This is a genomic window from Novosphingobium sp. PhB165, assembly GCF_004341845.1.
Taxonomy (GTDB): Bacteria; Pseudomonadota; Alphaproteobacteria; order Sphingomonadales; family Sphingomonadaceae; genus Novosphingobium.
Genome location: NZ_SLVB01000004.1, coordinates 165900 through 280447, shown reverse-complemented (window position 1 = coordinate 280447; position 114548 = coordinate 165900). Strand labels below are relative to the sequence as shown.

At 63.5% G+C, this 114548-nt stretch carries 104 protein-coding genes, 2 tRNA genes and 4 pseudogenes (2 of these 110 cut by a window edge); 44 read left to right on the top strand and 66 right to left on the bottom strand.

Translation table 11 applies throughout. The annotated features are described in order from the left end of the window. A protein-coding gene (gene mutS, locus EDF56_RS12900) for a DNA mismatch repair protein MutS (RefSeq protein ID WP_132388577.1) crosses the window boundary here: on the bottom strand, positions 1-853 show its 5' portion. It extends 1730 nt beyond the left edge of the window; 853 of the gene's 2583 nt are visible here — the first part of the coding sequence; its start codon is at positions 851-853; the stop codon falls past the left edge of the window. Between the two features lie 151 nt (positions 854-1004). Here mutS and EDF56_RS12895 point away from each other — a divergent pair, with 151 nt between their 5' ends. Further along, complete coding sequence (locus EDF56_RS12895; RefSeq protein ID WP_132387985.1) at positions 1005-3266, top strand: NADP-dependent malic enzyme; 2262 nt, start codon at positions 1005-1007, stop codon at positions 3264-3266. 218 nt (positions 3267-3484) lie between these two features. Here EDF56_RS12895 and EDF56_RS12890 read toward each other — a convergent pair whose 3' ends face one another. The 10 genes from EDF56_RS12890 to hisN all read right to left on the bottom strand — a co-directional run bounded on the left by EDF56_RS12890 (position 3485) and on the right by hisN (position 12235). Then, positions 3485-4234, bottom strand: coding sequence for an SDR family NAD(P)-dependent oxidoreductase (locus tag EDF56_RS12890; RefSeq protein ID WP_132387983.1), 750 nt, complete (start codon positions 4232-4234; stop codon positions 3485-3487). Between the two features lie 11 nt (positions 4235-4245). Next, the gene (locus tag EDF56_RS12885) at positions 4246-4596 is read right to left on the bottom strand and encodes a hypothetical protein (protein WP_132387981.1); all 351 of its coding nucleotides are present in this window, start codon (positions 4594-4596) and stop codon (positions 4246-4248) included. 84 nt (positions 4597-4680) lie between these two features. Next, positions 4681-5571 carry an aldose 1-epimerase family protein gene (locus EDF56_RS12880; RefSeq protein WP_165912185.1) on the bottom strand — a complete coding sequence of 297 codons (891 nt, stop codon included), beginning with the start codon at positions 5569-5571 and terminating at the stop codon, positions 4681-4683. A gap of 44 nt (positions 5572-5615) precedes the next feature. After that, positions 5616-8024, bottom strand: a complete 2409-nt coding sequence (gene pheT, locus EDF56_RS12875; protein WP_132387979.1) for a phenylalanine--tRNA ligase subunit beta — start codon at positions 8022-8024, stop codon at positions 5616-5618. Positions 8025-8044: 20 nt separating this feature from the next. Further along, complete coding sequence (gene pheS, locus EDF56_RS12870; RefSeq protein ID WP_132387977.1) at positions 8045-9142, bottom strand: phenylalanine--tRNA ligase subunit alpha; 1098 nt, start codon at positions 9140-9142, stop codon at positions 8045-8047. A 114-nt stretch (positions 9143-9256) separates the two neighbouring features. Continuing rightward, the gene (locus tag EDF56_RS12865; protein ID WP_165912184.1) at positions 9257-10111 is read right to left on the bottom strand and encodes a helix-turn-helix domain-containing protein; all 855 of its coding nucleotides are present in this window, start codon (positions 10109-10111) and stop codon (positions 9257-9259) included. 137 nt (positions 10112-10248) lie between these two features. Next, a complete protein-coding gene (gene rplT / locus EDF56_RS12860; protein ID WP_132387973.1) occupies positions 10249-10611 on the bottom strand; it encodes a 50S ribosomal protein L20 in 363 nt (120 codons plus the stop codon). Between the two features lie 13 nt (positions 10612-10624). Then, positions 10625-10828 (bottom strand): 50S ribosomal protein L35, encoded by a 204-nt coding sequence (gene rpmI / locus EDF56_RS12855; RefSeq protein ID WP_021232722.1) that lies wholly within the window; start codon positions 10826-10828, stop codon positions 10625-10627. A 184-nt stretch (positions 10829-11012) separates the two neighbouring features. Beyond that, positions 11013-11453, bottom strand: coding sequence for a gamma-glutamylcyclotransferase family protein (locus EDF56_RS12850; RefSeq protein WP_132387971.1), 441 nt, complete (start codon positions 11451-11453; stop codon positions 11013-11015). Beyond that, positions 11453-12235, bottom strand: coding sequence for a histidinol-phosphatase (gene hisN, locus EDF56_RS12845; RefSeq protein WP_132387969.1), 783 nt, complete (start codon positions 12233-12235; stop codon positions 11453-11455). The genes EDF56_RS12850 and hisN overlap by 1 nt, the downstream gene beginning before the upstream one ends. 301 nt (positions 12236-12536) lie before the next feature. Here hisN and EDF56_RS12840 point away from each other — a divergent pair, with 301 nt between their 5' ends. After that, a complete protein-coding gene (locus EDF56_RS12840) occupies positions 12537-13361 on the top strand; it encodes a helix-turn-helix domain-containing protein (protein WP_347812984.1) in 825 nt (274 codons plus the stop codon). A gap of 101 nt (positions 13362-13462) precedes the next feature. On the opposite strand, the gene EDF56_RS12835 is transcribed toward EDF56_RS12840, so the two are convergent. Further along, the gene (locus tag EDF56_RS12835; RefSeq protein ID WP_132387965.1) at positions 13463-14398 is read right to left on the bottom strand and encodes a ribose-phosphate pyrophosphokinase; all 936 of its coding nucleotides are present in this window, start codon (positions 14396-14398) and stop codon (positions 13463-13465) included. A gap of 200 nt (positions 14399-14598) precedes the next feature. Then, positions 14599-15573, bottom strand: coding sequence for a class II fructose-bisphosphatase (glpX, locus tag EDF56_RS12830; RefSeq protein WP_132387963.1), 975 nt, complete (start codon positions 15571-15573; stop codon positions 14599-14601). A 66-nt stretch (positions 15574-15639) separates the two neighbouring features. Between glpX and EDF56_RS12825 the strand changes: the two genes are divergently transcribed. After that, complete coding sequence (locus EDF56_RS12825; protein WP_243652569.1) at positions 15640-16149, top strand: hypothetical protein; 510 nt, start codon at positions 15640-15642, stop codon at positions 16147-16149. 42 nt (positions 16150-16191) lie between these two features. On the opposite strand, the gene EDF56_RS12820 is transcribed toward EDF56_RS12825, so the two are convergent. Beyond that, on the bottom strand, positions 16192-17499 hold the full coding sequence (locus tag EDF56_RS12820; protein ID WP_132387961.1) for a homoserine dehydrogenase: 1308 nt from the start codon (positions 17497-17499) through the stop codon (positions 16192-16194). 101 nt (positions 17500-17600) lie between these two features. Beyond that, on the bottom strand, positions 17601-18473 hold the full coding sequence (locus tag EDF56_RS12815; protein WP_132387959.1) for a hypothetical protein: 873 nt from the start codon (positions 18471-18473) through the stop codon (positions 17601-17603). 367 nt (positions 18474-18840) lie between these two features. Here EDF56_RS12815 and EDF56_RS12810 point away from each other — a divergent pair, with 367 nt between their 5' ends. From EDF56_RS12810 to EDF56_RS12795, 4 genes are all read left to right on the top strand, one after another. Further along, positions 18841-19500, top strand: coding sequence for an energy transducer TonB (locus tag EDF56_RS12810; protein ID WP_132387957.1), 660 nt, complete (start codon positions 18841-18843; stop codon positions 19498-19500). Positions 19501-19574: 74 nt separating this feature from the next. Further along, positions 19575-20348: a MotA/TolQ/ExbB proton channel family protein gene (locus EDF56_RS12805; protein ID WP_132387955.1), complete on the top strand. Its 774-nt coding sequence runs from the start codon at positions 19575-19577 to the stop codon at positions 20346-20348. A 111-nt stretch (positions 20349-20459) separates the two neighbouring features. Continuing rightward, complete coding sequence (locus EDF56_RS12800) at positions 20460-20993, top strand: biopolymer transporter ExbD (protein ID WP_207904693.1); 534 nt, start codon at positions 20460-20462, stop codon at positions 20991-20993. A gap of 23 nt (positions 20994-21016) precedes the next feature. Next, positions 21017-21451 carry a biopolymer transporter ExbD gene (locus EDF56_RS12795; RefSeq protein ID WP_132387951.1) on the top strand — a complete coding sequence of 145 codons (435 nt, stop codon included), beginning with the start codon at positions 21017-21019 and terminating at the stop codon, positions 21449-21451. Between the two features lie 83 nt (positions 21452-21534). On the opposite strand, the gene EDF56_RS12790 is transcribed toward EDF56_RS12795, so the two are convergent. Further along, positions 21535-24018, bottom strand: coding sequence for a ligase-associated DNA damage response DEXH box helicase (locus tag EDF56_RS12790; protein WP_132387949.1), 2484 nt, complete (start codon positions 24016-24018; stop codon positions 21535-21537). A 145-nt stretch (positions 24019-24163) separates the two neighbouring features. Here EDF56_RS12790 and EDF56_RS12785 point away from each other — a divergent pair, with 145 nt between their 5' ends. Continuing rightward, positions 24164-25435, top strand: coding sequence for a DUF4010 domain-containing protein (locus EDF56_RS12785; RefSeq protein WP_132387947.1), 1272 nt, complete (start codon positions 24164-24166; stop codon positions 25433-25435). On the opposite strand, the gene EDF56_RS12780 is transcribed toward EDF56_RS12785, so the two are convergent. The 3 genes from EDF56_RS12780 to EDF56_RS12770 are packed head-to-tail and all read right to left on the bottom strand — an operon-like array spanning position 25432 to position 28014. Continuing rightward, positions 25432-26844 (bottom strand): phosphomannomutase/phosphoglucomutase, encoded by a 1413-nt coding sequence (locus tag EDF56_RS12780; protein WP_243652568.1) that lies wholly within the window; start codon positions 26842-26844, stop codon positions 25432-25434. The genes EDF56_RS12785 and EDF56_RS12780 overlap by 4 nt on opposite strands. Before the next feature lie 11 nt (positions 26845-26855). Further along, positions 26856-27191, bottom strand: coding sequence for a J domain-containing protein (locus EDF56_RS12775; protein WP_132387945.1), 336 nt, complete (start codon positions 27189-27191; stop codon positions 26856-26858). A 10-nt stretch (positions 27192-27201) separates the two neighbouring features. Next, positions 27202-28014 carry a division plane positioning ATPase MipZ gene (locus EDF56_RS12770; RefSeq protein ID WP_132387943.1) on the bottom strand — a complete coding sequence of 271 codons (813 nt, stop codon included), beginning with the start codon at positions 28012-28014 and terminating at the stop codon, positions 27202-27204. Between the two features lie 159 nt (positions 28015-28173). Here EDF56_RS12770 and panC point away from each other — a divergent pair, with 159 nt between their 5' ends. The 4 genes from panC to EDF56_RS12750 all read left to right on the top strand — a co-directional run bounded on the left by panC (position 28174) and on the right by EDF56_RS12750 (position 33268). After that, positions 28174-29046, top strand: a complete 873-nt coding sequence (gene panC, locus EDF56_RS12765; RefSeq protein WP_132387941.1) for a pantoate--beta-alanine ligase — start codon at positions 28174-28176, stop codon at positions 29044-29046. 74 nt (positions 29047-29120) lie between these two features. Then, positions 29121-29525 (top strand): DUF2946 family protein, encoded by a 405-nt coding sequence (locus EDF56_RS12760; protein ID WP_132387939.1) that lies wholly within the window; start codon positions 29121-29123, stop codon positions 29523-29525. Positions 29526-29615: 90 nt separating this feature from the next. Then, positions 29616-31901, top strand: coding sequence for a TonB-dependent receptor (locus tag EDF56_RS12755; protein ID WP_132387937.1), 2286 nt, complete (start codon positions 29616-29618; stop codon positions 31899-31901). Next, entirely contained in the window at positions 31901-33268 is a 1368-nt protein-coding gene (locus EDF56_RS12750; protein ID WP_243652567.1) for a PepSY domain-containing protein, read from the top strand. The genes EDF56_RS12755 and EDF56_RS12750 overlap by 1 nt, the downstream gene beginning before the upstream one ends. Before the next feature lie 47 nt (positions 33269-33315). Here EDF56_RS12750 and cydX read toward each other — a convergent pair whose 3' ends face one another. The 3 genes from cydX to EDF56_RS12735 are packed head-to-tail and all read right to left on the bottom strand — an operon-like array spanning position 33316 to position 36191. After that, the gene (cydX, locus tag EDF56_RS12745) at positions 33316-33432 is read right to left on the bottom strand and encodes a cytochrome bd-I oxidase subunit CydX (RefSeq protein ID WP_132387935.1); all 117 of its coding nucleotides are present in this window, start codon (positions 33430-33432) and stop codon (positions 33316-33318) included. Between the two features lie 10 nt (positions 33433-33442). Continuing rightward, the gene (gene cydB, locus EDF56_RS12740; RefSeq protein ID WP_132387933.1) at positions 33443-34591 is read right to left on the bottom strand and encodes a cytochrome d ubiquinol oxidase subunit II; all 1149 of its coding nucleotides are present in this window, start codon (positions 34589-34591) and stop codon (positions 33443-33445) included. Between the two features lie 13 nt (positions 34592-34604). Next, positions 34605-36191, bottom strand: a complete 1587-nt coding sequence (locus EDF56_RS12735; RefSeq protein ID WP_207904706.1) for a cytochrome ubiquinol oxidase subunit I — start codon at positions 36189-36191, stop codon at positions 34605-34607. A 159-nt stretch (positions 36192-36350) separates the two neighbouring features. Here EDF56_RS12735 and EDF56_RS12730 point away from each other — a divergent pair, with 159 nt between their 5' ends. Next, entirely contained in the window at positions 36351-37904 is a 1554-nt protein-coding gene (locus EDF56_RS12730; RefSeq protein ID WP_132387929.1) for an ATP-binding cassette domain-containing protein, read from the top strand. Continuing rightward, on the top strand, positions 37901-39490 hold the full coding sequence (locus EDF56_RS12725) for an ATP-binding cassette domain-containing protein (protein WP_243652566.1): 1590 nt from the start codon (positions 37901-37903) through the stop codon (positions 39488-39490). The genes EDF56_RS12730 and EDF56_RS12725 overlap by 4 nt, the downstream gene beginning before the upstream one ends. Before the next feature lie 4 nt (positions 39491-39494). Here the strand turns inward: EDF56_RS12725 and EDF56_RS12720 are convergent, their stop codons facing one another. Continuing rightward, entirely contained in the window at positions 39495-39887 is a 393-nt protein-coding gene (locus tag EDF56_RS12720) for a metalloregulator ArsR/SmtB family transcription factor (RefSeq protein WP_132387927.1), read from the bottom strand. A 1-nt stretch (position 39888) separates the two neighbouring features. Beyond that, entirely contained in the window at positions 39889-40530 is a 642-nt protein-coding gene (locus tag EDF56_RS12715) for a redoxin domain-containing protein (RefSeq protein ID WP_243652565.1), read from the bottom strand. Positions 40531-40823: 293 nt separating this feature from the next. Here EDF56_RS12715 and EDF56_RS12710 point away from each other — a divergent pair, with 293 nt between their 5' ends. From EDF56_RS12710 to EDF56_RS12675, 8 genes and pseudogenes are all read left to right on the top strand, one after another. Next, positions 40824-41012: a hypothetical protein gene (locus EDF56_RS12710; RefSeq protein ID WP_165912183.1), complete on the top strand. Its 189-nt coding sequence runs from the start codon at positions 40824-40826 to the stop codon at positions 41010-41012. 472 nt (positions 41013-41484) lie between these two features. Further along, a pseudogene (locus EDF56_RS12705) lies at positions 41485-41759 on the top strand (glucose-1-phosphate thymidylyltransferase); the annotation flags it as partial. Continuing rightward, positions 41728-43479, top strand: a complete 1752-nt coding sequence (locus EDF56_RS12700; protein WP_243652564.1) for a glycosyltransferase family 2 protein — start codon at positions 41728-41730, stop codon at positions 43477-43479. The pseudogene EDF56_RS12705 and the gene EDF56_RS12700, both read left to right, overlap by 32 nt. Before the next feature lie 124 nt (positions 43480-43603). Further along, positions 43604-44287 (top strand): DUF5672 family protein, encoded by a 684-nt coding sequence (locus EDF56_RS25935; RefSeq protein WP_165912182.1) that lies wholly within the window; start codon positions 43604-43606, stop codon positions 44285-44287. Further along, positions 44284-46062, top strand: a complete 1779-nt coding sequence (locus tag EDF56_RS12690) for a glycosyltransferase family 4 protein (RefSeq protein WP_132387921.1) — start codon at positions 44284-44286, stop codon at positions 46060-46062. Before EDF56_RS25935 ends, EDF56_RS12690 begins: the two co-directional genes overlap by 4 nt. 189 nt (positions 46063-46251) lie before the next feature. After that, positions 46252-47349, top strand: coding sequence for an FkbM family methyltransferase (locus EDF56_RS12685; protein ID WP_132387919.1), 1098 nt, complete (start codon positions 46252-46254; stop codon positions 47347-47349). A gap of 483 nt (positions 47350-47832) precedes the next feature. Continuing rightward, a complete protein-coding gene (locus tag EDF56_RS12680; RefSeq protein WP_132387917.1) occupies positions 47833-48081 on the top strand; it encodes a hypothetical protein in 249 nt (82 codons plus the stop codon). A 191-nt stretch (positions 48082-48272) separates the two neighbouring features. Further along, positions 48273-49091 (top strand): methyltransferase domain-containing protein, encoded by an 819-nt coding sequence (locus EDF56_RS12675; protein WP_132387915.1) that lies wholly within the window; start codon positions 48273-48275, stop codon positions 49089-49091. 96 nt (positions 49092-49187) lie between these two features. Here EDF56_RS12675 and tnpB read toward each other — a convergent pair whose 3' ends face one another. Continuing rightward, a complete protein-coding gene (tnpB, locus tag EDF56_RS25930) occupies positions 49188-49517 on the bottom strand; it encodes an IS66 family insertion sequence element accessory protein TnpB (RefSeq protein ID WP_165912181.1) in 330 nt (109 codons plus the stop codon). After that, positions 49514-49834, bottom strand: a pseudogene (locus tag EDF56_RS26605) (transposase); the annotation flags it as partial. The gene tnpB and the pseudogene EDF56_RS26605, both read right to left, overlap by 4 nt. Before the next feature lie 186 nt (positions 49835-50020). Between EDF56_RS26605 and EDF56_RS12660 the strand changes: the two are divergent. Then, positions 50021-50323, top strand: a pseudogene (locus EDF56_RS12660) (integrase core domain-containing protein); the annotation flags it as partial. A 293-nt stretch (positions 50324-50616) separates the two neighbouring features. On the opposite strand, the gene EDF56_RS12655 reads toward EDF56_RS12660, so the two are convergent. The 3 genes from EDF56_RS12655 to EDF56_RS12645 are packed head-to-tail and all read right to left on the bottom strand — an operon-like array spanning position 50617 to position 55353. Next, positions 50617-51855, bottom strand: coding sequence for a class I SAM-dependent methyltransferase (locus tag EDF56_RS12655; RefSeq protein ID WP_132387909.1), 1239 nt, complete (start codon positions 51853-51855; stop codon positions 50617-50619). Between the two features lie 58 nt (positions 51856-51913). Then, a complete protein-coding gene (locus tag EDF56_RS12650) occupies positions 51914-54919 on the bottom strand; it encodes a glycosyltransferase family 1 protein (RefSeq protein WP_132387907.1) in 3006 nt (1001 codons plus the stop codon). Continuing rightward, positions 54916-55353 (bottom strand): DUF4214 domain-containing protein, encoded by a 438-nt coding sequence (locus tag EDF56_RS12645; protein WP_165912180.1) that lies wholly within the window; start codon positions 55351-55353, stop codon positions 54916-54918. Before EDF56_RS12645 ends, EDF56_RS12650 begins: the two co-directional genes overlap by 4 nt. A gap of 645 nt (positions 55354-55998) precedes the next feature. Here EDF56_RS12645 and EDF56_RS26365 point away from each other — a divergent pair. Beyond that, positions 55999-56200, top strand: a pseudogene (locus tag EDF56_RS26365) (IS3 family transposase); the annotation flags it as partial. Positions 56201-56334: 134 nt separating this feature from the next. Here the strand turns inward: EDF56_RS26365 and EDF56_RS12640 are convergent. Together EDF56_RS12640 and traA are read right to left on the bottom strand one after the other, a co-directional pair. After that, positions 56335-57033, bottom strand: a complete 699-nt coding sequence (locus tag EDF56_RS12640; protein ID WP_132387903.1) for a DUF6118 family protein — start codon at positions 57031-57033, stop codon at positions 56335-56337. Positions 57034-57037: 4 nt separating this feature from the next. After that, positions 57038-59866: a Ti-type conjugative transfer relaxase TraA gene (traA, locus tag EDF56_RS12635; protein WP_132387901.1), complete on the bottom strand. Its 2829-nt coding sequence runs from the start codon at positions 59864-59866 to the stop codon at positions 57038-57040. A 171-nt stretch (positions 59867-60037) separates the two neighbouring features. Here traA and EDF56_RS12630 point away from each other — a divergent pair, with 171 nt between their 5' ends. From EDF56_RS12630 to EDF56_RS12615, 4 genes are all read left to right on the top strand, one after another. Then, positions 60038-60364: a conjugal transfer protein TraD gene (locus EDF56_RS12630; RefSeq protein ID WP_132387899.1), complete on the top strand. Its 327-nt coding sequence runs from the start codon at positions 60038-60040 to the stop codon at positions 60362-60364. 16 nt (positions 60365-60380) lie between these two features. Beyond that, on the top strand, positions 60381-60626 hold the full coding sequence (locus EDF56_RS12625; protein ID WP_132387897.1) for a conjugal transfer protein TraD: 246 nt from the start codon (positions 60381-60383) through the stop codon (positions 60624-60626). Between the two features lie 313 nt (positions 60627-60939). Continuing rightward, positions 60940-61521 (top strand): hypothetical protein, encoded by a 582-nt coding sequence (locus EDF56_RS12620; protein WP_132387895.1) that lies wholly within the window; start codon positions 60940-60942, stop codon positions 61519-61521. Positions 61522-61852: 331 nt separating this feature from the next. Then, the gene (locus EDF56_RS12615) at positions 61853-62071 is read left to right on the top strand and encodes an AlpA family transcriptional regulator (protein WP_132387893.1); all 219 of its coding nucleotides are present in this window, start codon (positions 61853-61855) and stop codon (positions 62069-62071) included. 63 nt (positions 62072-62134) lie between these two features. On the opposite strand, the gene EDF56_RS12610 is transcribed toward EDF56_RS12615, so the two are convergent. From EDF56_RS12610 to EDF56_RS12580, 7 genes are all read right to left on the bottom strand, one after another. Further along, the gene (locus EDF56_RS12610) at positions 62135-62419 is read right to left on the bottom strand and encodes a sigma factor-like helix-turn-helix DNA-binding protein (protein ID WP_132387891.1); all 285 of its coding nucleotides are present in this window, start codon (positions 62417-62419) and stop codon (positions 62135-62137) included. Then, the gene (locus EDF56_RS12605) at positions 62416-63303 is read right to left on the bottom strand and encodes a zincin-like metallopeptidase domain-containing protein (RefSeq protein WP_132387889.1); all 888 of its coding nucleotides are present in this window, start codon (positions 63301-63303) and stop codon (positions 62416-62418) included. The genes EDF56_RS12610 and EDF56_RS12605 overlap by 4 nt, the downstream gene beginning before the upstream one ends. A gap of 910 nt (positions 63304-64213) precedes the next feature. Further along, positions 64214-65122, bottom strand: coding sequence for an NAD(P)-dependent oxidoreductase (locus EDF56_RS12600; RefSeq protein WP_165912179.1), 909 nt, complete (start codon positions 65120-65122; stop codon positions 64214-64216). After that, positions 65112-66146 (bottom strand): GDP-mannose 4,6-dehydratase, encoded by a 1035-nt coding sequence (gene gmd, locus EDF56_RS12595; RefSeq protein WP_132387885.1) that lies wholly within the window; start codon positions 66144-66146, stop codon positions 65112-65114. The genes EDF56_RS12600 and gmd overlap by 11 nt, the downstream gene beginning before the upstream one ends. Positions 66147-66187: 41 nt before the next feature. After that, a complete protein-coding gene (locus tag EDF56_RS12590; protein WP_132387883.1) occupies positions 66188-66850 on the bottom strand; it encodes an ABC transporter ATP-binding protein in 663 nt (220 codons plus the stop codon). Beyond that, positions 66847-67644, bottom strand: coding sequence for an ABC transporter permease (locus EDF56_RS12585; RefSeq protein ID WP_132387881.1), 798 nt, complete (start codon positions 67642-67644; stop codon positions 66847-66849). Before EDF56_RS12585 ends, EDF56_RS12590 begins: the two co-directional genes overlap by 4 nt. An 11-nt stretch (positions 67645-67655) precedes the next feature. Continuing rightward, on the bottom strand, positions 67656-68750 hold the full coding sequence (locus EDF56_RS12580) for a hypothetical protein (protein WP_132387879.1): 1095 nt from the start codon (positions 68748-68750) through the stop codon (positions 67656-67658). 315 nt (positions 68751-69065) lie between these two features. On the opposite strand from EDF56_RS12580, the gene EDF56_RS12575 reads away from it, so the two are divergent. Together EDF56_RS12575 and EDF56_RS12570 are read left to right on the top strand one after the other, a co-directional pair. Beyond that, positions 69066-70274 carry a polysaccharide biosynthesis/export family protein gene (locus EDF56_RS12575; protein WP_132387877.1) on the top strand — a complete coding sequence of 403 codons (1209 nt, stop codon included), beginning with the start codon at positions 69066-69068 and terminating at the stop codon, positions 70272-70274. Positions 70275-70288: 14 nt separating this feature from the next. Beyond that, positions 70289-71557, top strand: coding sequence for a glycosyltransferase family 1 protein (locus EDF56_RS12570; protein WP_132387875.1), 1269 nt, complete (start codon positions 70289-70291; stop codon positions 71555-71557). Here the strand turns inward: EDF56_RS12570 and EDF56_RS12565 are convergent. After that, positions 71554-73056, bottom strand: coding sequence for a phosphomannomutase (locus tag EDF56_RS12565; RefSeq protein WP_132387873.1), 1503 nt, complete (start codon positions 73054-73056; stop codon positions 71554-71556). The two genes, EDF56_RS12570 and EDF56_RS12565, sit on opposite strands and share 4 nt — an antisense overlap. Positions 73057-73114: 58 nt before the next feature. Then, on the bottom strand, positions 73115-74194 hold the full coding sequence (locus tag EDF56_RS12560) for a mannose-1-phosphate guanylyltransferase/mannose-6-phosphate isomerase (protein WP_132387871.1): 1080 nt from the start codon (positions 74192-74194) through the stop codon (positions 73115-73117). Between the two features lie 370 nt (positions 74195-74564). Here EDF56_RS12560 and EDF56_RS12555 point away from each other — a divergent pair, with 370 nt between their 5' ends. Both EDF56_RS12555 and EDF56_RS12550 read left to right on the top strand, forming a co-directional pair. After that, positions 74565-75629, top strand: a complete 1065-nt coding sequence (locus EDF56_RS12555; protein ID WP_165912178.1) for a hypothetical protein — start codon at positions 74565-74567, stop codon at positions 75627-75629. 323 nt (positions 75630-75952) lie between these two features. Next, the gene (locus EDF56_RS12550; protein WP_132387867.1) at positions 75953-77026 is read left to right on the top strand and encodes a class I SAM-dependent methyltransferase; all 1074 of its coding nucleotides are present in this window, start codon (positions 75953-75955) and stop codon (positions 77024-77026) included. A 420-nt stretch (positions 77027-77446) separates the two neighbouring features. On the opposite strand, the gene EDF56_RS12545 is transcribed toward EDF56_RS12550, so the two are convergent. After that, the gene (locus EDF56_RS12545) at positions 77447-78643 is read right to left on the bottom strand and encodes a capsular biosynthesis protein (RefSeq protein ID WP_243652601.1); all 1197 of its coding nucleotides are present in this window, start codon (positions 78641-78643) and stop codon (positions 77447-77449) included. A gap of 332 nt (positions 78644-78975) precedes the next feature. On the opposite strand from EDF56_RS12545, the gene EDF56_RS12540 reads away from it, so the two are divergent. Continuing rightward, the gene (locus EDF56_RS12540; protein ID WP_243652563.1) at positions 78976-80454 is read left to right on the top strand and encodes an LTA synthase family protein; all 1479 of its coding nucleotides are present in this window, start codon (positions 78976-78978) and stop codon (positions 80452-80454) included. 3 nt (positions 80455-80457) lie between these two features. Here the strand turns inward: EDF56_RS12540 and EDF56_RS12535 are convergent, their stop codons facing one another. After that, complete coding sequence (locus tag EDF56_RS12535; protein ID WP_132387865.1) at positions 80458-81237, bottom strand: SDR family NAD(P)-dependent oxidoreductase; 780 nt, start codon at positions 81235-81237, stop codon at positions 80458-80460. Between the two features lie 138 nt (positions 81238-81375). Between EDF56_RS12535 and EDF56_RS12530 the strand changes: the two genes are divergently transcribed. Then, entirely contained in the window at positions 81376-81951 is a 576-nt protein-coding gene (locus EDF56_RS12530) for a sterol desaturase family protein (RefSeq protein WP_243652562.1), read from the top strand. A 536-nt stretch (positions 81952-82487) separates the two neighbouring features. On the opposite strand, the gene EDF56_RS12525 is transcribed toward EDF56_RS12530, so the two are convergent. The 9 genes from EDF56_RS12525 to pepN all read right to left on the bottom strand — a co-directional run bounded on the left by EDF56_RS12525 (position 82488) and on the right by pepN (position 91628). After that, a complete protein-coding gene (locus EDF56_RS12525) occupies positions 82488-82853 on the bottom strand; it encodes a transcriptional regulator (protein WP_132387861.1) in 366 nt (121 codons plus the stop codon). 25 nt (positions 82854-82878) lie between these two features. Beyond that, complete coding sequence (locus EDF56_RS12520; protein WP_347812983.1) at positions 82879-84213, bottom strand: integrase arm-type DNA-binding domain-containing protein; 1335 nt, start codon at positions 84211-84213, stop codon at positions 82879-82881. A gap of 94 nt (positions 84214-84307) precedes the next feature. Further along, positions 84308-84381, bottom strand: a tRNA-Gly gene (locus EDF56_RS12515). Positions 84382-84503: 122 nt separating this feature from the next. Beyond that, positions 84504-85040 carry an adenine phosphoribosyltransferase gene (locus tag EDF56_RS12510; protein WP_132387859.1) on the bottom strand — a complete coding sequence of 179 codons (537 nt, stop codon included), beginning with the start codon at positions 85038-85040 and terminating at the stop codon, positions 84504-84506. 118 nt (positions 85041-85158) lie between these two features. Then, the gene (locus tag EDF56_RS12505) at positions 85159-85971 is read right to left on the bottom strand and encodes a cytochrome c1 (protein WP_132387857.1); all 813 of its coding nucleotides are present in this window, start codon (positions 85969-85971) and stop codon (positions 85159-85161) included. 27 nt (positions 85972-85998) lie between these two features. Then, positions 85999-87297 carry a cytochrome b/b6 gene (locus EDF56_RS12500; RefSeq protein ID WP_132387855.1) on the bottom strand — a complete coding sequence of 433 codons (1299 nt, stop codon included), beginning with the start codon at positions 87295-87297 and terminating at the stop codon, positions 85999-86001. Positions 87298-87320: 23 nt separating this feature from the next. Continuing rightward, entirely contained in the window at positions 87321-87854 is a 534-nt protein-coding gene (gene petA, locus EDF56_RS12495; protein WP_132387853.1) for a ubiquinol-cytochrome c reductase iron-sulfur subunit, read from the bottom strand. Between the two features lie 365 nt (positions 87855-88219). Further along, positions 88220-88987: a peptidoglycan editing factor PgeF gene (gene pgeF / locus EDF56_RS12490; protein WP_243652600.1), complete on the bottom strand. Its 768-nt coding sequence runs from the start codon at positions 88985-88987 to the stop codon at positions 88220-88222. Between the two features lie 10 nt (positions 88988-88997). Further along, positions 88998-91628, bottom strand: coding sequence for an aminopeptidase N (gene pepN, locus EDF56_RS12485; protein ID WP_132387849.1), 2631 nt, complete (start codon positions 91626-91628; stop codon positions 88998-89000). Positions 91629-91713: 85 nt separating this feature from the next. Here pepN and EDF56_RS12480 point away from each other — a divergent pair, with 85 nt between their 5' ends. After that, a complete protein-coding gene (locus tag EDF56_RS12480; protein ID WP_132387847.1) occupies positions 91714-92559 on the top strand; it encodes an SDR family NAD(P)-dependent oxidoreductase in 846 nt (281 codons plus the stop codon). On the opposite strand, the gene EDF56_RS12475 is transcribed toward EDF56_RS12480, so the two are convergent. Next, positions 92472-93401 carry a DMT family transporter gene (locus tag EDF56_RS12475; RefSeq protein WP_347812982.1) on the bottom strand — a complete coding sequence of 310 codons (930 nt, stop codon included), beginning with the start codon at positions 93399-93401 and terminating at the stop codon, positions 92472-92474. The genes EDF56_RS12480 and EDF56_RS12475 overlap by 88 nt on opposite strands. Continuing rightward, positions 93398-94393 carry a beta-eliminating lyase-related protein gene (locus EDF56_RS12470; protein ID WP_132387843.1) on the bottom strand — a complete coding sequence of 332 codons (996 nt, stop codon included), beginning with the start codon at positions 94391-94393 and terminating at the stop codon, positions 93398-93400. The genes EDF56_RS12475 and EDF56_RS12470 overlap by 4 nt, the downstream gene beginning before the upstream one ends. A 62-nt stretch (positions 94394-94455) precedes the next feature. On the opposite strand from EDF56_RS12470, the gene EDF56_RS12465 reads away from it, so the two are divergent. Further along, on the top strand, positions 94456-94746 hold the full coding sequence (locus tag EDF56_RS12465) for a GNAT family N-acetyltransferase (RefSeq protein WP_132387841.1): 291 nt from the start codon (positions 94456-94458) through the stop codon (positions 94744-94746). A 238-nt stretch (positions 94747-94984) separates the two neighbouring features. Here EDF56_RS12465 and EDF56_RS12460 read toward each other — a convergent pair whose 3' ends face one another. The 3 genes from EDF56_RS12460 to EDF56_RS12450 all read right to left on the bottom strand — a co-directional run bounded on the left by EDF56_RS12460 (position 94985) and on the right by EDF56_RS12450 (position 99361). After that, on the bottom strand, positions 94985-96283 hold the full coding sequence (locus EDF56_RS12460; protein ID WP_132387839.1) for an amidohydrolase family protein: 1299 nt from the start codon (positions 96281-96283) through the stop codon (positions 94985-94987). Further along, on the bottom strand, positions 96280-97665 hold the full coding sequence (locus EDF56_RS12455; protein ID WP_132387837.1) for an amidohydrolase: 1386 nt from the start codon (positions 97663-97665) through the stop codon (positions 96280-96282). The genes EDF56_RS12460 and EDF56_RS12455 overlap by 4 nt, the downstream gene beginning before the upstream one ends. 73 nt (positions 97666-97738) lie before the next feature. Further along, positions 97739-99361 carry a peptide MFS transporter gene (locus tag EDF56_RS12450; protein WP_132387835.1) on the bottom strand — a complete coding sequence of 541 codons (1623 nt, stop codon included), beginning with the start codon at positions 99359-99361 and terminating at the stop codon, positions 97739-97741. 277 nt (positions 99362-99638) lie between these two features. Here EDF56_RS12450 and EDF56_RS12445 point away from each other — a divergent pair, with 277 nt between their 5' ends. The 3 genes from EDF56_RS12445 (at position 99639) to EDF56_RS12435 (ending at position 101080) form a co-directional block, all read left to right on the top strand. Continuing rightward, positions 99639-99920 carry an integration host factor subunit beta gene (locus EDF56_RS12445; RefSeq protein WP_132387833.1) on the top strand — a complete coding sequence of 94 codons (282 nt, stop codon included), beginning with the start codon at positions 99639-99641 and terminating at the stop codon, positions 99918-99920. Positions 99921-100133: 213 nt separating this feature from the next. After that, positions 100134-100218: transfer RNA gene (locus EDF56_RS12440), tRNA-Leu, on the top strand. A 214-nt stretch (positions 100219-100432) separates the two neighbouring features. Beyond that, positions 100433-101080, top strand: coding sequence for a PilZ domain-containing protein (locus EDF56_RS12435; RefSeq protein ID WP_132387831.1), 648 nt, complete (start codon positions 100433-100435; stop codon positions 101078-101080). 7 nt (positions 101081-101087) lie between these two features. On the opposite strand, the gene msrB is transcribed toward EDF56_RS12435, so the two are convergent. From msrB to EDF56_RS12420, 3 genes are read right to left on the bottom strand one after another with little or no spacing between them, the layout of a single operon-like run. Beyond that, the gene (msrB, locus tag EDF56_RS12430; protein ID WP_132387829.1) at positions 101088-101579 is read right to left on the bottom strand and encodes a peptide-methionine (R)-S-oxide reductase MsrB; all 492 of its coding nucleotides are present in this window, start codon (positions 101577-101579) and stop codon (positions 101088-101090) included. A 57-nt stretch (positions 101580-101636) separates the two neighbouring features. Beyond that, positions 101637-102884, bottom strand: coding sequence for an ABC transporter permease (locus tag EDF56_RS12425; protein WP_132387827.1), 1248 nt, complete (start codon positions 102882-102884; stop codon positions 101637-101639). Next, positions 102881-103879, bottom strand: a complete 999-nt coding sequence (locus EDF56_RS12420; RefSeq protein WP_132387825.1) for an ATP-binding cassette domain-containing protein — start codon at positions 103877-103879, stop codon at positions 102881-102883. Before EDF56_RS12420 ends, EDF56_RS12425 begins: the two co-directional genes overlap by 4 nt. A 59-nt stretch (positions 103880-103938) precedes the next feature. Here EDF56_RS12420 and queG point away from each other — a divergent pair, with 59 nt between their 5' ends. Continuing rightward, complete coding sequence (queG, locus tag EDF56_RS12415) at positions 103939-105018, top strand: tRNA epoxyqueuosine(34) reductase QueG (protein WP_132388555.1); 1080 nt, start codon at positions 103939-103941, stop codon at positions 105016-105018. Between the two features lie 249 nt (positions 105019-105267). On the opposite strand, the gene EDF56_RS12410 is transcribed toward queG, so the two are convergent. Genes EDF56_RS12410 through EDF56_RS12400 form a run of 3 tightly spaced genes read right to left on the bottom strand, consistent with a single transcriptional unit; the run spans position 105268 to position 107909 of the window. Beyond that, positions 105268-106260: an LLM class flavin-dependent oxidoreductase gene (locus EDF56_RS12410; protein WP_132387823.1), complete on the bottom strand. Its 993-nt coding sequence runs from the start codon at positions 106258-106260 to the stop codon at positions 105268-105270. Further along, positions 106257-107141, bottom strand: coding sequence for a tetratricopeptide repeat protein (locus tag EDF56_RS12405; protein ID WP_132387821.1), 885 nt, complete (start codon positions 107139-107141; stop codon positions 106257-106259). Before EDF56_RS12405 ends, EDF56_RS12410 begins: the two co-directional genes overlap by 4 nt. A 15-nt stretch (positions 107142-107156) precedes the next feature. Continuing rightward, positions 107157-107909 carry an alpha/beta hydrolase gene (locus EDF56_RS12400; protein WP_132387819.1) on the bottom strand — a complete coding sequence of 251 codons (753 nt, stop codon included), beginning with the start codon at positions 107907-107909 and terminating at the stop codon, positions 107157-107159. A gap of 433 nt (positions 107910-108342) precedes the next feature. Here EDF56_RS12400 and EDF56_RS12395 point away from each other — a divergent pair, with 433 nt between their 5' ends. Then, on the top strand, positions 108343-109677 hold the full coding sequence (locus EDF56_RS12395) for a glycosyl transferase (RefSeq protein ID WP_132387817.1): 1335 nt from the start codon (positions 108343-108345) through the stop codon (positions 109675-109677). A gap of 5 nt (positions 109678-109682) precedes the next feature. Here the strand turns inward: EDF56_RS12395 and EDF56_RS12390 are convergent, their stop codons facing one another. The 3 genes from EDF56_RS12390 to EDF56_RS12380 are packed head-to-tail and all read right to left on the bottom strand — an operon-like array spanning position 109683 to position 110493. Beyond that, positions 109683-109865: a hypothetical protein gene (locus EDF56_RS12390; protein ID WP_132387815.1), complete on the bottom strand. Its 183-nt coding sequence runs from the start codon at positions 109863-109865 to the stop codon at positions 109683-109685. Beyond that, on the bottom strand, positions 109865-110056 hold the full coding sequence (locus EDF56_RS12385) for a helix-turn-helix transcriptional regulator (RefSeq protein ID WP_132387813.1): 192 nt from the start codon (positions 110054-110056) through the stop codon (positions 109865-109867). Before EDF56_RS12385 ends, EDF56_RS12390 begins: the two co-directional genes overlap by 1 nt. Then, complete coding sequence (locus EDF56_RS12380) at positions 110053-110493, bottom strand: hypothetical protein (RefSeq protein WP_132387811.1); 441 nt, start codon at positions 110491-110493, stop codon at positions 110053-110055. Before EDF56_RS12380 ends, EDF56_RS12385 begins: the two co-directional genes overlap by 4 nt. A 380-nt stretch (positions 110494-110873) precedes the next feature. Between EDF56_RS12380 and thrS the strand changes: the two genes are divergently transcribed. From thrS to EDF56_RS12365, 3 genes are read left to right on the top strand one after another with little or no spacing between them, the layout of a single operon-like run. Next, positions 110874-112871: a threonine--tRNA ligase gene (gene thrS / locus EDF56_RS12375; RefSeq protein ID WP_132387810.1), complete on the top strand. Its 1998-nt coding sequence runs from the start codon at positions 110874-110876 to the stop codon at positions 112869-112871. Positions 112872-112884: 13 nt separating this feature from the next. Continuing rightward, the gene (locus EDF56_RS12370) at positions 112885-113328 is read left to right on the top strand and encodes an acetyltransferase (RefSeq protein ID WP_132387808.1); all 444 of its coding nucleotides are present in this window, start codon (positions 112885-112887) and stop codon (positions 113326-113328) included. Continuing rightward, complete coding sequence (locus EDF56_RS12365) at positions 113325-113999, top strand: MnmC family methyltransferase (protein ID WP_132387806.1); 675 nt, start codon at positions 113325-113327, stop codon at positions 113997-113999. Before EDF56_RS12370 ends, EDF56_RS12365 begins: the two co-directional genes overlap by 4 nt. Before the next feature lie 346 nt (positions 114000-114345). Here the strand turns inward: EDF56_RS12365 and EDF56_RS12360 are convergent, their stop codons facing one another. Then, on the bottom strand, positions 114346-114548 hold the 3' portion of the coding sequence (locus tag EDF56_RS12360; protein WP_132387804.1) for an ionic transporter y4hA. Its footprint extends 907 nt past the window's final position; 203 of the gene's 1110 nt are visible here — the last part of the coding sequence; its start codon lies beyond the right edge, outside the window; the stop codon is at positions 114346-114348.

Genomic DNA, 114548 nt, shown 5'->3' with positions numbered 1-114548 from the left:
AGCGGTCGATCGCCTCGACCAGACTGCCCTTGCGGCCGCCTTGCGACGATTCGAGAATTTCGAGGCTGGCGCGCGTCGCCTCGTCCATCGCCAAGGTCGCATCGCCCGCGCGGGCCACCGGCGGCAGCAGCAGCGGCAGCTTGCCGCGCCCAACGTGATCGAGATAGGCGATCAACCCGCCCGCCGCCGCCAGCATGGCGCGCGTGAACGTGCCGAACCCATCGAGCGTGGCGACGCCGTGGACCAGCTTCAGCCGCTCATCGCCGCCATCGGAGGAGAACTCATGCGGTGAGCGCGCAATCGCGCCATCGGGCGCCAGTTCCCACCCCTCCGGCACCACCAGTTCGCGCGCGCCCAGACGCGCCAGCGCGGCACCCAGCCGATCGGGCGCACACTCTTCCAGTTCCATCCGCCCGGTCGAGATGTCGCAGGCGGCCACGCCGACGGTGCCGCGCAGATCGCAGGCCGCCGCCAGCACATTGGCGCGGCGCGGCTCCAGCAGCGATTCCTCGGTGAGCGTCCCGGCCGTGACGAAGCGCACGATATCGCGCCGAACTAGCGCCTTGGACCCACCGCGCTTCTTGGCTTCGGCGGGTGTTTCGGTCTGCTCGGCAATCGCCACGCGGCAACCTGCCTTGATCAGGCGGGCAAGGTAGCCCTCCGCCGCGTGGACGGGCACGCCGCACATAGGAATCGGCTTGCCACCGTGCTCGCCGCGCGTGGTGAGTGCAATGTCCAGAACCTGGCTTGCGATTTTCGCATCGTCGAAGAACAGCTCGAAAAAATCGCCCATTCGATAGAACAGCAGGCAATCGCCCGCGACCTCACGCAAGGCAAGGTACTGCGCCATCATCGGGGTCACGCCGGAGGTCTCGGAATTGCTGGTCATGGCGCAGAGCGTTAGCCCCGCGGCTCGGTCCTTGTGAAGCGGCCACCACGCGCCTTTCCCCTATCGCGTCGCGCAAACATTCGATAGGGCCCCTCCCAAATCCGGGAGAAAAAGCTTGTCCGAGAAGCCCAAGGTCCAGTTTACCGAGCGCGAGGCGCTGTTCTACCATTCGACGATCCGGCCGGGTAAGATCGAGATCATCGCCAGCAAGCCGATGGCAACGCAGCGCGATCTCAGCCTCGCCTATTCTCCCGGCGTCGCCGTTCCCGTCCAGGCCATCGCCGACGATCCCGCCACTGCCTATGATTACACCGCCAAGGGCAACCTGGTCGCGGTGATCTCCAACGGCACTGCCATTCTGGGCATGGGCAATCTGGGCGCGCTGGCATCCAAACCGGTGATGGAAGGCAAGGCGGTCCTCTTCAAGCGCTTCGCCGACGTCGATTCCATCGACATCGAACTCGCCAGCGAGGATACCGACGCGCTGATCGAGGCCATCGCCATGATGGAACCCAGCTTCGGCGGCATCAACCTTGAAGACATCAAGGCGCCCGAATGCTTCATCATCGAGCAGGCCCTGCGTGAGCGGATGAACATCCCGGTCATGCATGACGATCAGCACGGCACCGCGATCATCGCCGCCGCCGGTCTGATCAACGCCTGCCTCATCACCGGCCGCAAGCTGGACGAGATCAAGGTCGTGGTGAACGGCGCCGGCGCCTCCGCGCTGGCCTGCACCGCGCTGATCAAGTCGATCGGCGTCAAGCATGAGAACGTGCTGGTCTGCGACACGCGCGGCGTGATCTATCCGGGCCGCGAAAAGGTGGACCAGTTCAAGTCCGCCCACGCCGTGAAGACCGACAAGCGCACGCTGACCGAAGCCCTCGTCGGCGCGGACGTGTTCCTGGGCCTTTCGGCCAAGGGCGCGCTGACGCCGGACATGGTGAAGGACATGGCGCCGGAACCGATCATCTTCGCGATGGCCAACCCCGATCCGGAAATCACCCCGCCCGAAGCCAAGGCGGTGCGCCCCGACGCGATCGTCGCCACCGGCCGTTCGGACTATCCGAACCAGGTCAACAACGTGCTGGGCTTCCCCTTCATCTTCCGCGGCGCGCTGGACGTTTCGGCCACCGCGATCAACGAAGAGATGAAGATCGCCGCCGCCAAGGCCATCGCCGAACTGGCGCGCGAGCAGGTCCATGAAGACGTTGCCGCCGCCTATGGCGAAGCGCAGCAGTTCGGCCGCGACTACATCATCCCGGCGCCGTTCGATCCGCGCCTGATGGAAGTGGTGTCGATGGCGGTCGCCAAGGCAGCGATGGATTCCGGCGTTGCCGGCCGCCCGATCGAGGACTTCGAAGCCTATCGCGATCAGTTGAAGGCGCGTCTGAACCCGACGACTTCGGTGCTCACCCGCGTCTACGAACAGGTCCGCGCCAACCCCAAGCGGATGATCTTTGCCGAGGCCGACAACGAAGTCGTGCTGCGCGCGGCGATCCAGTATCGCGACTTCGGCTATGGCGAACCGATCCTGGTGGGCCGCACGCAGGTCATCCTCGACAAGATGGCCGAACTGGGCGTGCCCGATCCGGAAAGCTTCCATATCGAGAACTCGATGGTGTCCGACCATGTCGGCCCGATGGTCGAAATGGTCTACGAGCGCCTGAAGCGTCGCGGCTTCCTGCAGCGCGACGTGCAGCGCATGGTCAATACCGATCGCAACATCTTCGCCTCCGGCCTGCTCAAGCTGGGCGTGGGCGATGCCATGATCACCGGCATGACCCGGCCTTTCGCGCAGACCATCAAGGAAGTGCGCCGCGTGCTGGACCCGGCCGAGGGCAAGCTGGCTTTCGGCATCCACCTGCTGGTCGGCAAGAACCACACCGTGTTCATGGCCGACACCACGATCAACGAGCGCCCGACGGCCGAGCAGCTTGCTGTGATCGCCAAGGAAACCGCCGCCGTCGCCCGCCGCCTGGGCCACGAACCGCGCGTGGCCTTCCTCAGCTACTCCACCTTCGGTAACCCGTCGGGCAAGTGGCTGGAGCAGACGCGCGAGGCGATCCGCATTCTCGACGAGGAAAAGCCGGACTTCGAGTACGAGGGCGAAATGGCCCCCGACGCCGCGCTGAACCCGAAGATCATGAAGCTCTATCCGTTCAGCCGCCTTTCGGCGCCTGCCAACGTGCTGATCATGCCGGGGCTGCAGTCGGCCAATATCTCGGCCAAGTTGCTCAAGGAAATCGGCGGCACGACCTCGATCGGGCCGATGCTGATCGGTGCCGAGAAGCCCGTGCAGATCGTGCCGATGACTGCGATCGCGCCCGATGTGCTGACGCTGGCCGTGCTGGCGGCGGCAGGCATCACCGGCTGATCCCGGTCGGAGCGCTGAATTAGAAACGGGGGCTTGCGGACATCCGCAAGCCCCCGTTTTTCGTTTGGGCCTTCGCGTCCAGCCCCATCTCCCGACAATTCACTTCGTCGCCCCCGCGAAGGCGGGGGCCCCGCTTCCTTCGCGCTACCTCGCAAGAACAAGCGGGATCCCCGCCTGCGCGGGGATGACGAGGTTTGTTTGAGAGCGGGTTTTAGGCCTCAGCCCTGACGCGCGACCTGGAAGCCGGCGAAAGACTGGCTGACGGGCATCAGCTCCAGCGTGTTGATGTTGAGATGCGCCGGCAGCGTAGCCACCCACAGCACGGTCCCGGCAATATCCTCGGCCGTCATCGGGTTGGCGCCGCCATAGAGATTGTCCGAGGCCTGCTGGTTGCCGCCGGTGCGGACCAGCGTGAATTCGGTCTCCACCATGCCCGGCTCGATCGAGGTGACGCGCACGCCGGTCCCGGCAAGGTCCGAACGCAGCCCCAGCGAGAACTGGTGCACGAAAGCCTTGGTGCCGCCGTAGACGTTGCCGCCGGTGTAGGGATAAGTCGCCGCCACCGAAGACAGATTCACGATCGCCGCCTTGCGCTCCACCAGCGCAGGCAGCAGCTTGTGCGTGAGCGAGACCAGCGCGGTGACGTTGGTGTCGATCATCGTCTTCCACGCATCGAGCGAGGCGCTTTGCGCCGGCTCGGTGCCGAGCGCGAGGCCGGCATTGTTGACGAGGCAGTCGATGCCCGCGAACTCGGCCGGCAGCGCCGCCAGCGCGGCATCGCGCGCGGCTTCGTCACGCACGTCGAAGACGGCAGCGTGGAACTTGTCCGCGCCCAGTTCGGCCTTCAGGGCGTCGAGCCGCTCGGCCCGGCGGCCGGTACCGACCACGCGCCAGCCCGCCGCCACGAATGCGCGGGCACAGGCTTCGCCGATACCGGAAGTGGCGCCGGTTACGAGTGCGGTCTTCATGAAATTTCTCCTTAAATTGAACCGGCCGCAACGGCAGATCGCGGGGATACCAAAACACAGCTTTTCAGCGCAGACTTTTCACGTTCGCGAAGCAGTCGGCCTTCAGGAGTCCACATCGTTACGTGCGTCGTAGCCGCGACTTGGGAGATTTGAACCTTTGTCTTCCAAATCAGATGCCAATCGACCCGGGTGTTCAGCCCTTCCCATCCGCGCGGATCAAGCCCCAACTGTTCTGTAAGACAGCGTTCGACATCACGCATGTCCGCATCGGTCGAAGCCTCGAAGACCGGATGCGCATTGCGTTCGCGCTCCCGGTCGGAAGATTGGCGCGCAAAACCGAGAAACATCAATAATGCGGCCAACAGGCAAACCCCAACAGCCGCAGCTATTGCAGGTGGACGGGTCGCTGTGCCCTGCCTGAAAACTGCTTTTATGCGCCTTGTCACTCAGTCGGCAGTCAGAACGGTCACGTCCATGCGAAAGCGGCGGCTGGCGCCCGGCGCCAGCGAGAGCATGCCCGGCTTGGCGCGGAAGTCGCCGGAATAGCCCAGCGGATCGGCGTGGCCCTGCCAGGGCTCGATACAAAGGTAATGCGCCCCCGGCTTCTGCCAGATGCCCAGCATCGGCATATCGGGAAAGGCCACGGCCAATTGCGATCCTCCCGGCGTGCCGAAAGTCAGCGCGCGGCTGGCGAGGTGGTCCCAGATCAGCGCGTCCTCGACGAACTGCGATGCATCCGGGTGCAGCAAGTGGCCTTCCACCGGAGATGGCACCGGCTCGGGCAGGACGAGGCCGCTCGCCAGATCGATGCGGCGGATCGGCTGGGGCTCGGCCTGTTCGAATGCGATGGTGTGTTCCGCCTTGGGCGCGCCGCCGGGCAGCGGCCATGCGAAAGCGGGGTGGAAGCCAAGGCTGAACGGCATCGGCGCATCGCCCGGATTGGCGACTTCCGCCTCGACGTGGAGTGTCGCCCCTTCGATCCTGAACACGAGGTCCAGAACGAAGGCGAAGGGATAGGCATTGCGGGTTTCCGCACTGTCGCGCAGCCGCAGGCGGACCGCGCACTCGCTCGCTTCCACCACTTCGAAAGCCGAATGGCGGGCGAAACCGTGCTTGGGGAGTTCGTATTCGTGGCCGTCCAGCCGGTAGCGATTGCCGTTCAGCGCGCCGACGATCGGGAAGAGGATCGGCGCATGGCCGGTCCAGAACGCCGGATCGGCGTCGGTCATGTACTCGCGCCCGGACCGGTCGGTCAGCGACCAGAGCTCGGCCCCGTAGGTGGCGATGCGCGCCGTGAGATCGCCGGCGGTGATGGTCACGAATTCCATGTCAGTCACCGGCGATCTTCCCTTTTTCCCGAGCAGCCTCTTCAGCCGCGTTCTCAGCCGCGCAGCACGGCTCCGAGCTTGGCGGCAGCGGCAGTCACCTTGTCGCTGATCGCCTTGAGGTCCTCTTCCTTGTAGCTCTTTTCGAGCGGCTGGAGAGTGACTTCGAGCGCCAGAGACTTCTGCCCTTCCGGAACGCCCTGACCACGGAAATCGTCGAACAGGCGGGCCGAGACGATGTTCACCTTGTCCGCGCCCGCAACCATGCGGATCAGATCACCGGCCGGCAGTTCCGCAGGCACCAGGAACGCGTAGTCGCGCGTCACCGCCTGCAGCGCCGGGGGCGCGTAGCGGGTACGGGCGAAAGTGGCGGCGCCCTTCTTGCCGGGAATGGCGTCGAGATAGATCTCGGCAATCGCCACCGGGCCTTCGATATCGAACTGCTTGGCGACGGTGGGGTGCAACATGCCGAAGCGCGCCAGCACGTTCTTGGGCCCAAGGCGCAAGGTGGCCGACTGGCCGGGGTGGAACTGCGAACCAGCCTCACCCATGACCTGCAGCTTTTCCACCGGAGCACCGGCTTCAGCCAGCAGGGCAGAGACTTCGGCCTTGGCGTCGTAAGCGTCGAACGCCACAGCCTTGCCGGTCGCCCAGCCGCGCGAGACCTTCTCGCCCGCCAGCACGAAGCCCAGCGCCAGACGCTCGTCGCTCGCACCACCCTCACCGCGCAGATAGCGACGGCCCAGTTCGAACAGACGCAGCGACGAGGCACCGCGATCGAGGTTGCGCTTGGCCGCCATCAGCAGGCCCGGCAGCAGCGAAGGCCGCATGACCTTCATGTCCTCGCTGATCGGGTTGGCCAGCGACCACAGAGCATTGCCGTCCGCAAAGGCATCAGCCTCGGCCGAAGGCAGGAACGACCAGGTGACGGCTTCATGCAGACCGCGCGCAGCGGCAGCGCGGCGAACGCGGCGCTCCAGTGCCTGCGTCGGCGTAGCGGTCGGACGGGCGACGCCATCGGCGCGCGGCAGCGCCACGCTCGTCACCTTGTCGAGACCGTGGATGCGGACGACTTCCTCGACGATGTCAGGCGCGCCATCGACATCCGGACGCCAGCCGGGAACGGTGACGGTCCAGGACGTGTCGAACCCGGCTTCCTGCGCGATGACCTTGAAGCCAAGGCTCTCAAGGATGCGCTGCTGTTCGCCCGGCTCGATCGCCACGCCGCCCAGCTTCTCGGTCAGCGCCGGATCGAAGTGGACGATCTTCGGCGTGGCCGGGGCCGCACCGCTGCGCACCGCCTGCGAAGCTTCACCGCCGCACAGCGTCTGGATCAGCTTGGTCAGGTGATCGAGGCCGGTATCGAGGAAGTTCGGATCGATCCCACGCTCGAAACGGCTGCGCGCGTCCGAGGTGAGGTTGAGCTTGCGCCCGGTCTTGGCGATGCGCTCGGGATCGAAGTAGGCGATTTCGAGCAGGACGTCGGTAGTCTCGTCGCCGCAGCCCGAATGCTCGCCGCCCATGATGCCAGCGATGTCGTGCACGCCCGAATCGTCGGCGATCACGGTCATCTCGGCGTCGAGCGTGTAGGTCTTCTCGTTCAGCGCGACGACCGTCTCACCGTCCTTGGCGCGGCGCGCGATGACGGCGCCGTTCAGCTTGGCAAGGTCATAGGCGTGGGCCGGGCGACCATAGGCCAGCATCAGATAGTTGGTGGCATCGACCAGCGCCGAGATCGGACGCTGACCGGCCGCCTTCAGGCGATCCTGCAGCCACTGCGGCGAAGGGCCGTTCTTCACGCCCTTGATAACGCGGCCATAGAACGCCGAGCAACCCTCGGCATCGTCGGTGCGCACTTCGACCGGGCAGGGGAAGCTGCCGGCGATGTCCAGCACCTCGATCGGCTTCAGCGTACCAAGGCCGGCCGCGGCCAGATCGCGGGCGATGCCGTAAACGCCCATGCAGTCCGGGCGGTTGGGGGTGATGGCGACCTCGATCACCGGATCGGCGCCGTGGTAGTCCGCGAAAGGCGTGCCGACCGGCGCGTCCTCAGGCAGTTCGATGATGCCGTCGTGATCTTCGCCCAGCTCCAGCTCGCGCGTGGAGCACATCATGCCGTTCGATTCGACGCCGCGCACGGCAGCGACCTTCAGCACCATGCCGTTGGCCGGCACGGTCGCACCGGGAAGGCCGAGCACGCCGACAAGGCCCGCACGCGCATTGGGTGCGCCGCAGACGACCTGCAGTACGCCCTCGCCCGTATCGACGGTGAGGACCTGCAGCTTGTCCGCCTGCGGATGCTTGTCGGCAGTCAACACCTTGGCCACGCGGAAACCGGCCAGCTTGGCGGCGGGATCCTCGATGCCTTCGACCTCAAGGCCGATGGCGTTGAGCTTCAGGGCGATATCCTCAAGCGAGGTGTCAGTCTCAAGGTACTGCTTGAGCCAGGAAAGCGAGAACTTCATTTTCTAAATCCTTCCCGCGCTCAAGCCGGAGTGCCAACGCCGCCCGAAAGGGTCGGCACGTCGAGGGCGGAGAAACCGTAGTGGGAGAGCCAGCGGACATCGCCATCGAAGAAGGCGCGCAGGTCGTCCATGCCGTATTTCAGCATGGCAAGGCGATCGATGCCGATGCCGAAGGCGAAACCCTGCCATTCGTCGGGATCGAGCCCGGCGAATTCGATGACGCGGCGGTTGACCATGCCCGAGCCGAGCACTTCCATCCAGCCGCCCTCGCCCTTCGACGGGTCGCCGCCGATCACGCGCTTGCCGTCGATCAGGGTGAAGCCGATGTCCGCTTCCACCGAAGGCTCGGTGAAGGGGAAGTAGCTGGGGCGCAGGCGCAGGACGATGTCCTCACGCTCGAAGAACGCCTTCAGGAAGGTTTCCAGCGTCCACTTCAGGTGGCCGAGGTGCACGTCCTTGTCGATCACCAGACCTTCGACCTGGTGGAACATCGGCGTGTGGGTGGCGTCGCTGTCCGAACGGTAGACGCGGCCCGGCGCGATGATGCGCAGCGGCGCGCCCTGCGCGAGCATGGTGCGCATCTGCACCGGCGAAGTGTGCGTGCGCAGCAGCATCTCACGGTTCTTCGCGTCGCGGTCCGGGAAATAGAACGTGTCGTGCATCGCGCGCGCCGGGTGGCTTTCCGGCATGTTGAGCGCGGTGAAGTTGTGCCAGTCGTCCTCGATCTCCGGACCGGTGGCGACCGAGAAGCCGAGGTCGGCGAAGATCTCGGCAATCTCGTCCATCACTTGCGAGATCGGGTGGACAGTGCCACGCGGCGCTTCGGGCGCGGGCAGCGAGAGGTCGATCGTCTCGGCGGCGAGGCGGGCGTTCAGCACCGCCGTCTCCAACACGTCCTTGCGGCTGGTGAGCGCGTCGCTCACATTCTCGCGCAGGCTGTGGATCTTCGGGCCTTCGACCTTGCGCTCTTCGGGATCGAGCTTGCCCAGCGTCTTCAGCAGGCCGGAGATCGATCCCTGCTTGCCCAGAAACTCGACACGCAGCGCCTCCAGCGTTTCGAGATCGGATGCTTCCGCAATCCGCGAGAGCGCCTCCTGGCCGGTTGCTGCGTAGTCCACTGGTGGTCTGCCTGACTGTTGCTGAATCTGGAAGCGCGGTCCTTAGGGGGAGCGGGCAAGAATCGCAACGGCGAGGGTGCGTGCGCGGGCCCGGACGACCCGGTAAAGGGCGGATCAGCGGCCGGCGGTACGCGCTTGGCGGATTCGCTCGCGGATGAGCGTAACTGTCAGCGGCTTGTCGAGCTGGGCATACTGGCGCGGGCTCATGCCCATGAAGGCGCGGAAGTCCCGCACGAACTGGGCCTGATCGTGATAGGCTGCGTCGATCGCGCCGATCCACTTCAGCGTCGGGTCGAGCGTGAACTGCTCGACACTGCGCAGAAAGCGCTGGCGGCGCAGCAGCAGCTTGGGAGGAAAGCCGAAGGCGGCGCGGCAAACCCGCTCGACCATGCGCGAATTCGCGCCCACGCGCTTGACGAGATCCACCGACGAACGCAGTTCCGGATCGGCAAGCGCCTCGCCGATGGCGACGATCAGATCCTCGTGCGGAACAGGCCGGGGTTCCAGCGCGGAAAGGAAGGCGACGATCCGGTCCAGCTGCGCGCCCAGCGCGCCCTGTTCGGCCTGCAATGCGTCATACAGCGGGCGGAAGCGTTCGAAGTTGGGATCGCGGTCGCCATCGACAATGACATTGGCATAGGCGTCGGCGGCCTGCCCCGTGAGCGCGACCCAGCCGAGCGGCCTCAGGCGAAAGCCCCACTGGCGCGCGGAGCCCATCGAAAAATGCACTTCCTGCGAGCGCGGCCCGCTGACCGTGAACCGGCTTCCCGTGATCGTCGATCCGTTGCGCATCGATACTTCGGTGAGGGAATCGAAATGAAACCGGAAACTGGCCCAGTCCGGACAGAGCACGTCCTGCAAACGGTCCCCCGGTTGCAACTCGATCTCGCAGTAAAAGAGAGCCGATACATAGCGATCAAGCTCCGAAGGCACCGGGCAATATTGGATGATGACGCGCCTGGCTGTCATTCCCCGCCTGTTAGTTATCGCCGCCAAATGTCCCCCATCCATCTCGTATCGAGAGTTTTGAGGGCGGGCAAAACAATTCGAGGCGCGAGTGCCGAAACACTCGCGCCTCGTATTGTTTTCGCCATCGCGAACGCGGCTTAGGCGGCGGGCAGAGCTGCCTTGGCCTGAGCAATCACGGTCGAGAACACCGAACCCTCGTTCATGGCGAGGTCGGCCATGGCCTTGCGATCGAGTTCGATGCCGGCAAGCTTGATGCCGTGCATGAACTGCGAATAGGTCAGGCCTTCGGCGCGGACGGCAGCGTTGATACGCTGGATCCAGAGAGCGCGGAAGGTGCGCTTCTTGATCTTGCGGTCGCGGTACGCGTACTGGCCGGCCTTTTCGACGGCCTGGCGGGCAACGCGGATCGTATTCTTACGACGGCCGCGGTAACCCTTGGCCTGTTCGAGAAGACGCTTGTGCTTGGCGCGGGTGGTAACACCCCTCTTGATACGGCTCATCGGTCAGTACTCCTCAGTTGAGCCCGTAGGGCGCCCACTTTTTGATCGTCTTGGCATCGGCGTCGGAAATGACTTCGGTGCCGCGATTCTGGCGGATGTACTTGCCGTTATGGCTCATCAGGCGGTGGCGCTTGCCGGCTACGCCGTGCTTCACCTTGCCGGTGGCGGTGAGCTTGAAGCGCTTCTTCACACCGCTCTTGGTCTTCAGCTTGGGCATTTTCGTCTCCTTTTCACAGGGACACGTCCGGTCAGCCATGGCAGCCCTTTTCGCCAGGCGGACGCGCGAATCTCTTTAGTCAAAGACTCAACCGTGTCGATTGAAGGGGGCGCCTTTAGTGGGAGAACGGCGGGAAGGCAAGGGGTTTGGACTCTGATCCCTACCCATCGAGCCGGCCTGCTCCTCAGGCCCCGCAGCGCAAGGTCGTAAATGCCGTGTGGCCGGTGCGTTCCAGCCAGCCGAGATAGTGCCCGTCTCGGATCACCGGCGCCGCGCGGGGCAGCCCAAGACGCCAGAGATAGACTTGCGCCCGCGCCCTTCGGCCCGAGGCAGTGCGCACCGGCAGGCAGATGCGCCGGTACTCGGACCCCTCATAGCGATCGAGCCGGGCAAGATCGCCGGGCGCCAATTCGAGCCGGCAAAGCGTGCCCTGAACGTGCCCCCGCCCCTGTGCCCGGACAAGCGCCGGAAACCAGCCGTCATCGCTCTTTATCGCATGGATGCGCCCGGGCACGGAGGCAGGCTCGGCGCTTTCCGTGCGCTCCGCCAGCCATTGGCCCATGCGCGTGCCCGCGTGGTGCTGGAGCGTGCCGTAGACGAACAGGCAGACCCTGCGCACCGCCATCAATGATGGCAGGCCATCGCCTCGATCACGTCTTCCAGACGCGCAGGGTCGCCGATCGCCAGGACATGCCCGTCGGACTGCGCGTGAAGCGGTTCACCGTTCCAGTCGCACATCGTGCCCCCGGCGCCTTCCACCACCGGCACCAGCGCGGCCCAGTCGTGCAGCTTGAGCCCGGCCTCACAAACAAGGTCGATCTGGCCCGAGGCGAGCAGGCCATAGTTATAGCAATCGCCACCCATCATCATGCGCTTGTGATCGGTCTTCGCCGCCAGCGCCATGAAGTGCTCGCCCTCGTGATCATCGAAATACTGCGGCCCGGTGGTCGCCAGCATGGCGTCGGACAGTTCGCGGCACGGGCGCGTGCGCACTTCCTTGCCGTTGAAGGTGGTGGGCATGCCGCTGGCGCCGACCCAGCGTTCGCGCAGGATCGGCTGGTCGATCACGCCCAGCACCGGCCAGCCATCGACCAGCAGCGCAATCAGCGTGCCGAAGATCGGACGACCGGCAATGAACGAGACCGTGCCGTCGATCGGATCGAGCACCCAGGTCCGGCCCGAGGAGCCCTCCTCCGTGCCGAACTCCTCGCCGATGATCGCGTCACGCGGAACTTCTGCCTTGAGAATCCGGCGCATGGCCTCTTCCGCAGCGCGGTCGGCAATGGTGACGGGCGAGGCATCGGACTTTCGCTCGGCGCTCAGCCCCGTACGGAAATGGGGCCTGATCGCTTCGCCTGCCGCATCGGCGAGTCGCAGGGCAAGGGCGATATCCTGATCGAGTTTCATGGCGGACCTGTGCCTTTTCCAGTGCCGGAAGGTCAAGCGCCCGCCGGAAATTCATCAAGACTGGCAGAATCTTGCACATGCCCCGAACCCTTATGTGTTTTTCACACATTGCGGGAACTTGCGGCCGCCCCTATTCCGTTGGCGGGGGCATATTCTACTGCAAAGAAGTAGGGGCATGCTGCGCAGGAAAATCCCAGCTATCGATCCGGCAATCGCGCCGGAACAAGGATATACGCGGGACGGACAACCGTTATCGTACAATCGCGCGCCGGCAGCGGATCTCGCTCCATGGATCGCGCGCGTGTCGGTGACGAAAGTGTCCGCGCCCGCAGACTACACGCTTTCGTGCAGCCTGTTCAGCGACACTGCCTTTCTGCGCATCCAGACCAAAGGCCGCTGGTGCGTCCAGACCGCCGACGGCGAACGCCGGGTCGGCGACGCGGCGCTGTTCTTCGGGCCCCATTCGCGGTGCATGCCGGTGACGGTGACGGGCAGCTTCGCCAGCGTCGCGGTGGCGCTGCGCGCCGGTGCCTGCACCGCGATGCAGGGACCGCGGGTGGGCGATTTCGTGGACCGTCTGGTCAGCACCAGCGCGGTCTCGCTCCCGTCCGAGCAGTTCCTTGCCATGCTGGAACCCGATGCGCCGTCCGAAGTCTGGCTCCAGCATCTGGAGCAGGCGTTCCGTCACCGGATCGAGAGCATGAATTGCCCGCCGCCCGATCCGGTGACGCGCAGTTTCGAGGTGATCTCCTATCGCGACCCGTCGATGGCGGTCAGCGATGCCGCGCGCGAATGCGGGGTGGACCGGCGCACGCTGGAACGCGTGGTAAATCGCGATTTCGGCATGCCGCCCAAGCAAGTGCTGCGCCGGGCCCGCGCGCTGGACATGGCCAGCTACTTGCGCGGCGTGGCCGACAGTGACGAGGCCGACGAGATCGCGCTGCGCTATTACGACGAGAGCCACCTGATCCACGAGTTCACCGAACTCTTCGGCATGTCGCCCAGCCAGTTCGTGAAGCGGCCGCAGCCGATCATGACGCTGGCACTGGAATCACGGCAGGCGCGGCGGCTGGAAGCGCTCAACCGACTGGCACCGGGGCAAGTGCGGCCCTGGAACGACGAGTAGGGGAATGACGAGTAGCTGAAACCGGAACGGCGCAGGGGAGGACCCCTGCGCCGTTCACGGTCGCCAGTAATGGACCCGGAGCGCGCAGCCCCGGCGCGTCCTCAGTCGAACAGGCTCGAAACCGAGCTTTCGTCGGCAATGCGGCGGATCGCTTCGCCGATCAGCGGCGCGATCGTCAGGATGCGGATCTTGTCCGAAGCCTTCGCATCGTCGGTTGCCTGGATCGAATCGGTGATCACCAGTTCCTTGAGCGCGGAGTTGGTGACGCGCGAAACCGCCGCGCCCGAAAGCACGCCGTGGGTGATGTAGGCGGTGACGCTGGTGGCGCCTTCGTCCATCAGCGCCTGCGCAGCGTTGCACAGGGTGCCGCCCGAATCGATGATATCGTCGATCAGGATGCAAGCGCGGCCCTTCACGTCACCGATGATGTTCATGACTTCCGACTGGCCGGGCTTGTCGCGGCGCTTGTCGACAATGGCGAGCGGCGCGTTGTCGAGGCGCTTGGCCAGCGAGCGGGCGCGGACCACGCCGCCCACGTCGGGCGAAACCACCATCAACGACTGGTCGCCATAACGCGCCTGAATGTCGGCGGCCATGACCGGCGCAGCGAACAGGTTGTCGGTCGGGATGTCGAAGAAGCCCTGGATCTGCCCGGCGTGCAGGTCCACCGAGAGAACGCGGTCGGCGCCGGCCTCGGTCAGCAGGTTGGCGACCAGCTTGGCCGAGATCGGCGTGCGCGGACCGGGCTTGCGGTCCTGGCGGGCGTAACCGAAGTAGGGAATCACGGCGGTGATGCGCTTGGCCGAAGCACGGCGCAGCGCGTCGATGCAGATCAGCAGTTCCATCAGGTTGTCGTTGACGGGATAGCTGGTCGGCTGGACGACGAAGACGTCCTCACCGCGCACGTTCTCGTGGATTTCGACGAAGATTTCCTCGTCGGCGAAGCGGCGGACCGCCGCATCGGTCAGCGGCAGCTCAAGATAGGCTGCGATGGCCCGCGCGAGCGGAAGGTTGCTGTTGCCGGACATGATCTTCATGGCGAATCCCCGAGACGGCTGCTGATGATTGGTTGGCTGAACGCGCCCGCCTCTACTCATGAGTCATCGGATTGCAACAGAAAGCGTGGCGCGGTCACCGTGACATGAACGCGAAAACGCCGGCCCGGAGCAATCTCCGGACCGGCGCTTTCAGATACAGGCATCTGATTTATCAGAATTTATATGTGGATCGGGAAATTTCACCCGCGAACGCGGTGCTCGCCCTTGATCCAGCGCACCGTGCCGGAGCTGGCGCGCATCACCACGCTTTCGGTGGTCATCTGGCCGCCCTTGAGGCGCTTGACGCCCTGCAGCAGCGAGCCGTCGGTCACCCCGGTTGCCGCAAAAATGCAGTCGCCCTTGGCGAGGTCGCGCAGCTTGTAGACCTTGTCGAGATCCTCGATGCCCCACTTGCGGGCGCGGGCGCGCTCGTCATCGTTGCGAAACACCAGGCGGCCCTGGATCTGGCCGCCGACGCAGCGCAGTGCCGCTGCGGCCAGCACACCTTCGGGCGCGCCGCCGGTGCCCATGTACATGTCGATCGTGGTGTTCTCGTCGGTCACGGCGATCACGCCGGCCACATCACCGTCACCGATCAGCACGACACCGCAGCCGAGCGCGCGCAGTTCGGCAATGAGGTCGGCATGGCGCGGACGGTCAAGCACGCAGACGATGATCTCGTCCGGTGCCACGCCCTTTGCGGCCGCAACGGCCTTGACGTTCTCCGACGGGCTCTTGGTCAGGTCGATCACGTCCTCGGGATAACCCGGGCCGACCGCCAGCTTTTCCATATAGACGTCGGGCGCGTTGAGCAGGCCGCCCTCTTCCGCCGCCGCCAGCACGGCCAGCGCGTTGGGGCCGGCCTTGGCCGTGATGGTCGTGCCTTCCAGCGGGTCCAGCGCGATATCGATGCGCGGGCCGCGACCGGGGGCGCCGCCCACCTTCTCACCGATGTAGAGCATCGGCGCTTCGTCGCGCTCACCCTCACCGATGACGACGGTGCCATCCATATAAAGGGTGTCGAAGGCCTTGCGCATGGCTTCAACGGCGGCATGGTCTGCCGCCTTCTCGTCACCGCGGCCAACCAGTTCGGATGCCGCGATGGCAGCCGCCTCGGTGACGCGGACCATCTCGAGGACTAGGACGCGATCGAGGACTTTACTTGCTTCGGGCATGATCACTCCGCATTAAGGCGTGGAGGGAAAAGGTTCGGGTCGGGGGATTAGACAGAGGAATACCAATTGTCGAGGACATGGCGCGCGCTTTTCGCAATCGCGACACTATCTACCGCCTGCGCGCCCGGAATCGCCGCCGGAACCGCCTTTGCACAAGCCAGTTCGGCTTCCGCCTCCACTGCCAGTCAGGTAGGCCCTCCGATCACGGACGCTGACCGCGCCATGGCCGAGAGGATGATGGCGTCTGGCGGCAGAGTCACCCCCGATCCCACCCACCGCGCCTGTTCGCGCGAAGGACGGCCGGGCGAAATCGTCGTCTGCGCGCCGGACGAGGAAAAGTTCCGCGTCCAGTCCTCCGCCGAAAGCGACCCGACCGGGCCTGCCGGCACCAATGACGGCCGGCTTCATCCGCCCAATTTCGAAAAGAACATCGGCGGCGTAACCGCCGCGCGGGGCTGCTTCATTCCGCCCTGTGCGCCCGCGCAGCCGCTGATCATCGACCTGTCGCAGATCCCCGAGGCCCCCGCCGGATCCGACGCGGACCTCGTCGCCAAGGGCGAATTGCGCGCGCATTAAAAAGGTTCGGCGCGCCCCTCGCTGACGGGCGCGCCGAAAATGTCAGCCTTCGATGATCTGCATCACCAGCGGCGCGGCAGCGAGACTATCCGAACCCTCCAGCACGCGCATTGCCTCGCTGACGGCCGATTCGGGGCCTTCGTGCGTGACGATGGCCAGGATCACCTCGCCCTCCTGCCCGGCATGGCCCTTCTGGATCATGCTGGCGATCGAGACTCCCGCATCGCGCATGGCGGCGGTGATATCGGCGAGCACGCCGGGCCGGTCCGGCACGGTGAAGCGGATATAGCTGCGGCTGCGGCGGTGGCCGGTGCCGGCGGGCTCGATCGCCTCCAGCTCGCTCGACGGCATCGAGAATGCCGCGCCCTTCTCGCCGCGGGCGATGTCGATGATGTCGGCAACCACTGCGCTGGCGGTCGGCCCGTCACCGGCACCGGCGCCCTGGAACAGCAGGCGGCCCATGAAATTGCCCTCGGCGACAACGGCATTGGTCGCCCCGTCGACATGGGCCAGCGGATGGTCGAACGGTACCAGATGCGGACGCACGCGCTGGAACAGGCGCGGGGTACCTTCTGCCCGGTCGATCTCGCTCATGCCGATCAGGCGGATGACGTAGCCGAGCGAGCGCGCCTGCTCAATGTCGGCAGCCTTCACGCGCGAGATGCCGGAGGTCTCCACCGCATCGAAGCGAAGCTGCGAACCGAACGCGATGGCGGCAAGGATCGAAAGCTTGTGCGCGGCGTCGATCCCCTCGATGTCGAAGGTGGGATCGGCCTCGGCATAGCCCATGCGCTGCGCTTCGGCGAGAACGTCACCGAAATCGCGGCCGGTGTCCTCCATGGTGGAGAGTATGTAATTGCAGGTGCCGTTCAGGATGCCGTAGACCCGCTCTATGGCATTGGCGGCAGCGCCTTCGCTCAGGCCCTTGATGACCGGGATGCCGCCGGCAACCGCCGCCTCGAACTTGAGCGCGACACCGGCCGATTCGGCGGCCGAGGCCAGTTCCAGCCCATGGTGCGCGATCATCGCCTTGTTGGCGGTAACGAAGCCCTTGCCCTGCGCGATGGCATTGCGGGCCAGCGCCAGCGCGGGACCATCGGAACCGCCCACCATCTCGACCACCACGTCTACATCGGGGCGCGAGGCAAGCGCGGCGGTATCGTCCACCCAGTCATAGCGCGAGAGGTCTACCCCGCGGTCCTTGCTGCGATCGCGCGCGCTTACCGCGGCGATGCGGATCGGCCGGCGGGCCCGCCGGGCAATCAGTTCGGCATTGGTCTCGATGAGACGGACAACGCCCGCCCCGACCGTGCCGAGACCGGCTAGCGCAATATTCAGCGGTTCAACCATGGAATTCCCTTTCGCGAGCGCGCCCTAAGCGAGCCCACCGGGAAATTCCAGTACCTTCGCGCCCCGAACCCTTAATATAGAGCCAAGAAGCGCGACCGAGTTCAGCGGCCCACGGGATTGCGGACGCAAGGTCCGAGCTGGTTCAGCACCATGCGATAGTCCGCCGCCGCCTGCTTCATGGCTTCCACGCCTTCGGAAACGTTTGCACGCTGCGGCGGATTGGCAGGGAGCGAGCAGGCAAGGCGATACCATTCCAGCGTCTCAGGCTTCGGCGGATGGCCGATATCGGCCACCAGTTCGGAGAACGAGACACCCCAGGCGGGAACCGTGCCGGGTTCATGGACGACCGTGATCGAGGCGGCCGACCCGCTTTCGGTCGAGAGGAATATCTGGGTCTCTCCCTGCCCGGCAAGGTTGCCCGGGACAAAGAGCAGTTCACGCACGCCGGTGATTCGCGCCGGCGCATCGGGGGAGACAAGCGCTTTCAGCAGGCTGCGCACGCGCGCTTCCACCTGTTCGCTCCAGAGCTGCTGCGCCGTGGGGGTAACCAGCTGCAGCTCTCCAGGGCGTCCTGCGACGGGACGTGCAAAGAGCAGGACGTCCTGCTTCTTCAGCGTCGGCGGCTTGCCGCGCGCATCGAGCGGAAGGTCCACAAGATAGGCAAAACTCTGCCCGATCGGCGAAGAGCCGGTGAGCAGCGAGCGGGTATCGGCATCCACGTAGAAGCGGCCCATTCCGGGCGTAAGCCCCGGCGCGCGGGCATCCTCTACGCGCGCCATCTTGCGCACCGTAGCGCGCACTACCAGCGGGGCCGAATCGGCCAGCGTGGCAAGATCGGCGAAAGTCGCCTCGCGCAGCAGGGCCGGCGCATCGTCCCGGGACGCCGGCTGGGCCTGCGCCAGCGCCGGAAACGCCTGTACAGCCAGGGCGGCACACGCCAGTTTCAGGGCAAGACGGGGCAGATTCGCAGGCATTGGGAACGATCTCCGGAAAGCGCGGGGCGAGGCCTTAGCGACTTGCACAGGGCTGTACAAATTTCCCCCTTCCCAGCTTGGAACTTAACAGCCATGAATCAGGTGTTAACGACACGATTGCCGATAAGGCGTTGCACAGGGGCAACGGTCCCGCTAAGGAATTCCGCAAAACGGGGCAAAAAAACGAAAATGCCCCACGGTTCGCCAACCCCGTTACAACGTTTACGGTTAGGTGAACTGACAGCCGTCAGGGTGGGTAATTTAGAGTTTCGTCATGGACCTTTCCTTGGGGAGGGGGCCATGGGCGCCTTTGGCCCTGTCCGCACCCGGGTGGGGTTGGGGCTTGATTATGGAGTGATGCGTTTGAATGGCTTACGCTGACCAGCAAATGAGCGGCAACAAGATTGCCGCGCTTGTCATTGTCGCGCTGATCCACGTCTTTGTAGGCTATGCACTCGTCACGGGTCTGGCTTACTCCGCGGTGAAGCAGGTCATGAAGAAAGTGACCACAGTCGACATCAAGGAAGAGAAACCCAAGGAGGAGCCGCCGCCGCCGCCCCCCCAGAAGCAGGATACGCCGCCGCCGCCGATCGTGGCGCCGCCGCCGCCGATCAACATCGCACCGGCTCCGCCGGCCATCACGACCGTGACCACGCCGCCTCCGGTGGCGCTGCCCGCGGTTCCGATTCCGGCTCCTGCGGCACCGATTGCACCGCCGGCACCCCCGGCCCCCTCGAAGGCGCGTGGCGCGTCGGTCAAGGGTGGTTGGACCAGCCGCTTCAACCAGGAATATCCGGCCAAGGCCCTGCGCGAAGAGCGTGAAGGCCGCGTCGGTGTCCGCGTTTCGATCGGTCCCGATGGTCGCGTCACGAGCTGCTCCGTCACCAGCTCCAGCGGTAGCCCGGAACTCGACGCCGCGGCCTGTGAAGGCATGAACCGTTTCGGTCGCTTCAACCCCGCTCTCGATGACGCGGGTAACGCAACCACCGGTTCGTACGCGACGACGATCGTCTACAAGCTCAGTTAAATTTGACGGCCTGGCCGGAACCCCCACGCGTTGGATTCGGCCAAATCCTGCATTCTTCTTGAGAGGTAAATCGCATGCTTATCGTTGACATCCTTGCCGCCGCTGGCGAAGCAGCGCCGCAGAACAAGTTCGGCTTTGTCGAAGCTCTTCAGGCCGGTGGTTTCATTTCGTACGCCACCGTGACCATCATGGGCATCATGTCGTTCGGCTCGTTCTACATCCTCTTCACCAAGTGGTTCGAACAGTCGAAGATCCTGCGCCAGTTCGGCGCAGTGCGCACCGCGTTCTGGAAGGCTCCCACCCTGCGTGAAGGCGCTGCCAAGCTGGACAAGAACAGCGCATGGCGCCAGCTCGTCGACGACGGCATCGCCGCCGAAGACCAGCACTCGAAGATGACCGACTCGCTCGAAGCCCATGACTGGATGCACGCTTCGCTCGCTCGCTCGGAAGCCTCGATCAACTCGCGTCTCGCCACCGGCCTGCCGTTCCTCGCCACCGTCGGCGCGACCGCACCGTTCATCGGTCTGTTCGGTACCGTGGTCGGCATCTACCGCGCCCTGATCGCCATCGGCATCGCCGGTTCGGCTTCGATCGACAAGGTTGCCGGTCCGGTCGGTGAATCGCTGATCATGACCGCGCTCGGCCTGATCGTCGCCGTTCCCGCAGTTCTGGCCTACAACTACCTCCAGAGCCGCAACAAGCGCATCGCCGAACTGCTGACCGGCTTCTCGGCCGACCTGCTGGCGAACATCAACTCGAAGGGCACCGTTAAGCCCGTCATCTCCACCGCCGCCGCCAAGCCCGCCGCTGCTCCGGCCAAGCCGGCTGCTGCTCCGGCCAAGCCGTAAGCAGCATAGGACGCGCTGTCACACGGTAGCGCGTCCACGGGGACCCAGGCGGCGGAGCACTTCGTTTGCATCCGTCGCCCCCCAGGGCAACGCAAGGATTAGGATAAGACTATGGCGATATCCACGGGCGGAGGCGGTGCCGAAAAACCGATGTCCGACATCAACACGACGCCGCTCGTCGACGTCATGCTGGTGCTTTTGATCATCTTCCTGATCGCGGTCCCGGTCGCGATCCAGACGATCGAAAAGCTGAAGATCCCCGTCATCGTGGCGGTCGAATCGAAGGACAAGGTGGAAAACCTCCTCCTCTCCGTCTCGACCACCGACGATTCGGGTCGCAGCGCAGGTGAACCCGGCTTCCAGGGCGCGTCGCGCAATGGCGAATGCCGCGTTTACTTCAACAACATCACGCCGGTGACCTCGCAGGAACTGTACGACCAGGCCTTCAAGCGTCTTGACGCCATCGTGAAGCGCGAAGGCGGTCCGGCAGCCCTTAGGGACAATCCGGATCTCGTGCCGCAGGTCCACATCCGCGGTGACGTGAACGCCCCCTGGCGTTGCGTGGCCGGTGCGATCTACAACGTCCAGATCGCTGGTTACCCGACGGTTGGCTTCATCACCAACCCGGTTGACCCGGGCGCGTGACGCTCGAGAAGGAGTAACATTCCATGGCAATGTCAGGCGGCAAGGATGATGGCGCCCCGATGATGGAAATGAACACGACGCCGTTGATCGACGTCATGCTCGTTCTCCTCATCATGTTCATCATCACCATCCCGGTTGCGACCCACTCGATCGATATCGATCTCCCGGTTGCAACTCCCCCGACGAACACGCCGCCGCCGGTGGACCCGATCAAGAACAAGATCGTGCTCACCGCGGATGCGAAGATTCTCTGGAACGGTAATGCCGTCGACCAGGGAACCCTGCGGAACCTGCTGGCGCAGTCGCTGACCTACAAGGTCGAGCCCGAACTGCAGTACCAGCCGGAAGCCCAGGCAAGCTACGAGCTTTCGGCTCAGGTTCTGGAGCTGATCAAGGCTTCGAACGTGACCAAGTTCGGCTTCGTCGGTAACGACCAGTTCCGCGAATTCGGCAAGTAAGCCGGGCAACGGACAGGTTCCCCCGGGAACCAAGGAAGGGGCGGAGAGATCCGCCCCTTTTTCTTTGCCGTGCGCAGACAGCCTCAGACCTCCCCGGGTGGGTCCACCCGCATCGCCAGCGAGGCAAGGCTCTCCGCCTCCACCAGCAGATCTTCATCGGCCGCTCCCGACGGCAGCGATTCGCGGCCGATCATCGACAGGGCCGGAACCGAGAGCGGGCTGATCCGGTCCAGCCGAACATGGTCCACTTCACGCGCCGCCCGGTCGAGGACATCGGCCACGCGGGCCACATCGGTCATGCGCGCGCGGGCATCGGCCCAGGCGGCCTCTATCAGCAAGTGATCGGGTTCGTACTTGCGCAGGACATCGTAGATCAGATCGGTCGAGAAGGTGACCTGCCGGCCCGACTTGCGCGTCCCCGGCTGCTGCCGTTCGACGAGCCCGGAAATCACCGCCACTTCGCGAAAGGCCCGGCGCAGCAGGTAGGACTGCTGCACCCAGTCGACGAATTCGTGCGTCAGGATATCGGGCGAGAGCAGCGCGGCGGGGTCCTCCACCGGCTTCAGCCCCCAGACCACCAGGGCATAGTCGGTGGCCACGAAACCCAGCGGCCCCAGCCCGCGATCCTCCATGCGCCGGGTAATCAGCATGCCCAGCGACTGGTTCGCCGGCCAGCCCTCGAACGTATAGTACGTGGTATAGGCGGCGCCGTGGTGCGGGAAGCTTTCCACCAGCAACCGCCCCGGCGCGGGCAGGTGCGAGCGCCAGTCCTGCACTTCCAGCCATTCGCGCACGTCGTCGGGAAAGCGCGCCCAGCCCGCCCGGTCGAACAGCATGGCGCGCACACGCTCAGCCAGATGCGTCGAGATCGGCATGCGCTGGCCCATGTAGCTGGGGATCGTAGCCGAACGCTTGGCCGCGCGCACGATCAGCTCCAGTTCGCGCAGGGCTTCGACTTCCAGATCCATGCCCGCAAAGCGGAACGTATCGCCGGACTTGAGGCTGGCCCCGAAGCCCTCCTCCACCCGTCCCAGCGAGCGGCCGTTGCGGAAGCGCACTTCCAGCATCTCGGCATCGACGATGATCCCGGCATTGAGCCGGTGGCGCGCGGCATGTTCGGGATGGGTCAGACGCCATTGCCAGCCCCCCTCCCCATCCTTCTCGCGCACGATCCGGCGAAAGCGGTCATAGGAGCGCAGCGCGTAGCCCCCGGTCGCCACGAAATCGAGCACGCGGGCGAAGATCGTCTCGTCCACCCAGGCATAGGCGGCGGATGAGCGCAGTTCGGCAAGCAGGGCATGCTCGCGGAACGGCCCCGCGCAGGCGGTGCCCATGACGTGCTGCGCCAGCACGTCCAGTCCGCCGGGGCGGAAAGCCTCACCGTCGCGCTGCCCCTCGCGCACCGCTTCCTGCGCGGCGAAAGCCTCCAGGAACTCGAAGCGATTGCCCGGTACCAACATGGCCTTGCTGGGCTGGTCGAGCCGGTGATTGGCGCGGCCGATACGCTGGAGCAGGCGGGAGGATCCCTTGGGCGCCCCCATCTGCACGACAAGGTCGATATCGCCCCAGTCCACACCGAGATCGAGGCTGGCGGTACATACGAGCGCCCGAAGCCGCCCCTCAGCCATCGCCCCCTCCACCTTGCGCCGCGCCTCCTTCGAGAGCGAGCCGTGGTGGATGCCGATCGGCAGGTTGTCCTCGTTGGCGTCCCACAATTCCTGAAAGATGTACTCGGCGAGGAAGCGGGTATTGGTGAAGATCAGCGTGGTGCGGTGCGCCTTGATCTGCTCGATCAGTTGCGGGATCGCCCAGGTCGCCGCGTGGCCGCTCCAGGGGATGCGCTCCTCCTGTGGCAGCAGGATCGAGACTTCCGGTTCGGCGCCGGGCTCGCCCTCCACCAGTTCCACCGCGTCGATCTCCCCCCAAGGGGCCAGCCAGCCCCGGAAGGCATCGGGATCGGCCAGCGTCGCCGAAAGCCCGGCCCGCTGCAAACCCGGGCTCAGCGCCTGCAACCGCGCGAGCGACAGCGCCAGTAGGTCCCCCCGCTTGCCGGTGGCGAACGCATGGATCTCGTCGATCACCACGCGTTTCAGGCCGGCGAACAGTTCCGGCGCTTCGGGATAGGTCAGCAGCAGCGAAAGCGATTCGGGCGTCGTCAGCAGCACATGCGGCGGCCGGGCGCGCTGGCGCGCCTTGCGGTCCGAGGGCGTATCGCCGCTGCGGGTCTCGATGCGGATCGGCAGGCCCATCTCTTCCACCGGCGCCAGCAGGTTGCGCTGGACATCGTGGGCGAGCGCCTTGAGCGGCGAGACATAGAGCGTGTGCAGCCCTTCGGGCATCGCCGTCCCTTGCCGCCGCGAGGGGCAGAAATCCGCCAGCGTCGGCAGGAACCCCGCCAGCGTCTTGCCCGCGCCGGTATCGGCGACGAGCAGGGCATGGTTGCCCCGGTCCGCCGCTGCCAGCATCTCCTGCTGGTGCCGCCGAACGCGCCAGCCGCGTGCGGCGAACCAGTCCCCGATCTCGGCAGGAACCTCGGCAGGAGAATCTGCGGAAGACTTTGTGGTCATCGCTCGGATCGGTTCACGGCCATGGCCGAACAGGTGGAGCACGTCCCGCGGCGCGAGAAAAGCCTTGTACCGCAAGAACGTCCGACTTGCGCTTCGCCGCGCGCACAGTCACCATGGCAAGCCGATGCCACCGACGCGGGGGCCCATGCCGATCGACCTCGAGCTTTCCGACCTCGCCCGACTTGCTGTGAGCCTTGCGCTTGGGCTGCTGGTGGGCATCCAGCGCGGCTGGGCCCAGCGTGACCGGCAGGAAGGCACGCGCTTCGCAGGCGTCCGCACTTTCGCACTGATCGGACTTATCGGCGGCATTGCCGGCATGCTCTTTCGCGGCGCGCCGGGTCCGGCCACGGTTCTGCTCGGCTCGGCGGGGCTGCTGGTGCTGGTGGGGTACCTTCGCGACAGCCGTCTCAGCGAAACCGCCAGCGGGACGAGCGGCCTCGTCGCCCTGCTCACGCTCGCCAGCGGTTTTCTCGTCGGCGTGGGAGAGCGCCTGACCGGCACCGCCATCGCCGTCATCATGGTCCTCCTGCTGGCCCTGCGCGATCAGCTTCACGGATGGATCAACCGGCTCAGCCAGCGCGAGGTGCTGTCGATTGCGCGCTATGCGCTGGTCGCGCTGGTGATTCTGCCGCTGTTGCCGGACAAGGCTTTCGGGCCCTACGGCGCGTGGAATCCGCGCCATCTCTGGCTGGTGGTCGTGCTGGTCTCGGGCCTCTCGTTCGCCGGCTATTTCGCGACCCGCATGCTCGGTGCGACGCGCGGAATCATCGCTACCGCCGCCGCCGGGGCGCTGGTGTCTTCGGCGGCCGTGACCGCATCGCTCGCCAGCCGCATGAAGGAGGGGGAGGAGCCGCGCCCGGTCTTCCCCGCCGCCATCGCCTTCGCCTCGGTCATCATGTTTCTGCGCGTGCTGGTGCTGGTGGCCATCCTCGCCCCGATTGCCCTGCCGACGCTGGCGCGGCTGATCGCGCCCGGCCTTGTCGTCGCGATCATTGCCGCCGGTTGGTACCTCAGGCGCAGCCGTAACGCCGCCACGCCGAATCCCGGCCACGAAATCGCGATGCGCAACCCGTTCGACATCGGGCCCGCACTGATGCTGGCGGGTCTCGTCATGGTGCTGACCGTCGCTTCGCTCTGGGTTCTGGACAGCTTCGGCGAGCACGGCCTTGCGGCGGTGCTGGCGATCTCCGGCACGATCGATGTGGATGCCGCGATCATCACTCTGGGCGGCCTGACCGGCCACTCGCTCGACGCGCGGATGGCCGGACTGGTGCTGGCGGTGCCCATCGCGCTCAACACTTTGTACAAGGCGGGCGTGGTCGTCAGCCTTGCGGGATGGCGGAACGGCCGGTCCGCCGCGCTGCCCCTTGCCGGCAGCGCGCTGGCCATCGGCGCGGCGGTGCTGACGCTGCTTTAGCGCGAGAGCCCCGAAGCGGCGAGTTGGGCGTCGATTTCCGCGACAAGGCGCTCCAGCCCTTCGGCCGTCTCGCTTTCGGCCCGCGCCACCAGCATATCCTGCGTGTTCGAGGCGCGCAGAAGCCACCAGCCGTCGGCCGTCGTGACGCGCACGCCATCCACCGCGACGACCTCGGCCCCGGCTTCGATCAGCCGCGCATGGACTTCCTCGACGGCGGCAAACTTGCGGCTCTCCGCCACCCGGAAACGCAGTTCCGGGGTCGAGACGAGGCGCGGCATCGCCGCATGCAAATCCTCGACACTGCGCCCCAGCCGCAAGGTCGCGGCGATCAGCCGCAGCGCGGCATAGAAAGCGTCGTCGAAACCGTAATAGTCGTCGGCGAAGAACATGTGCCCGGTCATCTCGCCCGCGAGCAGCGCGCCGGTTTCCTTCATCCGCGCCTTGATGAGCGCGTGCCCGGTCTTCCACATGTCCGGCACGCCGCCCAGCCGTGCGACGCTGTCGAACAGCACGCGCGAGGCCTTGACGTCGGCAATGACCTGCGCCCCCGGATTCCGCCGCAGCAGGTCTTCGGCATAGATCAGCAGCAGCTGGTCCCCGGCAAGCGCACGGCCCGCTCCGTCGATCACGCCGATACGGTCCGCATCGCCGTCGAAAGCCACTCCGAAATCGAGGTTCTTTGCCGCGACGAGCGCCCTGAGGTCTGCCAGATTGGCCTCCTCGCTCGGATCCGGATGGTGGTTCGGGAAGGTCCCGTCCACTTCCGTGAAGAGAAGATGATGCTCCCCAGGCAAGCGCGAGATCAGCAGTTCCAGCACGGGTCCGGCAGCTCCGTTGCCGGCGTCCCAGCCGATACGCAGATCGGCCAGACGGTCTACGGGGAGACCGGCCAGAGCGGGCAGCAAACCCTCGACATAGGCATGCTCGACGCTGCGATCTTCGACGCTGACATCTTCGAGGAGGCCGCCACTATGGACCCGTTCCCAGGCGCCGATCGCAGCTATTTCGCCCAGCCGCTGGATCGCCGCCCCGAAAAACGGACGTCCCTGCATGACCATCTTGAAGCCATTCTGATCGGCGGGATTGTGGCTGCCAGTTATCTGAATGCCGCCCTGCACGTCTTCAGCTGACGCTTCGGCGAAGTAGAGCATCGGGCTGCTCGAAACGCCGATCCGCACCACATCGACGCCGCCGGCCAGCAGGCCTTCGACCAGCGCCGCTTCCAGTGCCGGGGAACTGATCCGCCCGTCGCGGCCGACCACCACCTTGCGGCCGCCTTCGCGGCGCAGCAGCGTGGCAAATGCGCGGCCGATGGCGAGCGCGTCGTCCGTACCGAGATTGACGCCGACGACACCGCGAATGTCATATTCGCGCAGGATCGTCGGATCGAAGCGATGGGTTTCCATCATGCCGGGAGGCCTCAGTTGCGGGCGCCCCGGTCGAGCGTTTCCAGCAGCAGGTCGCGGGCGGCGTTGGCCTCATGGACCTTTTCATTGGATCCACCGCGATCGGGGTGGACCTGCACCACGCGGCGGCGGTGCGCTTCGAGGATGGCCTCGCGGTTCGCGCCTTCCGACACGCCGAGCAGCGCGCGGGCCTGCACTTGCGCGTGGATTTGCGCGAACGACAGCCCCTTGTCCTCCTGCGATGCAGCGGAGTTGAGCTTCATCGTGCGCGCCAGATTGCGCCACGGCCACTGCCCGGTGGTCAGCTTCCAGGCGATGCAACCCAGTGCGATGAGCCAGATGAGTTTCATCGCCCCTACTTCACTTTTCGTCGGCGAGTTCGAACTGCGGCTCGCGGCGGTCCGGCATCGGCAGGTTGAGCCCTGCCACCAGCTGCCGCAGTTCCTGCCGCGCGACCAGATGGCTGGTGCCGAGTTCGCCGAGGTGCCCCTTGTCGAGCAAGGTCAGGCCCGAGGGGAACAGTTCGCGGAAAATAACGCGCTCGGACAGGCCCGGCGAAATCCGGAAGCCCACCCGCTTCGACAGTTCCTTGAGCGCGCCTTCAAGGCGGCGCATGTTCTTCGCCTCGACGTGCTGGACGCGGTTGCGCACCACCACCCAGTCAAGCTCACGCCGACCTTCGTTGATCGTCTTCAACCCGCGCTTCTTGCGGGTTTCCCACATGAGTTCGGCATAGAACGAGAGCTTCTTCACGCGGAACGTGTCGTTCTCCACCTGACCGATCAGGTCGAAGTCCACGAAGCTGTCGTTCAGCGGGGTCACCAGCGTATCCGCCGTGGCGGCGACGTGGCGGGCGAACTGGTCGTCACGGCCCGGGGTGTCGAAAATCAGGAAGTCATAGCCTTCGGCGATGGCTTCGGAGAGATCGTCAAGCTCGCCGATATCGTCGCCGTCGTAGACCGAGAAACGCGCGCCCGGCAGCGCGATGTCGCGCAGCTTTTCGGTTTCGATGCGGTTTTCGAGGTAGCGATAAAGCGTGCGCTGGCGCGGATCGAGGTCGATCGCGGCCACTTTCGCGCCCTGGTAGGCGAGCGCGATGGCGACGTGCACCGCAGTGGTGGACTTGCCGGTGCCGCCTTTTTCATTGGCGAAGACGATGCGATGCGCTGTCACGGACCCTGTCGCTTTCCCTGTTGTCGCCGGCCCTGCCCGGCAAGCGAAGTCTGATCCCCTTCCACCGGAAGCGGATATCCATTGCCGCCCGGGGCGCGCCGGCGCTAAGGGCTGGCGCGAGGACCGGTCAAGTTCATTCTAACGGAGCAGACACCCCCAATGCAAACCGTCCACAGCCTTGATCCACTGCGCCGTTCGGTTTCCGCCCTCCGCCAATCCGGTACGGGCTCCGGAACGATCGCCCTCGTGCCCACCATGGGCGCGCTTCATGAAGGGCACCTGACACTCGTGCGCGAGGCGCGCAAGCGGGCGGATCACGTGGTTGTCTCGATTTTCGTCAACCCGCTCCAGTTCGGTGTAAACGAGGATCTCGACGCCTATCCGCGCCAGCTTGAGCGCGATTGCGCGCTGCTGGAGCCCGAAGGCGTGGCGCTGGTCTGGGCGCCGACCGTGGAGGCGATGTATCCGCAGGGCTTTGCCACCAATGTGGGGGTTACCGGCGTCAGCGACGGTCTGTGCGGCGCCTCGCGCCCCGGCCATTTCGATGGCGTGGCCACGGTCGTGTGCAAGCTGTTCCATCAGGTCCTGCCCGATATCGCGCTGTTTGGAGAGAAGGACTGGCAGCAACTGGCGGTCATCCGCCGCATGGCGCGCGATCTCGACCTTACCCGGCCCCATGTCGATAACGTGATCGGGGTGGAGACGGTGCGCGAGACGGACGGGCTCGCCCGCTCCTCGCGCAATGCCTATCTGGCGGCGGAAGAGCGCGCGCAGGCGGTTACTCTGCCCACCGCAATGAAAGTCGCGATCGCCGCGATCGAGAGCGGCGAGCCGGTCGGCCAGACCATCGCAGCGCTGGAAGCGGCGCTGATCGCGGGCGGTTTCGCGTCGGTGGACTATGCCGAACTGCGCGATGCCGAGAACCTTGACCTGCTCGGTGCCCGCAGCGAGCGGCCGATGCGCCTGCTGGTCGCCGCGCGGATCGGCAAGGCCCGGCTGATCGACAACATGGCAGTCGCGCCTTCGGCCTGATCGCCGCCCCGAACTCTCTTGACGCATGCACTTGAGCCGTGACGGGGCGGTCGTTTCCGGCTAGTCCCCCTGCCGTGGGCACTCTTCGGCACTTCTTTCGGGCCCGACCCGGGCTGGCGGCACTGCTGCTGGCGGTGGCGCTGTGCCTCAAGGCCGTGGTTCCCGCCGGTTACATGCCCGCTGCGCAGGGCGGCCCGCTGATGGTCGAACTCTGCTCCGGCGCTGCCTCTACGGGCGGCAAGGTCATGGTCGCGCTCGCCCGCAAGGGCGGGGCCGGAAACGACGCCGGCAAGGCGATGGACCACCCTTGCGCCTTCTCGTCGCATGCGGCGGCGGCGATCGATGCCGCGCTGCCGGTGCTGCTGGCCGCCGCGCTCGCTTTCGTCTTCGTCGCCGCGATCCTGCGCGCGCCGCTGGCGCTGCCTGCCCTCCGTACGGGCTTGCGGCCACCCTTGCGCGGACCACCCGCGACCATCTGATCCCCGCCACAGCCGCACGTTCGCATGCGGCCCCTCCGGCTTGAGTGCACGCTGACGTTCATCGCGCGTGCCGATCAGGTGAAATTTTCGATGATCCGTATCTGGCTCGCGCTTGGCGCGGCTCCGCTTGCCCTCATTTCCCTCCCGGCCATGGCCGAGGAACCCGCAGATGCCCCATCGGGCGATTCCATCCTCGTCGTCGGCCAGCGTGACGCGCCGATCAGCCTGGAAGCGCGCGGCCTTTCGGTCAGCCTTGGCGACGAGCAGTTCCAGGCCGTGAACGCCCAGAACGTCGAGGACCTGATGAAATACGCGCCCGATTTCTTCGTGCGCAAACGCTTCGCGGGCGATTCCAACGGCGTTCCGGGTTTTCGCGGCACCCATTCGACCCAGAGCGCCCGTTCGCTGGTGATGGTGGACGGCTTCACCGTCTCCAACTTCCTCGGCAATTCGTTCGCCTATGCGCCCAAGTGGGGCGTCGTCGGCCCCGGCGAGGTTTCACAGTTCGACGTCGTCTACGGCCCCTATTCGGCGCGCTACGCGGGCAATTCGATGGGCGGCGTGGTCAATATCACCACGCGTTCGCCGGAGAAGACCGAGGCTTTCGTGACCGTGCAGGGCCTGCTCCAGCCCTACGACCAGTTCGCGACGCATGACAGCTATTGGGGCTGGTCGGGCGAGGCGGGCGTGGGCTTCCGGCAGAAGGACGGCCCGTGGTCGCTGCGCCTTTCCGGCCGCCATTTCCGCAACGACGGCCAGCCGATGATGTTCTACGGCCTCACGCCGTCGACCGGCTCGGGACCCGAAGTCACCGGGGCGGTGATCGATCCGAAGCAGCACATGGCGGGCGCCCCCGGCACCGCCGCCAGCCCGATCTTCGCGGCCCAGAGCCCCGCCGCGATCACGCAGGATCAGGCCAAGCTGCGGCTCGGCTATGACGGCGCCTCCGGCGTGACCGGCGAAGTGCTGCTGGCCTACTGGCACAATCTCGACAGCCAGACCGCCCCCGATTGCTACTTGCGCGATGCGGCCGGCAACGTGGTCTGCGACGGCCTCGTCTCCATCGGCGGGCAGACCTACAAGGCCAGCGGCGCCAACTGGTCCCGCACCCTGCGCGACGAACTGCTGGCCGGCGCCAAAGTGTCGGCACCGCTTTCCGACGCGCTGACGCTGAGCGCCAATGTCTCGACCTACCAGATCCTGCGGTCGGACGGCTTCACATCGACAGGCTATGTGGCCGGTGCCTCGGACGGCGCGGGCACCTTGGCGCGGCAGGGGCCGACCTACTGGTACACCGGCGACCTCGGCCTCACCGCCGATCTCGACGGCGCGCAACTCGCGGGGGGCTTCAGCGGCAATGTCTACAGGACCGACGTCATCAACTACGCCCTCGCCAACTGGCGCAGCGATGCGGCGGCGGCGTTCTCGACCGAGACTTTCGGCAAGACCCGCAACCTTGCCGCATGGGCCGAACTGCGCGTGCCGGTCAGCACCGTCACGCTGACGCTGGGCACCCGCTTCGAGGACTGGCGCGCGTTCGGCGGCGGGCTTGGCCGTCTCGACACCTCAGGCCAGCCGGTGTTCAACCGCTACGACAGCCGCCACGCCAGCGCCTTCCAGCCCAAGGCCTCGGCCGAATGGGCGATCGACAGTCAGACCAGCCTCCAGCTCAGCCTTGCCAAGGCCACGCGCTTTCCCACCGTGGGTGAGCTGTTTCAGGGCAGTCTCAATGGCGACGGCAGCTTCAATCCCGACAGCTTCGATCCGAACCTGAAGCCCGAGCGCTCGACCGACGCCAACCTTCTGCTCGCCCGCCAGTTCGGCAAAGTGAAGCTCACCGGATCGGCGTTCTGGCAGCGGGTGAGCAACACGATCTTCGCCTTCACCGGCTTCAACCAGAATGGCGTCACGACGTCGACTTTCAAGAATATCGACCTCACTCGCCAATATGGCTTCGAACTGATCGCCGAAGTCCGGAACGTACTGCCCGGCCTAGACGTGGACGCCAACGCGGCGTGGATCGATTCGATTACCGTACGCAATGACGCCGCCCCCGCCGCCGAGGGTGTGCAGTTCCCCCGCATCCCGCGCTGGCGGCTCAACGGCAATCTGCGATATCGCGTGATCCCGCCGGTCCTGCTCTCGCTGGGTGTGCGCTATGCCAGCCGCCCGAACACCGACCTGTTCGGCCTCCAGCGCGGCGATACTTACGGCTACACCTCCGAACTCTTCGCGCTCGACGCCAAAGTGAGCTGGGACGTGACCGAACAGCTGCGCCTGAGCGCGGGCGTCGACAACCTGACCAATGACCGGGCCTGGGTCTACCACCCCTACCCGCAGCGCAGCTTCCTGGTGGAAGCGGGATGGAAGATGTGATGGGTACTGAAATGCGGGCCGAACGCTGGTACCGCGCGGTCTGGCGCTGGCACTTCTATGCCGGGCTGTTCTGCGTGCCTTTCGTGCTGTGGCTCTCCGTCACCGGCGGGCTCTACCTGTTCAAGCCGCAGATCGAGCAGGCGCTCTATGCCCCCTATCGCGGCGTCGCCAGCGGACAGGCCCCGCGTCTTTCGCCAGACCGTATCGCCGCGAGCGCCGTGGCGGCCGTGCCGGGATCGATGCTCCACAAATACGTCCTGCCCCGATCCCCGGCCGACGCGGTGGAAGTGCTGGTGGGCAAGGGCGCGACCGACATCCGCGTCTGGGTCCATCCCGAGACCGGCGCGGTGCTCTACCAGGTGCCGGAGGAAAGCCGCTTCATGCGCGTGGTCTTCCGTCTCCATGGCGAGCTGCTTTCGGGAGACTACGGCTCGGCGCTGGTGGAAACGGCGGCGTGCTGGACCATCGTCATGCTCCTGACAGGGCTGTTCCTGTGGTGGCCACGCGCCGCGAACGGTCTTGCCGGGGTGCTCTACCCACGCCTGTTCCGGGGCCGGACGCTGTTCTGGCGCGATATCCACGCCGTCACCGGGCTGTGGATCACGCTGGGGGCGGTGTTCCTGATCGCCACGGGTCTGCCCTGGGCCAATGCCTGGGGGAGCTACTTCGGGCAGGTGCGCTATCTGACCGGCACCGCTGCCGGACGGCAGGACTGGTCCGCCGGCTCCGATGCCGACGCCCACCGGCGCGCCATGGCCGATGCCGGAATGCGGGCGATGATGTCCGAACATGCCGAGCATCACGGCATGACCATGAGCCACATGGCCGCGAGCCCCGCCGCACTCGATGCCGTCGTCGCCCGCGCGGGCGGCCTTGGCTTCGCGCATCCGGTCGAGGTCAGCCCGCCCACGGCCTCCGGCGCGCCGTGGCAGGTCCGCAGTCAGGACGAAAACCGCCCGATGCGCGACAGCGCCGAAGTCGCCAATGACGGTACCCTGATCGGCATCGAGCGCTTCTCGCAGCGGCATTGGGTCGACCGCGCGGTCGGTTACGGTGTTGCCATCCACGAAGGGGCATGGCGGGGACTTGCCAACCAGCTCGTCAATCTGGCGGTGCTGTTGGGGCTGGTCACGCTCTGCCTGTCGAGCGTGGTGCTGTGGTGGCGACGGCGGCCGCAGGGCCGTCTCGGCGCGCCGGCCACGCTGGCCCCGCTGCGCCATAGCTGGGCGCTGGTCGCGCTGGTCCTGCTAATGGCCTTGCTGATGCCGCTGTTCGGGATCTCGCTGGGCCTTGCCGTGCTGGCCGAGTGGGGCCTCAGGCGGATCGCGCCGAGGCTGGGCGCATGGATGGGCTGGCGAACCGCCTGAAACGAAACGGCGGCGCTCCCTGCAAGAGCGCCGCCGCTGTCATGGCGTCAATCGAGTACCGTCTTCTCTTCGGACGGGTCGCTGTGGAACTCGTGCCACACGCCGTTGATGATGCCGAAGCCGACGGCCAGCCCGACGCCGAGGATCCAGGAAAAGTACCACATAGTCGGCTCCTCAATAGAAATCGGGGTTAAGGCCCACTTCGCGCTCGGTCACCCGGCCGAACATGATCTTGTAGGCCCAGGCGGTGTAGGCGAGCACGATCGGCAGCAGGATCACCGTCGCCAGCAACATGATGAACAGGGTCATGTGGCTGGACGAGGCGTTCCAGACCAGCAGGCTGGAGCGGTTGTCGATCGAGCTGGGCAGGATGAAGGGGAACATCGACAGGCCGACCGAGGCGATGATGCCCAGATTCGCCATCGAGGATCCCGCGAAGACCAGTACGTCCTTGCGCCCGCGAATGCCCGCCAGCGCCACCAGCGGCCCGGCAAGCCCCAGCACCGGCGCCAGGATCATCCACGGATGCGCGCCGTAATTGGCCAGCCACGCTCCCGCTGCCGGCACGCTCACCGCAAGCCGGGGGTTCGACGGCCCCATCGGATCGACCGCGCCGATCACCGTGTAACCGATGTCGCCCATCGCCAGCCACACGCCGCCCGCCGCGTAGAGCACAAGGGCGACAAGCGCGGCCACCTGACCGTAAGTCTGCGCCCGGTCGCGCGCGGCACCGTGTTCCAGCTTGAGCGTCAGCCAGCCCGCCCCGTGCAGCACCAGCATGCTGACCGAGACCAGTCCGCTCAGGAGCGCGAAGGGGCTGAACAGGCCGAGCAACGTGCCGACGTAGAAGCTGCGCAGATCGCTATCGAGCCGGAACGGCACGCCCTGCAGGACATTGCCCACCGCCACGCCGAAGACCAGAGCGGGCACCAGCCCGCCGACGAACAGCGCCCAGTCCCAGCGCGAGCGCCAGCCCGCATCGGGCTTCTTCGAACGATACTTGAAGCCGACGGGCCGCAGGATCAGCGCCGATAGCACCAGGAACATCGCCAGATAGAAGCCCGAGAAGCTGACGGCGTAGACGAATGGCCAGGCCGCGAAGATGGCGCCGCCGCCAAGGATGAACCAGACCTGGTTGCCCTCCCAGGTCGGGCCGATGGCATTGATCACCATGCGGCGCTCGGCATCGGTGCGCCCCACGAAGGGCAGGAGCGCCGCCGAGCCGAGATCGAAACCATCGGTAAGCGCAAAGCCGATGAGCAGGACGCCAAGCAGCGTCCACCAGATCAGCCGCAGCGTTTCGTAGTCGAAGGGAATGGTCATCGTTGCCTCCGTCTTACTCGGCCGGGATGGCGGTGAAGGTGGTGGCGGGCGCCCGCTCGGGCGCGGGATCGCCATCGTCGTTGCCCTCGTAGATCTCGGGCCCCTTGCGGATCGTCGCCAGCATGAGCCTGACCTCGATCACCGCCATGATCCCGTAGAGCACGGTGAAGCCGGTGATGGTCGTCCAGATCTGGCCTCTCGTCAGGCTCGACGCGCCAAGGAACGTCGGCAGCACGCCGTCCACCGCCCAGGGCTGACGCCCGAGTTCGGCGACCAGCCAGCCCACCTCGATCGCGATCCATGGCAAGGGGATCGCCAGCACCGCCGCGCGCAGGAACCACTTGCGGTCGAACTGGCGGCGGACCGAGAACGTGAAGGCCGTGGCGAAGAAGGCGATGAAGAAGAAGCCCAGCCCCGCCATGATGCGGAACATCCAGAACAGCGCCGGCACATTGGGTACCGTGGTCCAGGCAGCCTTCTCGATAGTCGCGGCATCGGCCTTGCGCGGATCGGCGACGAACCGCTTGAGCAGCAGGGCAAAGCCGAGATCGTCCTTGTTCCGCTCCCACGCCTCGCGCGCGGCAAGGTCGTTGCGGTCGACTTTCAGCCGCTCCACCGCGTCATAGGCGATGATGCCGCTGCGCATCCGGTTTTCGGCCCGCTCGACCAGCGGGATAATGCCGGTGACTTCGCCGGTGATGCTGCGCGTGGCGACAAGGCCGAGGATGTAGGGAATCCTGATCTCGAACGCCGTCTCATGCGCCGAGTTCGACGGAATGCCGAACAGGTCGAGCCCGGCGGGAGCCTGTTCGGTTTCCCACATGGCCTCGATCGCGGCCAGCTTCATCTGCTGGTTGTCGGTCAGCGCGTAACCGCTCTCGTCACCCAGCACCACGACCGAGAGCGAGGACAGCAGGCCGAACGATGCCGCCACGGTGAAGCTGCGCTTGGCAAGCTCCAGATGGCGCCCGCGCAGCAGGTAATAGCACGATACGCCCAGCACGAAGACGCTGGCGCAGACATAGCCGGCGCTCACGGTGTGGACGAACTTCGCCTGCGCGACCGGATTGAAGATCACGTCCTTGAAGTTGGACACTTCCATGCGCATCGTTTCGGGATTGAACACCGCGCCGGTCGGATGCTGCATCCAGCCGTTGGCGATGAGGATCCACAGCGCCGAAAGGTTGGAGCCCAGCGCGACCATGAATGTCGTCAGCAAGTGGCCGCGCTTGGACAGGCGGTCCCAGCCGAAGAACATCAGGCCGACGAACGTGGCTTCGAGGAAGAAGGCCATGAGCCCCTCGATCGCCAGCGGCGCCCCGAAAATGTCGCCCACATAGTGCGAGTAATAGGCCCAGTTGGTGCCGAACTCGAACTCCATGGTAAGCCCGGTGGCGACACCGAGCACGAAATTGATGCCGAAAAGCTTGCCCCAGAACCGGGTGACGTCCCGCCAGATGGGGCGGTCCGTCATCACATAAACACTTTCCATAATTACTAGAATGAAGGAAAGGCCAAGCGTGAGGGGAACGAAGAGAAAATGGTACAGCGCCGTAAGGGCGAACTGCAACCGGGAGAGTTCAACCACTGCCATGTCGATCATGTCGAATCCTGCCTTTTGAGCGGCCTGGAGAGACAGTTAAGGTTGCCTCGTACAGGTTGGTTTCGTAGGGTCGCGTTAGGCTCGCCCAAGTGGGCTGTCAAACAATAGTTACATGGTTTCTTTAATTTGATCTATATCAAAACAACGGCGCCATGGATGGTCGACATCGCCGGCGCAGCCATGCTCTCGTGGGGTCTGGCCAGTGGTGTGGGGCAGATTGCCGCGCACGCGTCCGGGCCCGCTACCGGTTCCCTTGCGGGATCCGGTCCCCTGCTGCTGCCCGCCGCACTTATCCTCGGCGGGGCGACCCTGCGTGCCGGCGCGGCTTTCGCCGTGGACCGGAATGCCGTCGGCACCGCGCAGGCTGAAAGCCGTGAACGCCGCCGCCGGTTGTGGCCCGCTCTCCTCGGTAAACCGCTTCCGGGCCCGCTAAGCACCGGGGAAAGCACCACACTTGCCATTGACCATAACACGGCAATCGAGAATCGCGATGTCCGCTTTTCGCCGGTCCGCCTGAACGCGGTTCTGGGCCCGCTGGTGGTCGCCGCGCTGGTCGCGCCGGCCAGTCTCGTCGCGGCTGCAATCATGTTAGCGACACTGCTGCCCTTCGTGCTCGGCTCGATCCTGGCCGGCACCGCCGCCCGGCGTGCATCCGACCGCCAGCTTGCCGCGCTTTCCGCGCTGTCCGGCCTTTTCGTGGACCGTGTGACGCACTTGCCGCTGATCCGCCATTTCGGCGCCGAGGCCCGCATCTCGCGTCAGGTGCGCGAGGCCACCGATCAGGTCGCCCATCGCACGGTGACAGTGCTGCGCGCGGCATTCCTTTCGAACGCGGTGCTCGAATTCTTCTCCGCGCTCTCGATCGCGCTGGTGGCGGTCTATTGCGGCTTTTCGCTGCTCGGCCTGCTGCCGTTCGCGCCGCCCGAGCGGCTGACACTGGTACCGGCCTTCTTCGTGCTCGCCATGGCGCCGGAGTTCTATCTGCCGATGCGCCGCCTTGCCGCCGCCTATCATGAAAAGCAGCTTGGCGAAGCCGCCGAAGCCGCGCTCGCGCCTTATGCCGCGCCGCCCGAAGCGTCTTCCACAACGCCGGAACTGCACTTCGACGGCCTGCGCGTTCAGGACCTGACACTCGCCTTTCCCGGCATTGCCGTGGGGCCACTGGACTTCACGCTGGCCCCACACGACCTCGTCGCCCTCACCGGCCCGACCGGCAGCGGCAAAACCAGCACGCTGGCGGTAATCGCCGGGCAACTCCAACCTGCGGCGGGTCAGGTGAGCGGCAACGGCGGCGCCCCCCTGCCGAGCGAGGTCGTGGCATGGGCCGCGCAGCGTCCGCTGCTTGTCACCGGCACGCTGGCCCGTAACCTCGCACTGGCCGCGCCGGAGGCGAGCCCGGAAGATATCCTCGCCGTCGCCGAGCAAGTCGGCCTCGGCCCGCTACTGGCACAGCGCGGCGGGCTCGACATGGTGGTCGACCACGCCGGGTCCGGCCTCTCCGGCGGCGAGCGACGCCGCATCGGGCTCGCACGCGCAATCCTGTCGGGCCGCCCGCTGCTGCTGTGCGACGAGCCCACCGCCGACCTCGACGCCGCCTCCGCCGCGGCCGTGATCGCACTGCTGAAGGACCTTGCCGGATCGCGCTGCATCCTCGTCGCCACACACGATGCCGCGCTGGCGAGCGCCGCAAGGCTGGAGATCGCGCTGTGATCGCCCCTCGCCAAAACCCCCTCGCCATCGCCGGGCTCGCGCGCGGACGCCTGCTTGTCGCCAGCCTCTGCGCCGCTTTCGCAACGATAGCCGCCATCGGGCTGCTCGGCGTCTCCGGCTGGTTCCTGACCGCCGCCGCGCTGGCGGGAGCCGCCGGAACCGTGGCAGTCGGCGCTTTCAACTACCTGATTCCGAGCGCGTTGATCCGCCTGCTCGCCATTGTCCGTACCGTTGCCCGCTACGGCGAGCGGCTGCTCTCGCACAAAGTCGCGCTGGAAGGCATGGCCGCCTTGCGCGGATCGCTGTTCGACAAACTGGCCGCGCAGGATTCGCGCAGCACCAAGGTCGACACCTCGCCGGGTGAGGCCAGCAACCGCCTGATCGACGACGTGGCCGCGCTGGAGGATCTGGTGATCCGCGAACCCGCCCGCCATGCCGCGCTGGTTTCGGCGGCCGTGAGCCTTGGCGCCGCGGTCTTTGCGGGAATTCCGGCGCTGGCTTTCCTCGCGCTCATGCTCGCCGCGCTTCCCCTGCTGTTCGGCACGGTCTCGCACGTGCTGACACAAGCCCCGGCCGAAGCCGCCGCAGAGGCACTGGGCGATTTGCGCCGCCACTATATCGAACTCGCCGCCTCGCGCGCGGAAATCGCCACCTATGGCTTGGCGGACCAGGCCATGGCCGAACTCGAACCGCGCGTCGCCCGGCTCGACCACGCCCGCGCCCGCCTGTTCCGCGCCGAGGCGCTGCAGGGCGGTCTGCTGACGCTCTACGGCGCCTTCGCCATGGCGGGCGTGCTGCTGTTGGCACAGGCCTCCGCGCCCATCGTCGCGCTCGTCATGCTAGCCACGGCTTCAGCGGTGGAGGCGATGGGTGGTTTCGCGCGCAGCCTGCTGCGGCGCGCCTCGCTCGATGCCGGACTGCGCCGGATCGCCGCGCTCGACGCACTCGATCCCACATTACCCGAACCGCTGACGGCGCAGCAGGCGGCCACGATCACATTGGGCGCGCGGTCTTTCGCACCGGGCTCCCGCGTGGCGCTCACCGGCCCCTCGGGCTCGGGCAAGACGCGGGCGCTGCTGGCGCTCGCGGGCATGCAGGGACCGGCGGTTCCGCTTGCTATCGACGGCATCGACGCATCGGCATGCACCGCCCGCCAGCTTAGCGCACAGTTCGCGCTTTCGCCGCAGGACGCCCCGCTGCTGATTGGCACCGTGGCCGACAACCTGCGCCTCGCCCGCACTGGCCTGACCGAAGCGGAGATGTGGGACGCGCTCGACGCAGCGCAGCTCAAGGACCGCATTTCCCGCAGCGAGGCAGGGCTCGATACGCTGCTCGGCGAAGGCGGCGGCACATTCTCGGGCGGCGAACGCAAGCGCCTGTCGCTGGCCCGCGCCCTGCTGGCGAGGCGGCCCTGGCTACTGCTCGACGAGCCCAGCGAAGGGCTCGATGCCCGCACCGAAGCAGCGCTTGTGCAAAGCCTTGGCGCATGGCTGGAGCGGACCGGCACCGGACTGGTCCTCGTCTCCCACCGCCCTGCGCCGCTGGCGCTTTGCAAGGAACGCGTGGAGATCGGCGCGCTGACCTGACCGCTTAGCGCAGGACGCGCGCGAATCCGGCAGCACCGCCTTTGGTCGTGCTCACCGGCTCGACCAACGCCGCAGTCGGTGCGGACGACAGTACCCGCGTCGATACGCCATCGCGCGCCATCCCCGCCAGAAACGCCGCGAGCGCGGCCATGTGGCCGCCATCGACCCGGTAAAACACCTGCTTGCCGGTCCGCCGTGTCGCCACAAGCTCCGCCTTGCGCAGCACCGCAAGCTGCTGCGAAAGCCCGGGCTGGCCAATCCCCGTCACATCCTCGATTTCGCCCACCGAAAGCTCGGCCGCGCGAACCGCGTTGAGGATCTGGAGCCGCAGCGGATGGGCCAGCGCGCGCAGCAGCTCAGCAGTCGCGTCAAGCTCGCTTTCGGTCGCGGGAACCATGTCAGCCCTCCTTGCCGAGCGGCGTGTAGAACCACGCGGCCGGATCGGCGCTGGCGAGCACCGCCTCGGTCGTGTCCTCCGGCGCGCGCAGCAGGTCCTGCCCCTCCTGCCAGTCGGCCGGAGCCAGACCGCCGCCGCCGCGCACCCGCTGGAGCGCCGCCAGCACGCGCAGGATCTCGGGAACCGAGCGGCCGACCGTCAGCGGATAGCTGGTGAGCGCCTGAAGCACGCCATCGGGATCGATGAAATAGGTCATCCGCACGGTCGCGCTGTCATGCGCGTCCGCGCCGACCATGCCGAAACCCCGCGCGATCTCCATCGTCGGATCCTCGATGATGGGAAAGCCGATAGCGGTTCCGGTGGTGTCACGGATCAGGCGGATCCACGCGAGGTGCGAATAGAGACTGTCGATCGAGAGCCCCACCAGCCGGCAATCGCGCGCGGCAAATTGCGGCGCGGCGCGGGCGAGCGCGAGGACTTCGCTGGTGCAGACCGGCGTGAAGTCCGCCGGGTGCGAGAAGAGGATCAACCAGTGCCCGCGATAGTCCTCCAGATCGAAGGGCCCATGCGTGCTGCGCGCGACGAAGCGCGGAACTCGGTCGCCGATACGCAGCGGTTGCAGTGCGCTGTCCTGCTGATCCACTCTATCCTCCACCGGTTTTCGGATTCGAACGCTTACATGATTATTCGCTATCGTAAAGCGTACCTGCATGCGGTCACACCATCGACGCAGCTTTGCGGAGCATATCGGAACTCCCGAGGCTATCACCCTCGCGAACATTGTAATTGAACGGACTGCCCCGCGCTGAAAGTGCGAGGCACTCTCGCCACGGTCGCACACCGGGGACACTTTCGGACAATTTGATGCCGGCGGGACAAAGCGCTGCGACACCCACCGGTCACAAGGGCAAGGTCGAACACCGAAGGGATGCCCAGATGATCCGCCTCTTGCCAGCCATCGCCGCAGTTGCCGCCTCGTCCTCCCTTGCCTACGGCATCGCGCCGGGCGCGCATCAGACCGTCCGCACGGCCCAACATGTCGCCGCGCAACCGGTCGTGCTCGGCAACGACAAGCCGGTATTCCTCGGCCGAATGGTCGTCACCGCCACCCCGCTGTCGCAATAACCCGCCCGGGCGAAAGCCCTTTCAGAGACCCGTGCCAACGCCGAATGTGAAAGCCCGGCCTCTGCTAGTGTAGACCATGATCACTTGGCGAAAACGCCCGTGAACCCGACGATCAACTCGTCGGTCAGATGATCGGACGAATGCGAGGCGCCGCAATGCCCCTGGAAGTCGACATTATTGGTCGCCCAAGGCAGCCCATTCGCGCCCGGACAGGGTCTGCCCGCATGACCTGTCCTGCCGCTTCGTTGGCACAAGCGACCATGGGTCCGAATTTCAAAGGCTCAGGGGAAGGCGGCTGGAGCGGGTAGCGGGAATACAACAGTTTATTCAAACACTTACAATCAATGGAAGTGCCCTCAGATTCGCCAAAGTTGGTCCATTTTTTGTACCCCAGTCAAAGAAAATCAAATGCGGTTCGATTCTCAAGCGCATAACGTCTCAGGTGATTCGCATCACCCTGAACCGCGCCGGGATCACCGACGTCGATCGCGCCTATCTCGAACGCGGTGAACTGGCGGTCGAGATGATGAGGCGTGGCTATGCCTGACTCGATACCGGCACGCCGGACAGCCTGTTCGATGCCGCCGAATATGTGCGCATTCTCGAAAGGCGGCTGGGTTCAAGATTGCCAGCCCGGCGGAGATCGCCTTCCGTCAGGGCTTCATCGATGCCGCGCAGATGGAATGGGTCATCGGCACGCTCGGCAAGTCGGACTATGGCCGTTATCTTCGCGAAATGCTTGGGGAAGCCTGGGCCGCCCGGCTCTCGCACCGTTCCGGCAAGGCTTCGACGCGCACGCTTTGGTCTTGTTCTTACTCTCCAAGGCTTTATCGTCGGCATCGCAATCGATTGGGCCGGAAGAGCTTTGAGGAAATTTTCAAACTTCTGGACGCTGCTGTTGATGCATTTGGAGGCGGTGCACAGCGCCCCCCGACCCTACCTGATCGCTCTGCGCTGGCGGTTGCTGGGCAAGAAGCTGCGGGCCCGCAGCCAGATGGCGCCACTCCTCGGGAAATCGCCAAGGGCCTATCACCTGTGGATCGAGCGGCAGGAAACCCGTCCGCATACTACCCATGCCGCCTGCGCCGCCCCCGAATCGAGGCCGATTATCGCCTTGGTGGATGCCGGTGGCGGGGAAACGCGGTTGGCGGAAACGCTGGAAAGCCTCGCCTCCGAAGGGCTGTCCCGTCTCCTGATCGGAGGCCCTGACGGCCTGTCCATCAAGGACGCGCCGGACCATATCGCCTGGAGCGACATGCCCTGGCTCATGCCGATGGCCGCAGGGGATATCCTGGCCCCGCGCGCAGCCGAAATCTACCGGAGCGCAATTGCGAAAACGCAGGGCCAGATCGTCTATGCCGACGACGATCTGATCGACCACGCGGGCCAGCGCAGCGCGCCCCATTTCAAGCCCGACTGGAATGGCGAACTCTTTCGGCATTTCGATTTCCTGACAGGCGCCTGCGCGGTTCATGCCTCTCGGGAGTGTCTGGCAAGCGTTTCTGATGCCGATTGGGCGCAGACGGTGGTAGCACGGACGCTTGGTTCCGAAGCGCCCGTCCATGTCCCCCATATTCTCCACCACCGGCGTTCGAGGCCGCTGCCCCTCGTGCCGACGGCGCCCGCGATGTCTGCTTATCGGCAACTGCCCAGAGTCAGCGTCATCATTCCCACGCGAAACGGGCTCGATCTGCTGCAGACATGCCTGAGCGGCCTGCAAGGCACGGAATATCCCGACATGGAAATCCTGATCGTCGACAACGGCAGCGACGACCGAGACACCCTGACATTTCTAGCAGGGATCGAGAGCGAAACCTGCAAGGTCCTGAAATTCCCCGGCGCTTTCAACTTTTCGGCCATCAACAACCATGCGGCCGCGCAGGCGGGCGGGGAAATGCTCTGCCTCCTGAACAATGACGTGGAGATGCTTGAGCCCCATTGGCTGACGATCATGGTGGAGCAGGCGCTGCGCGAGAACGTCGGGGCGGTCGGCGCCCAGCTGCTCTATCCCGACGGCCGGATCCAGCATTCCGGGGTCGTGCTGGGCGTGGGGGGAGGAGCGGCCCATGCGCACCGGCTGCTGCGCCCCGACGAAGAAGGCTACTTTCGCCGCCATGCCCTGCCGCAGTTCGTCTCTGCGGTGACGGCGGCCTGCCTAGTTGTGTCGCGGGAACGGTTCATGGCCGTGGGCGGTTTCGATGAGCGCAACTTTGCAGTGGCGTTCAATGATGTCGACTTGTGCATGCGTTTGAACCGCCGCGGATGGCATTCGCTTTACGAGCCGCGTGCGCGGTTGATCCATCACGAATCGGTTTCGCGCGGCCTTGACCGCGACCCCGTCGGCGCGGCGCGCCTTGCGGGAGAACTGGCCCAGCTGAAATTCCTGTGGGCCACGGATCGTATCGTGGACCCTTTCCATCACCCACAACTTAGCCCCTTCAGCGAACACTTCGTGCCGAGGCTGTAGAGTTTTAGGAATGGTCGTTTACAAAAAAGTCATGCCGCCCCATCGGATAGCTCTGCCGGAGGTAACGCTTTGCGCGGCGACATCGATCAACCTCAAGGCCACTTTGCGGGCCCTGGAATGTTGCTTGGACCAGATCGCTTTTGCCGATTGCCTGCTGTTTACGGACGCGGAAATTCAGCCCGAGCATCCGGAAATTCATGTCATCCCGATCCATAAACTCACGTCCGTGGCGGACTACTCCGATTTCCTGCTCTCCAACGTGGTCGATCGGGTCGGAACCAGCCATTGCCTGATTGCGCAGTGGGACGGTCACGTGGTCGACGCGAGCCGCTGGCGTCCGGAGTTTCTCGAATACGATTACATTGGTGCGGTTTGGCCGCATTTTCAGGACAGTCATAACGTTGGAAACGGCGGATTTTCCCTGCGGAGCCGCCGCTTGATGGAAGCCTGCCGGGATCCGGAATTCGAGGTATCGCACCCCGAGGACATCGCCGTTGGCCGGATCAATCGCAAATGGCTTGAGGGTAGGGGAATGCGCTTCGCCTCGCCCGCTCTGGCGGACACGTTCTCCGCAGAACGGAGAGGCAATCCCCGCGAAAGCTTCGGCTATCACGGCGTCTTCAACATGCCCGCCGTACTGGGCTCAGAAGAGTTCTGGGACGTTTACAAGGAACTCGATAATTACAACACGATACGTCACGATTTCATGGGAATTTTGACGGACGTGGGGCGCGGTGCGGGTGGATTTGGCCGGGTCTGCAAGATGCTGGTGGATCGTTTCTCCGGCAATAAAATAAAATCCAGATGAAATTCCGCCCTGTCGATCCCGATCGTATTAGCGGCTTCATCAAGGGTGTTTTCCCGAAACGCCGCAGGATACCGATGGGTACGCCGGTACCGGCCCGCGCATTGTACATTTGGGGGGAGCGCCCGGACCTTCAGGCCGCGTTCGACTTGAAGCGTCGCGCAGGGCGGGAAGGGTTGATCTGGTGGTATTTGCGGCACGGGTTCGCCGAATATGGACTCCCACCAGACGGGAACGATAGGCGCTGCATCAATGCCGTCAATCGGAGCTATCCCAGAGCGAAGCCGCTCTCTTATCTGCCCATAACTTGGCTGATGCAGGGGTTCATCGATCGATCGCCTGTCGACCGGCAGTCCGCGCTTCGCGATCCGGCCGGGCAGCAGCGCTTTCTCGACTGGTTTTTCGCGATCGGCCTGATCAAGGCCAATCTGGCTGATTTCCTGTCCGCAGACCAGGCCGTCGCACTTGTGTTGGAAGCGGATCCGCAAGCGTCCGGATTGCCCAGGCTGATGAAATGCATCTGGTCGAGCGAGCCCAAGATACGAGCCCGTTTCAACGGGCTCGCCGATCCCGCATTCCGCGCATGGTGCAGCGGAGACGGCGCCCGTGAATTCCCCATACTAGCGCATCCCGCAATCGCGCTGGCCCCGAAACCCGACCGCCTCTCCCACAAGCTGAAACCGTTCGGGGTGAATTTGCTCGGCCATGCTTCCGGAAGAAGCGGAATTAGCGAGGACGTCCGCATGGCGGCAAAAGTCCTAACGCATGCCGGCATTCCGTTCGCACTTCACGACATCTCTCCGGGAGCAGCGATGCCGGACGAGGAGCATACGGAAGCATCCAGCGAATGCCTGACTTACGCCATCAATCTGTTTTGCATGTCCGCTCCCAGCACGGTTGCAACAGCTTTCCAAATCGGCCCCCACGTAATCACCGATTGCTACAATATCGGCTTTTGGCCTTGGGAACTGCCGGAAATGCCTGATTTCTGGCTCCATTCCTACAATTTCGTTGATGAGGTTTGGGCGTCGAGTCGCTTCACGCATGAGGCGTTCTGCCGCTCGTCACCGCGCCCGGTGCGGCACATGCCCTTCGCTGTGAGTGCTGCGGAAAGCGACCAGAAGAACCGTACGGACTTCGGTCTACCCAGTGACAAATTCCTTTTTGGCTTCGCTTTCGATGGGCTGTCAGGCTTTGCCCGCAAGGCTCCTCTTGCGACAATCCAAGCCTTCAAGGCGGCGTTCCCCACGAACACGTCGGTTGGCCTCGTGATCAAAGGCATGCGTGTTTTCGATGACCCGGCATGGAATGAAGTGATTTCGGCTGTCGGGCATGACCAGCGGATCCATTTCATCACCCAATCTCTGCCGCGCGGCAGCTTGCTCGACTTGTGGCGATCGCTGGATTGCTTCGTGTCGCTGCACCGAAGCGAAGGCTTTGGGCGGAACGTTGCCGAGACCATGCTACTCGGCAAACCCGTCATCGTCACCGGTTACTCGGGCAATATGGATTTCACGCGGCACGACACTGCCGCGCTGGTGCCTTACACGCTCCGCGCGGTGGCGAACGGAGAATATCCATTTAGCTCTGGACAGATCTGGGCGGAACCGGACATTTTCATAGCAGCAGCGACGATGCAAAAAATTGCAATCGACTCAGAATTTAGAGAAACATTATCGCAAACTGGCAGACAAAATGTCGACAAATTGTACAATTTTGACCATATAGCGGAATCGTGGTCGATAATTATAAATACCATATATAATGATCAAAAATAAATTAGGTTAAAATGAAATTACCCCGCCTATCATAACTGTGAACAGAAGGGCGTAACCCGCAGAGTCGATACCTGATTCTATGGCCTTTGCGATGAGGGGAGCGCCATCAGCGGGCATAAATCGCAGGCACGGAGGGGTTGATTAGCCAAGGGTAATGATTAGGCTTGAGCGGAGTTCTTAGGGGGCCATATGGTTACGCGCGATCAAGTTACGGTAGCATATCAATTAATCCTGAAGCGCCCCCCCGAGAGCGAGGCGGCGATAGAAATGTGCCTGGCTTTTCCTGATTTGGCGTCGCTCGGTCAGTTTCTAACTGATAGTCCGGAATTCAAGGCTCGAAATCCGCAGCCTTCAACGCCAGCCGCTACCCATGAACACCACATCTACGCCGGGTATGCGGCATCGGATCTGGATCTTCTTCGCCAGTTTACCCAGTATCAAGGTGCAGGCGAAGCCGGGTTCGTTACCAATTTCCTGGGATGTAAGACACGCTGCACACTGCAAAGCCCGCTGATTCCATTTAGCGGGTGTGTTGAAGGTCTTCCCGAACCTGTGGGAAGCACTCAAGGTGAAACTGCCGAATTCATTGGCACACTGCGCGCAGTGTCAGAAGCTGGGCCACGCTTCCGACTGCTTGAACTGGGCGCCGGATATGGGCCATGGATGGCAATAACTCATGCGGCTGCGCGCCAGAGGGGAATTACCGACATCCATGTTTACGGCGTGGAAGCAGATGCGCATCATGTAGATTTTATCCTTACCAACATGAACGACAATAATATCAACGCAGCAGAACACACCGCTATTCACGGCGCTGTTGGGCCGGAAGATGGTATCGCTTATTGGGCAGTTGAAGAAGAGCCCGGCGCTGTTTACGGTGGCAGGCCTATGACCGACGCTGACGGCAATGATTATCTTGGCAACACCCGCCAAAATGTTGTTGAGGTTCCTGTGATCGGGATCAAAGGGCTTCTTGAGAAAGAACCCTTTTGGGATCTCCTGCACATCGACATACAGGGCCACGAGGGTGAAGTCTGCCAGGCCGGTATAGACGAGATGACTAACCGCGTACGGCGCGTCGTCATAGGCACGCATAGCCGCATTCAAGACGGCATCGTCATGGATGTCTTCCACAAAGCGGGGTGGTCGCTTGAAAATGAAAAGCCAACCATCAGTCAGTGGAATGAATTGGCACCAACCGTCGAGGGGATGGCTGTAGTGGACGGCGTGCAGGTTTGGCGCAATCCAAAGCTGTTCCGTTCCAATTTCATGATGGGCGCGGCGTAGTAGCGGGGACAGGACGAGAGGTGAATCCGGAACCGGAGCAGTCAACGAGTATCTGAGTTGTAGGTACAAATTGCCGGCTCCCGGTAAAGGGGCGTCCAAATTTTTGCGAATTAGTCCAAGTAAGTCAGCGAGAATTACCCATATTGATCTCCACGCCCCTGACTTCAACGCCTTGAGGTGACTTCTCATCCCCGACGCACGCGAGGAAAGCAACCCGATCAGCGCTGGGGTCTGGTTGCTGCTCCGGTGATCGTCGCTATAGCTCGCTCATATTGCATCATTTACGCCATCGACAGCGTACGTTTCCAACTGCCGACGCACGCCATCGGACCTAGGCTAGAACAGGTCGCCGGCGTATCCATCGATACGGTTCATTGCGACCACCGTAGGCGCAGGGCCATGTCGAACGGGCTCCGAGCACATGCCTCGAATCTTTGCGCTGAGCGCGTCCCTAGGTAAAGTCGTTACCCGGAGAGGCGATCAATGGAAAGTTCTTTCAATGAAGCTTGCAGCGCTTCCAAAACAACTCCCACTAATCAAATCTTCGACGCACTCGCAGCCAAGACAGCGCTGACTGTCGCGCATACCGAGGCCGATGCTAAATCAAACGAAAAACCCGCAGTGCGGCAGTTGTTTGCCGAAGTCGGCTTGACCAGAAGGGCCGTCATGCTCTTCGCCATTGATAGAGAAATTCGAAATTGGACAGAACAAGATGCGCGACATGACCGTTAGTAATGAGGCATAAATCACATTCGTAGGGATTTGCATCCCGTGACCGCCGCCTCAAAGGCCCAAATTTCATCGATTTAGTTTAAATGTTTTCCCCATTTTTTGGAAACTAACCATTTTGATATTTTTACAAAGATCATTTTTCGTTTTTATAAATATAATAAATACTTTCTAATCGTATAAATGGAAAATATATGCATAGCCTGTCATCGTGTATTTGCCAGTATGACCATATTAACTCGAAATGGTTCAAGCGTTGGTCGGATTTGATTGGGGTACCAAACTATCCAGAAGGTGGCGTGCCTCGGGCCTATCGCAAACTTTGGGAATGGGCTGGAATACTCGAAGTTTTCAGACAACGGGGCAAACTCCAGCAGGGCATGAAAGGTATCGGCTTTGCGGTCGGCACCGAACCTTTGGCGTGTATCATAGCAAACCATGGGGTTGAAGTTTTGGCTTCCGATCTTGGCGCTGGCGAGCAAGTGGAAGGTTGGGCATCGGACAACCAGCATGCAGCCACGCTGGACGCGATTTATCGGCCGAATATCATCGACAGGCAAAAATTTAACGATCTGGTTTCTTTCAAGCCGGTGGATATGGCCCATTTGGAAGACCTGCCAAGCGCCGAGTACGACTTCGCGTGGAGTTCCTGCGCGTTTGAACACATTGGAAATTTAGAAGATGGCCTATCTTTTGTTATAAATGCCATGCGCCTTCTGAAACCCGGCGGCATCGCGGTCCACACAACGGAGATCAATCTTTCTTCCAACGAGAATACTATTTTTGATGGTCACATGTGCATTTATCGCAAGCATGACATCGAAAATCTCGATCGGAGACTACGGTTGATAAGATGTGGCATTGAAAATATGAACTGGGATGCGGGATGCCACGAACACGACCTGAACTATGACTCCCCGCCTTACTTCGAAACCGGTCGCCCGCACGTGAAGCTTGAGTTAGGTGGATTTATAACGACGTCGTGCATGATTGTCGTTCGCAAGGGAGGATAATGGGACTGAGGGCGGGTGGGCGTACAAAGCAGGCCCAATAGCCGTCTCTCTGCGCCTTTCAAAGGGGGGAGCAGCCGGTGGCGCAAATATGATTGTTCAGGAACAGCTTGGCTTTCCCTGGCGAGGGAACGTCCGCAGATTAGTTGCGAAGGCTTGCGCCGCCGACAGCTTCATCACCTCGTCTCCCGGGCGTGGCCAACGGAACTTCCCATCGTGCAAGCGCTTCGTCACCAGCACCAGCCCGGTGCCGTCCCAGACCAGGAGTTTGATCCGGTCCCTGCGCGCCCAGAAGATAAACAGCATGCCTGAGAAGGGATCGAGTCTGAGCTCTCGTTCGACCAGCGAGGCAAGGCCCACCATTCCTTTCCTGAAGTCCATGGGCTGCGTTGCGACCAGTACCTTCAGGGGGCCGGGCGGGATGGTCACGCGCTCACCCGCGCAGCCAGCAACACCCGCTCGATGTGATCCGCGCTCACGTCGGGCGGGATGCGGATCAACAGCCCGCTTGCCTCGACGATGATCTGGCCGCTCACTGGTGGCTCTACCGCGCCGGACAACTCGTCGACCTTCCCGTGCTCGACCATCGCCGGCACAAATGTCATCGCCTCTGCGCGCTCCCGCAATCCGCACCGCCATGTGTACAACTGCTGCGGAAACGTCCCATGGCGGCGCGCCACCGCTGACACATTGGCACCCGGCTCCATGCTTTCCGCCATAATCTGCGTCCGCACCTCGGGCGTCCAGTGCGCTTGCCTCGCGGGCTTTCGATCACGTCAAGTCGCTGCACCTGACCCGGGGCGTTCGTTTCGAAACATGTTTCGAAATCAGTTTCATCACTCACTGGCCACCTCGCCGTTCCTTGCGGCGAAACTACCAACCTCGGAGCATCTGAAAACGTGGGGGAATTTTACCGCTTACCGCCTATCAAGATTCGGGTGGACAATGGCCCGGCATTTATCTCGCGGGCGCTCGACCACTGGGCCTACATTAACCGCGTCACGCTGGACTTCAGCCGGCCCGGAAAGCCGACGGACGATGCGTTCGTGGAAAGCTTCAACGGCCGGCTGCGCGACGAATGCCTTAACACGCACTGGTTCTTGTCTTTGGATGACGACAGGAGCAAGATCGAGGCGTGGCGGACGGACTTTAACGAGACTCGACCTCACACATCCCTAGGGTTCATGACGCCGGCCGAATTTGCTTCATCGGCGGGGGTTAGCCCCGGCCGATGAAATGCCAGATCTTTCGTTCTGACCCGTGGCAGGACTGGGACAGGGTCAAAAGCTGCCCTGCTCTAATCCGCGCTGGTGGAAACCTGGGGTTCACGTCACTAGCTTGTCCGATATATCGAACCGACCCTCCATGATAAGTCGCTCAGACTTGGAAGCGCTGCTCCGCTAGGTCGATTGGCAGCACGTGTGCATTCGCCAAATCTTCCTGCTCTGTGCGCTACCGTGGCACGGCTCAGCATCATACGTATCGGACGAAGGGAGGCCGCCCACGGCATAAGTTCATTTCGACGCAGTCATCTGACCGCAAAAATTCTCGATATATGAATACCATGTGCCCGACTGTCGTCGCTGCCGAATTCCACGGACGGATGCCATGACTCGATGTCCAGATGCAAAGTCTTACCCGCGTAGGAGCGGTCGAGCGAAATGAAATGTCGACCACTGGGATAGGTCACGGAATGTGGCTCGCTCACTGCTGTGCCGGCGCTGGCGCGACTGATGACCGTGACAGGATGCGCCCGATAATTCTCAAACTGCACCGTGATAAGTTGCACGCCATCGTCGAAAATTGGCGTGAATACGCATTCGCCAGATCCGATGATATAGCTGCTGTCACGCGTCAAGCCCTGCATATTCCAAGACGAGATCACATCGTCCAAATCGAGCGCTCGGCGCTCTCGTAAATTCGCTACCCAAATTTGACCGACTTCGGGATCAGCATGGTCGAACACTTCGACATCAAAACCGGATCTTTGGAACATATCAAGAAGAAAGGGTTGCGACCAACCACTTTCGAACCAACCGAATTTGCGGATGCAATAGATCGACAATGCGTCGAGCCGAAGCCCCCAATTCTTCCACCATATCTGGTTGACCGGCTCGCCCGACAGCACGATCTTGCCACCTGGCTTGAGATGCGCGGCCATACGGTCAGTCAGTTCCCAAGGCTTGGCGGCGTGATGGAAACACTCGTAAAACTGGATTATATCGTATCGTTCTTCGGAGCTGAACGAATCGAAGCTACTCTTCCGGGCGCTGATCTTGCGGTTACCAACCTCGGCGCGTTGGTTGATGAGGTCTACGAACTGCGGGTTGATGTCGATTGCTGTGACATCCAGGCCGCTATAGGCAGCCAGTTCCGACGACAGCCCCCAGCCACAACCCATATCGAGCATCTTCCCACCCAACGGTGGTTTGGAAAATTTCAGAGCGCGTGCCAGTCGCTCAAGATGTACGGCAAGCCCGGCAGGAGAAGCGTGATTATATGGGTTTGTGGCGGAGATATGCGCGGCGACGTCGATATCGCCCAGCTCGTTCTTGGTCTGCTCGAACTCGCGGCCCGATAGTTCGCGGTATAGGCCAATTTGCGCAGCGAAATATTCGTCCGAAAACGGATCCAGTCGCTGATCGACCTCAATCGTCGGCACATAGGAAAAATCATGCCAATATTGATTGCACTCTGCCGCACCAGGCCCCCCAAGGGCATCTGACTTGCTGACAAATTCATCCAGGGTATCCGCGCGGAACTGCATGGAATTTTTCCATTATCTCTTTTTGATATCAACGAAGAAGCGTGGCTTGCCCTACGCGCTAGTGCACTTGCGGCGCGGTTCCTAGCCTTTCGATCTGGATGGACAGCAATTCGACAATCATACCTTCGTCGACCATGACAATCATTTCCACATCGGGGACCGCCTTGGGCAGCGCAATCACCAGCGTGACCTGCTTCTCTTCCGATAATACCTTGCACAAATCATCAATGCTTTCGTGTGCAAGTTCCATTTGCCCGTTCTGCGCATAAATCTTGAAATGCCCAGTTCCTTTGGCAGGCTTGGGTACCTTTAAACTAAATGTGACCTGGAATTCTCCGGCTGCGAACTCAAGCCACGGCCCAAATACCAGTGTCCCGCCCTTACCGTTGGCGATCAGCCGGCCATCGTCGCGCCTGCCCACGAGGGAGCCCAAACGTCTGTCGTTGGGTCTGAGTGCATATTTTCGTGGCGCCGGCAGGCTGTTGTGCCATTTACCATCGATAATATTAGCGAGTATCTGCGCCGCACTGGCCGTCCAGTTCTGAGGGAGAGCGGATTGTGCCGCGCAGCCGGTAGAGCGCGGCTTCTGCGGCAACGGCGCGTTTAGGCGCAGCCATGTTGTCACAGCTTTTGCAAGGCTCGCGCCGTCGGTGCCGGTAAAGAAAGTCGTACCTTGCGGTGCGATTTCGCGGAAGACGGGAATGTCGCGGGCGAGCACTGGCAGTCCGAACTGCTCGGCTTCAGCGATCGGCAAGCCGAAGCCTTCGCCGCGTGAGGGCGCAACAAGGCAATCTGCGACTTCATAGAGCGCGACCAGCATGTAATCATCCGCAGAATCAAACCAGAAGAAGCGCTTGTGACGTTCCGGATGCGTGTTGAAGCGCTTGATTAGATCATCGACCATCCACCCTTGCTTACCGACAAGCACAAGAAATACGTCTTCTCCCTGTTCCCATAGCAGATCGAAGGCATCGAGCAACTGCGCCTGAGCCTTGCGCGGCTCGACGGTGCCGACCGACAGAAACACTTTGCCGGCGCGCAGCGCGTTTAGCAGGAATGCATCTGTTCCTTCCTGTTTTTCCGTCGCGCGCGCCTTGCTGGCTAGATCACCGGAATTGTGAAACCAGCCGATCTTGAAATCGTCAGCAATAAATTCTTTTTCCGAAATAATATAAGCCGCAAACTCATCAGCCACGGTTTTCGTCACTGCAATGATACCACTCATCTCGGCGACGGTGCGCAGCCACTGAGCATTATTCTCGACGATCAGCGGTGGGAAAAACTCCTTGAACTGCTGAGGCAGAAGATCGTGTATGACAAAATAGGCAGGCACGCCCAAGGAGCGTAGTCGTCTGAATATTTCTTTGCGCGGCGGCATGATGACATCGTGGAAGTCTAGGCCCAGGAAGATGTCGCCGGGCATTGGATCCATGAAATAGTTTTTCGTGCGCGCCTCGGTGATATTACGATATTGGGCGATCACGTCGGTGGCAACGTAATAATCCAGCGTATCGCGGGTGTACACCGGCAATATCTCGAAATCCGGCAATGCGATCGTCAACATGGCGTCAAGTATATTGTGTGTAACGCGCTGAATTCCGGTACGGCTGTTGCGCACATATAGTTCAGAAATATCAACGAAGATCGCGCGACGACGAGGCAGAGCCTTGACAACCTGACGCGCCATATCGATCGCTTCACTATCAAGAGCTATCCGAGATGGCGCAACGGCGCGCAGATAATCGACCAATAATTGTCGCTGTTGGGGACGAGGTAGCGCGGAGAAGCGACTGCGGGGCAGTTCTCCGCGCGCAGCCTTTGTCTCAATCGCTTCCAGCGCTCGCTGGGCGCTCTTTTTCCATGAAAATTTACCAATTTGACGGGTACTCGATGCGATCAGCCGCTCACGGAATTGCTCGTCGGTTAGCACGCGTTGAATGCTGCGCGTCATATCGGTCACCGAAAATGGATCGAATAACGCTTCTTCCAGTTCAATGATCTCGGGAACACTTGCCGCATTGGCACCAATAACCGGAGTGTTGAATGCCATGGCCTCAAGCACCGGCAAGCCGAAACCTTCATGAAACGACGGAAAGACGAAGGCTTTAGCGTTACGATACAAGCCGACCATCTCGTCATCGGAGATCCGATCAGTAAATACCATCCGACCGTTCAGGCTATGATGCTGGGATGCATGGGCGGAAAGATCTTCCATATGCTCGCGCGGCATGCCACCAGCAAGCACAAGTTGGTGCTTCGCCAGCACCGCAGGATCAATGTTTGCGACTGCATCAATAAGTCGATGCAGATTTTTGCGCGGATCAGTCGCGCCACTGTACATCAGATAGGGGCCGGTGATACCGAACTTCTTTTTCAGAATTGTTAGCGGTGTACCCTTATTCGCGGCAAAAGTATCCGAAATTGCGGCAGAGATGGAAACAATATCATCCGGATTGCTACCGATATATTCGATGCCCTCCCGCCGGGAAGATTCGGAGATAGCGAGCAGCAGATCGCATCTCCCGTAGTGGCCGGCTTTTTCCATGAACCACTGGAATAGGCGCGCGTCTTGCAGATAGGTTCCCTGATAAATAAGCGGAATCAGGTCATAGAATATCGCTGCTGTGGGAATATCCTTGATGAATCGACCAACAGATGTGATCGTCTGATCTCCCGCACCTTCAATCATGCTCGAGACGATCACGATATCGGGATTAAGGCCTGCCAACGCTGCCTCGCGCAAACCCTCTGATGCGAAGCGATGCTCGTCATTTTCGATAGGATGGTAATCTGCGACACCGCTGGGGTGCCAGAGCAGCATATTCTGCGGGCCGATTTGCCCCTTGAAGTGATTGATCAGGAACGGCATTTCGCTCGGAAAGTCCGTATTGAACACAAGAAACACCTCATGCCGATCACGGCAAAGCGCTATCAGGGCTTCGGTGAAAGCGAAAGTATAGCGACCGATGCCACGATAGCGGCTGCCATTCTGAGCGCCCTGCATGTCGATGACGATGCGCAGCTTGCGGTTGGCCTGATTGTCGAGCTGGGGTTCTGTTGTCATACGGGACTTTTTAGCAAAGCGTAAATTGCGATGATCTCGGCAGACACATCATCATCTTCCGTGACGTCGAGCGCCAAATAGGTGGTGACTTCCCTGGGAGTGCCTACACCACCAATGGCCAACTGCATCTGCAGCGCGCGGATCTGGCGGCTGATCGGATCGTTGCTTTCCAGATTATACAAGCGTCTGGCGATCCAACCGATTAGGGGCATATTTGCCCAGCGCTGGCGCATGAGGTATTTTTCTAAGCCCGGTACGACGACGCGCCTTTCTCGCCTCTCGGCTGAGTTGGCGAGGGCCGAAATTACCTCATATTTGGAGGTACCCGTGCAGAGCTTTCCGATATAATGGTTTTGCCCCGGTATATCGATGTCACGGTTAAGTATGACTTGGTAGGCTGCTTCCAGGAAGGCAATGCCATTTAGCGACAGCAAGTCATTTAATGGCATACGGTAGCCAAGAAAATATGATAGACTATCATCACCGGTTCCGTTAATTTCGACATTTGGCCAGCTTTACTATGACTTGTTCTAACCTTTTCCAGGTAATCGAGCAAATTCGTAAGAAAGTATAGCGAACGACTGCAATCAACGGCCATTCCAGATGTGATCCTGAATTCCGATATTCGCCTTGCAAAGTCAAGAGTCCGTGTCGGCAAGATAATCGTTAACGAGGCGATCCTCCACGTGTCGGAGGCTGGATTATGCTCGCTGTAAGGAACATCCGGGCGGAGCTAAGTGGTATCGTTGCTGCAGATCGAGGCCGCACCAATTTGAGCCAACCGTGCGCATCGACCCGGATGGTTTTGGCGAGGGTGCCCGCGGCTCTGGCGAATTCGCGGTCTGATGAGGATTGACGCGCTAGAAGTGCTGTCCGTTTTGGCCCAGTGTCGCGTTGAGTGCGCCGTAATCACCGCTGGCGCCTCGAACATGAGGCGGGCGCCGCGCTCGAGCGTGTCGAGTCAGGCGGCTGCGGCCTCGAACATATTGGGAACCCGGCTGATGTCGCCCGACGGCAGAGCGCAGATATCGATGAATGCACGCGACAAGTACCCTTGCTTCCTATCGGACTTCAAGCCTTGGCACGACAACGGCAAGGTCTATGGCTACTGTAGCTGTACAACGACCTGCTGGGTCACGGCGAGACTTACTGCCCGAACTGCGTTGCCCGGTTGAACAAGCTGGCGACTATCAAGGCGCAAATCGGCTACAAGCTCTGGCCGGTGAGCTATGGGGCAAACCGTCCCTGGCGATCGACAACACTCTGGATTGCCAGTTCGACGTGGCTGCAACAGACGGGGCCGGGGCGGCAGACTTCACCTCATCCGCAGTCGACTATCTGCCAACGCACCCCGATTTACTGTTCGCATCCGAAGGCGCGTTCCCAGATGCCAGTCTCTTCACTGCCAAGTCCAGTCATTTCGACGCGCGACGACGATGACCTTTGGAACGCCCGGCCCTGTCGCGTTCCGCCTGACGCTCAACACGGCTTCCGGTTTCTGCGTTCTGGTCCTCAATAGAACGAATGGCAGCCTTGATTTTCAGCCACCTCTCCGGATCAGCTGCTTCCAAAAGCCGCTCACCGTCGGCCCATTTGTCGTGCCCGAGGATCACGGCAGCCCGCTCTTCCCGCCAATGCCACCGCACGGGCGCCATCCGGGGAATGAGGTCCCATCCCACTCCCCCCAGAATGAGCCCAACAACAAGCGCCGCACTGACGAGGATAGCCATCCGCTTTTTCTGCTTCTCACCTGTGCGAGCAGACACGACGACGCTGTCGATGGAAGTAGCAGCGGCCTGAAGATCGGACCTCGCCCGCTGCCACGCCTTCTGATCGGCTAGACGCCCACCCTTGCCCGCAGCTTCGATCTGCCCAGCGATCTTTTCCGGCGTCAGCGCCAAGGCAGGATGATGGTTGAGCTGTTCGACCACGCCGCGCACGGCCTCGAAGCGATCCTCGATCTTCGCCAGCTCGGGACTGTAATCGCGGGCATGCATCTCCTGAAATTTGACGGCGAGGCCGTCGATGGCCGCGGTAAGCCCTGCCAGGCGCTGGCCCATGGCCTCGAACGCAGCGGCAGGATCAAGCTCGTGGGGGGTGTGGATTTCGCTCATCCGATCAGCTTATCCCAAGCCCACGGTCGCGCGAGCGGCCGAGCCATTCCTGGATCTGGTGTGACACCGTTTCTTTCCCGGATGGTTTCAGCCCCAGTTCGCGGGCCCGATTTCGCAGCCGCGACTCGAGTTCGGGGTCACGATGGAGGCTCTTTGCAAGCTGGTCGATTCGCGCTTCCGCCCGCTCCTCGCCGAGCTCGTCGCCAATCTTGCGCATGCGCATGAGTAGCCGGGCCTGGGTCTGGAACTCGTTGACGAAGCGATCGGCACGCAAGTCGGCATCGATGCGAATCTCGCTCTCCGCCATCATCGCCTGGATGGCGCGTTTGGTCTGCCCCTTGCCCGCTTCATCGGCGAGATCGGGATCCTTGTGCATCGCCGCCTTGAGATCGCGGGCACCATGCTCGCGCACCTTGTCGAGATCGCCCGCCGCCCGTTCCATCGCCTGGTTCTGCATGCCGATAGGATTGAGTCCCATTGCCTGCATGCGCAGGATAGCCTGCGCCGCGCGTCCATAGCGCTGCACCGCCACCTCCAACGGCTTCGGCGGCGCGGCAATGGTTGGCGTCTTGAGCCTGAGCCCGGCAAACGGATCGCGCTTGATCACGACTTCGGCTTGCGGCTCGCGCTTCATCTCGAAGGCGGTGCTGTAATCGGAAGCCATATCCTTCGACCGATCCCGGCTTAGCGCCCTCACCAGCTTCGAGCGGTCGGCAAAGTCATCCTTGCCGTAGTGAAGATCGACCTGCGCCCGATGGCGTGACAGCGCCACATAGGCGCCGTGCCGATCGAGCCCCGGCGTGGCAAGAACCTGTACCCGGTCCACCGTCATGCCCTGTGCCTTGTGGATGGTCGCTGCATAGCCGTGATCCACATCGGCATAATCCTTGAGATCGAAGGCGACCGAGCGGCCATCGTCGAGCATGACCGCCATATTGAAGGGCGAGACGCTGCGCAGGGTGCCCAGCGATCCATTCTTCACCCCCATGCTGCGCTCGTTGCGGAAGAACATCACCCGGTCGCCCACGGCAAAGGCCCGCTCGCCGCGCTCGACCTTGAGCGCCATATCCTCGCCGAGCTCACCAGCCTCGCGCATCTTCCCGCGCGCGGCCTGGTTGAGTTCGCCGACCTCGTCATTGGTGTGGGTGAGAATGATGCGGCTCGCGGTGGGGTTTTGCTGACGATCCCGATCCCACTGCCCGACCAGCGCTTCACGCGCGCCCTCGCGGGTCGGCGCGACATGGACGTGCCCGGCCTCCTCATAGGCCAGAACCGCCTCCCCGGTACGCCCGGTGGCCAGATCGCGCGTGGCCTCGCGCTGCCACTCTTCGTTCTGACGACGCACCTGCATGATCTCGACGCTGCCATGGCGCTCGGCAATGCTGCGGAAGGCGGCGCCGGCCTCAATCGCCTGCAACTGCTCGGGATCGCCGACCAGCACGATTTTGGCGCCGCGCTTCTCGGCCTCGGAGATGACCCGCTCCATCTGACGGGTGCCGACCATCCCGGCCTCGTCGATCACCAGCACCGAGCGATCGGTCAGCAGTTCGCGATCCTGCGCCCATTGCCGCTCCATGCTGGCGATAGTTCGGCTTGCAATGCCCGAGCCGCTTTCGAGGTTCTCGGCGGCAATCCCGGAGAGCGCCGCGCCGCGTACTTCATAGCCCGCCGAGTGCCAAGCATCATGGGCAACACCGAGCATCGCGCTTTTGCCGGTACCGGCATAGCCGATCACCGAAGAGAGCCCCCGGCCGTCGGTCACATGCTCGAGCGCGCCGCGCTGCTCGCCAGAGAGAACAAGCCCCCTCGCCTTGGCACGGGCCAGCGCCTTTTCCTGCATGGCCCGGCTGACACCATGCCGCCGTCCGGCATCCAGCTTGATCGTGGCATTCTCAAGCCGCTTCTCGGTCTCGATCATCGAGCGCGACGTGAAGCGCTCCTCGCCGCGCCCATCCTTGCCGAGTGCGACCAGTTCGGGCGAGGATTTGACCGCACCCAGCACCTGATCGAACTGCTCCTTGCCGTCGCTGTGCCGGTGGACGAACTTGGCGAGGTCGCGGGTGGTGAAGGTCGCCTGTTGGTGGGTGATCGCATCGAGCGCGATCGCCGGATTGGCGAGGATCTTCTCGCCATTGGCTCGCCCAATCGAATGGTGCTCTTCGAGCCGCTCGCTTTCCAATCCCTGCCCCGCCATGCGCGAGGCGGCCGGGCCGATCTTGTGCTGCGGCTCAAGTTCGATGCCCTGGGCTTCCAGCGAGCGGTGATCGATCCGCGCATCGATATCGAGTTCGGTCAGGCGTTGGTTGACGTGGGTCTCCCAGGCTTCGCGCCAATGGGTAAGCAGTTCGGTACGGTTCCAGTCGCGCACCTTGGGACCGAAACCGTCCTCGGTCACTTCACGCATGCCGAGCATCACGTGGGCATGGGGCTTGGGCTGTCCGTCCTCGCCAATATCCCAGTGCACATTGAGATCGGCGACCATGCCGCGCGCCACGAATTCGCGGGAAACGAAGTCCCTTGCAAGGCGAATGCCTTCGGCCTGGTCGAGCTCGCGGGGAATGGCGAACTCGACTTCACGGCAGAGCTGCGCGTCTTTGCGCTTCTCGGCCGCCTCGACATCGTTCCACAGCCGCTCGCGATCACGCCACTGCTCTGGTGCGTTCTCGGGGAGCAGCACTTCCGAGTGGACGACGCCCGCTTTGTTGGAAAAGTCATGATCGCGCCCCAGCCGCTCGTCGTGCAGCCGCGAGGCGGAGCGATAGGCGGCGGCGGCCACCGCCGAGGAGCCGGTAGCGCGCGAAATGACTTTGGCCGAGAAGTGGTAGATCGCCATGACGGCCATCCATTTACACTTCAAGCAGCACGTCGGCACGACGTATAAGCGCGCCCTCGAACGATTTCATCGCACTCGGGAACGCGAAATCCCAGAAGATTTCACACTATTGTTCGGCGCTGAGACTCCCGATAGCTGAACCGTCCGCCTCGATCACAGAAAGGACGGACGATGCGCAAGCCCCGTGACTATGACGCCGAACTCAAAGCACTCACTGACAAGGCGCGGCAACTCAAAATACGCAAGACCAGCCAGCTCGGCGAACTGGTGAACGCGACAGGCGCCGATGCCCTTTCCGCCGAGATGCTGGCCGGTGCCCTGCTCGATGCTGCCACCACCACGGATGCCGCAAAGAAGGAGGCGTGGCGCAAGCGGGGCGCTGCGTTCTTTTCAGGGAACGGCAAAGGCGCTCGCACAGGAACTGGCGACGAGCCGCGCGGCGCTGCGGCGGAGCCAGGCCGCGCGCAATTGCCACTTGGCGAGCCGGGCGCGGCATGATGTCCGCGCGTGGCAAGTGAAGCGGCGCGAGCGCACCCGCCAGCTCATCGATCTCGGCGGGCTCGTCGTCAAAGCCGAACTGGTCGAGCTGACCGGGGATGACCGTGCGGCGCTCCTCGGTCTACTCGTCGAAGCCGCAGCCAGGTTGCGCGGCGAAGATCGCGAGCAGGCACTGACGCTATGGCGACGGCGCGGCATGCGCACATTCGCCGACGATGCCGCCGCGAAGGACGAACGCCAGAGCCGTTCGATAGAGGGCTGAACGTGTGAAGCCCTACCTTCGGTTCGCCCGGCCTTGGCGTAAGGATTCCCGTCTGTTATCCTGCCAAGGCGCTGCGCAAAGGGCAGCGCCGGGACTGGTAATCCCGCGAAAGCAAAGGAACTCGGAAAACACGGTTTTCCGGGGTGCCGTCGCGTATGTCCAAACCTTCGGGTGAAAGGCGGCGGCGCATGTGCTTTCGCATGTTACCAGCTCCGGCGGCTCCCGCGCGTTAGCGTGCGGGAGTTCGGGACTGGTCCGCAAGTTGTCTCGAAGCCTTCCGCCAACCCGCCTTGATGCGGACCCGGAGGTGCCAATGGACGCTCTTGTTCCTGCTGCTTCACCCGACGAAATCGCCGCTGTCGCTGCGGCGCTAAACTCCTTGCCCGATGAAAACTCCGCGCTCGCCGCGCTCTGGAAAATCTATGGCGCGGAACCGGTGCGATTGCTGCGCACCCAGCAGGGGCGCAGTCTCAGCCGCGCACGCGCCAGGCGAGCCGAAGAGTTCATGGGCTCGCTTTCGCCCGATGTGCCGTTCGATTGGCATTATTTCCTCTACACGTCCGGGATCGTCGCCCAGCTGGCGCTATCGGCCCACCTGCTCGATGTCGGCTTTCCCGACAGCTGGTGTGCGCGGCATGTCGGCCTCCAGGTCGACAGGTCGCTCGCCTACGCCAACGTCACCGGTTTCGGTTACGATTGCGCCGAGACCGCGCGACTGATGCAAGTGCTGTCGCCCTACTGGAAATGGAACCGAACCCATCTGGTCGACGACAAGGCTCTCGACGACGGCGGCTTCACGCCGGACCAGATTAGAGTGATCGTTTGCGCACTGGTCGATCACGTCTGCCACGTGACCGGCCATGCGCGGTTGCGCCAGCGGGCGATGCCATCCTGACCCAGCGGCTGCGGCGCTAATATTCCAGATGGCGACGCGGTGTGATCGCCGCCGAGGCCTGGCGCGATTCGCGTTTGCGCGGTCGTGACAATTTGCGCGCGTTCCGCGCGCTGAGACGGTGTGAGACAGAACCGCCGGTCGCGGGCTCCCGACTGCGAGATTTTTTTTGGTGTCCATAGAGTGCCGCCAGCATCCACTAAGGTGCAAGTCGATGAATCTGGGCCGAGAATATCCGATAAACGCCAATTAGCGCCCTTGCAGGCGGCCCAGTTTGGACCAATCTTGCTCACGGCCGGCCAGTCCCCCTCATGAATAGGAAAGGACATGCCACATGAACATGATGCCACCTGATCGTTTCCTGCGCCTTGATACCGTCCTCAAGCGCACGGGCCTTTCCCGCGCGACCCTCTACCGCAAGGTCCAGTCCGGGACCTTCCCGAAGCAGGTTCGCATTGCCGAGCGTTGCTGCGGCTGGCGCGAGAGCGCCGTGACCGAATGGATGCGCAATCCCATCTCCTATCTGGTCGACGATTTCCCGCCGCAAGCCTGAGCAACCGTCGCGCCGGAAAGCATGGCCGGGGCGCGCCCGCCGCAGCGGGCGCGCCCCGATCCCTTACCAGCCCTTGCGCTCCTGCCGGTTCCGTGAGCGCACGATCAGGCCCATCGCCCGGCCCACTTCGATTTCTACCCTGCGCGTGCTGATGCCGAGCCGCTCGGCGATCTGCTCATAGCGAAGGCCCTCGAACCGCAGCAGGTGGAACACCGCACGCGGAAGCCAGGGAAGCGAACGTACCGCCCGCGCGAGCCGGCGAAGGTCCGGATCTTCGTACTCCGGGAAGGCATGGCGCAGGAACGCCTCGCGGATGCGCTGCTCCAGCAGATAGAGATGCCATCTCATGCCGCGTCCTCCCCGAAAGCGAGGAGGTAATCGGCCGCCTTGCTGGCAGCGCTGGCCGCCCGGAAGATCGCCTTCTCGTCGGCGCGGAGCACTTCAAGCCATGAGCCAAGGTAATCGCTATGCCGCACCGTGGGCTGGATACCCAGCGACGCGCAGGCAAAGGCCGAGGTCATCTCGGCAATGAGCTCTTCCTTTGCGTACGATGCCGAGCCGCACTTGCCCGTCTGGTCGCGGTCCAATCGGGCCTTTCCTCCGCTCCAATGACCAAGCTCATGAAGGGCCGTGCGGAACCAGTTCACCGGCTCATGGAAAGCCGCCTGCGGGGGCACCTGCACATAGTCTTGCTTCGGGGCATAGAACGCCTCGTCGCCGCCGATCCGGAAATCGGCGCCGGTAGCCGCAATCAACCGGTCCACCTCGGCAACCGCCAGGACCGGATCGGGCACCGCCGGTTCCTCGGCATAGCGTTCCGGCAGCCCCTCGATCTGATCGAGGTTGAACACGACGAAGCGCTTCAGGAACGCAATCGTCCGCGCCTCGCGATCCTCGCACCGCGCCTGCTCGGTCTCGCCCTTCGGGGTGAAGCGATCCGCATAGCAGATGACCGTGCCCTTTTCGCCACGTCGGACGTGAGCGCCCGCCGCCAGGGCTTGTTTGTATGTCAGCCAGCGCTGCGAACCGAACTGGCGTTCCACCGCTTCGCACCATAGGATCAGCACATTGATCGCCGAATAGACCCTTCCTGAAACGGCATTGTGCGGCATCAGGCAGGGACACCGCGCACTGTCCCAAGGCTGCACCCATGGGAGCCGGCCCTCCTCCAGCTCGGCAATGATGCGCGAGATGACCTCTCCATAGAGGCTTTGGCGATTGGTCCTTTCCATGTCTCCTGTTCCTTTCCTCAACCGCCATTGACCGGCGCCGGGGTGGCGGGGCGGCAGGAGCGGACCAAAAGCCTCGCCTGAAATGGCGGGGTGCACCCGAAGGGCCGAAATGAAATGGAGGACCTGGGCCCTGCCCAGGTTGCGGCTTGCCATGGCGGGGCTAAGGGGCCGTGACGCCCCCCGTCACCCTGGAGCCGAGGCACACGCCGACGCGCCGCAGGCGCGGAGACCGCTGACGGGACGCGGATAGCGTCCCGCCCCGCCAGTGATCGAAACGGCTACGCCGACGAGACGCCGCAGGCGGCTCGGTTGAGCGTCAGCGAAATAGAGCGCGGCCGTGCCTTTGCACGGGGCGGCAACTTCGCCACATCCCATTTCCCAGGCACAACGATCCGACCTCATGTCGGGCCGATGCCGACCAGAAGACCGAATTATGAGACTTGAGCGCCGCTGGGCGTAGGCACTGAGGCGCAACGGTAATAAGCGATTGGCTTGTCTGGCCCCGTGATTGCCGAGACGGAAGGCAACTCTTATGCAGGGCCTGCGAGAATGTTCATCATGGGCCTGAGGTTGTAGGCAATGGCGGAGAGTTGAACTCGGAAGGCGGCTCTGGGCGCGTCTTCTATAAACCTGCACTACCACTTTTAGATCGGCGAAACGTCGACAATTACAGCGCGCGCGACGTCCCCAATCGAAGCGCCAGGCGAGAGTCGACTGGCCGTCTCTGTGGATCGATGCGACTCGCCCGGCTCATCGGGGCTATCCTCATGGAGCAATCCGACGATTGGGTCGTCCAGCGCGCTCGCTACATGACGCTGGAAACTATGGAGCCAGTCAGCGACAATCCCATTATCTGAAACAGAGATTTGTGCCTCCCACACCGGTCGCCAAAGCGCCCCTGAACGCCCCGTCAGTGAGCCGAAGCACTCAGTGTTAGCTTTTGCAGACTTTCTTCAAGTCCGATCTGCGGCGCCCAATTGGTCAAGGTGCGCAACTTGCTTGCATCGCCCACGACTATCGAAGTGTCATCTGCCGAATTGCCTCGGTCGGCGAAGACAACTTCTCCAATCGGCTTGCCGAGGACGCGCGCGACAGTCCGCACGACATCGCCGATACTGGTCGCAACTCCACTCGATACGTTGAAGATTCTATCCTGCGTCGGAGAGATGCCCAGAATAGCAAAATATGCCTCAACAATATCCTCCACATCCAGAAAATCGCGCACGCTGTCGAGTCCGGCCATCAGGATCGAAGCCCCGTCCTCAGCGTCCTGAACACGCCGAACGATAGAGGGGATGACGAGGTCAGGGCGCATCCCTGTTCCGATATGGTTGAAAGGACGCGCAATCGCGGTTTCGATGATTCCTTCCGAGGCCGCACGAGAAACTATCGCCTCGCACAATTGCTTGGTCAGCCCGTAATGGCCGCGCGGATCAAGCGGTGCCTCCTCAGTCATCGGTTGGCTGCTGGCAGCGTAGATCAAGCAGGAACTGGCGAACAGGAGCCGTCCCGAACGTAGATGCCGGCACAGGTTCAACGTCATCTCAACCGAATCTAGCAGCGGATCGTAAGTCGAGAATTTCGACGGCACTGTTTCGCTTGCGAGATGCAGCACGTACGGAAAATCATCCGGCAGGTCCGCCACCGAGGTGCGGTTCAACAGATCGACGGTGCGCCACGCAACGTCCGCAGGCAGCCAGTCGGGCCGGGAACCGCGCCCGGTTGCGACTATGTCGAACCGTTCACGGCCCTGCGCGACCACATGCCGGCCGACGAAGCCTGACGCACCCGTAACGAGAAGACCTGGCTTACTGGCCAATCTGTGCCTCAAGTTCGTCGAAGTTGCGGTGATACTTCTCGCGCTTGGCAAGCTGAAGGTCGCTTTCGACCATCATCTTTGCAAGCGACGCGACATCATGCGTGGGACTCCAGCCGAGTGCGGCCTGCGTCTTGCTGTAGTCGCCCAGTAGGTAATCGACTTCGGCTGGACGGTAGAAGCGCTCGTCGATCTCGACGAAATCCTCCCAATCGAGTTCGAGAGGTTCGAACGTCAACGCTAAGAACTCGCGGATCGAGATCGCCTTGTTTGTGGCCACGACAAAGTCATCCGGACGGTCGTGCTGAAGCATCCGCCACATCGCCTCGACGTAGTCGCCAGCAAAGCCCCAATCACGCTTGGCGTCAAGGTTGCCCAAGAATAGCTTCTTCTGCAGCCCTAGCTTGATGCGCGCGGCTGCCAGCGTGATTTTGCGCGTCACGAAGGCTTCACCACGGCGCGGACTCTCATGGTTGAACAGGATGCCGTTGCTGGCGAACATGCCATAGCTCTCGCGGTAGTTCACCGTCTGGTAATGGGCATAGACCTTCGCGCAGGCATACGGGCTGCGCGGCTCGAAGCGCGTATCCTCGCTTTGCGGCGGCTTAGCCGAGCCAAACATCTCGCTCGACCCGGCCTGGTAGAAGCGGACCGTGCGGGGGGCATATTGGGTCGAGGCGCGGATCGCTTCGAGCAGCCTCAAAACACCGGTTCCGGTAGCGTCGCAGGTATATTCGGGCTGGTCAAAGCTGACGCGCACATGGCTCTGCGCGGCCAGGTTATAAATTTCGTCGGGCTGCGTGAGGTCGATCAGGCGGCGCAGCGAGTTGGCGTCCGACAAGTCGCCGTAATGCAGCGAGAAGCGGTCATCGTGTTCTTCGCCAAGCAGGTGGTCGATGCGCCAGGTGTTGACCGTGCTCGACCGGCGGATCATGCCGTGGACCTGATAGCCCTTTTCGAGAAGGAGCTCGGAAAGATAGCTGCCGTCCTGCCCGGTCACGCCGGTAATCAGGGCTGTCTTAGTCATCAATAAACTCCGTGTATCCTAGCGTATTCGGCCAATTCTATTTAATTGTGTAAATTCATATTTTGAGCATGCGCATAGTAAGCCTGATCAAAGTCTTCATAGAAGATTAATTTACCATCATTTATTACGGCAAATCTCTGGCAATGTTGCCGAACATAGTTAACATCATGTGAAATGATCAACATGGCGCGGTCATTACGCTTCTGGAACAACTCTGCTTCACACCGTTCATGGAAGCGCGCGTCTCCCACTGCGGTGATTTCATCGATCAGATAGCAATCGAATTCAATGATCATTGAAATGGCGAAGGCGAGGCGGGCCCTCATACCTTGTGAATAGGAGCGTACGGGCTCCCGAAGATAGATGCCCAGTTCGGTGAAATCGGCAACGAAATCGATATTCCGCTTATAATCCTGCCGATAGATGCGGCTTATAAAGCGAACGTTGTCGAGTCCCGTGAGAGTTCCCTGGAAAGCTCCACCGAAGGCAAGCGGCCAAGACACCGACATCTCCTGAGTAACAGTGCCAGAGGTTGGACGTTCGGCACCGCTGACGAGGCGGATCAGTGTCGACTTGCCCGCGCCGTTGCGACCGAGAATGCCCAGCTTCTCTCCACGCGCCAACGTGAAAGAGATGTCGTCTAGCACCAAGCGGTCACCTGATCGGGTCGGATAGACCTTGTTCACATGTTCGACAGTGATCATTCCGGCGTGATCTCACGGCTAATTACGGTGACTTGGGCCAGCGCCAAAAGGCTCAGCGCCATGCAGAACGCCACCATGTAGGGAAGGTCGTAGTGAACATGGACCTTGTCGCCGAAGTAACCTTCGCGGACCAACTCCACCCCATTCACCATCGGCACATAGAGAATGTATTGCTGCGCTGCTGCGGGCAGCGAGTCCACCATGAAGGCAGCGCCTGAAAGTGGAAAAGCAATGTAGGCCACCGGGTGCCATAACCGCTCGATGACCTCATGCTTTTCCCCAAGAGCGCCCAACAGCATCGCGAGGCTGGCGCCGAACCAGGCGAGCATCAGCCATCCCTTGGCCACTGTGAGAACGTCCACAGGTGGTTCGAGCCAGCCAATATAGATGTAGAACAGGCTCAGGACGACGAAGGAAATGGTGGCGCCCCCTGCTTCGAGCAGGAGCCGGGCAAGGAAGACATCGAGCACACGGACATTGCGATGGTACATCAAAGAAAGATTAGGCTCGACAGCGCCGATACAACGCGAAGGCATGTTGCGCCACAGGAGCACGCTCGAATAACCGGTCAGCGCAAATGCAACGATCGGAAGCGTCGAACCGTGAACCGCTTTTGTGACTGTCCACAGGATCGTCACACCGGTCGTGAAAAGCATCGGCTCCACGAACAGCCACAGAAATCCAATGTTATGCCTGCCGAAACGCGTCAGGATTTCGCGCATCAAGAGCGCCTGGATAACCCGCCCCTGGATTGCCGCACTCCGGAAAAGCACGTTAAACTGCGAAGATTCCATTGGACGATCGCCTAGTCCCGGTGTTCGAGCATGCCCGCGAGCAGCATGCTGATAATGCCCCATGCGGCAAGCCCGAGAATGAACGTCGAGAAAATTCCACGCAGTCTGCGAGGCTCGAGGGCTTCATCAGACAGGTTCGGTTGAACAATGCGCTCGACATAGGCTTGCTTTCGGCGTGCCTCGTTGCGGGCATCCTCCAGCGAAGCCATTGCGCTGGCCAACTGCTTGTCAGCGAACTGGTTCTCCAGCCAAAGGCGCTGGTACTGGGCTGCCCGCGAAGAGAGCGACTTGTTACCGCCGGCGACAACGCCGAGTTGCTCGTTGATTTCGGAGGCGAGACCGCTCACGCGCGTCTCGAGGACTTCGATCTGAGGGTTTTGAGGAGCAAAGGCCCGGAGTTCACGAAGCTGTGTGCGCGTGGCGATCAATTCGTCCTGAAGCTTGGAGACCATCTGGATCTGAACCGTGGCCTGTTTCTCGGGATCAATGACACCAGCCTCATTGCGGTAAGCGGAGAGCGCCAGCGCAGCGGTTTGCGATTTGTTCTTGGCATCGGCCACCTCTGCTTCGGCGAAACGGATCAGATCCTGCCGACCTCGCTCGTTCAGCTTGTTGACGGTGGCTTCAGCCATTTCAAGCAGTTGCTCGTTGAACCGCTGTGCATCCTTTGCGGTGTAGGCCCGCACGGTTAGCGTGACGATCGACGAGGTGGTGTCCTGCTGGACCTCCACTTTCTTTCCGTAATACTTGTAGAGATCTTCGAAGGTGCGGCTCATCCCTGCGGGAGCGAAGCGATCGAAGATCGAAACCGAGGGGGCGCTATAGGCGCGCACAAAAGCGCCATCGCGATTCAGCGCCTGGAGCGCATCGCGTGAAAGAACAAAGTCATGGGCCGCGTATATCTCGTCCCCGGCGTTCGCGAAGCCGGTACTTTTAAGAAGGACACCCAAGCCGGTTGTAGCCGGTTTGTCAGGACTGCGAACAATAAATCTCGATTCGGAAATATAAATATCCGAAGCAAAAATTCCAAAATATAATGCGGCCAACAAGGTCGGGATAATAACCGTGACCAGAAACAAGGGCCGAATTTTTTTTATGTCCATCATGAAATATTTCTTTGTTCCGCGGTCGCCGGCTAATTTTTCCTGACATTATGCTTACGTTCTGCACTATTTCTGCGTGAGTGCAGGCGCATTCATAAACCCTCAAGCAGTATCAGAATGCCGCCCCGGCCGTAAGCAAGCGCGTGCGCAAGCCACCTAGCCTCCAGAGTTGTTCTCGTCCAGTCTCGTCGGTTTTGTATTTTGCCGGGGGAAGTTGGCACATGCGCCTGGGGCCTCCTTGATCCGGACTTCTGCTTGCGGCATAGGTCCGACCCCGTTCGCCGGCTTACTGCAAGTTAGAAAAATTGGGCTGAAGTCATGAAAAAAGTTTACACTGTTTCGGCCCGCCTCATGGCATCGGCAGCTTGTGTAATTTCTCTTTCCGCCTGCGCGGTGGTGCCAGCTTCAGGGCCATCGACGCGCAGTGTCGACGGAGCTCCTGACCGGTCTGTCGCCGGCTCCGGCATCCAGGTAATTGACGTTACCGACGTGGTAGCCCATGATATTTTGGCGAGCAGCGAACAGGGTTCCTTCTCAGAGAGCCTAGGCGAAGGCAGGCCGATCGGGTCGGTGATCGGTAAGGGCGACGTACTCGATATCGCAATATGGGAGGCCCCGCCGGCCGCGCTGTTTGGCGTTGCCGGAGGCGGCGCGCAATTGGCCTCGCAATCATCCTCGCAAGCGTCCTCGTCCGGAACGATTGCCCATGGCACTTCATTGCCGGAACAAATGGTCGATAGTGACGGCCAGATCACCGTACCTTTTGTGGGGCGCGTTCAGGCCGATGGTCGCACTCCTCAGCAAATTGCCAAGGACATTACGGGGCGCCTTGTCGGCAAGGCTCACCAGCCGCAAGCGATCGTGCGCCTAATCCGGAATGCGACGGCGAACGTGACTGTTGTTGGGGATGTCGCCAACAGTGCCAGGATTCCCCTGACTGCTCGCGGCGAACGCATCCTCGACGTTTTGGCGTCTGTAGGCGGTGTGAAGCAACCGGTCGGCAAGATGACTGTCCAGATCACGAGGGATTCAAAAATAGCGTCATTGCCCTTGGAAACGGTGATCCGTGATCCTCGGCAGAACGTTCGGCTTCAACCCGACGATATCATGACTGTGATGTTCCAGCCCTTTAGTTTCACGGCGCTGGGTGCTGTTGGCAGAAACGAAGAGGTGCCCTTCGAGGCTACAGGGCTGACGCTGGCGCAGGCGATGGGCCGCGTCGCTGGGCTCCAGGATGCGCGCGCCGACGTAAAGGGTGTATTCATCTTCCGCTTAGAGGATCCGGCCGCGCTGTCGCCTGAAGTTCGTGCGACAGCGAAAGTCACACCGGACGGCAAGGTTCCGGTTATCTATCGCATCAACATGAAGGACCCTTCCACCTTCTTCATCGCCCAGAGCTTCCCGATTCGGAACAAGGACGTACTGTACGTTTCCAACGCTCCGTTGGCTGATTTCCAGAAGTTCCTGAATGCCGTCTTCTCCACGGTGTTGCCGGTGGCGACGACCGCGGCCATTCTCGCACAGTAAACATAGTGCACAAAATGCGCGCCATAACCTTACGTCCTTTTTTCGACCTGCTGCCATATCGCATCGATCAGGCGGTGACCGGGCGCGGGCTGCGCGCGTGGCGTGTCCAGCGGCGACGCGATGAACCGGTCCGGATCGCGCGAAACAATGCGCGAGCTTCGGAAGAACGTCGCAGGCTCTACGTGGACCTAGCAGTAATCAGCCAAAACGATGCCGGGACCGGCATCCAGCGGGTGGTGCGCGCCTTGGCGCTGGCGTTGATCGAGGAGGCGTCGGCCGAATGGGAAATCCGCTTCGTCGCTGCCAACCGGCGCCGCCCTTATCATGTCATATCGTGGCCGACGGCGGCAGCGACCACCAACATCGCCGCGATCAAGGCTCGGCCGGGCGACGTCTTCTTCGGATTGGATTTTTCGCTCGACACTGTCCGGATACACCGTCGCCAGCTCGCCGGATTCCAGCGCCAAGGCGGCCAATTGTGGTTTCTGATCTGCGACTTGCTGCCCGTGGAGCGACCAGAGTGGTTCTCCCCCAATAATGTCATCCGCTACAAGGCGTGGCTGGAGATCATCGCGGGGATGGCTGAAGGTTTTCTGTGCATCTCGCAGCAGACTGAGGACGATTTAAGGCGCGTTCTCGCTGATCGCTTCGGTCTCGAAGGCGGTTTCGGCACGAGAATTGTCCCGATGGGCCATGCGATTATGGATTCCGTATTACAAACGGCCCTGATCGCTCCTGAAGAACCTTGCGTACGGTTTGACACCGGCCAGCCATTTTCACTGATGGTAGGCACATTGGAGCCGCGCAAGGGGCACGCTGATATTCTCGCGGCCTTCAGCGAACTCTGGCGACAGGGATCAGAACATCGCCTCGTGCTGGTCGGCCGGATGGGCTGGCAGGTGGAGAGCCTGCGTGATTCTATCCGCAATCATCCTGAGCATGGCAGTAAGCTTCTTTGGTTCGATGACGTCGCAGATCATGAACTGGAGCAGATCTACCAAGCCTGCGAGGGAGTCATCATTGCCTCGCACGCAGAAGGTTTCGGCCTGCCGTTGATCGAGGCGCTAGGTCACAATAAGCCGGTTCTAGCGCGCGACTTACCTATCTTTCGAATCCACGAAGAACACGGAGTTCGCTACTTCCCTGCCGCTGCTGAAGCAAAGGAATTGGGGAACTGTATCCACGACTGGATCGGCGAGGCTCGGGCTGGCCGGGTCACGGTCACCCCGCCGACTGCAAACTGGCGCGGAGCCGCCGGGACAATCCTGGCGGCGCTGAATTAGCTGCCGCTACATCCCGGTTCGCGGGAGACAATGGCAAGAACCTTGGCATTCAGCGAAGCGGCGCGTTCGGGCGTCGCGCTTTCCGTATAGCAGCGCAGTTCAGGGGCGTTGCCGCTGGGGCGCAAGTGGACGACGTCGCCGTTCACGAAAGTGAGGCGCAGGCCGTCAGTGATGTCGAAGGCGCTTGCCGTTCCCGTCAGCCCACCGAACATTTCCGTCGCACGGTCGAGGACTTCAAGTTCCGATCCTTTCTGGAGCCGGGCCAACAGCGCCTGACTTTGTTCGGTCGGAAAGTCTTGTAGCCTTTCGCTGAAGGTGTACCGCGCGGGCAGTTCTCCCTGTAGCGAGGATAACGAGACACCCTGGCGATGCGCTGCGACAAGCACTGCCAGCATCGGCAGGACTGCATCGCGCGTCGGAAGCGCCGCCATCGTGCGCGCTTCGGCCTCAATCGGCGTGCCCAGGAGGAAGCCGCCATTGGCCTCGTAACCGCAGATGGTGATCGGGACTGATCCGGCGGCGAGCGTGTTCATCGCCTCGATCACATAGGGCGAGCCGATGCGGGTGCGGCGCACGTCCCGGAATGCGCCGGACTGTTCCACCGCCGAATTGCAACTTACCGGGGTAGCTACAGCTTCGATCCCCAGGGCTTGAGCGCACAGGATGCCCAGCACGTCGCCGCGCATCCATGCTCCGGTTTCGTCCGCCAATAGCGGACGGTCAGAATCCCCGTCGGTGGAGAGAATCGCATCGAGGCCAAAGTCTTGGGCCCAGGTCCGGGCCAGCGCCTGATCTTCGGGCCGAACAGCCTCGGTATCGACGGGAATGAAGGTTTCCGAGCGGCCGAGACGGATGACTTCTCCACCCAATTTACCGACGATCGCGGACAGGAGATCGCGGCCTACGGCGGAATGCTCGTAAATACCCAGTTTCAGTCCGCGTAGCGCCTCGGGCCCAAAGAATTGGGAATAGCGAGCCACATATGCGGTTTCGGCGTCAACAATCGGACCGCAGCCCTGTACCTCCCTGAGCATGCCAGCTTCATCGAAGATGTCAGGCAGAGCCACTTCCTGCGCACGCATGGCCAATTCGTCGGGTTTGAGCACTTCACCGTCGACGCGGTTGAACTTGATGCCGTTGCGGTCGTCTGGGATGTGGCTCCCGGTCACCATCAGCGACGGAATGCCGCGCTCGAAACCATAGGCGGCGACGGCAGGGGAAGGCACGAAGCCGCAGAATGCGACCTGCCCGCCCATGTGGCGCACCGCGGCAGCGCAGGCAGCCAGAATGCGCGGCGAGGATGGGCGCAAGTCGCCCGCAATTGCGACCGTTCTGCCAGGCGCGAATTGCCCGATGTTACCGAGATGCTGCAAGAAAGCGCAGGTATAGGCGAAGCACACAGCGTCGGTCATCGCGCTGACGAGGCCGCGTGCTCCGCTGGTTCCGAAGGCCACTCTGGAGCGCGTCATCAGGTCGGTGATCGAAACGGTTTGGGGCATGGATTCTCACAAATTCTGGTCGGTGCGCCGCGGAGTATAATCGCCGAGGCGACTCCTTTTATTCGGCGACTTGAAGCACCGGAGCCTTGAGGGCCTCTGTAACCTTTCGAACCTTTTGGGATTCGCCGCGGCGCAGAATCATGACCTCGCCTTGCGATACGACGACGATCAGATCGTCGACATCGACAAGCGTGACGCGAGGGCCGTCCGTGTGGACGAGGCAGTTGTTCGCACCGAGCGCCAACGCCTGCCCGCGAACCGCATTGCCGTCGGCATCCTTGTCACTGACGGCATGGAGGGAATCCCAGCTGCCGACGTCCGACCATCCCATATCCACCGGCACGCACGCGACCCGATCTTCGCGCTCCATGATGGCGTAGTCGACCGATTCGGACGGACACTCGGCAAAGGCCCGAGGCTCGGGAGAGACATGCTTGCCGTTTCGCGTGGCTCCCGCCAGCGAGGCACTCACGGCGTTCAGCATATCGGGCTGATGTCTGGCGAGCGCCGCCAGATAAGCGTCGGCCCGGAACAGGAATATACCGGCGTTCCAGGCGTGGTTGCTCTCCGCGAGCATTTCGGCGGCGCGGACAGCATCTGGCTTCTCGACGAAGCGAGCAACTTCATGCACCAGATCGCCGCAAGTCGCGCCCATCTTGATATAACCATATCCGGTCTCGGGGCTATCCGGCGTGATGCCGAATGTGACGAGCCAGCCTTCAGCCACCAGCGGCAGCGCACGGGTGATTGCCCCGTGGAAACCGGCGAGGTCGGCGATGATATGATCGCTCGGCATCACGAGCAGCGCATCGTCGGGATCCGCCTCGAGCGCGGCCAAGGCGATGGCGGGTGCCGTGTTACGGCCAAATGGCTCCAGCAACACGAGATAGTCGTCGATGCCGGAGGCGCCGAGTTGCTCGTCAATAATGTGCGCATGCGCGGAATTGGCGACCAGGATCGGCCGCTTAACCGCAGCGGCGGTGTAACCACTGGTGCGCCCTACGGTGAGCTGCAGCATGGTTTCCTTAGCCGTCAGCGGCAGAAGCTGCTTCGGACGTTCAGGCCTCGATACGGGCCAAAGGCGAGTGCCGGATCCGCCGGACAGAACGACAGGAACGATCGTCGTGGTGCTATTCATCATAACTCGCGATTGAAGGGGGCCAACCGTCTTAACTAAACCTGTTCGCTCGTGCAAAACTTTACAATGCCATGTCCCTATAGAGGCGCAACTGCTGACGGGTACTCACAAACTTCCGCCCGGCGTGATCTCGTTGGGGGGCGATCGCAACGCTGGGTGATCCGATTTCAGCTATGGTTCGCCATGTCGCCGGTGTTCTCCTGAAGTGATATTGGCTGCATCGATACCTCCGCAAGCCCCAAGTGCACTCATTCGTTGCGTTACGAGCTGGCTCGTGCAGTCTTAAAGTGGTCGGACAGTCTAGGAGAGGAATGTGCCCAAATCGCTGTGGCTAGTTGCGGCTTTTTTCCTTGGTACCGCAACTTCATGCTTGGCCGCCACCGTTTCTCCGGACGATTTGTGGAGCGGTCGCGCCCGGTTCGTGCAAGTCGGTGATGTGCATTGGCCTGAAGAACGTGAGGGTACCGTGCTCGACAATTCGAGCTGGTTCTTCGTCGCAAATGGTATTTGGTATGCGTTCAGTCGTCAGTACCTTACCCCGATTCCACAATGTCCTGCCGATCACACCCGGGTCGTTATTCGCTCGAGCCGGGACAAGGGCAAGTCCTGGTCGGGGCCAGTGCCTATTATCGAGCCCGGCTCCAATGGCGACGGGTGCGCAGTTCTGGACGGCAGTACTTATTACGACGAAGCGAACGAGACGTGGCACATTCTCGCGCAGTGCCTCGCGACACGGAACGAAGGCGGATGGTCGCTTTGTCACTATAGCCGTCGCGCACCGTCTCCCGCAGGCCCGTTCGTTGCCGACAACCACAACCCAGTGGTCCGTAATGGTGAGCTTTGGTCGCGCATTTGTGAGGGTCGGGGAAAGGCTTGCGACCCTGCAAACACGGTCGACGAAGGAACACCGGATATCGTTCAGAAAGCCGGGGGGCGTTATCTGATTACTTTGCACGGATACAATTACAAATTGAAACGTTCCTATCGAGGCGTGGTGGCGACACCTGATTTCCTGCGGTGGGCCGTCGATGGACCGGGTCTTCCTGGCGATGCGATTCTTGGCCCAGCCGATTGCGGACAGTGGGTTCCCGATTGCACCGGCGTTGGTGCCGCCACATCCTTGATCGGTGAAAGGCACACGTTCCTCGTAATCGAAGCCATGAACCGCGGGCTTGTTTGCACAACCAATCAGGATTGGATATTTCAGATCGTCCGGGCACCAAATGGCCAGTGGCCTCGCTCTGGATCGCGTGGCTGGAGTGCGCCAAACTCGCAGCCCCTCATCACGCGAAGCCATCCCGATCCGAACACCCCATGCGCACTTACGTACGCTCGCTGGATTGCGGACGGGAGCGATATCTACCTCATCTATGAAGATTGGGAGCCAGGCCGTACCGTGTTACATCGGCGCCTCCTGAAGCTGGTGGCCTCCTGACCCTGCTTGGCGAAACTGGGCATCGCGGATTTCCGACTTGCCTACGCGATGAAAGAAAAAGCGAGCGCCAAACGCACAGGTAATCATGACAGACGTCCGCAGCTGTAAGCGCCGAAGATGTCTCTAACACCGTAGTCTGCTCAATCGGGCTCCATAGATTAAGGCAAAGCGGGCCTGTGCCACCTATCTGCGAAGCGGAGACCCACATCGCCTGACTGGTGGCGTTGCCACCGCCTAATTCTATATTTGCCCCCCTGATTTCTGGTTACAAAACATTTCGCACCGCTTATCGGATTGAGCACTGCAACATAGGAAAAGGTGATATGGCGGTTTCACGAGAAGCAGCGATTTGGGGAATGCGCTTTCTCTTAGGTATTGATCCACAAAGCGATGATGAAATTGAGTTTCATCGGAACGGTTACAATCGAACCGAAGATCTTAGAGATACATTTTTAAGAACACCTCAAGCAATCGCGTTGTTTGAAAGCGCAAATTCGCGTGAGCTGGGCACCCGCTGGCGCCGCGACCATTACACCCTACCGCCATTTCTTTTGTCTCGCCCTCAATTTCCTGAAGTTCGTTGGCAGTTTGAGGAACCGTCCTTGGATAAGCCAGTTTGCCAGCTCTGCACCGCCGAACAGATGAACACGGAGGCATATCGTTCTCTCTGTGCCCGTTTAAATCTGGATGCATCGGTAATGCATCGTAAAATATGGGAATTCGCGTACATTTTGGCTGTGTTGGAAAGCAAGGAAATGCTGCAGCCAGGGCGGCGCGGTATAGGCTTCGGAACCGGTCTGGAACCGCTGCCTTCGGTTTTCGCCAAGGCTGGTGTCGAGATTTTGGCGACCGATGCGCCGGCCGACCTGGATTTTAGTGACCGTTGGGATAAAGGCGCCCAGTGGGGGGAAAGTCTCGAATCAATTTGGCATCCGGAGATCGTCGATCGCGAAACATTCTTCACGAAGGTGAGCTTTATGCACGCCGACATGAACAACATTCCGGGCGATTTGACTGGATATGATTTTTGCTGGTCAGCATGTGCCTTCGAACATCTGGGATCGATACGCAAGGGACTGGACTACCTCCATAACAGCTTGAAAACACTCAAGCCCGGAGGAGTGTCGGTTCAAACGACTGAATTCAACCTGCAATCGAACGAGGACACCCTCGAAGCCCCTGAGACCTGTCTATTCCGGAAACAGGACTTCGAATTGGTAATCCACGAACTCGTATCCGCTGGACACAAGGTGGAACCGCTGAATCTGTGGCCGGGCACTACCGCTGTGGACGAACACATTGATCTCCCGCCGTTCTCCGCTCCCCATCTGAAGCTGGAATTGGCTGGCTATAGCACGACCTCCATTGGGCTCATCATAACCAAAGGCGGTGAATGAGAACGTTCATCGAGAGAACGTTTTGGTCGAGAATTTGGCCCTCGGCTTAACTTCGCAGGGGCTCTGCTGCCGTCGACCCTGACCGGACTGACGGGAGCAGGCGCTCTTCAGCGTGACAAACTTTCTCTCGATGCCTTCCATGGCGGGGCGTCCCCCTCAGGCCGAAATGAAATGTAGGACCTGAGAACCCCTCGGATTGCACCGTGCCATGGTGGGACCCGGGGGCCGCGCTCCGCCAGTCGTGAGCGAGGGCATACGCCGACACATCAAAGGCGCGGCGACAGGATACGGGACTGCTGCCGCCTCGCCCGGGCCAACGTACCACGGAACGCGTTACGGCAGCGACATAGCGCGAGCGATCCGGCCGGGTCGTGAACAGAGACAGAGCGCAGTCTCACCATCAGGTCTGAGGCTGGCACATCATTCTGGCGGCAATGCCTTGCCTTCGAACCGGGCGATGGCATGGCGTACGACTTTGGCAATCGCCTCTTCCGAGAAGAAGCCGCCGGGGATCAGGCAGCGCTCCACCAGCACGCGGCGGAAGGCTGCGAAAGTCTCAGCATCGGGAGCCACCGGGTCCTGCCAGAAGGCATCGAGGCCGTTCTGGTAGGTGATATCCGGAATGTCGTAGACCGCGTGGCCAAGCGCTACCACCGGCACCCCCATGGCGAGGCCCAGCGTGCCGCTGGTGCTGTTCACCGTGATCATGCCGCGCGCCCGCCGCGCGACGGGAACGATATCCCCCCAAGGCAAGTAGTCGACCCGGTCGGCAACGCCGAACCGCGCGGCCATGTCGGCGGTTTCCTGCTGCCAGTCGCGTACGCCGTTATCGAGCGGGTGCTCCTTGACCACCAGGCGCATGTCCGCCGGCGCGTGGCTGGCGAATGATTTCACGATCTTCTGGAGCGCCGGGCCGATCCCCGAGAAAGGCGAGTGCAGCCGGATCTGCGCATCGGAATCGAGTTGCAGCGGGAACAGGAAGTACGGCGCGCCCGATGCTTCAAGTTCGGCCATCAGCTGCGCACTCAGCTGTTCGCGCTCCTTGCGGCGGCGGAGCTTGCGATACCATCCGACGCCTTCAACGACCGGGTGCCAGGGGCGATGGTTGTTCCAGTGCGGATAGTGCCAGCGCGTGAACACATCGGCGACATTGTAGAGCAGCCCCTCGGTCGCGCGGCGGCGGAACGAGGCCGGGACTTGCGCGTGCGGCGGAACCGGGGGCAGGGCAGCTGCCGTCTCGCGGTACCAGACTGGATCGCGCGGCAGCGATGAATGGCCGTTGACGCCGCCCAGCTCCAGCGTGACCCAGTCCGGCCGGATATAGCCTTCCTCGAACACGTGCACGGGTATGCCGAGCTGGCGGCAGATCTCGATGGCGGGCCGGTGATGGTCGCGGCAGTCGCCGAACAGCGTCACGTCGGTGATGCCACGCTCGCGGACCAGCTCGGCGAAGGCCTGCGGCCAGTCCTCCAGCGATCCGCGATAGTCGATACCGTTGGCAAGGCGCCAGAACAGGCGGTCGCCGCCGTTGAAGTTGACCTTGTGGACGGTGTGCCCGGCTTCCATCAGCCCTTGTCCCAGACGGCGGAACAGCGGCCCCATCAGGCCCTGCAGCATCAGGACGGTGCGCTTTCCGGTTTCGTCGGGACGATGTGCCTCGGCGCCGGAAGAGGCTGCGTCGGCGGAAAGGTCAGGCATCGTCAGAAAAGCGCTCCATTATGACATCTCCCGGAAACGCATTGCGCCCCGGCTTTGCACCGACACGACGTGACAGGCCTTGGACCCAAGCCGTTAGTCCGCCACGCGAAACGCGACAAGCCTGCCTCCCCCGCACTTGCCAGACGGAGACGCTTGATGACAGCCTTGAGGCCACCCGCTATGACCCCGGTTCCGCCCGCTGAAATAAGCTCCAAGGGGCTGGGTGCAGGATCTGGTAGCGCGGCAGGACAGTGACGATCGACGGACTGACATTCGCAGCCCTGCTGCTTGGCGCGCTCCTGCTAGACGGCTTGGTACGCCCGCGAAATACCAAGTTTGCAATGCTTTCCGGACGCAGTACGGCGGGTTCGTGGCTGCTGGCATGGATGATGGCGGGCCTGTTCGGTCTGTTCCTGACATGCTGCGGCAATGTCGGAGTATCGGCAGGACTAGCCCTTGCCGTCCTGGCGTTACTGGCAGTGGCCTCGAACGCCAAGCACGCCATGCTGGGTGAACCGTTGCTCTTTTCTGACCTCGCACTCATCGGTGCGATATTTCGTCATCCACAGTTTTATCTTTCCGCCGTCCAGATCTGGCAGCGTGTCGTCGCCGGCGTGGTGGCGGCTGTTCTTTTCGCGCTGCTGGCCTGGCTGTTCGTGCCGACCTTGCCGCCGCACCTGATCGGGCTCGGCATTCTGACCTTCAGCCTTGCGGTGCTGGCGCTTTCGGTGAAGTCGGCGCCGATCCGGCGCCTCGCCCGCGTGCCCGACGCTCATGCCGACGTGTTGCGCCATGGGCTGCTGCCCGTGCTGCTGCTCTATTGGCTACGCTGGCGGGAAAGCCGCGATCCGGCGCCCTGCGCCGATATCACGCGAACGCCTCCGGCCGGCGCCCCCGAACTCGTCGTCGTCATCCAGTGCGAGAGCTTTGCCGACCCCGCCGAACTTTTCGCGGACCCGAAGCTTGCCCTGCCAGGGCTGGCCGCAGCGCGGGAAGGCGCCTGCCAGTGCGGCCGGCTGATGGTCAGCGGCTTCGGCGCCTATACCATGCGCACCGAATATGGCGTGCTGTTCGGCCTCGAAGAGGATGAACTGGGCTTCCGACGTTACGACCCCTTCCTCACCGCGCTGGGCGAGGCATCCTATGCCCTGCCGGCACGGCTGAAAGGCGCGGGCTGGCGCAGCCTGTTCCTCCACCCGCACGATATGCGCTTCTACGGCCGCGACCGGATCATGCCGGCGGGCGGTTTCGCCGAACTGGCAGGAGAGGACCGCTTCGCCCCTCCGGGCCCCGGAGAGGGACGCTACGTGACCGACGCAGCGATAGCCGACGAAATCGTAGCGCTCGCGGCAGGTGCCACGGAACCGAGCCTGCTCTATGCGGTCACCATCGAGAACCACGGCCCCTGGGCGCCGGACGGCCATCCGGACGGCGACCTCAAGCAAAGCTACCTGCGCCTCGTGCGCAACAGCGACGCGATGCTGACGACGCTCACCGAACGGCTTGGCGCGCTGGGTCGCCCGGCCTTGCTGGTGTTCTTCGGCGACCATCGCCCCAGCATTCCGGGCGCGACCGCACCCGGCGGGGACCGCCACACGCCTTATGTAATGGTGCGCCTCGATGCGGCGGGACGGATCGTGCCCGGCGAGAACCGGCAGGCCGACCTCACCCCGGCAGGCCTGCACCACGCGATCCTCGCGGCGGTGCTGAGCGCCCCCGGTCCGACCTGACGGCTACCGCGCCGGCGGCGCCAGTGACAGCAAGAGCCGCTCACGCAAGACGCGTGGCAGCAGACGGTCGAACAGCCGAAGCAATGCGAAGGGCCAGGGCATGATTGCATGCGCCTTGCCTTTCGCGGCAGCCGCCGCGATCCGCGCGGCCACGTCGTCCGGCTTGAGCATCAGCGGCTTGGGCCCCGGAACCTCACGGCAGGCGGCGGTGTCGATGAAGCCGGGCGACACCAATGTCACGGTGACCCCGTGCCTGCGCACCCCCACCCGCAGTGCCTCGGCAAAGCGCGCCAGCCCGGCCTTGCTTCCCGAATAGGCGGCAGCGAAGGGGAGGGCATGGAAGGCCGCCGCAGACCCGACCAGCACGATGCCCCCGGAACCCCGCGCCGCCATGCGTCCGGCCAGCGCCGCCGCCATCGCGGCGGGTGCGGCGAAATTGACCAAGCCCAACCGGGCGACAAGCTCAGGAGCCTCCACCAAGTCCCCCTCGGCGCGAATATCCCCAAGGCCTGAGGCGAACAGGGCCAGATCGACCGCCCCCGCCTCGTCTTCGGCCAACAGCGCCGCGACGGCCCCTGCCACGTCCGCAATGTCCAGCGAGCGCACCTCGGCCGAAGCCCCGGCCTGCCGACAGGCCTCCGCAAGCGCCGAAAGACGCACGATATCGCGCCCCCACAGGGACAGATGGACACCCGGTCCGGCATAGTGCCCGGCCAGTGCCCCGCCGAGCCCACCCGAGGCGCCGGTCACGAGAATTTTTTTGGGCAGGGAACCAGAGATCATGCCGCTGCTTCGATGCAATGGACCTACATTGTCAACATCTCAACTTATGTGGGTACTATTGGCTTGACAGACCCCGGCCCCTACTGTTCGAGATCGGATGCAATGCCATCGCTAGATCCTAGTTCGCAACGTATTCGATTGTTCAAGAGCGAGAAGCTCGAACGGCTTACGTTGATCTCTCCCCGCGTTTTCGCGGGGGCTTGGGCTGTGCTCTTGCCGTCGATCGCATGGACGGGCTGGGGAACAGTCAGCCCGCTCGCCGGACTGGGCCTGTTCCTGGCCGGGCTCGTGGTCTGGACGCTCTTTGAATATGCCATGCACCGCTACCTGTTCCATTGGGAAACGGATGTGCCGATGCTGAAGGGGTTCGTCTTCCTGATGCACGGCAACCATCACGAAGCTCCGAACGACCCCCTGCGCAGTATCATGCCGCTCTCGGCCAGCGTTCCGATCGCCGCGGCCGTGTGGGGCCTATTCGTGCTGCTGCTGGGCACGCCCGGTACCTGGCTGTTCCTGGGCTTCATCGTCGGATACGTGATGTACGATGTGGTCCACTACGCCGCGCACCAATGGCCGATGCAGGGCAGGCTGTCACAAGCGATAAAGCGCCATCACATGCGCCATCATTATGTCGATGAAGGCGGCAACTACTCGATCTCTGCCATTTTCTGGGATCGCGTGTTTGGCAGCCGGATCCAATCGCTTAAGCGTTGAAGTTCCAATCGTTACATTTAGGATTCCAACGCTGACCCGCTGGCGCTTGGAGGGGAATCCGCTGTTTTCAACAGCCTGACTGAACCATTTTCTCAAACAGAACAATCGATCGACTCAGAAGGTTGGAGGTTCCTTCGTTGGTAAACCCCTGTTCCAGGGCGGTACGAACGAGCCCCCTACAAAGGTCCGCTTATCGAGCATCGGCAATTCGTGCTTTCGAGTAGATATTCTCGAACGACGGTCAATGCGAAGCGACTGATTGCTCGCGTTCCCCAGAAACCCACCGCAGTTCGCAGGGTTGTGCGCAACGCCCTCCTAAAAGGGACGCATCGACCGTTCCTGCGCCAAGTCGCACGCTCGCGCAAATTCACCTATTATGGCCGGTATTCCACGGCTGACCCTCGTGTTAATTTCTACTCGAAAGCACGAAGCGCGTCTCTCTCGGGAGATCGACTTATCGCCGGACATCCCCCGCCGCTCCTTGAATTAATTTCTACTCGAAAGCACGAGTCGCATCTCCCTCGCGAAGAGCGACCTCATTTCTTAAGGGAATACTCTTGCACGAGCAGGCTCGGTGGCACGGCCCAGGCCTCTGCAATCTTTCGGATCATAGGGAGTGTAAGCGCACGCTTATGACCGAGAATTTCCGTGGCGCGAGATTGGCCAATCAAAGCGGCAAGATCGGCACGGCTATATCCTTTTGCTGCCATTGCCGCCTTAATCGCTGCCACCGGGTCCCTCGGCCCGATTGGCGAGCTTTCACGCTCATAAGCTTCAACCAAAGTCACAAGCACCTCGAGCAAATCGCCGTCATGGCTACCTTCCTGGGCACCCCACAGCTTTTCGATCTGCTTCAGTGCCGCTTTGTGATCATCCGCGTTTTTGACTGGTCGGACCGGCATTAGCAAATCTCCAAAAATCCCACTCTCAAACCAACGTCAAGGCCGGACCACGCCGACCGAAATCCGGGCGAATGATCTCCGCACCACCTCGGAGAGTATCGAGATAATCCGACCAATGTTGCATCATTCGCACGCGCTCGTCCCAATGTTGTCCGCGCGTGTATGCCCGGCGCACAGAGTTGGCCTCGATATGAGCAAGCTGCCGCTCAATGGCATCAGGGTTCCAAATGCCCATTTCGTTCAGCAGCGTGGCGGCCATAGCCCTGAACCCGTGGGCGCTCATATCTTCCGGACCGTAGCCGAGCCGCCGGAGAGCAGCATTGATGGTCATGTCCGACATTGGTCTTTTCGTCGAGCGCACCGACGGGAAAAGATAGAGACTGAAAATCGGGCCGTGTTCAATCTCCCGGATGATCTCGACGACCTGCCGGGAGAGCGGAACCGAGTGGGGCCGGCGCATCTTCATCTTGTGCGCTGGTATCGTCCAGACGGCCCGCTCCAGGTCGATTTCCGCCCACTCCGCATGCCGCAATTCTCCCGGGCGTGCGAACACATGCGCCTGAAGCCGAAGCGCAATTCTCGTCAAGGACGCGCCCTCGTAACTTTCAATGGCTCGTATCAGCGCCCCCGCTTCCTTTGGCTTCGTGATAGCGGCCCGGTGAATAGCCTTTGGCGTCACCAACGCGCCGCGCAGATCAGCACATACATCGCGATCCGCCCTGGCCGTGGCGATCGCGAAGCGAAAGATCTGGCTGCAAAGGGCTCGGGTGCTTACCGCCGTGTAGAACTTGCGTGTCTTTTCTATCTTCTTGAGTGCCAGAAGCACCTCATGCGCCGTGATCGTGGAGATAGGGCAGCCCCCGAGGTCGGGCATCACGAGACCCAGCTGCCACTCATACTTCTTGATCGATTTGGACGATCTTTCCTCGAGCCGGACCTTTTCCAGCCACTCCTCGGCAATCGCTCTGAACGTGTTGGCGGCCGCGACCGACGCTTCGATCTTGTTGAGCTTGGCCTGGCGATTTGGATCGATGCCGTCCTTCAGCAGGCGGCGGGCATCGAGAAGTCGCTCTCGGGCCTCGGCAAGTCCGACCTCCGGATATCGTCCGAACGAGGCGGTCTTCTGAACTTTGTGGAAATGATAGTTCATTCGCCAGTAGCGCGCACCGCTCGGCTTGATCAGCAGGTACAGTCCATCTCGGTCGGAGAGCTTGTATGGCTTGCTCTGCGGTCGAGCGTGGGCGACCGACTGTGCGGTCAGACCAGACCTGCGTGATTCTCCGGACATGAATAGGGACCTTCCGACAGCTGTGAACAACTGCAGGTCCGTCTCCTGTGCCAAATCGGGCTGAGATTGCATGGAACATATCCGGAACTGCCCGGACATTATATCAGCAAAAAACGGCGGAAAACAGCCGTTTTCAGGACCTTCTGGGAGGTCCTGAGAGCGGTGTTGGAGCGGGTAGCGGGAATCGAACCCGCATAGCCAGCTTGGAAGGCTGGAGCTTTACCACTAAGCTATACCCGCCCGATCGGAACCAGCCGATGGGGCTTGCGCCGCCAGAGGCAGGCGCTTGCCATGGGAAGCGGCGGTTCGTCAACGGCTCTCTTGCGAAAATCTTGCAGAGCGCCCGATAATCGCGATTTCGATCAGTGGCCCTCGAAGGCCAGCAAAGCGTCCGGCGTCACGCCCGCCGTGCGCAACCGGTCGCCGCCGCCCAGTTCGAACAGGTCGATCGCGAAGAGTGCGTGGTCTACTTGCGCCCCGGCGCGGCGGAGCAATTCGATGGCCGCGAGTGCGGTGCCGCCGGTGGCCAGCAGGTCGTCCACCAGCACCACGCGTTGCCCTTCGCTCACGGCGTCGGGATCGACTTCCAGCGTGTCCGTGCCATATTCGAGCGCGTAGTCGATCGCGAGCACCGGGACAGGCAGCTTGCCCGGTTTGCGGACCGGCACGAAGCCCAGCCCCAGCCGCGCCGCGATCGCCGCGCCGAAGATGAAGCCACGCGCCTCTACGCCGGCGATGGCCTCAGCCCCCGCCGCGACGGCGCGCTGCGCCATGAGGTCTACGGCGGCAGTGAAGCCGGGGCCGTTGCCGATCAGCGTGGTAACGTCGCGGAACAGGATGCCCGGCTTGGGAAAGTCCGGAACAGAGCGGACGATGGCCTTGAGCTCGTCGATGGTCATGGCGCAGGGCCTAGCCGCTCGGACCGCGCAGGAAAAGCCAAGATCGCCGGACCGGATGCGAAAAACCCCGCCATCCGGGTGGATGGCGGGGCTTTCGATCGGATCGGCGAACCGGGCCTCAGTGCTTCTTGCCGGCCCAGATATTCCGGTACGACAAGTAGCCCATCACCGTTGCGAAGAGCAGGAAGCCCAGCACGGCCAAGCCGGTCTGATGGCGCTTTTCCAGCTTCGGTTCGGCAGTCCAGACCAGGAAGGCCGCCACGTCGGTGGCCATCTGCTCCTTGGTCGCCTTGGTGCCGTCCGAGAACGTTACCTGACCATCGGCGGTCAGCGGCGGCGGCATCGCGATGTTGAGGTTCGCGAAGTAGGGGTTGTAGTGCAGGCCGTCCGGAGTCTTCGAATCCGGGAACTTCTTCAGAAGGTCGGCGGGCTGGTCCTGATAGCCGGTCAGCAGCGAGCGGACGTACTGCGGCCCCTCGTGACGCGCCTTGGTGATCAGCGAGAGATCCGGCGGCGTGCCCTGCCCGGCGTAGACCACCGGCGGGAAGTAGTCGGTCGCCATGCCGGCGCGCGTTTCCACTTCACCGGTGGCCGGGTTGAACACCGGCACCTGGAAGCCCTTGGCGATCGCCTTCACTTCGGCTTCGCTGTAGCCCAGCGCGCCGAGATCGCGGAAGGCGACGTGGCGGATCGCGTGGCAGGTCGAGCAGATTTCCTTGTAGACTTCGAAGCCGCGCTGAAGCTGCTCGCGGTCGAAGCGGCCGAGTATGCCGTCGCTCACGAAGGTATATTCGCGGGGCGCGAGGTGGAATTCGTGCTCAGCGGTTGCTGCCGGCGGGTCGGTGATTTGCGTGTAGGCGCCCTTGCCGAACGACCACGCCAGCGCGACCGTGAAGAACAGCCCGACGAGGATCGAGAGAATGCGTGCCATGTCTTTCGTCTTTCGTTCCAGCTGGTGTCAGGCAACCGTCGCCGAGGGCGAGGGGGCAAGCTTGGCTTCTTCGTCCGCGCCGAGGACAGCCTCGGTGATGGAGAAGGGCAGCGGATCCGGCTTCTCGATGGCCGAGACGATCGGAATGATGATGAGGAAGTGCGCGAAGTAGTAGAGCCCGGCGAGCTGGCTGAGCATCACGAAGGGCTCCTGCGCCGGCGCACCACCGCAGTAGAACAGCACCGCCATCGCCGGCAGCAGGCCGAAGAAGAAGAACTTGCGGTAGAGCGGGCGGTAGGCGCCCGAACGGACCGGCGACTTGTCCAGCCAGGGCAGGAAGAACCACACCAGGATCGCGCCGAACATCGCCATCACGCCCATCAGCTTGGCGGGGATGAACAGGAAGTCCTGCGTGAAGGCGCGCAGGATCGCGTAGAACGGCCAGAAGTACCATTCGGGCACGATATGCGCGGGCGTGCTCATCGGGTTGGCCGGAATGTAGTTGTCCGGGTGGCCAAGGTAGTTCGGGAAGAAGAACACCATCGCGCAGAACAGGATGGCGAAGACGCCGATCGCCCAGCCGTCCTTGGCGACGTAGTAGGGGTAGAACGGAACGGTATCGCTCTCGCTCTTCACTTCGACGCCGGTCGGGTTCGACGAGCCGGGGATATGCAGGGCCCAGATGTGCAGGATCACCACGCCCAGGATCACGAAGGGCAGCAGGAAGTGCAGCGAGAAGAAGCGGTTGAGCGCGGCATTGTCCGGCGCGAAGCCGCCGAGCAGCCACTGCTGGAGCGGCTCACCGACAAGCGGGATGGCCGAAAACAGGCCGGTGATGACCTTGGCGCCCCAGAAGCTCATCTGGCCCCACGGCAGCACGTAGCCCATGAAGGCGGTGGCCATCATCAGCAGGAAGATCACGACACCCAGCAGCCACACCATCTCGCGCGGGGCCTTGTACGAGCCGTAGAAAAAGCCGCGGAAGATGTGGATGTAGATGACGACGAAGAAGGCCGAGGCGCCGTTGGCGTGCGCGTAGCGCATCAGCCAGCCCCAGTTCACGTCCCGCATCGTCATTTCGACAGTGTCGAACGCCACGGCGGTATTGGCCGCGTAGTGCATGGCCATGACCACGCCGGTGACGATCTGGAGGATGAGGCAGAGCCCCGCGAGGAAACCAAAGTTCCAGAAATAGTTCAGGTTGCGCGGAACTTCATAGCCGCCGCCGACGGCGTTGTAGACGAGACGCGGGATGGGCAGCTTCTCGTCCATCCACTGCATGAAGGGGTGGCTCGGCTTGTATTCCTTGGCCCAGGGAAAGCTCATTTTCTTTATCCTCTCGCTTCGCCTCAGCCGATCTTGACGACCGTGTCTTTGGTGAATTCGTATACCGGAACCTCAAGGTTCTTGGGCGCGGGGCCCTTACGGATACGGGCGGCGGTATCGTAAGTGGAGCCGTGGCAGGGGCAGAAGTAACCGCCGAACTCGCCGCGCGGCTCTCCCTCACCGGCCCCGAGCGGGACGCAGCCGAGGTGCGTGCAGACGCCCATCGTGATCAGCCAGTTGGTCTTGCCTTCCTTGGTCCGCTGCTCAAGCGTCTGCGGATCGCGCAGGCTGGAGACATCGACCTTGTTGGCTTCCTCGATCTCGTGCGGCGTCAGATTGCGCACGAAAACGGGCTGCTTGCGGAAGATCGCCTTGATCGCCTGGCCGGGCTGGATCGAGGAGATGTCGATCTCGGTCGAAGATGCGGCAAGCACGTCTGCCGAAGCGGACATCTGGCTGACGAGCGGGACCACGATCCCGACGCCTGCAACTCCCGCCGCGCTTACTGCGGCGATATTGATGAAATCGCGCCGGCGCACGCCGTCTGCCTCAGCCATGTTTGCCCTTGCCCTACGTTATTGACTTGTTTTTATCGACAACCCGCCCCGGTGTAATCCGGAGGCGAGCCCAGATCCTGACCACTTATTATTTAGTCTGGTATCCCCCATTACGGTTCGAGAGATCCGAACACATCACTGTGTCTGCCCCGGATCGAATACCGACGTATCGGGCTGATAACACGAAAATCCAACGTGCCAACCGCCTTTTTGGCAGGACGATGGCGCGGGCGAGCCTGCAAATTCAAGCAATAAGGCCCCGCCGCGCAAGACTGGGGCGTGGCGGAACGCGAGAGCGGCAGGATGGCGAGGGTCCGGGCGAAACGATCCCCCCGGCGATCCCCCTCAGCAATTACCCCGGGCAATCACCCTGCGGCGATGAGCGAGAACTGCCGTCCGTAACTGGCTTCGGCCCGGTGGGTGGCGCGGCGAAACGAATAGAATCGGTCCGGCTGCGCATAAGTATCGAGGCCGAGACGCTCTACGCCAGCGATTCCGGCACTTTCCAGCCGCGCGGCGACATAGGCTTCCAGATCGAACTGCCAGTGACCGGGTCGCCCGGCGCTGAAGAATTGCCGGTTGCCGGCCGCTTGCGCGAGGAAGCGTTCGTGGAAACCCTCGTCCACCTCGTAGGAGACGGCGGCGATGCAGGGGCCGACCGCCGCAACGATCCGGGATGGCTCGGCCCCGAGCGATATCATGGCGGCGATGGTGCGATCGGTGACTCCGGCCACCGCGCCTTTCCATCCGGCATGGGCGGCACCCACCACCCCCGCCTCGCGATCGGCCAGCAGCACCGGCGCGCAGTCCGCCGTCAACACGCCGAGGACGACGCCCGGGCGGGCGGTGACCAAGGCGTCGGCGTGGGGGCGTTCGGCATCGCTCCACACCGTGTCGCCCACTACGACGCAATCCGGTGAATGGACCTGGTAGAGGCTCGCCAGCTGTCCGCCGGGCAGCACCGCCTCGACCGCGCGGCGGCGATTCTCGGCAATGGCGATGGGATCGTCACCGGAGCCGAGGCCGACGTTGAGGCCGGACACCTCGCCCGTGCTGACCCCGCCGCGACGGCCGAGAAAACCATGCGGAAGGCTATCCAGTACTTTGGCCCGGTTGACCTCCACCGTGCGCACGTCGGCGGCCTCAGCCAAGGCTCTTGCCCACCTGTTCGCGCACATCGCGCGAGAGATCGGGCTGGGCCATGATCTGCTCCAGCTCGGCGCGCATCATGGCGGCGCGGACCGGCTCGATCCGGCGCCAGCGGCCGAGATGCGGCACGAATCGCGCGGTGGTCTGCGGGTTAAGCGGATCGAGGCGGCGGATCAGGTCGCCGATCAGGCGATAGCCCTCGCCGCTGGCGTCGTGGAAGCCTTTCGGATTGACCGCCAGCGACATGTAGAGCGCGCGGACACGGTTGGGATTGCCCAGCGTGAAGTCGGGATGCTCGGCCAGCGCGCGGACGTGTTCGAGCACTTGCGGGTGGAAGCAGCTCGCCTGAAGCTGGAACCACTTGTCGATCACCAGCGCATTGCCCTGATAGCGCTTGTGGAAATCGGCCAGCGCCTCGGCGCGCTCGGGGCCGTCGAGGTTGCACAGCACGGTGAGCGCGGACTGGCGGTCGGTCATGTTGTCGGCCGCACGGTACTGCGCGCTGGCGCGGGCAGCGCCTTCCACGCCGTCGCCCGAGGCGATCAGGACGAGTGCCTGCGCCTTGGTCTTGCGGGCGCCGCGCGCCGCCGCGTCGCGGCCGTAGGGAACGGCGGAAACGCGGTCGTGCAGCACCTTCAGTTCATCGGCCAGTTCGCCGCCCAGCCAGTGCTTGAGCGCCTCGCGTTCCTCGTGGATCGCGTAAGGATCGGCCACCAGCACTTGCTCGGAGAGGTAAGCGACGGTCGGCAGCATCATCAGTTCGCCGCGCATCAGGTCGTCGAGCGCCTCGTCGGCAATAATCGCCGCGAAAGCCTTGCCGATGGCGGCACGACCGGCAGCACGGTCAGCATCGGCCAGTCCGCCGCCCACCGCCGCGACAAGGTGCTGGACGACGAGGCTCTGCATCGCCTCGTAGCGGGCAAAGGGATCGTCATCGCGCGCGGCCAGGAACACGAGGTCTTCGGGATCGCGCTCGAATTCGATGGCAACGGGCGCTGAGAAGCCGCGATTGATCGACAGCACCGGCGCGCGGGCGAAGCCTTCGAAGACGAAGCTGTCCTCGACCTTGTCGAGCACGATCAGCCGCTCGCCCGAATGGGTGCCGGTGTCGCGGTCGAACAGGGCGACGCGCAGCGGAATCGGCATCGGCTGCTTGTCCGGCTGGCCGGGCGTGGCAGGTACGGTCTGCGAGAGCGTCAGCGTCGCCGTCTCGCCCTCATGCGTCAGCGAAACCGAGACTTGCGGGGTGCCCGCCTGCGAATACCAGAGGCGGAACTGCTTGAGGTCCAGCCCGGCACCGTCCTCGATGGCCTTGACGAAGTCCTCGCACGTCGCCGCCTCGCCGTCGTGGCGGTCGAAGTAGAGGTCCGTGCCCTGGCGGAACCGTTCGGTGCCCGCCATGGTCCGCATCATGCGGATCACCTCGGCGCCCTTGTTGTAGACCGTCGCCGTGTAGAAGTTGCTGATTTCCTGATAGGAATCCGGGCGGATCGGATGGGCGAGCGGGCCCGAATCCTCGGGGAACTGGCCGCCGCGCAGGGTGCGCACGTCCTCGATCCGCTTGACCGGCTCGCTGCCCATGTCGGCGCTGAACAGCTGGTCGCGCAGGACGGTGAAGCCCTCCTTCAGCGAAAGCTGGAACCAGTCGCGGCAGGTCACGCGGTTGCCCGACCAATTGTGGAAGTACTCATGGCCGATCACGCTCTCGATGCCGTCGTAATCGGCATCGGTCGCGGTTTCCGGCTCGGCAAGGACGTAGCGGGTGTTGAAGACGTTGAGGCCCTTGTTCTCCATCGCGCCCATATTGAAGTCCGACACGGCGACGACGTTGAACAGGTCGAGATCGTATTCGCGGCCGAACGCTTGCTCGTCCCACTTCATCGAGGCGATCAGCGAATCCATCGCGTGCTGCGTGCGCTGCTCGTCGCCCGCGCGGACCCAGATGTTGAGATCGACCTTGCGGCCCGACCGCGTGGTGAACTGCGCGTTGTTGGCCACGAGATCGCCCGCGACCAACGCGAAAAGGTAGCTCGGCTTGGGCCAGGGATCGTGCCAATCGGCCCAGTGCGTACCGTCGGCGTTCTCGCCGGTGGCCGTGCAGTTGCCGTTGGAGAGCAGGATCGGGAAGGCCGCCTTGTCGCCCGCCATGTGCACCGAATAGGTCGAGAGCACGTCGGGCCGGTCCGGGAAGAAGGTGATGCGGCGGAAGCCCTCGGCCTCGCACTGGGTGCAGAGCATGCCGTTGGAGGCATAGAGGCCCATGAGCTGGCTGTTGGCCGCCGGGTTCACGGCGGTTTCGACTTCGACCTCATGCGCATCGCCCGAAAGCTCGACCAGCAGGTCGGCGCCATCGAGCCGCCAGTTGTTCACCGCATCGCCGTCGACGCGGACGGCAAGCGGGGCGATCTGGTCGCCATTGAGGCGCAGCGTCGTGCTCCCCTCACCCGCCGGATTGCGCGTTACCGAGAGCTTCGCGGTCACATGCGTGGCATCGATACCGAGCCGGAAGTCGAGCGCGATGGCCGGAACCAGCCATTCGGGCGGCCGGTAATCCGCGCGGCGGATCACGGCGGGCGTGGTGACGGGAGCGGCTTCGGGCTGGGCGGCGTTGCTGGCGATGTCCATACGCTTGGAGTTAAGCCCCCCGCCTTGCGATTGCCAGCCGTGCCGCTACGAAAATCGCAGCGATTTTTCAGAGAAAGCGAGAGCCATGGCGCCCCGCCTGTTCATCTTCGGCATTGGCTACACTGCAAGCGTGGTGGCCGCGCGCCTGTCCCGCATGGGCTGGGAAGTGATCTCGACCGGCCGCGACGGCACGCTGTCGTTCGAGGATGAGGGTAACGTGCGCCTCGCGCTGGCCGATGCCGATCATGTGCTGTCCTCGGTCCCGCCCGGCAACGAGGGGCGCGGCGAACCGCTCGATCCGGTACTGGAGCGCTATGGTCCTGCGCTGAAAGGCAAGGCGCTGTCCTACCTCTCCTCCACCGGCGTCTACGGCGATGCCGGCGGGGCATGGGTGGACGAGAGCGCCCCCATCGGCACCGGCCGCCGCACTGCACGGGCCGAGGCGGATGGCGAGTGGCTTGCGCTGGGCGCGCGGGTCTATCGGCTTCCCGGCATCTACGGGCCCGGTCGCTCGATGCTGGACCGCGCGCGCGAAGGCCGCGCGCATCGCATCGACTTGCCGGGCCAAGTGTTCAGCCGCGTCCATGTCGAAGATATCGCCTCGGGCGTGATCGCCGGACTCAGGGCACCGGCGGGCGCCTACAACCTTTCCGACGATCTGCCCTGCGGCCAGAACCGCGTCGTGGAGGAAGCCTGCCGCCTTGCCGGGCTGCCGCTTCCCCCGCTGCAATCACTGGAGGAAGCGGCGCTTTCCCCGATGGCGCGGGCGTTCTATGCGGAGAACCGCCGCGTCGCCAATGGCAAGGCGCGGCACGTCCTCGGCTGGAAACCGCGCTTTGCGACTTACCGCGAAGGGCTGCGCGACATCAGCGCCACGACCAGCCCGACAGTCGCCAGCGCCGCCCCGGCAATCGCCAGCGCCGACCACTGATAACCCTCGAACAGCGTCGAGATGAACATGGCGATCACGATCACGACAACGCCGTTATAGGCGGCCTTGCCCGCGCCAAGCTGGCGGATCAGCGTGTAGTAGAGCGGGAAGGTCACCACCGAACCGAGGATCGCGAGGTAGGCGGTGCCCATCCAGTAGTTCGCATCGCGCGGGATCACCGGCGGCCCCGCGAAGAGCCAGGCCACAGCCACGTCGCAAAGCGTGCCGTAGAGCATCGCCCACGACAGCAGGCTCACCATCGGCAGGGCCTTGCCGGTCTCGTTTGCCTGAATCACGTTCGAAACCGACGCGCACAGCATCGCGATCAGGGCGAAGACCGTGCCCAGCACGACCTTTCCGCCCAGCGGCGCTTCATGCGCCTCATGGACCAGCAATAGAGCGAGACCGGCAATGGCGATCGCGCTGCCGACCACGAAGCGCCCGGTGATCGGCTGCTTGAGCAGCACCCGCGCCAGAATCGCATTGGGCACCAGCAGCAGGCCGATCATCACCGCGACAATGCCCGAAGTCAGGTGCATTTCGGCGCGATAGACGAAGTTGTAGTTGCCGCAGAACTGCGTCACGCCCACCGCGAGCGCCAGCAACTGCCCGGCCCTGCCCAGCCTCAGGCTCTTGCCCATGGCGATCGCGACAACGAACATGGCCGGCGTCGCCAGCGCGAAGCGCCATGCCACCGACCAGCTGGCCGGCACTTCGGCAATCTGGCCAGTGATGACGAACCAGGTCGATCCCCAGATCAGCGCCACCAGCATGAACGGCAGAATGACCGCCGGCTTGAAGAAACCGGGGGCCGCCGTGTCGCTCGCCGCGTTCGCGCTCACAGGGCGGCAATCGCGCGGGCGAGCGCGGAAACGTGCTCCGGCCGCGAATCCCATGCCGTGACGAGCCGGGCCGCATCGTCGCCCCAGTCGTAGAACTCGAAGCCCTGCGCCCGCAGCACCGCGCGTTCGGCGGCGGTGGAGGTGAGGAAAATCTCGTTAGCCTCGACCGGGTGCAGCAAGCGCGCACCGGCAGCCGCCGCGATTTCGGCAGCGGCGGCATTGGACGCGCGCGCATTGTCCAGCCAGAGGTCGCCCTCCAGCATCGCCAGAATCTGTGCGGCCAGATAGCGGCCCTTCGATTGCAGATGCCCCGCGCGCTTGCGGCGGAAGCGGACCTTATCAGCCATGGCGGGATCGAAGAAGACGATGGCCTCGGCGCTCATCGCCCCGTTCTTGACCATGCCAAAGCTCAGCGCATCGACGCCCCGTGCCGCATCCGCCGCGCTGCCGCCAAGGAATGCCACGGCATTGCCGAACCGCGCGCCGTCCATGTGCAGACCGAGCCCCTTGCCCTTCACGAAGGCGGAAAGCGCGGCCAGTTCCTCGGGCCGGTAGACGCAGCCATATTCGCTCGCCTGCGTGATCGAGACGGCATGGGGCTGGACCTGATGCACGCCGTCGCGGATCGGGTCGATCACGCGGGCAATCGCATCGGGCGTGATCTTCGCGCTTTCGCCATCGGCCAGCAGCAGCTTGGCGCCGTGGAGGTAGAAACCGGGCGCGCCGCCCTCGTCCATCTCGATATGCGCCTCGCGGTGGCAGATCACGGCGCCGTGCGGCTCGACCATGGCCGAAAGCGCCAGGCAGTTCGCCGCCGTCCCTGTCGCTACCCAGAGCGCCGCGCAATCGCGGCCGAACAGCGCGGAAAAGCGCGCGTCGAGTGCTTTGCTCAGTGCGTCGCCATCGTAAGGCGAATCGGGTTCGTCGGCAGCCTTCATGGCGTCCCAGACCCTCGGGTGGACCCGTGCGGCGTTGTCGGAGAGAAACTTCATGGCCATATGCCCTAAAGCGGACGCCTTCTCCGTCAAGCAGACCTTTTCAGGAGCCCCCACATATGGTCGGCGTGACTATCACTGCCCATGAAAACGGAAATTCCGGCGAGTATATCGCCCATGTCGCCGACAGCGACGCGACCGGGCGCCTGATCTGGGCCGAGCGCGACGGCATTCGCTACGCGGAACATACGCTTGTGCCTCCCGTGATCGGCGGGCGCGGCGTGGCCGGGCGACTGGTCGAGGCGATGGTGGCGGACGCGCGGGAGAACCATTTTCGGATCGGATCGCTGTGCAGCTATGTCGATGCGGCGTTCCGGCGGCATCCGGAGTGGGATGATGTGAAGGCCTGAATGACGGCCTGAACTGACGCCCTGAAACGAAACTCCATGCTCACCCCTAAAACCCCGTCGCCCCCGCGAAGGCGGGGCCCCGCTTCCTTGCGCCATGAACCAGCAGAAGCGGGATCCCCGCCATCGCGGGGATGACGGGACTTTTGGGCGCGGGGCCAAGTTCGAACGAAGCGTCGAGATCGGGACGCCAAGTTCGAGCGTGGCGCCACACCTGCAGCGCCACGCTCCGGGGAAGCCTTTACCAGTCGAAAGCCTTGGGCAGATAAGTCCGGTCGAGATTCCGGTAGCGCTGCTTCAGACGGCTCTGGTGATTGTCGAGCGGCTGTTTGACGCCATCGATGAACACCTCAAGCGGGGCCGAGGACAGTTCGAGCGGGTCGCCGTCCCAGATCACCACGTCACCCACGGCGCCGGGCGCCAGAACGCCCGCCTTTCCGCCCATGCCGCTGATCTCGGCCGGGACCGATGTGATCGCCGCGAACGCCTCGCCCCAGGTCAGGCCCGCCGCGCCGGGCAGCTTGGCCAGTGCAACGAGGTTCCCGGCCTCCTGCGGCGCATAGCGCGGCTGGTTGGAGCCGCTGAACATGCCGATGGCGACCTTCACGCCCGCCTTCTTCATGCGTCCGACGTTGGACTGCGTGGCCGCCAGCGCCTCGAACGCGGAGGGCAAGTCGCGCAGCGGCATTGTGATCACCGGCACTTTGGCGGCGGCGATCTCACTCGCGACCAGCCAGCCCTCGGTCGCCCCGACCAGCACGAGGTCGAGCTTGGGGAACTCGCTCTTGAGCGCGAGCACGCTGCGGATGTCCGCCGCACGTTCGACGCCGACATAGAGCGGCTGACGGCCGTCGAGCACCGGCGCCAATGCTACCGCATCGGCGTGAGTCAACATGGCGTCCGTGCTGCGCGCGGCATTCGGCGTGGCGGCAATGTCGCGCGCTTCGCGCAAGGCACTGCGCAGCGCGACATGCGCGGCAACCCGGCTGCCACCAGCCAGCTTCGCACCGGCCTCACCCAGTTGCACGTACTGGAAGGCCCGCGCCTTGGTGACCGCGTTCGGATCGGCGCCAAGGTCGATCAGCGCGCCCTGCCCCGCGAAGATCGAATCGCCGTTGGCGGGCGCGACGCTGGCGCGGGTGACACCCCCTTCGCGGCTGATCGCGATATGCTCGCTGGACGGGTTGATCGCCGGGCTCACGTCGAGCGCGGCGTTGAAGGGCGACTTGTCCGCCGCGCTGTCGTTGCTGTTGGAGACTGCCTCGACATCCCAGAGGCCAAGGTCGGTAACGGCCGAGAACAGGCCCGGCGTCACCCACTTGCCGGTACCATCGATGGTCTGGACACCGGCGGGCACGGCAACGCCGGCTCCGGCCGCGACCACTTTGCCGGCGCGCACGACGACAGTGCCATGCTCGATCGGCGCACCGCCGTCGCCGGTGGCGACCGTGGCGTTGGTCACCGCAAAGTCCTGCGCGAAAGCGGCGGGAGCGAAGGCCGTTGCAGCCAGCGCCGCAAGGATCAGGGCGCGGCGGCTCATTTCACGTCTCCTTCACCGAGCTGGCCCAGCTCGAAATCGCTCACCGGGCGGCGCTTGGGATCCAGCGCGTCGAACATCAGGGCCCCGTCGATCCAGACCTTCTCCGGGCGCGAATAGACCGAGAGCGGGCTGCCGTTCCACAGCACCACGTCGGCCATCTTGCCGGCTTCGAGGCTGCCGGTCTTGTCGCCGATGCCCATCGACTTGGCGGCGTTGTAGGTGAACCAGCCGACCACCTTGGCGTCGGGAATGTCGATGCCGATGCGGCGGCCGTCAGCCTGCGCCTTGGCGGCCTCCTGGTTGAGGCGCTGGATACCGTTCTCGTCGTCCGAGTGGATCACCACGCAAGTCCCCGCATTGGCGAGCAGCGCGGCGTTCTCGGGAATGGCGTCGTAGGCTTCCATCTTGAAGCCGTACCAGTCCGCCCAGACGGCGGCGCAGATGTCATTGTCGCGCAGCAGGTCGGCGATCTTGTAGGCTTCGACGGCGTGGTGGAAGGCGGTGACCTTGTAGCCCATCTCCTTGGCCATATCGATCACCTGCGCCATCTCGTCGGCGCGGTAGCAGTGGTTCTGGACGAGGATCTGGCCCTTCAGCACGCCTTCCAGCGTGTCCTTGCCGAGATCGCGCTCGGAATGGTCGCCGTCCATGTAGTGGCGGGCGTCGATCCAGGCCTGACGGTCCACCGAGAAGTTGCCCATGCGGGTCGAGGGCTTCTGGCCCTTTTCGCCGTAGACGCGCTTGGGATTCTCGCCGCAGGCCATCTTGAGCGAATAGGGCGCGCCGGGGAACTTCATGCCCTGCACGGTGATCGAGGGCACGTTCTTCAGCGTGACGGTGCGCCCGCCCATGAGGTTGCCCGAACCGGGCAGGATTTCCAGCGTGGTCACGCCGCCATTGGCCAGCGCGCGAGTAAACCCTGGGTCCTGCGGCCAGACCGAGTGTTCGGCCCAGACATCGGGGGTGGTCGGGTTGGTCATCTCGTTGCCGTCGGCCAGCGCATCGACCGCGGGCGAGGGGTAGACGCCGAGGTGCGAGTGGATGTCGATCACGCCGGGAGTCACGAACTTGCCCCGGCCGTCGATCCGCGTGTAGCCGTCCGGGATCGCCATATCAGCGGCGCCGATGGCGACCAGCTTGCCGTCGCGGAACAGCACCACGCCGTTCTCGATCTTGCCGCCGCGCCCGTCATAGACGGTGGCACCGACCAATGCGGTGGGCGTGCCCGGATAGGCCTTGTAGGTGGAAGGATAGGGATCGGCGACGATGGGGGCCGCCTTCTTGTCGTCCTTCTTGGCGTCGGCGCTGTTGGCGCTGAGCGCAAGCGCCGTGCCCAGCACGAGCAGCGACGTCCAGCGCCGCAATCCCGGCGTTTTGGTCATGTGGATTCCCCTGTTTTGAAGCGTATTCGCGAAACCGGCCCGGAAACCGTGGTTTCCGGGCCGGTGGTAAGTGTCAGTTCGGCTTGAGCGTTGGGTGGATGCCGGCTTCCTGTGCCTCCAGCCCGAACTCGGAGGATCCCTCCAGTTCGATATCCTGCAGCGTGTCCACGTGCATCCAGCGCTTCACCAACCGCGCGACGAGGATGACGGCAACGCCGATACCCACGACCCACCAGCCGATCGTGCCATAGATCGCCACGGTGCCCTCGCGGGTCATCGCGCCGTGTTCGCCGCCGGTCGCCTGGCCGATCATGCCGGCCACGAAGTTGCCGCCGGCGGTGGCGAAGAACCACGCGCCCATGATGAAGCTGGCAAGGTGGCGGGGGGCAAGGCGGTTCATCGCGCTGAGACCCACCGGCGAGAGGCAAAGCTCACCCAGCGTGTGGAACCAGTAGATCAGGAAGATGAAGAACACGCCGACCTTGGCGCCCGGCCCTGCAACCGCATCGCCCCAGACCAGCGACACGAAGCCGAGGCCGACGAGCACGAGGCCGTAGCCGAACTTCGCCGGCGCCGAAGGCTCAACCTGCTTGCGACCCAGCGAACGCCACAGCCACGCCAGGATCGGCGCGAAAGTGACGATGAAGATCGGGTTGACCGCCTGGAACAGCGAAGTCGGCACGCCGCCGCGCTCCACGAAGCGGTCGGTGAACAGCGAGAGCGAACCGCCCGCCTGTTCGAACAGCCCCCAGAAGATCGGCTGGAACGCCAACAGGAAGATGATCGCGAAGATGCGCTCGCGCGGTTCCTTGGGCATGCGGAACGCTTCGACCAGCATATAGCCGAGCAGCGCCACGGCCGAGATCAGCAGCAGCGATCCGACCACCGCCTGGAACTGGATCAGCGCCCAAAGCACCGCGACCGAAGCCGTGCCGATGCCGTAGAAGGTCCACTCGCGGTTCTTGGTGAGCGGCATGGGCGGCTCGCCCCGGCCGCGCAGCGCGGGCTTGCCGACCATGAAGATGATCAGGCCCAGCACCATGCCGATGCCGGCAAGACCGAAGCCATAGCCCCAGCCGATCGTCTCGCCGAGGTAGCCGACCAGGATCGTGCCCAGCGCGGCGCCGGTGTTGATGCCCATGTAGAACAGCGAATAGGCGCCGTCGCGGCGTTCGTCGGTGAGGTTGTAGAGCTGGCCGACGATCACCGAGATGTTCGCCTTGAGGAAGCCCGAGCCGACGATGATGAAGGCCAGAGCCAGCCAGAACACGTTGATCGTGGGATCGCTCTGCCCGCCGACACCCTCGAACGCCATCAGTACGTGCCCGAAGGCCAGCAGCACGCCGCCGAACAGCACGGCCTTGCGCTGGCCGAGGTAGCGGTCGGCCAGATAGCCGCCCAGCACGGGGGTGATGTAGACGAGGCTGGTGTAGGCGCCGTAGATCAGGTTCGCCTTGCCGTCATCAAACAGCCAATGTTTGGTGAGATAGAGGATGAGCAGGGCGCGCATCCCGTAGTACGAGAAGCGTTCCCACATCTCCGTGTAGAAAAGCACGAACAGACCGCGGGGGTGGCCCACCACTTCCTGGCTCTTGCGCGAGGCGATGACGCCGCCGATCGCCAAAATGGCGAACAGCAGGATCGCGCCGATCGCGCCGACCCAGTCCCCCTCGTTCCAGGTTCCGATATCCTTCATGCGCCCTCTTGTGCTTTGTTCACGCCGACCCGTGGCGGTAAAAAAGCGGACGTTAACGGGCAAATCGGCGCTGTAAATGGGGCTGCGGTCGAGCGAAATGGCTCGGCTGCGCGGCGCAGGCCCGGCCGGAGCATCAAAAAGAACTCATCCGGTAGGAGCATTGCGCGAAAGCCCCGGCAGTGGCATTTTCTGGTTCAGAGCGATCCAAGTCACGCGAAATATTGTGATTCGGGCGTGGCCGCGGATTTTTTTCGGCTGGCTCTAGGGAAGGTGCGCGATGATCAGATCTGAACTGCTGCAAGCCCTTTCGAAGGAAAATCCCGAACTGCGCTCTGAAGACGTGGAGCGCGCTGTCGACACCTTTTTTGACGAGATCGCCCAGCGACTCGCCGATGGTGGCCGTGTGGAGCTTCGTGGATTCGGTGCTTTCTCCACGCGCCATCGCGAAAGCCGCAAGGGACGCAATCCGCGAACCGGCGAAAGCGTGGAAGTGCCGGAGAAGCGCGTGCCCTATTTCAAGCCGGGCAAGGAAATGCGCGCGCGCCTGAACGTGCACTGAGGTCCGCAAACTCCGGCCCGTCCGGATTTGCCCCGATTTGCACGGCCGTTCGGTGAGATAGCCGGCGCCACCAGCGCGCAGGCTGTTGCGCTGTCACGGCCCGTCCAATCGCTTTTTTCAGACAATCGTTGTCCCCGGATCCTGCTTTTACGCTGTTGCCCGGTGCGCCGCGATCTGCCAGATCGCCAGCGGCTGCGTGCACAGGCACGCTGTGCGGGCGTGGCGGAATGGTAGACGCCGGGGACTTAAAATCCCCTTGGGTATCCCAGTGCGGGTTCGAGTCCCGCCGCCCGCACCAGCCCCTGAACGGGACAACCTCCCCCGGAATAGTCTTCACACTTCGGTAACCCGCGAATCGGTATTCTCGGCGACGTACCCGCTTGGCTCGCAACAGATATCGAATCCGACCGGTCTCAGGACCGATCGCGGTCGCTCACCTTCGCGCCGGCATGGCGGACGGATGGCGATTCGCCGGAATTCGGGCAGAACGATCGACAGGGGTGCACCACGACATGACCTATCCCGACCGCGTGCCGCCGGGCGCAGAGGCCGCCATCGAACCATCACCCGCGCCCACCGGCCGGAGCCCGGACCAACGCGACCAGCCGCGATTCGCGCTGCTGCTGCGTCAGGCCAAGCTGGTGGGGAACGGCCGCGAATACCTGTGCATCGTGCGCGACGTTTCCGAGAGCGGGGTCAAGCTCAAGCTGTTCCATGACCTTCCCGTCGCCGACGATTACGCGCTTGAAATCACCACCGGAGAGCGCTTTCCGATGGAACAGGTGTGGGAAGAAGGCGGTGAGGCCGGTTTCCGCTTCGTCGGCCCGGTCGATCTCATCCGCTTCATTGCAGAGGCCGGCCCCTTCCCCAAGCGCCCGGTGCGCCTGCGGGTCGATCACCCCGCCGTGATCGCCTTTGCCGGACAGGACTATCCCGCCACGATCCGCGATCTTTCGCGGCAGGGTGCCGGAATCGAAACCGACCAGATGCTCGCGATAGGGCAGAAGCTGCGGCTTTCTGCCAGCGAGCTACCCGGCTTCGACGCCACCGTCTGCTGGCGTCGGCATCCGGACTATGGCCTTGTCTTCACCCAGCTCATGAGTCTGGAGCAGCTGGCACTGCGCACCTCGCGCATGCAGGCGGCAGCCCCGGAGGATTGAGCCGCGCTCAGCCGGGGCGGAACGTCATGGCCACGCCGTTCATGCAATAGCGCTTGCCGGTCGGCGGCGGGCCATCGTCGAAGACATGGCCGAGGTGCCCGCCGCAACGCGCGCAGTGTACCTCGGTTCGGGGGACGCCGATCATATAGTCGGTCGACATCTCCACCGCGCCGGGCAGCGGCTTCCAGAAGCTGGGCCAGCCGGTGTGGCTGTCGAACTTGGTGGCCGAGGAGAACAGCGGGTTGCCATCGGCGGCACAAAGGAACGTGCCTTTGCGGTGCTCGCTATCGAGCGGCGAGGAGAACGACGCTTCGGTCCCCGCCTCGCGCAGCACGTGGAACTGCGCGGGCGTCAGCCGCCGCCGCCAATCCGCCGTGCTGTAGCTGACCGGATAGTTCTTCGCCTCGGCCGGGTCGATGCCGCAGGCGGCAAGCACCGGCATCGCGGCGCCCACGCCCAGCCAGCCCAGAAACTCGCGGCGCGTCGATCGAATCGGCATCGAAGCTCTCCCGGCAACCAGTCCTCTACTCCCAGTTCGCCGTGCGCTCCCGTCCGGTTACACGGCTTCCGCGGCGCGGCGGGCCTTTGTGCGCTTGCCCGCGCGCGCCGGTCCCGATTTCATCACCCGCGAGCGGAATAGCCGCGCGCCGATCCGCACCAACACGACGACCCACAGCGCCTGCCAGCCGATGGCCAGCACATGCGGCAGGATCGCCGGATCCTGCGCCCCCCGCGCCAGCATCGCGAAGGGCGAGCTGAACGGGAAGATCAGGGCAGCGGTCTCGACCATACTGCCGGGCTGGGTCATTGCGAAGCTGGCGAAGAAGAACACCATCAATTGCAGCATCGTCACCGGCATCGACAGGGTCTGCACCTCGCGCACGGTGGTCGCCATCGAACCGATCGACAGGAACACCGAGCCGAGCAGCAGATAGGCCATGGCGAAGTAGACCACGCCCAGCCCGATCAACATAGGCCAGCCCACCGCCGGTTCGGCCAGATGCGGCAAGTGCGATCCGCCCAGCAGGAACACCAGCGATCCGGCCGCCGCCCAGGTGCCAATGCCCACCAGCGAGACGCCCAGCATCGCGAAAAGCTTGCCGAAGAACACCGAATCCATCGGAATCGCAGCGGCCAGCACTTCGATGATCTTGTTGCCCTTTTCCTCCACAAGGTTGGACAGGACCATGCCCGCCAGCATCATCGTCAGCAGGAACAGCATCATCTGCGCGCTCTGCGCGGTGGTCAGGCGGCCCCGGCGTTCGCCCGCCGAACTCGTCGCCACGGGTTGCAGCGCGATCTCCGGATAGGCGATCACATGGCCCGAGCGGGCCTGCACCGCCAGCATCGAGACCGGACCGCGCCAGTTGCCGATCAGCCCATCGGGGCCGGTCAGCACCGGTTCGGCCAGCGTGCCCGTAAGGACGGCAGCGATGCCCTTTTTCCCCGCCAGCGCCGCGCGGGCGTCGAACGTCTGGCCGGGCGCCAGCTTTTCCAGCACGATCAGATTGGGTATCGCATCGCCCAGCGCCGGGACGAGCCGCGCCCTTGCGGCACTGAGAGCATCGACATCGGCAGCGCTCATCGCCACGCCAAGGCCCGGCTGCTCCGCGCTCGCCTGCACCCGGGCGCCGACGCTGCCGGCCAAAGCGCCGACGATCACCGGGAACAACGGCCCCAGCAGGAAGAAGAAGAAGCTGCGGCTGAACAGGATCGCCGTGAAATCGCGGCGGGCAACCACCCAGGCGGCGGCAAGGACCGACAAGCGGCCCGTACGAGTGCCAGTGCGGGTCTTGTCGCTCATCGGGCCTGCTCCTGTTCGGGGCTTTCTTCCAGCGCTCTGGCCGCCGCCTCACCGGCGATGGCCACGAAGGCATCGTGCAGCCCCGCGCGCTCGATGGAGAGCGAGAGGATGCCCGCATCGCCCTCGATCAGCGCGCGCAGCAGCGGCTCGACACCGGCTTCGGGCAGCGAGAAGTTCCAGAACGCGCCCTCGCGCCGCAGGTCGGCGGGAAGCGCAGCCCGCCATGGGCCGTCCTCGGCGCGGGTTTCCAGCCGGACTTGCGGGCGAATGCGATCGCGCGCGACGTCGACCGGGCCCGCGAACGGCACTTTGCCTCCGGCGATGATCGCCACATCGTCACACAGGCGCTCGGCATGGGCGATGACGTGGGTGGAAAAGATCACCGTCGTCCCCTCCTCCGCCAGCCCGCGCATCATCTTTTCGAGCTTGCCCTGATTCAGCGCGTCGAGGCCCGAGAAAGGCTCATCGAAAATCACGAGTCGCGGGCGGTGGACCAGCGTGCCCAGAATCTGCACCTGCTGCGCCATGCCCTTGGAAAGCTGGCGAATCTGCCGGTCCGCCGCATAGCCGAGGCCGTGCCGTTCGAGCAGTTCGTGCGCCCGCTTGCGCCCTTCCTTCAGCGGCAGGCCCCGCAGCGAGCCCAGGAATGCGATGGCCTCGGTCGCCTTCATCGCCGGATAGAGACCGCGCTCCTCGGGCAGGTAGCCGATGGCATGGGCCACGTCGTGCGGCCGCTCCGCGCCCAGAATCCGGCGGGTTCCCTCGTCCGGATCGATAATGCCGAGCAGCATGCGCAAGGTCGTCGTCTTGCCCGCGCCGTTCGGGCCAAGGATGCCGTAGACCGCGCCCACCGGCACCTGAAGGTCCACCCCGTCGACCGCGGTGAACCCGTCGAAGCGCTTGACGAGGCCGTGCGCGTCGATCGCGAGAGGCCGCCCGTCGGCCTGACCTCCCTCATTGCTGGCCAAGGGCCAATCTCCTAGTGCGATGTTCATGGAGGCCATTTATCCTCATGCCGTGAACCGGAGCATCCGCAAGCTTGGTTAACAACCCGATAAGTGAAGTGCCCCCCCTGAGCCTATTGGCGGGGGACCTGGAAGCGCAAGCCCGCGCGCTGGGTTTCTGCGCCTTCGGCATTGCCGGGGCCGAGGAGGATCCTGCCCGTGCGGCCCGGCTCGATTCGTGGCTGGCAGAGGGCATGCACGGCTCCATGGAGTGGATGGCCGACCGCGCGCATCATCGCCGCTCGCCGCAAGGACTCTGGCCCGAATCGCGGCGAGTGATCGCGCTGGGCATGAGCTATGCGCCCGCCGCCGATCCCCTCGCTCTGGCCGAGACGCCCGAAGTGGGCCGAATCTCGGTCTATTCGCAAGGCGCGGACTATCACGACGTGGTCAAGAAAGCGCTCAAGCACCTCGCCCGCTGGCTGGTCGAAGAGGCCCGCAAGCGCGGTTTCGGAGAGGCCGGGGTCAAAGTCTTCACCGATACCGCTCCGGTCATGGAAAAGCCGCTGGCGGCCGAGGCCGGGCTGGGCTGGCAGGGCAAGCACACCAATGTGGTCAGCCGCGAGCACGGCTCATGGCTGTTTCTGGGCGAGATCTACACGACGCTGGACCTGCCACTCTCCGCCCCCGGCCGCGACCGCTGCGGATCGTGCCGTGCCTGTCAGGATGCCTGCCCGACCGGCGCTTTTCCGGCCCCCTACCGCCTCGATGCGCGGCGCTGCGTCAGCTATCTGACGATCGAGCACAAGGGGCCGATCCCGGAGGAATTCCGCGCCGCGCTGGGCAATCGCATTTACGGCTGCGACGATTGTCTGGCGGTCTGCCCATGGAACAAGTTCGCGGAGACCGCGCACACCATGAAGGCATTCCTGCCGCGCGCCGAACTCACCGCGCCGGAACTCGCGGACTTGCTGGTGCTGGACGATGCGGGGTTTCGGAAGCTGTTTTCCGGCTCGCCGATCAAGCGAATCGGCCGCAATCGCTTTGTGCGCAATTGCCTCTATGCGGCGGGTAACAGCGGGCGGCCGGCGCTATTGCCGGTGGTGGAGGCGTTGCTGGGCGATGCCGACGAGGCAGTTGCCGATGCCGCCGTTTGGGCTCTGGAGCGATTGCAGACCGGGGCTTTATAGACTTCTGGAAGTTTCACGCGGAGGCGCGGAGACGCGGAGAAGAAAAGTTAGCGAGGGGCACGCAGAGACGCAGAGGCGCAGAGATGTTGCACCGCGCCGCAGGCAGCTTTTCTCTCACGAACCTGACGGCAAGCCTGCCCGAGCGAGAGAAAGCGGCTTCGCCGCAAACAATACATCTCTGCGTCTCTGCGTCTCTGCGTGCCTCCCCTTTTCCTTCTCCGCGTCTCCGCGCCTCCGCGTGAAAAAACCTTAAACCTTCGCCGCCTCCAAAGCCCCCATCGCCAGCTCCAGCGAGCGCATCTGCGCATCCGGATCGAACATCGCGCCCGAAACGATCAGTTCGTCCGCCTGCGTCCGATCACGGAAGGCAAGAATCTCATCCCGCACCCGCGCCGGAGTGCCGACGGCGCTGACCGAGCGGACCTGTTCCAGCATCGCCCGCGCCGATCCCGGCAGACCGGCGCGATAGTCGCGGATCGGCGGCGGCAGGCGGCCGGGCGTGCCGGTGCGCAGCGCCACGAAGCTCTGGTCGGTGGACGAGGCGAGGTAATGCGCCTCCTCGTCGGTATCCGCCGCGAAGACGTTGATCGCGGCCATGAAATGCGGCTTGTCGAGCCCTTTTCCGGGCTGGAACCGCTCGCGATAGATCCGTCCCGCCTCGTCCAGCATGGCAGGCGCGAAGTGCGAGGCAAAGGCGTAGGGCAGGCCCAGCATGGCGGCCAGTTGCGCGCCGAACAGGCTGGAGCCGAGAATCCACATCTCGACCTCTGCGCCGTCGGCCTGCGGTGCGGAAACGCCGCCCACCGCCTGCCCGGCAAAGCGCGCCTGCAATTCGACCACGTCCTGCGGGAAGCGTTCCGAGGCGCCGACGATGTCCTTGCGCAAGGCATTGGCCAATCGCCCATCCGCCCCCGCCGCGCGCCCGAGGCCAAGGTCCACTCGGCCCGGGAACAGCGCCGCAAGCGTGCCGAACTGCTCGGCGATCACATAGGGCGTGTGGTTGGGCAGCATGATGCCGCCCGCGCCGATGCGGATGGTCGAGGTGGCCGCGCCGACATGCGCGAGCACGACCGAGGTGGCCCCACCGGCAATGCCGTCCATGCCGTGATGCTCGGCCACCCAAAAGCGCTTGTAACCCGCCTTTTCAGCGACTTGCGCAGTCCGGGCGGAAATCGCCAGCGCTTCGGCAACGGTGCCGCCTTCGCGGACGGTTACGAGATCGAGGACCGAAAGTGGGATCATGGATGGCCTTTCGCTTCGGGGCCGAGCTGGGCAAGGTAGCCCTTGGCGGTTGCCGCCTGCGGGCTGTTGGGGCTGGTGGCGACCACCGAATTCCAGCTGCGCCGCGCCGCCTCGTCACGGCCCGCCAGCACGGCGATAACGCCCGCCTCAAGCCCGACTTCGGGATCCTGCGGGGCGAGTTCGGCGGCTTTCTCGATCTGGGTCTGGGCTTCGGCCAGCTTGTTCTGGCGGCGCGAGAGCGTTGCCGAAAGCAGCCAGACCTGCGGATCGCCGGGCGCGGCGTTACGGGCATCGGCCAGCGCGGTCCCCGCTTCGTCCAGCTGATTCAGCGCAACCAGCGCGCGCGCGCGGTCGAGCGAGATCGAGGCGAGCAGGGCATTGTCCTCCGCCGCCTTGGCATCGGCGACGGCGGGCGCGAGGATCGACAGCGCCTCCCCCGGCTTGCCGCCGCCCAGTGCGGCATTGCCCGCCATGGCACCAAGGCGCGCCCGGCTCACGTGGTCTTCGAGATCGGCGGCATCGCGCGCCTGGATGAAGGCGGTGCGCGCCTCGTCCCAGCGGTCCAGCGCGGCCAGCGCGGCGCCCAGGCAGAGCCCGGCGCGGACGCGCGTGCGGCCCTGCGCCTCGTTCATCGCCTGCCGGGCGACCTCGGCCGAGTGCGCGGGGTCCGATTCGACCGCGAGCATGCAGCCTTCGTTCGACTCCGGAACCGCCGGACCGGCGGCAGCAGCGGCATCTGCCGCCTGCTCGGCCCGGCGCTTGCGGTCCTCCTCATTCTTCTTGTCGACAATCTCACGCGGGAGCGCCGACGAGTACGGGCTGTTGATGCCGCTCGGATCGAAATTGGCTTGCATCAGCATGAGGGGGAGCAGGACGGGCATGGGATGGTCTCCGGATCAGGCCGCCGGGGCTCGGGAAAGGACCAGTTCGGCCACGCTGCGCAGCAGGACATGGACGTCGGATTCGCGCGAGAGACGGTGATCGCCGTCCTTGATGAGAGTGACCTGCACCTCGGATGAACGCAGCTTTTCGGCCAGACGCACCGAAATATCCCAGGGCACTTCGGGATCGCCTTGGCCGTGCAGCAGGCGCACCGGGCCGTCGAAGGCGATTTCCCTCTCCAGCATGAGGTTAGCCTGTCCGTCCGCCCAGAAGCCGGGGTGGGTGGGCGTGGGTTCGGGGCCGTAGGGGTTGTCTTCCCAGATCGTCTCGCCATCGGCCAGCACGTTCTTGTCCATCTGGGCCACGCCCCAGTCGGTGAAGTCCGGCGCGGCGGCCACGCCGACCAGCCCCTTCACCCGGTCCGGCAGCGCCTCGGCCACCATCAGCATCAGCCAGCCGCCCATCGACGAGCCGACCAGCACCACTTCCTCCAGTCCTGCCGCCGCGATCAGCGCCAGCACTTCGTCCCGCCAGCGGCTGAGCGTGCCATCGGCAAAATCGCCCGGACTCTCCCCGCAGCCCGAATAGTCGAGCAGCAGACAGGCGCGGCCGCTGGCGACCGCCATGTCGAACAGGGCGGTGGCCTTGCTGCCGGTCATGTCGGACATGTAGCCGGGCAGGAAAATGAGGGTGGGGCCAACGCCGGGAGTGAAACGATGGGCGATGCGGCGCCCGTCGGGCATTTCGTGGAAACGGATTTCGGTCATGCCCGCGATTGTGGGGGTGCGGCCGGGGGACGGCAAGGGGTGAGGAGGGGAAAGATGCCGGAGAGTGGGTGAAGGTTCAGCTTGGGCGGCAGGCCTGCATGAGTTCGCCCCCATAACACTCCGTCGTCCCCTCAAGAGCAGAGACCCATAACCTCGCCGGTCCGCCAAAGACGGCAACCTCATAACACCCCGTCGCCCCCGCGAAGGCGGGGGCCCCGCTTCCTTCTTTCCACGCCGCAAGAAAAGCGGGGTCCCCGCCTTCGCGGGGACGACGAGGTTTTATGGGCTTATGTCAGCGTGCCATATCAGCGGGCGGTCATTCGGGCGGTCGATAATGCCCCATCCCGATGACCCCGACACCAGATGGTTGCCGCGCCCCCCGTGCAGCGCGTAAGGCATTCCGCAAGCGCCCGTTTCAGGATCCCGCCGCACGATGTCCGCGCAGATACTCGATTTTCCCACGAGACCGAGCCGGCTCGCCCTGCGGCTGGAATGGTTCGCCACCGAACGCTCGGTCCTGCTGGCGATCTGGGCGCTCTATTTCGCGCTGCGGGTCGCCGTGCTGTTCGTGGACGTGACGCCCAGCTCGGACGCGCAGTGGTATGCCCTGCGCGCGGCGGGCATGGCCTCGGGCGCCGGATACCTCAGCGATCTGGGCCAACCGACCGCGTTCTGGCCGCCGGGCTGGCCGCTGGCTCTGGGCTTTGCGTTCAGCCAGTTCGGCGTCTCTCCGGTGACGCTGGGGATCTTCAATCTGGTCTCCGCGCTGCTGATCGGGCTGCTGACGCTCGCGCTGGGCCGCCGCCTGTTCGCGAGCGAGGGCGCGGCGCGGCTGGGACTGCTCTTGCTGGCGATCTATCCCAATGCCATCGCCTATGTCCCGCTGGCGTTGACCGAAGTGTTCTACACGCTGCTGCTGATGGCCGCGTGCTGGGCCGTGGTCGCGCGGGAAAACCGCCTGCAACTGATCGGTGCCGGGCTGGTGTTCGGCTTCGCGACGCTGGTGAAGGCGCAGACTCTGGTGGCGGTGCCGCTGATTTTCCTGGTCGACTGGCTGCGGATGAAGCCGATGGGCAAGCGCCTGCCCGGGCTGGTGGTGGACGCCATGGTGGTCCTTGCGGCGGCGGCGCTGGTGGTGGCGCCGTGGGCCGTGCGCAACCGGGTGCAGATGGGCCACTGGATCGCGATCTCGACCAACGACGGCTACACCCTGCTCACCGGCAATCATGACGGCGCGAACGGCGACTATTCGCCCAACGCGCCGGTGGTGAAGGCGCTGATGGCCCGCACCGACCTCGACGAAACGGCGCGCGATGCCGAGGCGCGGCGGCTGGCCTTCGGCTGGATCGCCGATCATCCGCACGAATTCCTCGCCCTCGCCCCGCAGAAACTGGCAAGGCTGTGGCTGCCCGATGGCGAGGCCGAGTGGGCCTATCAGGCCGGAGCGCCCAGCTATGCCCGGCTGCCCGCCGTGTACCGCGCGCTGCGCTGGGTGAATCAGGGCTATTACCTGCTGCTGATGTTGGGTTTTGCGCTTGCCTTCGTGGTGATGACAGTGCGGCGGCTGTACGACCGGACGCGCTGGGCGGGCTGGTGGCTGCTGCCTTATGCCCTTGCGCTCTATCCGACGGCGATCTGTCTGGTGTTCTCGGGCCAGTCACGGTTCCACTACCCGGTCATGCCGTTCGTGTGCATGGCGGCAGGGTGGCTGGTGGTGGCGTCGCTGGAGCGGTTGGCCTGGCGCCGCCGCAAGGTGACGCTGCACTAGGGGTCTTAGAGCAGGGTCGGGCCGATCACGCGGACAATGACGGTAGTGGCGGCCGGAGGGCCGCTCTGAGCGGTTTCGCGACGGTCGGCGGCGCTTTCGTGCAGCATCCCGAGGGCAAACGCCACCGCGAGCGCCATCGCCACTCCAATTCCGATTTTGCGCAAATCGGGCCGCCCGAACATCGCCATCACCCCTTCTGGAAAATGTCTTCGATACGCATATCAAATAGTTCGGCGATCCGAAATGCCAGCGGTAGCGAGGGATCGTATTTGCCGGTTTCGATGGCATTGACGCTCTGACGGCTGACCTCCAGCCGCTCGGCAAGGTCCTGCTGGCTCCAGCCGCGCTCCGCGCGCAGGACCTTGAGGCGGTTCTTCATGAGTCCCCCCGGCTGCGAAACCGCTGGACGAGGCCCCAGGTGCTCTGCGTCACCACCCAGACCACCGCGATCCAGTAATTGGCGATCGGCCGCATCCCGCCCAGTTCGCTGAGGAAGCCCCAGATCACTGCGCAGCACATCGCTACCGTCGTCGCGACGAGGATCTGGCGCATGACCATCAGGCGTATGTATTCGTCGCTCTCTTCGGACAGATAGCGCGCGAAATTGAGGAAGATCGCGATCAGCGGCAGCGCCGGGATCAGCGAGAGCAGGGCCAGCCACGGCTGCTCCAGCGGATAGGCGTTAGCATGCGCGTGCAGCCAGACGATCGGCGGCAGCACCAGCGCATAGACTGCAAGAGCCGCCAGCGACCGGCGGTTGTGCCGCCGCTGGGCCGGGGTGAACGCGGCCGAATACGAGGATGCGGGCCTTGTCATGGAACGACTCCATTCGAATCGCCATCACCGGGATGACAAGCTCACTTTACATCGACGCCGGATCAAATGACAAGCTTACTTTACAAAATGACGCGTATCCTTTCCATCGCCGATGCGGGGTGACTTTTCCGCCGACTATCGCTACATCACGGCGCGATGACGCAACTGCGCACCACCTCGACCACTACTACCACCCGGGGCCCCCGGGGACGGTTGGTCGCGGCCTGATCGCGCTGCCACCGTCGCCCGGGGTTCGGGCGAGCGGCGTCACTCTCCCGAATTCGACCAAAATAGCGGCGCCAGAGCTTCACCCGCGCGCGCGCCTGTGCCATGGGCCCAGGTAATCCCAAGCGCCGCTGGAAACCGGAAAGACGAGTTCGATGTCCGAGATGTTCAAGATCAGCCTGCCCGACGGTTCGGTCCGCGAAATGCCGCAGGGCTCCACCCCGGCCGACGTCGCCGCCGCCATCGGCCCCGGCCTTGCCAAGGCCGCGCTTGCCGCGAAGATCGACGGCGAGCTGGTCGACCTGAGCCTGCCTTTCACCGGCGACGCCAATCTCGCGCTGGTGACCAGCCGCGACGAGGCCGAGGCGCTGGACCTTGCCCGCCACGATTTCGCGCACGTTCTGGCCGAAGCGGTGCAGGCGCTGTTCCCCGGCACGCAGATCACCTTCGGCCCTTCGACGGACGATGGGTTCTACTACGACTTCGCCCCGAATCCGGAGCGCGGGCCGTTCACCGATGACGACCTGCCGGCCATCGAGGCCGAAATGCGCAAGATCATCGCCGCCGACAAGCCGCTGCGCCGCGAAGTCTGGGACCGCGAGACGCTGATCAGCCGCTGGAAGCAGCAGGGCGAGAACTTCAAGGCCGAATGGGCCGCCGAACTGCCGGGCGACGAGCCGCTGACCGTCTACTGGTCGGGCGAGGACTGGCTGGACATGTGCCGCGGGCCCCACCTGCCCTCGACCGGCAAGCTGGACCCGGCCGCCTTCAAGCTGACGCGCGTTTCCGGCGCCTACTGGCGCGGCGACCAGAAGAACGCGATGCTTTCGCGCATCTACGGCACCGGCTGGCTCAACAAGAAGCAGCTTGCCGCCCACCTCACGCGCCTTGAGGAAGCCGCCAAGCGCGACCACCGCAAGCTCGGCAACGAGATGGACCTGTTCCACCTCCAGCAGGAAGCGCACGGCTCGGTGTTCTGGCACCCCAAGGGCTATCTGATCTGGCGCGAGCTGGAAGCCTACATGCGCCGCGCCATCGACGGCGCCGGCTACCGCGAGGTGAAAACCCCGCAGGTCATGGACGCGCGCCAGTGGGAGCAGTCCGGCCACTGGGGCAAGTACCGCGAGAACATGTTCGTCATCCCCGACGAAGTGCCCAACGTCGAGGACGAAGGCCCGATCGTGTCGGACGCCGCCGAGTGGATGGCGCTGAAGCCGATGAACTGCCCGGCGCACGTGCTGATCTTCCGCCAGGGCATCAAGTCGTACCGCGATCTGCCGCTGCGCCTTTACGAGAACGGCTGCTGCCACCGCAATGAGCCGCACGGCGCGCTCCATGGCCTGATGCGCGTGCGCCAGTTCACGCAGGACGACGCGCATATCTTCTGCCGCGAAGACCAGATCGTCAGCGAAGTGCAGGCGTTCTGCGAACTGGCCGACCGCGTCTACAAGCATTTCGGCTTCACGTACGCGATCAAGCTCGCCCTGCGTCCCGACAATCGCTTCGGCACCGAGGAGATGTGGGACAAGGCCGAGGACGAGCTGCGCAACGCCGTCGTCAACGCCGGCCTCGCCACCGAGGAATACGGCTGGGAAGAACTTCCGGGCGAAGGCGCCTTCTATGCGCCGAAGCTGGAATGGCACCTGACCGACGCCATCGGCCGCACCTGGCAGGTGGGCACGATCCAGTCCGACCGCGTGCTGCCCGAGCGTCTCGACGCCAGCTATATCGGCGAGGACGGCGACCGTCACCGCCCGGTCATGCTGCACCGCGCGATCTTCGGTTCGTACGAGCGCTTCATCGGCATCCTGATCGAGCACTTCGCCGGCAAGCTCCCGGTCTGGCTCGCCCCGGTCCAGGCCGTGGTGACGACGATTGTCTCCGATGCCGACGGCTATGCGCAGGAAGTCTCGCAGAAGCTCAAGGCCGCCGGCGTGCGCGTCGAGACCGACCTGCGCAACGAGAAGATCAACTACAAGGTGCGCGACCATTCGATGAAGAAGGTCCCGCATCTGCTGGTGGTCGGCAAGCGCGAGGCCGAGGAAGGGACTGTCGCCATCCGTACGCTGGGCGCCGAGCACCAGAAGGTCATGACCCTCGACGAGGCGATTGCCATGCTCAAGGCCGAGGCCACCGCGCCCGACCTGCTGTGATGACCGGGCCCCGATGATCCGGCCCGGCTCTCCTGACGACGCCCCGCGCGCCTTTGCCATCTGGCGCGCGGCGGTGGATGCCACCCACGGCTTCCTGTCGGCGGAGCACAGGGCCGAGATCGCGGGTCAAGTCGAGGCGATGCTCCCGGCGGTCCCCTTGTGGATCGCCGAGGATGCAGGCGGCACCGCGCAAGGCTTCATGGTCTTCGCGGACGGATCGATAGAGGCGCTCTTCGTCGATCCGGCGGTCCACGGACGGGGCTTCGGCTCCGCCTTGGTCGCCCATGCGCTGGCGCTGGAGCCGCAGGCCCGCGTCGATGCCAACGAGCAGGCCGACAACGCCCTGCCCTTCTACGAATCGCGCGGTTTCCTGCGCATCGGCCGATCCGAACGCGACGCGGATGGCCGCCCCTACCCCCTCATTCACTTGCGCCATCCCGGAAAGACATCAGCATGATCAAGCGCGAACTCATCGACACCGCGTGGATCCCGGACGGGGAGAAGCTCGAACTCTACAAGCACGATCGGGACTACATGATCGTGCTGGGCCACAACGAGCTGATGTCCACGCGCAAGTGGGGCAGCGAGGAAGCCCTCGCCACCATGGCGTGGGATCGCATCAAGGGCGTGACCAAGCGCCCGCACATGCTGATCGGCGGCTATGGCATGGGCTTCACCCTGCGCGCCGCGCTGCGCACGCTGCCGGAAGATTCGAAGCTCACGGTCGTCGAACTGGTGCCCGAGATCATCGAATGGGCGCGCGGACCGATGGCCGAACTGGCGCAGGGCTGCCTCGACAACCCGCGCGTCAATCTGGTGATGGGCGATGTCGCGCATATCATCGATGGGTCACGCGCGGACTACGACGCGATCCTGCTGGACGTGGACAACGGCCCCGACGGCCTCGTGCGCGAGGACAACAACCAGATCTATTCGAAGACCGGCCTGCGCGCGGCGCGCAATGCGCTGACGCCTGACGGTGTGCTGGCGATCTGGTCCGCCGGAGCCGACCCCGCCTTCACGCGCCGTCTGGAACGGGCCGGATTCAAGGTGGACGAAGTGAAAGTGCCCTCGCGCAGCAACGGCAAGGGTCCGAAGCACGTGATCTGGTTCGCTACGCCGGAGTAAGCGGCGGCGGCGTCCTGCCGGAAGCCGTCCCCCTCGTCATTGCGAGCGTAGCGAAGCAATCCAGAGCCGTGTTGTGCCGCTCTGGATTGCTTCGCTCCGCTCGCAATGACGAAGGGCGGGTGGCCTTTTCGGCGCATCCCAAATGCGGCTCCGACAACCTAGCCACCCCAGCCGCGTCGGGGCGAGCCACCATCCTCACAACTCGTCGCCCTCGCGAAGGCGGGAGTCCCGCTTCTTGTCGACCTCTCAGCCCTACACAAGAGGAAGCGGGATCCCCGCCTTCGCGGGGATGACGGGTTTGGAATTGGCGGAAACTTTGCGGCCCCGGACAGGACCGTCGCGCCGCTTAAGGCACCAGCGTCGTGAACAGGTAAGCAGCGAAGATCACCAGATGCACCATGCCCTGAACCAGCGTGGTGCGGCCAGTGCTCAGCGTCATCGACGCCACCAGCAGAGTCAGCCCCAACAGCACGATCGACTTGGACGACAGCCCGAGTTCGAGATGCAGTCCCATCGCCATCGAGGTGAGCGCCACGGCGGGAATCGTCA

Bases quoted from the DNA above. Each gene is read 5' to 3' on its own strand.
- pepN (WP_132387849.1), bottom strand. From the start codon at position 91,628: ATGGACATCGCCAGCAACGCCGCCCAGCCCGAAGCCGCTCCCGTCACC.
- glpX (WP_132387963.1), bottom strand. From the start codon at position 15,573: ATGCCCGAAGCAAGTAAAGTCCTCGATCGCGTCCTAGTCCTCGAGATG.
- EDF56_RS12730 (WP_132387929.1), top strand. From the start codon at position 36,351: ATGGTCGACATCGCCGGCGCAGCCATGCTCTCGTGGGGTCTGGCCAGT.
- EDF56_RS12675 (WP_132387915.1), top strand. From the start codon at position 48,273: ATGCATAGCCTGTCATCGTGTATTTGCCAGTATGACCATATTAACTCG.
- EDF56_RS12570 (WP_132387875.1), top strand. From the start codon at position 70,289: ATGCGCGCCATAACCTTACGTCCTTTTTTCGACCTGCTGCCATATCGC.
- EDF56_RS12835 (WP_132387965.1), bottom strand. From the start codon at position 14,398: ATGAAGATCATGTCCGGCAACAGCAACCTTCCGCTCGCGCGGGCCATC.
- panC (WP_132387941.1), top strand. From the start codon at position 28,174: ATGCAAACCGTCCACAGCCTTGATCCACTGCGCCGTTCGGTTTCCGCC.
- EDF56_RS12605 (WP_132387889.1), bottom strand. From the start codon at position 63,303: ATGGAAAGGACCAATCGCCAAAGCCTCTATGGAGAGGTCATCTCGCGC.
- EDF56_RS12565 (WP_132387873.1), bottom strand. From the start codon at position 73,056: ATGCCCCAAACCGTTTCGATCACCGACCTGATGACGCGCTCCAGAGTG.
- EDF56_RS12455 (WP_132387837.1), bottom strand. From the start codon at position 97,665: ATGACCAAAACGCCGGGATTGCGGCGCTGGACGTCGCTGCTCGTGCTG.
- EDF56_RS12805 (WP_132387955.1), top strand. From the start codon at position 19,575: ATGCTTATCGTTGACATCCTTGCCGCCGCTGGCGAAGCAGCGCCGCAG.
- EDF56_RS12615 (WP_132387893.1), top strand. From the start codon at position 61,853: ATGAACATGATGCCACCTGATCGTTTCCTGCGCCTTGATACCGTCCTC.
- rpmI (WP_021232722.1), bottom strand. From the start codon at position 10,828: ATGCCCAAGCTGAAGACCAAGAGCGGTGTGAAGAAGCGCTTCAAGCTC.
- EDF56_RS12535 (WP_132387865.1), bottom strand. From the start codon at position 81,237: ATGATCTCTGGTTCCCTGCCCAAAAAAATTCTCGTGACCGGCGCCTCG.
- EDF56_RS12425 (WP_132387827.1), bottom strand. From the start codon at position 102,884: ATGAGCGACAAGACCCGCACTGGCACTCGTACGGGCCGCTTGTCGGTC.
- EDF56_RS12785 (WP_132387947.1), top strand. From the start codon at position 24,164: ATGCCGATCGACCTCGAGCTTTCCGACCTCGCCCGACTTGCTGTGAGC.
- EDF56_RS12435 (WP_132387831.1), top strand. From the start codon at position 100,433: ATGACCTATCCCGACCGCGTGCCGCCGGGCGCAGAGGCCGCCATCGAA.
- EDF56_RS12700 (WP_243652564.1), top strand. From the start codon at position 41,728: ATGGCCGTTATCTTCGCGAAATGCTTGGGGAAGCCTGGGCCGCCCGGC.
- EDF56_RS12710 (WP_165912183.1), top strand. From the start codon at position 40,824: ATGATCCGCCTCTTGCCAGCCATCGCCGCAGTTGCCGCCTCGTCCTCC.
- pheT (WP_132387979.1), bottom strand. From the start codon at position 8,024: ATGAAGTTCTCGCTTTCCTGGCTCAAGCAGTACCTTGAGACTGACACC.
- EDF56_RS12620 (WP_132387895.1), top strand. From the start codon at position 60,940: ATGGACGCTCTTGTTCCTGCTGCTTCACCCGACGAAATCGCCGCTGTC.
- EDF56_RS12790 (WP_132387949.1), bottom strand. From the start codon at position 24,018: ATGACCACAAAGTCTTCCGCAGATTCTCCTGCCGAGGTTCCTGCCGAG.
- EDF56_RS12560 (WP_132387871.1), bottom strand. From the start codon at position 74,194: ATGAATAGCACCACGACGATCGTTCCTGTCGTTCTGTCCGGCGGATCC.
- EDF56_RS12450 (WP_132387835.1), bottom strand. From the start codon at position 99,361: ATGAAGGATATCGGAACCTGGAACGAGGGGGACTGGGTCGGCGCGATC.
- EDF56_RS12720 (WP_132387927.1), bottom strand. From the start codon at position 39,887: ATGGTTCCCGCGACCGAAAGCGAGCTTGACGCGACTGCTGAGCTGCTG.
- EDF56_RS12480 (WP_132387847.1), top strand. From the start codon at position 91,714: ATGGCGCCCCGCCTGTTCATCTTCGGCATTGGCTACACTGCAAGCGTG.
- EDF56_RS12525 (WP_132387861.1), bottom strand. From the start codon at position 82,853: ATGCCGGTCCGACCAGTCAAAAACGCGGATGATCACAAAGCGGCACTG.
- EDF56_RS12470 (WP_132387843.1), bottom strand. From the start codon at position 94,393: ATGAAGTTTCTCTCCGACAACGCCGCACGGGTCCACCCGAGGGTCTGG.
- EDF56_RS12590 (WP_132387883.1), bottom strand. From the start codon at position 66,850: ATGATCACTGTCGAACATGTGAACAAGGTCTATCCGACCCGATCAGGT.
- EDF56_RS12505 (WP_132387857.1), bottom strand. From the start codon at position 85,971: ATGGCACGCATTCTCTCGATCCTCGTCGGGCTGTTCTTCACGGTCGCG.
- EDF56_RS12800 (WP_207904693.1), top strand. From the start codon at position 20,460: ATGGCGATATCCACGGGCGGAGGCGGTGCCGAAAAACCGATGTCCGAC.
- EDF56_RS12820 (WP_132387961.1), bottom strand. From the start codon at position 17,499: ATGGTTGAACCGCTGAATATTGCGCTAGCCGGTCTCGGCACGGTCGGG.
- EDF56_RS12370 (WP_132387808.1), top strand. From the start codon at position 112,885: ATGATCCGGCCCGGCTCTCCTGACGACGCCCCGCGCGCCTTTGCCATC.
- EDF56_RS12380 (WP_132387811.1), bottom strand. From the start codon at position 110,493: ATGACAAGGCCCGCATCCTCGTATTCGGCCGCGTTCACCCCGGCCCAG.
- EDF56_RS12580 (WP_132387879.1), bottom strand. From the start codon at position 68,750: ATGATGGACATAAAAAAAATTCGGCCCTTGTTTCTGGTCACGGTTATT.
- msrB (WP_132387829.1), bottom strand. From the start codon at position 101,579: ATGCCGATTCGATCGACGCGCCGCGAGTTTCTGGGCTGGCTGGGCGTG.
- EDF56_RS12390 (WP_132387815.1), bottom strand. From the start codon at position 109,865: ATGGCGATGTTCGGGCGGCCCGATTTGCGCAAAATCGGAATTGGAGTG.
- EDF56_RS12890 (WP_132387983.1), bottom strand. From the start codon at position 4,234: ATGAAGACCGCACTCGTAACCGGCGCCACTTCCGGTATCGGCGAAGCC.
- EDF56_RS12460 (WP_132387839.1), bottom strand. From the start codon at position 96,283: ATGAGCCGCCGCGCCCTGATCCTTGCGGCGCTGGCTGCAACGGCCTTC.
- EDF56_RS12550 (WP_132387867.1), top strand. From the start codon at position 75,953: ATGGCGGTTTCACGAGAAGCAGCGATTTGGGGAATGCGCTTTCTCTTA.
- gmd (WP_132387885.1), bottom strand. From the start codon at position 66,146: ATGACTAAGACAGCCCTGATTACCGGCGTGACCGGGCAGGACGGCAGC.
- EDF56_RS12400 (WP_132387819.1), bottom strand. From the start codon at position 107,909: ATGACCGAAATCCGTTTCCACGAAATGCCCGACGGGCGCCGCATCGCC.
- EDF56_RS12520 (WP_347812983.1), bottom strand. From the start codon at position 84,213: ATGCAATCTCAGCCCGATTTGGCACAGGAGACGGACCTGCAGTTGTTC.
- EDF56_RS12655 (WP_132387909.1), bottom strand. From the start codon at position 51,855: ATGCAGTTCCGCGCGGATACCCTGGATGAATTTGTCAGCAAGTCAGAT.
- traA (WP_132387901.1), bottom strand. From the start codon at position 59,866: ATGGCGATCTACCACTTCTCGGCCAAAGTCATTTCGCGCGCTACCGGC.
- EDF56_RS12680 (WP_132387917.1), top strand. From the start codon at position 47,833: ATGGAAAGTTCTTTCAATGAAGCTTGCAGCGCTTCCAAAACAACTCCC.
- EDF56_RS12610 (WP_132387891.1), bottom strand. From the start codon at position 62,419: ATGAGATGGCATCTCTATCTGCTGGAGCAGCGCATCCGCGAGGCGTTC.
- EDF56_RS12465 (WP_132387841.1), top strand. From the start codon at position 94,456: ATGGTCGGCGTGACTATCACTGCCCATGAAAACGGAAATTCCGGCGAG.
- EDF56_RS12755 (WP_132387937.1), top strand. From the start codon at position 29,616: ATGATCCGTATCTGGCTCGCGCTTGGCGCGGCTCCGCTTGCCCTCATT.
- thrS (WP_132387810.1), top strand. From the start codon at position 110,874: ATGTCCGAGATGTTCAAGATCAGCCTGCCCGACGGTTCGGTCCGCGAA.
- EDF56_RS12395 (WP_132387817.1), top strand. From the start codon at position 108,343: ATGTCCGCGCAGATACTCGATTTTCCCACGAGACCGAGCCGGCTCGCC.
- EDF56_RS12410 (WP_132387823.1), bottom strand. From the start codon at position 106,260: ATGATCCCACTTTCGGTCCTCGATCTCGTAACCGTCCGCGAAGGCGGC.
- EDF56_RS12815 (WP_132387959.1), bottom strand. From the start codon at position 18,473: ATGCCTGCGAATCTGCCCCGTCTTGCCCTGAAACTGGCGTGTGCCGCC.
- EDF56_RS12775 (WP_132387945.1), bottom strand. From the start codon at position 27,191: ATGAAACTCATCTGGCTCATCGCACTGGGTTGCATCGCCTGGAAGCTG.
- petA (WP_132387853.1), bottom strand. From the start codon at position 87,854: ATGGCTGAGGCAGACGGCGTGCGCCGGCGCGATTTCATCAATATCGCC.
- EDF56_RS12420 (WP_132387825.1), bottom strand. From the start codon at position 103,879: ATGAACATCGCACTAGGAGATTGGCCCTTGGCCAGCAATGAGGGAGGT.
- EDF56_RS12865 (WP_165912184.1), bottom strand. From the start codon at position 10,111: ATGACAGCCAGGCGCGTCATCATCCAATATTGCCCGGTGCCTTCGGAG.
- EDF56_RS12690 (WP_132387921.1), top strand. From the start codon at position 44,284: ATGAAATTCCGCCCTGTCGATCCCGATCGTATTAGCGGCTTCATCAAG.
- EDF56_RS12365 (WP_132387806.1), top strand. From the start codon at position 113,325: ATGATCAAGCGCGAACTCATCGACACCGCGTGGATCCCGGACGGGGAG.
- EDF56_RS12445 (WP_132387833.1), top strand. From the start codon at position 99,639: ATGATCAGATCTGAACTGCTGCAAGCCCTTTCGAAGGAAAATCCCGAA.
- hisN (WP_132387969.1), bottom strand. From the start codon at position 12,235: ATGAAACTCGATCAGGATATCGCCCTTGCCCTGCGACTCGCCGATGCG.
- EDF56_RS12685 (WP_132387919.1), top strand. From the start codon at position 46,252: ATGGTTACGCGCGATCAAGTTACGGTAGCATATCAATTAATCCTGAAG.
- EDF56_RS12500 (WP_132387855.1), bottom strand. From the start codon at position 87,297: ATGAGCTTTCCCTGGGCCAAGGAATACAAGCCGAGCCACCCCTTCATG.
- EDF56_RS12810 (WP_132387957.1), top strand. From the start codon at position 18,841: ATGGCTTACGCTGACCAGCAAATGAGCGGCAACAAGATTGCCGCGCTT.
- rplT (WP_132387973.1), bottom strand. From the start codon at position 10,611: ATGAGCCGTATCAAGAGGGGTGTTACCACCCGCGCCAAGCACAAGCGT.
- EDF56_RS12795 (WP_132387951.1), top strand. From the start codon at position 21,017: ATGGCAATGTCAGGCGGCAAGGATGATGGCGCCCCGATGATGGAAATG.
- EDF56_RS12510 (WP_132387859.1), bottom strand. From the start codon at position 85,040: ATGACCATCGACGAGCTCAAGGCCATCGTCCGCTCTGTTCCGGACTTT.
- EDF56_RS12750 (WP_243652567.1), top strand. From the start codon at position 31,901: ATGGGTACTGAAATGCGGGCCGAACGCTGGTACCGCGCGGTCTGGCGC.
- EDF56_RS12585 (WP_132387881.1), bottom strand. From the start codon at position 67,644: ATGGAATCTTCGCAGTTTAACGTGCTTTTCCGGAGTGCGGCAATCCAG.
- EDF56_RS12630 (WP_132387899.1), top strand. From the start codon at position 60,038: ATGCGCAAGCCCCGTGACTATGACGCCGAACTCAAAGCACTCACTGAC.
- EDF56_RS12650 (WP_132387907.1), bottom strand. From the start codon at position 54,919: ATGACAACAGAACCCCAGCTCGACAATCAGGCCAACCGCAAGCTGCGC.
- EDF56_RS12575 (WP_132387877.1), top strand. From the start codon at position 69,066: ATGAAAAAAGTTTACACTGTTTCGGCCCGCCTCATGGCATCGGCAGCT.
- EDF56_RS12405 (WP_132387821.1), bottom strand. From the start codon at position 107,141: ATGCCCGTCCTGCTCCCCCTCATGCTGATGCAAGCCAATTTCGATCCG.
- cydB (WP_132387933.1), bottom strand. From the start codon at position 34,591: ATGACCATTCCCTTCGACTACGAAACGCTGCGGCTGATCTGGTGGACG.
- cydX (WP_132387935.1), bottom strand. From the start codon at position 33,432: ATGTGGTACTTTTCCTGGATCCTCGGCGTCGGGCTGGCCGTCGGCTTC.
- EDF56_RS12850 (WP_132387971.1), bottom strand. From the start codon at position 11,453: ATGGCGGTGCGCAGGGTCTGCCTGTTCGTCTACGGCACGCTCCAGCAC.
- EDF56_RS12545 (WP_243652601.1), bottom strand. From the start codon at position 78,643: ATGCTGCAGGGCCTGATGGGGCCGCTGTTCCGCCGTCTGGGACAAGGG.
- EDF56_RS12640 (WP_132387903.1), bottom strand. From the start codon at position 57,033: ATGAGCGAAATCCACACCCCCCACGAGCTTGATCCTGCCGCTGCGTTC.
- EDF56_RS12780 (WP_243652568.1), bottom strand. From the start codon at position 26,844: ATGATGGAAACCCATCGCTTCGATCCGACGATCCTGCGCGAATATGAC.
- EDF56_RS12385 (WP_132387813.1), bottom strand. From the start codon at position 110,056: ATGAAGAACCGCCTCAAGGTCCTGCGCGCGGAGCGCGGCTGGAGCCAG.